At 41.3% G+C, this 115343-nt stretch carries 96 protein-coding genes and 2 riboswitches (2 of these 98 running past the window's edge); of the genes, 54 read left to right on the top strand and 42 right to left on the bottom strand.

The window, feature by feature from the left end; all coding sequences use genetic code 11:
- From DBR40_RS09125 to DBR40_RS09085, 9 genes are all read left to right on the top strand, one after another.
- Positions 1-87 carry the end of a hypothetical protein gene (locus tag DBR40_RS09125; protein WP_124559428.1) on the top strand. 429 nt of this gene lie to the left of the window's left edge, so only the last 87 of its 516 coding nucleotides appear in the window; its start codon lies off the left edge, out of view; the stop codon is at positions 85-87.
- Between the two features lie 3 nt (positions 88-90).
- A complete protein-coding gene (locus tag DBR40_RS09120) occupies positions 91-2820 on the top strand; it encodes a hypothetical protein (protein ID WP_124559427.1) in 2730 nt (909 codons plus the stop codon).
- A gap of 442 nt (positions 2821-3262) precedes the next feature.
- On the top strand, positions 3263-6385 hold the full coding sequence (locus DBR40_RS09115; protein WP_124559426.1) for a SusC/RagA family TonB-linked outer membrane protein: 3123 nt from the start codon (positions 3263-3265) through the stop codon (positions 6383-6385).
- A 15-nt stretch (positions 6386-6400) separates the two neighbouring features.
- Positions 6401-8203, top strand: coding sequence for a RagB/SusD family nutrient uptake outer membrane protein (locus DBR40_RS09110; RefSeq protein WP_124559425.1), 1803 nt, complete (start codon positions 6401-6403; stop codon positions 8201-8203).
- Between the two features lie 166 nt (positions 8204-8369).
- The gene (locus tag DBR40_RS09105; protein ID WP_124559424.1) at positions 8370-10718 is read left to right on the top strand and encodes a hypothetical protein; all 2349 of its coding nucleotides are present in this window, start codon (positions 8370-8372) and stop codon (positions 10716-10718) included.
- A 153-nt stretch (positions 10719-10871) separates the two neighbouring features.
- Complete coding sequence (locus DBR40_RS09100; RefSeq protein WP_158674020.1) at positions 10872-11750, top strand: aldo/keto reductase; 879 nt, start codon at positions 10872-10874, stop codon at positions 11748-11750.
- A gap of 10 nt (positions 11751-11760) precedes the next feature.
- The gene (locus DBR40_RS09095) at positions 11761-12933 is read left to right on the top strand and encodes an enolase C-terminal domain-like protein (RefSeq protein ID WP_124559422.1); all 1173 of its coding nucleotides are present in this window, start codon (positions 11761-11763) and stop codon (positions 12931-12933) included.
- Positions 12934-12944: 11 nt separating this feature from the next.
- The gene (locus DBR40_RS09090; RefSeq protein WP_124559421.1) at positions 12945-14504 is read left to right on the top strand and encodes a sodium:solute symporter family transporter; all 1560 of its coding nucleotides are present in this window, start codon (positions 12945-12947) and stop codon (positions 14502-14504) included.
- Between the two features lie 10 nt (positions 14505-14514).
- Positions 14515-14994, top strand: coding sequence for an L-rhamnose mutarotase (locus DBR40_RS09085; RefSeq protein ID WP_124559420.1), 480 nt, complete (start codon positions 14515-14517; stop codon positions 14992-14994).
- A 21-nt stretch (positions 14995-15015) separates the two neighbouring features.
- Here the strand turns inward: DBR40_RS09085 and DBR40_RS09080 are convergent, their stop codons facing one another.
- A complete protein-coding gene (locus DBR40_RS09080; protein WP_124559419.1) occupies positions 15016-15876 on the bottom strand; it encodes an AraC family transcriptional regulator in 861 nt (286 codons plus the stop codon).
- Positions 15877-16090: 214 nt separating this feature from the next.
- Here DBR40_RS09080 and DBR40_RS09075 point away from each other — a divergent pair, with 214 nt between their 5' ends.
- The 3 genes from DBR40_RS09075 (at position 16091) to DBR40_RS09065 (ending at position 22083) form a co-directional block, all read left to right on the top strand.
- The gene (locus DBR40_RS09075) at positions 16091-18004 is read left to right on the top strand and encodes a glycoside hydrolase family 97 protein (RefSeq protein WP_124559418.1); all 1914 of its coding nucleotides are present in this window, start codon (positions 16091-16093) and stop codon (positions 18002-18004) included.
- Between the two features lie 398 nt (positions 18005-18402).
- Positions 18403-20760 (top strand): hypothetical protein, encoded by a 2358-nt coding sequence (locus DBR40_RS09070; RefSeq protein WP_124559417.1) that lies wholly within the window; start codon positions 18403-18405, stop codon positions 20758-20760.
- A 279-nt stretch (positions 20761-21039) separates the two neighbouring features.
- On the top strand, positions 21040-22083 hold the full coding sequence (locus DBR40_RS09065) for an alpha/beta fold hydrolase (protein ID WP_199748305.1): 1044 nt from the start codon (positions 21040-21042) through the stop codon (positions 22081-22083).
- Positions 22084-22101: 18 nt separating this feature from the next.
- Here the strand turns inward: DBR40_RS09065 and DBR40_RS09060 are convergent, their stop codons facing one another.
- From DBR40_RS09060 to DBR40_RS08990, 15 genes are all read right to left on the bottom strand, one after another.
- Positions 22102-22698, bottom strand: coding sequence for a TetR/AcrR family transcriptional regulator (locus DBR40_RS09060; protein ID WP_124559416.1), 597 nt, complete (start codon positions 22696-22698; stop codon positions 22102-22104).
- A gap of 18 nt (positions 22699-22716) precedes the next feature.
- A complete protein-coding gene (locus DBR40_RS09055) occupies positions 22717-24306 on the bottom strand; it encodes an ABC-F family ATP-binding cassette domain-containing protein (protein WP_124559415.1) in 1590 nt (529 codons plus the stop codon).
- Positions 24307-24883: 577 nt separating this feature from the next.
- Positions 24884-24989: riboswitch (SAM riboswitch) on the top strand.
- 246 nt (positions 24990-25235) lie between these two features.
- Positions 25236-25511: a hypothetical protein gene (locus DBR40_RS09050; protein ID WP_124559414.1), complete on the bottom strand. Its 276-nt coding sequence runs from the start codon at positions 25509-25511 to the stop codon at positions 25236-25238.
- Between the two features lie 21 nt (positions 25512-25532).
- A complete protein-coding gene (locus DBR40_RS09045; protein ID WP_124559413.1) occupies positions 25533-31508 on the bottom strand; it encodes a phage tail protein in 5976 nt (1991 codons plus the stop codon).
- Position 31509: 1 nt separating this feature from the next.
- Positions 31510-31923, bottom strand: a complete 414-nt coding sequence (locus tag DBR40_RS09040; protein WP_124559412.1) for a hypothetical protein — start codon at positions 31921-31923, stop codon at positions 31510-31512.
- On the bottom strand, positions 31923-36278 hold the full coding sequence (locus DBR40_RS09035) for a tape measure protein (protein ID WP_124559411.1): 4356 nt from the start codon (positions 36276-36278) through the stop codon (positions 31923-31925). The genes DBR40_RS09040 and DBR40_RS09035 overlap by 1 nt, the downstream gene beginning before the upstream one ends.
- Positions 36271-36456, bottom strand: a complete 186-nt coding sequence (locus DBR40_RS09030) for a hypothetical protein (protein ID WP_124559410.1) — start codon at positions 36454-36456, stop codon at positions 36271-36273. The genes DBR40_RS09035 and DBR40_RS09030 overlap by 8 nt, the downstream gene beginning before the upstream one ends.
- 29 nt (positions 36457-36485) lie before the next feature.
- On the bottom strand, positions 36486-36959 hold the full coding sequence (locus DBR40_RS09025; RefSeq protein WP_124559409.1) for a hypothetical protein: 474 nt from the start codon (positions 36957-36959) through the stop codon (positions 36486-36488).
- A gap of 5 nt (positions 36960-36964) precedes the next feature.
- Positions 36965-37471 (bottom strand): hypothetical protein, encoded by a 507-nt coding sequence (locus DBR40_RS09020; protein ID WP_124559408.1) that lies wholly within the window; start codon positions 37469-37471, stop codon positions 36965-36967.
- Positions 37472-37560: 89 nt separating this feature from the next.
- The gene (locus tag DBR40_RS09015; RefSeq protein WP_124559407.1) at positions 37561-37887 is read right to left on the bottom strand and encodes a hypothetical protein; all 327 of its coding nucleotides are present in this window, start codon (positions 37885-37887) and stop codon (positions 37561-37563) included.
- 1 nt (position 37888) lies between these two features.
- The gene (locus DBR40_RS09010) at positions 37889-38605 is read right to left on the bottom strand and encodes a DUF6808 domain-containing protein (protein ID WP_124559406.1); all 717 of its coding nucleotides are present in this window, start codon (positions 38603-38605) and stop codon (positions 37889-37891) included.
- Entirely contained in the window at positions 38602-38910 is a 309-nt protein-coding gene (locus DBR40_RS09005; RefSeq protein WP_124559405.1) for a hypothetical protein, read from the bottom strand. Before DBR40_RS09005 ends, DBR40_RS09010 begins: the two co-directional genes overlap by 4 nt.
- On the bottom strand, positions 38910-39446 hold the full coding sequence (locus DBR40_RS09000) for a TIGR02594 family protein (RefSeq protein WP_124559404.1): 537 nt from the start codon (positions 39444-39446) through the stop codon (positions 38910-38912). Before DBR40_RS09000 ends, DBR40_RS09005 begins: the two co-directional genes overlap by 1 nt.
- A 55-nt stretch (positions 39447-39501) precedes the next feature.
- Positions 39502-40374 carry a hypothetical protein gene (locus DBR40_RS08995; protein WP_124559403.1) on the bottom strand — a complete coding sequence of 291 codons (873 nt, stop codon included), beginning with the start codon at positions 40372-40374 and terminating at the stop codon, positions 39502-39504.
- A gap of 61 nt (positions 40375-40435) precedes the next feature.
- Positions 40436-41395: a peptidase gene (locus DBR40_RS08990; protein ID WP_124559402.1), complete on the bottom strand. Its 960-nt coding sequence runs from the start codon at positions 41393-41395 to the stop codon at positions 40436-40438.
- 131 nt (positions 41396-41526) lie between these two features.
- Between DBR40_RS08990 and DBR40_RS08985 the strand changes: the two genes are divergently transcribed.
- The 7 genes from DBR40_RS08985 (at position 41527) to DBR40_RS08955 (ending at position 47748) form a co-directional block, all read left to right on the top strand.
- On the top strand, positions 41527-41955 hold the full coding sequence (locus DBR40_RS08985) for a hypothetical protein (protein WP_124559401.1): 429 nt from the start codon (positions 41527-41529) through the stop codon (positions 41953-41955).
- Positions 41955-43556: a hypothetical protein gene (locus DBR40_RS08980; RefSeq protein ID WP_124559400.1), complete on the top strand. Its 1602-nt coding sequence runs from the start codon at positions 41955-41957 to the stop codon at positions 43554-43556. The genes DBR40_RS08985 and DBR40_RS08980 overlap by 1 nt, the downstream gene beginning before the upstream one ends.
- Before the next feature lie 4 nt (positions 43557-43560).
- Positions 43561-43971 (top strand): hypothetical protein, encoded by a 411-nt coding sequence (locus DBR40_RS08975; RefSeq protein ID WP_124559399.1) that lies wholly within the window; start codon positions 43561-43563, stop codon positions 43969-43971.
- Complete coding sequence (locus DBR40_RS08970; RefSeq protein ID WP_124559398.1) at positions 43965-45293, top strand: DUF935 family protein; 1329 nt, start codon at positions 43965-43967, stop codon at positions 45291-45293. The genes DBR40_RS08975 and DBR40_RS08970 overlap by 7 nt, the downstream gene beginning before the upstream one ends.
- A gap of 188 nt (positions 45294-45481) precedes the next feature.
- Complete coding sequence (locus DBR40_RS08965) at positions 45482-46645, top strand: hypothetical protein (RefSeq protein ID WP_124559397.1); 1164 nt, start codon at positions 45482-45484, stop codon at positions 46643-46645.
- A gap of 58 nt (positions 46646-46703) precedes the next feature.
- Entirely contained in the window at positions 46704-47264 is a 561-nt protein-coding gene (locus DBR40_RS08960; protein WP_124559396.1) for a phage virion morphogenesis protein, read from the top strand.
- A gap of 1 nt (position 47265) precedes the next feature.
- Positions 47266-47748, top strand: coding sequence for a hypothetical protein (locus DBR40_RS08955; protein WP_124559395.1), 483 nt, complete (start codon positions 47266-47268; stop codon positions 47746-47748).
- A 40-nt stretch (positions 47749-47788) separates the two neighbouring features.
- Here the strand turns inward: DBR40_RS08955 and DBR40_RS08950 are convergent, their stop codons facing one another.
- From DBR40_RS08950 to DBR40_RS08845, 23 genes are all read right to left on the bottom strand, one after another.
- A complete protein-coding gene (locus DBR40_RS08950) occupies positions 47789-47968 on the bottom strand; it encodes a hypothetical protein (RefSeq protein ID WP_124559394.1) in 180 nt (59 codons plus the stop codon).
- Between the two features lie 77 nt (positions 47969-48045).
- Positions 48046-48366: a hypothetical protein gene (locus DBR40_RS08945; RefSeq protein WP_124559393.1), complete on the bottom strand. Its 321-nt coding sequence runs from the start codon at positions 48364-48366 to the stop codon at positions 48046-48048.
- A 301-nt stretch (positions 48367-48667) separates the two neighbouring features.
- A complete protein-coding gene (locus tag DBR40_RS08935) occupies positions 48668-49171 on the bottom strand; it encodes a hypothetical protein (RefSeq protein WP_124559391.1) in 504 nt (167 codons plus the stop codon).
- Between the two features lie 48 nt (positions 49172-49219).
- The gene (locus tag DBR40_RS08930) at positions 49220-49918 is read right to left on the bottom strand and encodes a hypothetical protein (RefSeq protein ID WP_124559390.1); all 699 of its coding nucleotides are present in this window, start codon (positions 49916-49918) and stop codon (positions 49220-49222) included.
- Positions 49866-50357, bottom strand: coding sequence for a hypothetical protein (locus DBR40_RS08925; RefSeq protein ID WP_124559389.1), 492 nt, complete (start codon positions 50355-50357; stop codon positions 49866-49868). The genes DBR40_RS08930 and DBR40_RS08925 overlap by 53 nt, the downstream gene beginning before the upstream one ends.
- A 171-nt stretch (positions 50358-50528) precedes the next feature.
- Positions 50529-50792 carry a lipoprotein gene (locus tag DBR40_RS08920; RefSeq protein ID WP_124559388.1) on the bottom strand — a complete coding sequence of 88 codons (264 nt, stop codon included), beginning with the start codon at positions 50790-50792 and terminating at the stop codon, positions 50529-50531.
- Between the two features lie 5 nt (positions 50793-50797).
- Positions 50798-51220: a hypothetical protein gene (locus tag DBR40_RS08915; protein ID WP_124559387.1), complete on the bottom strand. Its 423-nt coding sequence runs from the start codon at positions 51218-51220 to the stop codon at positions 50798-50800.
- A 1-nt stretch (position 51221) separates the two neighbouring features.
- Entirely contained in the window at positions 51222-51476 is a 255-nt protein-coding gene (locus DBR40_RS08910; protein WP_124559386.1) for a hypothetical protein, read from the bottom strand.
- On the bottom strand, positions 51469-51660 hold the full coding sequence (locus DBR40_RS08905) for a hypothetical protein (protein WP_124559385.1): 192 nt from the start codon (positions 51658-51660) through the stop codon (positions 51469-51471). Before DBR40_RS08905 ends, DBR40_RS08910 begins: the two co-directional genes overlap by 8 nt.
- Positions 51661-51664: 4 nt before the next feature.
- A complete protein-coding gene (locus DBR40_RS08900) occupies positions 51665-51889 on the bottom strand; it encodes a hypothetical protein (protein WP_124559384.1) in 225 nt (74 codons plus the stop codon).
- Between the two features lie 11 nt (positions 51890-51900).
- A complete protein-coding gene (locus DBR40_RS08895) occupies positions 51901-53283 on the bottom strand; it encodes a DNA cytosine methyltransferase (RefSeq protein WP_124559383.1) in 1383 nt (460 codons plus the stop codon).
- A 66-nt stretch (positions 53284-53349) separates the two neighbouring features.
- Positions 53350-53502 carry a hypothetical protein gene (locus DBR40_RS26675; RefSeq protein ID WP_158674019.1) on the bottom strand — a complete coding sequence of 51 codons (153 nt, stop codon included), beginning with the start codon at positions 53500-53502 and terminating at the stop codon, positions 53350-53352.
- Positions 53503-53518: 16 nt separating this feature from the next.
- Positions 53519-53890, bottom strand: coding sequence for a hypothetical protein (locus DBR40_RS08890; RefSeq protein ID WP_124559382.1), 372 nt, complete (start codon positions 53888-53890; stop codon positions 53519-53521).
- A complete protein-coding gene (locus tag DBR40_RS08885) occupies positions 53887-54243 on the bottom strand; it encodes a hypothetical protein (protein WP_124559381.1) in 357 nt (118 codons plus the stop codon). The genes DBR40_RS08890 and DBR40_RS08885 overlap by 4 nt, the downstream gene beginning before the upstream one ends.
- A gap of 1 nt (position 54244) precedes the next feature.
- Positions 54245-54484 carry a hypothetical protein gene (locus tag DBR40_RS08880; RefSeq protein WP_124559380.1) on the bottom strand — a complete coding sequence of 80 codons (240 nt, stop codon included), beginning with the start codon at positions 54482-54484 and terminating at the stop codon, positions 54245-54247.
- Positions 54484-55143, bottom strand: a complete 660-nt coding sequence (locus DBR40_RS08875; RefSeq protein ID WP_124559379.1) for a DUF3164 family protein — start codon at positions 55141-55143, stop codon at positions 54484-54486. The genes DBR40_RS08880 and DBR40_RS08875 overlap by 1 nt, the downstream gene beginning before the upstream one ends.
- Complete coding sequence (locus DBR40_RS26670; protein ID WP_158674018.1) at positions 55140-55313, bottom strand: hypothetical protein; 174 nt, start codon at positions 55311-55313, stop codon at positions 55140-55142. Before DBR40_RS26670 ends, DBR40_RS08875 begins: the two co-directional genes overlap by 4 nt.
- Before the next feature lie 15 nt (positions 55314-55328).
- Positions 55329-55715: a helix-turn-helix domain-containing protein gene (locus DBR40_RS08870; RefSeq protein WP_158674017.1), complete on the bottom strand. Its 387-nt coding sequence runs from the start codon at positions 55713-55715 to the stop codon at positions 55329-55331.
- Complete coding sequence (locus tag DBR40_RS08865; protein ID WP_124559377.1) at positions 55715-56137, bottom strand: hypothetical protein; 423 nt, start codon at positions 56135-56137, stop codon at positions 55715-55717. The genes DBR40_RS08870 and DBR40_RS08865 overlap by 1 nt, the downstream gene beginning before the upstream one ends.
- Positions 56138-56145: 8 nt before the next feature.
- A complete protein-coding gene (locus DBR40_RS08860; RefSeq protein ID WP_124559376.1) occupies positions 56146-56775 on the bottom strand; it encodes a hypothetical protein in 630 nt (209 codons plus the stop codon).
- A gap of 4 nt (positions 56776-56779) precedes the next feature.
- Entirely contained in the window at positions 56780-57676 is an 897-nt protein-coding gene (locus tag DBR40_RS08855) for an ATP-binding protein (protein WP_124559375.1), read from the bottom strand.
- An 11-nt stretch (positions 57677-57687) separates the two neighbouring features.
- Positions 57688-59712 carry a hypothetical protein gene (locus DBR40_RS08850; protein ID WP_124559374.1) on the bottom strand — a complete coding sequence of 675 codons (2025 nt, stop codon included), beginning with the start codon at positions 59710-59712 and terminating at the stop codon, positions 57688-57690.
- A 2-nt stretch (positions 59713-59714) separates the two neighbouring features.
- Positions 59715-59918, bottom strand: a complete 204-nt coding sequence (locus DBR40_RS08845) for a helix-turn-helix domain-containing protein (protein WP_124559373.1) — start codon at positions 59916-59918, stop codon at positions 59715-59717.
- Positions 59919-60001: 83 nt separating this feature from the next.
- Between DBR40_RS08845 and DBR40_RS08840 the strand changes: the two genes are divergently transcribed.
- The 8 genes from DBR40_RS08840 (at position 60002) to DBR40_RS08805 (ending at position 70572) form a co-directional block, all read left to right on the top strand.
- Positions 60002-60697, top strand: coding sequence for a S24 family peptidase (locus DBR40_RS08840; protein WP_124559372.1), 696 nt, complete (start codon positions 60002-60004; stop codon positions 60695-60697).
- Between the two features lie 575 nt (positions 60698-61272).
- A riboswitch (SAM riboswitch) is annotated at positions 61273-61383 on the top strand.
- 173 nt (positions 61384-61556) lie between these two features.
- On the top strand, positions 61557-62873 hold the full coding sequence (locus DBR40_RS08835; protein ID WP_124559371.1) for a peroxiredoxin family protein: 1317 nt from the start codon (positions 61557-61559) through the stop codon (positions 62871-62873).
- A gap of 21 nt (positions 62874-62894) precedes the next feature.
- Positions 62895-64217, top strand: a complete 1323-nt coding sequence (locus tag DBR40_RS08830; RefSeq protein WP_124559370.1) for a peroxiredoxin family protein — start codon at positions 62895-62897, stop codon at positions 64215-64217.
- 64 nt (positions 64218-64281) lie between these two features.
- The gene (locus DBR40_RS08825; RefSeq protein ID WP_124559369.1) at positions 64282-64947 is read left to right on the top strand and encodes a YceI family protein; all 666 of its coding nucleotides are present in this window, start codon (positions 64282-64284) and stop codon (positions 64945-64947) included.
- Positions 64948-65117: 170 nt separating this feature from the next.
- Positions 65118-66092, top strand: coding sequence for a cytochrome-c peroxidase (locus DBR40_RS08820; RefSeq protein ID WP_124559368.1), 975 nt, complete (start codon positions 65118-65120; stop codon positions 66090-66092).
- A gap of 81 nt (positions 66093-66173) precedes the next feature.
- Positions 66174-68939: a TonB-dependent receptor gene (locus DBR40_RS08815; RefSeq protein WP_124559367.1), complete on the top strand. Its 2766-nt coding sequence runs from the start codon at positions 66174-66176 to the stop codon at positions 68937-68939.
- Positions 68940-68955: 16 nt separating this feature from the next.
- Positions 68956-69861, top strand: coding sequence for a DUF4397 domain-containing protein (locus tag DBR40_RS08810; protein WP_124559366.1), 906 nt, complete (start codon positions 68956-68958; stop codon positions 69859-69861).
- Between the two features lie 9 nt (positions 69862-69870).
- Complete coding sequence (locus DBR40_RS08805) at positions 69871-70572, top strand: superoxide dismutase (RefSeq protein ID WP_124559365.1); 702 nt, start codon at positions 69871-69873, stop codon at positions 70570-70572.
- A 109-nt stretch (positions 70573-70681) separates the two neighbouring features.
- Here the strand turns inward: DBR40_RS08805 and DBR40_RS08800 are convergent, their stop codons facing one another.
- On the bottom strand, positions 70682-71272 hold the full coding sequence (locus DBR40_RS08800; protein WP_124559364.1) for a hypothetical protein: 591 nt from the start codon (positions 71270-71272) through the stop codon (positions 70682-70684).
- A gap of 144 nt (positions 71273-71416) precedes the next feature.
- On the opposite strand from DBR40_RS08800, the gene DBR40_RS08795 reads away from it, so the two are divergent.
- The 15 genes from DBR40_RS08795 (at position 71417) to DBR40_RS08725 (ending at position 91643) form a co-directional block, all read left to right on the top strand.
- On the top strand, positions 71417-72289 hold the full coding sequence (locus DBR40_RS08795; RefSeq protein ID WP_124559363.1) for a sugar phosphate isomerase/epimerase family protein: 873 nt from the start codon (positions 71417-71419) through the stop codon (positions 72287-72289).
- A 245-nt stretch (positions 72290-72534) separates the two neighbouring features.
- Positions 72535-73119 carry an RNA polymerase sigma factor gene (locus DBR40_RS08790; protein ID WP_124559362.1) on the top strand — a complete coding sequence of 195 codons (585 nt, stop codon included), beginning with the start codon at positions 72535-72537 and terminating at the stop codon, positions 73117-73119.
- Positions 73120-73303: 184 nt separating this feature from the next.
- Positions 73304-74440: a FecR family protein gene (locus DBR40_RS08785; protein ID WP_158674016.1), complete on the top strand. Its 1137-nt coding sequence runs from the start codon at positions 73304-73306 to the stop codon at positions 74438-74440.
- A gap of 275 nt (positions 74441-74715) precedes the next feature.
- Positions 74716-78048 carry a SusC/RagA family TonB-linked outer membrane protein gene (locus DBR40_RS08780; protein WP_124559360.1) on the top strand — a complete coding sequence of 1111 codons (3333 nt, stop codon included), beginning with the start codon at positions 74716-74718 and terminating at the stop codon, positions 78046-78048.
- 31 nt (positions 78049-78079) lie between these two features.
- Positions 78080-79570, top strand: a complete 1491-nt coding sequence (locus DBR40_RS08775; protein ID WP_124559359.1) for a RagB/SusD family nutrient uptake outer membrane protein — start codon at positions 78080-78082, stop codon at positions 79568-79570.
- A gap of 28 nt (positions 79571-79598) precedes the next feature.
- Positions 79599-80408: a DUF4843 domain-containing protein gene (locus DBR40_RS08770; RefSeq protein ID WP_124559358.1), complete on the top strand. Its 810-nt coding sequence runs from the start codon at positions 79599-79601 to the stop codon at positions 80406-80408.
- 10 nt (positions 80409-80418) lie between these two features.
- On the top strand, positions 80419-81840 hold the full coding sequence (locus tag DBR40_RS08765) for a PKD-like family lipoprotein (protein ID WP_158674015.1): 1422 nt from the start codon (positions 80419-80421) through the stop codon (positions 81838-81840).
- Positions 81841-81905: 65 nt separating this feature from the next.
- Positions 81906-83042, top strand: coding sequence for a TlpA disulfide reductase family protein (locus DBR40_RS08760; protein WP_124559356.1), 1137 nt, complete (start codon positions 81906-81908; stop codon positions 83040-83042).
- Positions 83043-83129: 87 nt separating this feature from the next.
- A complete protein-coding gene (locus DBR40_RS08755; protein ID WP_124559355.1) occupies positions 83130-84797 on the top strand; it encodes a S1C family serine protease in 1668 nt (555 codons plus the stop codon).
- Between the two features lie 88 nt (positions 84798-84885).
- On the top strand, positions 84886-86181 hold the full coding sequence (locus DBR40_RS08750) for an esterase-like activity of phytase family protein (protein WP_124559354.1): 1296 nt from the start codon (positions 84886-84888) through the stop codon (positions 86179-86181).
- A gap of 208 nt (positions 86182-86389) precedes the next feature.
- A complete protein-coding gene (locus DBR40_RS08745; protein ID WP_124559353.1) occupies positions 86390-86770 on the top strand; it encodes a LytR/AlgR family response regulator transcription factor in 381 nt (126 codons plus the stop codon).
- A gap of 10 nt (positions 86771-86780) precedes the next feature.
- Positions 86781-87251, top strand: a complete 471-nt coding sequence (locus tag DBR40_RS08740; protein WP_124559352.1) for a hypothetical protein — start codon at positions 86781-86783, stop codon at positions 87249-87251.
- Between the two features lie 180 nt (positions 87252-87431).
- Positions 87432-88940 carry an ankyrin repeat domain-containing protein gene (locus DBR40_RS08735; RefSeq protein ID WP_124559351.1) on the top strand — a complete coding sequence of 503 codons (1509 nt, stop codon included), beginning with the start codon at positions 87432-87434 and terminating at the stop codon, positions 88938-88940.
- A 3-nt stretch (positions 88941-88943) separates the two neighbouring features.
- Entirely contained in the window at positions 88944-89432 is a 489-nt protein-coding gene (locus tag DBR40_RS08730; RefSeq protein ID WP_124559350.1) for a DUF2271 domain-containing protein, read from the top strand.
- Between the two features lie 15 nt (positions 89433-89447).
- Positions 89448-91643, top strand: coding sequence for a PepSY domain-containing protein (locus DBR40_RS08725; RefSeq protein WP_124559349.1), 2196 nt, complete (start codon positions 89448-89450; stop codon positions 91641-91643).
- A 139-nt stretch (positions 91644-91782) separates the two neighbouring features.
- On the opposite strand, the gene DBR40_RS08720 is transcribed toward DBR40_RS08725, so the two are convergent.
- Positions 91783-92775: an FAD:protein FMN transferase gene (locus DBR40_RS08720; RefSeq protein WP_124559348.1), complete on the bottom strand. Its 993-nt coding sequence runs from the start codon at positions 92773-92775 to the stop codon at positions 91783-91785.
- A gap of 54 nt (positions 92776-92829) precedes the next feature.
- Positions 92830-95016, bottom strand: a complete 2187-nt coding sequence (locus DBR40_RS08715; protein WP_124559347.1) for an alpha-galactosidase — start codon at positions 95014-95016, stop codon at positions 92830-92832.
- 669 nt (positions 95017-95685) lie between these two features.
- Between DBR40_RS08715 and DBR40_RS08710 the strand changes: the two genes are divergently transcribed.
- The 12 genes from DBR40_RS08710 to DBR40_RS08655 all read left to right on the top strand — a co-directional run.
- Positions 95686-97437, top strand: coding sequence for a M24B family metallopeptidase (locus tag DBR40_RS08710; RefSeq protein ID WP_233603837.1), 1752 nt, complete (start codon positions 95686-95688; stop codon positions 97435-97437).
- A gap of 257 nt (positions 97438-97694) precedes the next feature.
- A complete protein-coding gene (locus DBR40_RS08705) occupies positions 97695-100457 on the top strand; it encodes a DUF5695 domain-containing protein (RefSeq protein ID WP_199748304.1) in 2763 nt (920 codons plus the stop codon).
- 517 nt (positions 100458-100974) lie between these two features.
- Entirely contained in the window at positions 100975-102372 is a 1398-nt protein-coding gene (locus tag DBR40_RS08700) for an aminopeptidase P family protein (protein ID WP_124559346.1), read from the top strand.
- A gap of 87 nt (positions 102373-102459) precedes the next feature.
- Entirely contained in the window at positions 102460-104136 is a 1677-nt protein-coding gene (locus tag DBR40_RS08695; protein WP_124559345.1) for a M1 family metallopeptidase, read from the top strand.
- A 303-nt stretch (positions 104137-104439) separates the two neighbouring features.
- Complete coding sequence (locus DBR40_RS08690; protein WP_124559344.1) at positions 104440-105357, top strand: dihydrodipicolinate synthase family protein; 918 nt, start codon at positions 104440-104442, stop codon at positions 105355-105357.
- A 15-nt stretch (positions 105358-105372) separates the two neighbouring features.
- Positions 105373-106959, top strand: a complete 1587-nt coding sequence (locus DBR40_RS08685) for an aldehyde dehydrogenase (NADP(+)) (protein WP_124559343.1) — start codon at positions 105373-105375, stop codon at positions 106957-106959.
- The gene (locus tag DBR40_RS08680) at positions 106952-107953 is read left to right on the top strand and encodes a 4-hydroxyproline epimerase (protein ID WP_124559342.1); all 1002 of its coding nucleotides are present in this window, start codon (positions 106952-106954) and stop codon (positions 107951-107953) included. The genes DBR40_RS08685 and DBR40_RS08680 overlap by 8 nt, the downstream gene beginning before the upstream one ends.
- A gap of 18 nt (positions 107954-107971) precedes the next feature.
- A complete protein-coding gene (locus DBR40_RS08675; RefSeq protein ID WP_124559341.1) occupies positions 107972-109213 on the top strand; it encodes an NAD(P)/FAD-dependent oxidoreductase in 1242 nt (413 codons plus the stop codon).
- A 454-nt stretch (positions 109214-109667) separates the two neighbouring features.
- The gene (locus DBR40_RS08670; RefSeq protein ID WP_124559340.1) at positions 109668-110570 is read left to right on the top strand and encodes an AraC family transcriptional regulator; all 903 of its coding nucleotides are present in this window, start codon (positions 109668-109670) and stop codon (positions 110568-110570) included.
- 87 nt (positions 110571-110657) lie between these two features.
- A complete protein-coding gene (locus DBR40_RS08665; protein ID WP_124559339.1) occupies positions 110658-112433 on the top strand; it encodes a DUF885 family protein in 1776 nt (591 codons plus the stop codon).
- A gap of 39 nt (positions 112434-112472) precedes the next feature.
- A complete protein-coding gene (locus DBR40_RS08660; RefSeq protein WP_124559338.1) occupies positions 112473-113912 on the top strand; it encodes an APC family permease in 1440 nt (479 codons plus the stop codon).
- A gap of 82 nt (positions 113913-113994) precedes the next feature.
- Positions 113995-115343: the 5' portion of a S9 family peptidase gene (locus DBR40_RS08655; RefSeq protein WP_124559337.1), read on the top strand. 946 nt of this gene lie beyond the right edge of the window; the window shows 1349 of its 2295 coding nt (coding positions 1-1349); its start codon is at positions 113995-113997; its stop codon lies beyond the right edge, outside the window.

Raw genomic sequence — 115343 nt, 5'->3', positions numbered from 1 at the left:
TTTGGAAAGAAACGCGATATTACAAATCCATTTCCCGGGCCATTTGAAATAACAGCAAGTAGCAAACAGAAAATAAAATTGTGGTAAAATATGAAACTTAGAAAGTTAAATATTAAGGATTCAGCAAAACAACTATTTGCAAGATGCATTTTAGCAGCCTTGCTTTTATTTGGGTTTATACATGCTTCGGCCCAAAATGCGACAGCGACTCAAAGTAAGGTGCAGCAAAAAAACAGCTTAAAAGTAACCGATATATGGGTAGTATTTAAAACCCACTTCGATTTAGGTTTTACCGATTTGCCCGAAAACGTGTTTAAGCGCTATCGCGAAGAAATGATGGACAATGCCTTAAGCGTAATCGAAAAAAGTGAAAATGCACCCAAAGAAAAACGTTTTGCCTGGACGGTTTCTGGCTGGCCTTTACAGGCTCAGATATTAGGCCCATTACAAACACCGGAAAGAAAAGCGAGGATCGAAAAAGCCATTAAATCGGGCACTTTGGTGGTGCACGGATTGCCTTTTACCACCCATACCGAATCGCTAGATTACGAAGACCTGGTGCGGGGACTGGGCTTTTCTTCAGCCGTTGCCCGGAAATATGGTTTGCCATTGCCCATCAGCGCTAAAATGACTGATGTACCCAGTCACTCATGGATTATGCCTACTTTACTGAAACAGGCAGGTATTCAATTCTTACAATTAGGGTGTAACCCTGCAAGTCAGTATCCGCGTTTCCCCGAGCTATTTTGGTGGGAAGGGGCCGATGGCTCTAAAGTATTGTGCAACTATACCGCCGATTACGGTTCAAGTATAAAACCTACTCCAAACTGGCCTTGTAAAAACTACCTGGCCATGCAAATGACAGGCGATAACCATGGACCGCCTTCGGCAGAGGAAATTGATAAACTGCTGGCCTACGCCGCAAAAGAATTGCCTGGGGTTAAAATACACTTTGGTACGCTGGATGATTTTGCCAAAGCTGTTTTAGCAGAAAAACCGCAGTTGCCTACCGTTAAAGGTGATTGCCCCGACACCTGGATTCACGGTTTACAATCTAATCCGGTAGAGACCAAAATGGCGCGCAATATTCGTCCGCTCGAATCGGCACTTGATGGCCTGAATACACAATTGAAAAGCTGGGGTATTCCGGTTGGTTCTGTTTCAGCCAAACTCCAAAAAGCTTATGAGCAAAGTTTGTTATATGCTGAGCATACCTGGGGAATGAATGCCGAGTACGGGCCCCGCTATAGTTATGGCGATGCCTGGAAAAAATGGATGGCGGAAGCAGAAGCTGAGCCACTTCCAGAAAATGGAAATTACGCGGCCTTAAAAAACAGCAATGCGCACAACACCGCCATAGGAAGTAAACGGAAATGGCTGCGTTCTTACGATGATAAACGTCAGTATATTCGCAATACAAATGATTTGGTTGGTAACGAGTTAAATATAGAACTCAATCTGCTGGCTCAATCTGTAAATAAAAATGGCAAAAGGGTAGTGGTATATAATCCGCTCCCCTGGAAACGATCGGGAATGATAGAAAACCCATGGGAAAAGGGTAAATACTTTTATGCAAAAGATGTAGCCGCATCTGGTTACAGTACTTATACATTTGATGAGCTGAAAGCACGTGTAGAGGGTAATGATGAGCAGACTACATTTAATACACCTTATTTTAAAGTGGTATTCGATTTAACCAAGGGTGGAATCAGTTCTTTAATTGAGCAATCAACCGGCCGCGAACTGGTCGATCAAACATCGAAATATGCCTTAGGGCAGTTTTTACACGAGCGCTTTAGTGCCAGTGAAGTTAACCAGTGGTTTAATGCCTATAGCCGCGTAAAGGATGGCTGGGGCTTAAACGATTTGGGTAAACCTGGTATGCCAGATGCTACTCAGGTACCTTATCTGGCTTTTACACCACATGCCTGGAACATTCAGGTTGCGCATGGTGCTGTAGCCGATATTGCCACTTTAACAGCTGTAACTACCGATGGTTATGCAAAAGGCTACACCCTTAAATTTACTTTTCCGCGCCAGGCCGCCTATGTAGATGTAGCCTGGAGCGTGGATGCAAAAACTCCCGAAAAGCAGGCCGAAGGCGGCTGGCTATGTTTTCCGTTTAAAGTTAAGCAACCTAATTTTACCATTGGGCGTTTGGGCGGACCTGTTAATCCTGCCAAAGGTATTATTAAAGGTACCAACAGGTATTTAATGGCGGTAAATACCGGTGTAGCCCTTACGGAAAGCGATCAGTCGGGTGTTGCATTATCTTCGGTTGATGCGCCCCTGGTAAGTTTGGGCATGCCTGGCTTATGGAAATATGACCTGGATTATGTACCTACGCAGCCTGCAGTATTTGTGAATTTATACAACAACATGTGGAATACCAATTTTGCTTTGTGGCAGGCTGGCAGCTGGACGGAAAGTGTGCGCGTTTGGCCCATTAACAAAGGCTCGGAAACTACCCGTAACCTGGTTAAAAACGGTTGGGAAACCCGCTTACCTTTATTAACAGGGCTGGCGGATGGAACTCCAGGTAAATTACCATTAAATAAAAGTGGTATAGCGATTTCGAGGGCAGGTGTTTTAATTACTGCCTTTGGCGAAAATCCTGATGGCAAAGGAACTGTTTTGCGCCTTTGGGAGCAAGCCGGAAGTTCAGGTGTTTTAACCATTACCTTACCTCATAAACAATTTTTAAAAGCGCTCCCCGTAAACCTACGCGGTGAGGCGACAGGTAAGCCTATCCGTATAGCCAATGGGACCTTTAACTACAATGTTAAAGCATTCGGCCCGGCCAGTTTTATCTTACAATAAAGTTTTATATCCCTTTTACTTTTGCCACAGGTGCACAGATAAATAAAGTCTGTAATCTGTGGCTTTTTTGTGTGCGCTAATCACGATAAAGTTTCATACGGAGTTAGCGGTTACCGGCTGACTTTGGAGATTAACTCAAAGAAAATCACCTGTCAATATCTATTGGGTGAAATTAGAATCCAATCATTTCTTGTTAATTATTTTATGTGTTTAACTAGTTGTAATTGAGTGTGTAATGTAGTTGGTGTTGGTCTGTATGCTGAATGCTACAGCGGCAGTTTAACAGCAAAAAAAGCATCAGTAATTATCAAATCAATAGTGGTTTAGCGCTATAGATATCATCAATTTTACTAAGTCAAATAAATATTACCTAACCAAATTTTCTAACAAACCTTTATGAACAAAAACTAACCTAAATCTTTAAACCAAACCAAATGAATTTATGTATACACAACTAAAATTATTATTAGTAACCTTAAGTATCAGCTGTTTAATGCTGGTGTCGGTTAGCACACAGGCACAGGAAATAATCGCTGTGAAAGGAAAAGTGCAAGACTCAAAAGATGGCATACCATTGCCTGGTGTTACCGTTAAACCCGAAAAAGGTACCGGTGGAACGACCACCAATGAAGAGGGCTATTTTACCATTAATGTACCCAGGGGCAGCAAGCTCGTTTTTTCGCTGGTTGGCTATACTGCTAAAACTGTTAGCACTACCGGAGCGAGTTTAAACATTCAGCTCGATAATGCTCAGAACGATCTGGACGATGTAGTGGTACTGGGATATGGTACCCAAAAGAAAGAGTTATTGTCTGGTTCAGTAGTTACACTAAAAATGGACGATACACGCCGCAATACACCTACCACATCTTTGGGTAATCTCCTTGCTGGCCAAATGGCTGGCGTAACTGTAGGTACTCCGAATGGTATTCCGGGTACACAGCCCAGTATATCTGTACGTGTAGGAACCTCTTTTAATGCGCAGAACGTACTTTATGTAATTGACGGTAAAATCAGTGGTTCAGGCGATTTTAATAATTTGAGTCCCAATGATATTGATAACGTAACCGTATTAAAAGATGCTGCCTCGAAAGCAGTTTATGGTAGCCGGGCTGCTGGAGGGGTAATTTTGGTAACTACCCGTACCGGAAGAAAAAATTCAGCTGCAAAAATTGATTATTCGTTCAGTACAGGTTTTGACAGGCGTGGCAAAAATGCCCCGTTAACAAGCGCAGTTGAAACGGGCGAATTGTACAACCGCATTAACCCCACAAGCGACCCCGCAGGTTGGAAATGGACCGATAGCGACCTCGCATATTTTAAAAACATCAATGATGGCTGGGGTTATAATCAATTGGATGCAGTTTGGGAAAATCCTTATACCCGTACACATAATTTAAATGCATCGGGCGGTAGCGATAAGATTAGTTATTTCATTGGTGGTTCATACACTAAGCAAGGTGGATTTATGAAAAACCTAACCTTTGATAAGTACAACCTACGCGCCAATATTACCGCTGATATTACTAAAAACCTGAATTTGTTTACTGGTATTACCATTAATAATAACTTAATGTATTCTCCAACCAACACATCGGTAGGTGATGTATCAGGAATTTACAGAAAGCTGTTACTTTGGCAACCAGATCAGCCGGTATGGACCAACGGCGGCAATCCTATTGATTATGGTTGGATTGGAAACGTAGGGGCCGAAGTAAGGGGCGATGGTGGTTATATCAAAGGCAATAATATTAAACCGGTTTTAAATTTAAAGGCCACCTACAAAATTGCAGCAGTTGAAGGGCTAAGCGCTTCGGCACAGTTTAACAAATCGTACACCAATAACCGTAATAAAACCTTTGAAAAGCAGTATGATATGTGGGTAATGAAAAAAACAGGTTTTCATATCATTAGTACCGACGATAACGATTTGGTAACGCTAAAAAAATCATCGCAGATTGGAAAGAGTTTTATTCAGGAAAATTATAACTGGGGCAACGATTATCAATTAAACTTCCAGTTAAATTACGATCATTCATTTAAAAAGCACAATTTAAAAGGATGGCTGGTTTACGAAAAAGCCGAATCGAATAGTGGAGGGATATTTGCCGGACGTGAGACATTCCCGGTTTATCTTACCGACCAGTGGTGGGCTGCCAGTAACCAAAGAGCCGACGATTACGGAGGTGGAGATACAGAACTTTCTGATGGGAGGATTTCGTATGTAGGACAGGCATTTTATGATTACGATGGTAAATACCTGGCCAGTTTCTCTAGCCGTTACGATGGGTCTATGCGGTTTCCTGCCGACAAACGCTGGGGCTTTTTTCCGGCCGGATCAATTGGCTGGGTTGTTTCTAAAGAGAAGTTCATGAGCCAGGCAAAAGGTATTAATATGTTAAAAATCCGTGCCTCAGCTGGTTTAACCGGTAACGATGCCATTGGTGGCTGGCAGTGGCAGCAATCTTACCAAAACGGTAACGCTATATTTTTAGGTACAACACCGGTAAGTAACGTAGGAATAACTTATGGAGCTTTAACCAATCCAAATCTTACCTGGGAGAAAACATTAAATTATAACGTAGGGGTAGATGTAGAGTTTTTAAAACATTTTAGTGGTAGTGCCGAATATTATTACATCAAAACCTATGATATTTTAGGGTCACGAATTGCTTCTGTTCCTCCAACATTTAGCCGCACGTTACCGGCTTCTAATTACGGACAGATTAATGCGCAAGGAGTAGAAATCAATCTTGGCTATAAAAATAATACCGGTAAATTTAATTACTATGCCAATTTAAACGCTTCTTATGGTGCTGCCAAATATGTTATCCAGGATCAGAACGTAACTTATCCATGGCAAGCTAACCCGGATAAGTCTATGAGTCGTATTGTAACCTATCAGGCTACCGGAATGATCCGTACACAGGCTGACCTGGATGCATTTAAGACAGCTAATCCAAATTACAAGTTTAAAAGTGTTGCACCAGCTCTGGGACAACTTACCTATGCCGATTTAAGCGGACCAAATGGTACACCTGATGGAATTGTTGACGATTGGGATCAGGTTCAGGTTAAAAATAATAACAATCCCATTGTTTTAGGGCTTAATCTAGGATTTGAATGGAAAGGGTTTAGCGTAGATGCTACTTTTAACGGCAATTTGCATCAATCGCGTTTCGTAAACAGTTTGGCTGGCGGTGTTGAATGGAACCGTATGTGGAAACCATGGTACAACGATTCGTGGACACCTCAAAATCCAAACGCAACATTCCCTAACAGGCTTAGTGCAAACGACGGAACACAATCTGTTGTGACCAATAATAGTACTTTCTGGTTAAAAAATGCCAACTTTTTACGAATGAAGCTATTGAATGTGGGGTATAGTATCCCGGCCCGCTATATAAATAAAGTAGGAGTATCTGGTATGAAATTCTATTTCAGTGGTAGCAATCTGTTCGTAATAAGCAAATTTAATAAAGACTATTTCGATCCTGAAATTGGCGACGGATTCTCGGTTCCGATTATGAAGACCTTCAATTTTGGTGTAAATGTTTCACTTTAGTAATGGATAAATAGTATGAAATTATATCTCAAAAATATACGATATTTCGTGTGTAGCCTGGCAGTATTGCTAGTCGTAACATCCTGTAAAAAGGGATTAGATTATAAAAATAATGGGGCCATTAATCCCGAAAATGTATGGTCAGACCCAACCATGATCAAAGCATTCTTAAACGATATTTATGGTGCTTCTATGCCTGGCTGGTCGTTTGATGGAAACAGTACCGACGAAGGTTATAATGGCGCCAAAACATTGGGTAATTATCAGCGCGGTATAATTGCGGTCGATCAGACTACCAGTGCACTTAATTATTCGGTGATCGATAAGGCAAACTTTTTCTTAGATCAGCTAGATGCAGTTGCTGTCTTATCTGCAGATATTAAAGCGCAGTATACAGCAGAAGCCAAATTCTGGCGTGCCTGGAGCTATTGGAACATGGTAAACAACCTGGGTGGTGTGCCTTTAATTTTACATACACAAAATGCCGACGATGTTAATGCTTTGTTCAAAACACGTAATAAAACTTCAGAATGCATAACTCAAATTATTAAAGACCTTGATGATGCAATCGCCGTTTTACCAGGCAAGTATGCCAGCAATGCAGATTACGGACGCATTACTAAAGTAGCTGCAATGGCTGTAAAAGGGAAAGTATTAATGACTTATGCCAGCCCTTTATTTAACCCAACCAATGATGCGAGCCGTTGGCAGGCTGCTTACGATGCCAATAAAGCGGCTAAAGATTATGCTCTTACCCAGGGACATGATTTATTTCCGAATTATAAAAATATTTGGTACACCGAAAGAAATCAGGAAGTGATAATGGTTCGCCAATATACTTTTCCGGGTGCAGGTATAGCTTTTAATTCGATTAGGCCTACACCATTAACTAAAGATGCAACAGGAGTAAACCAGCCAACTCTTAACCTTTTACTGGCTTACCCTAAAAAAGATGGTAGCCCAATGCAGTTCGATAAAAATCAAATGTCAGATCCGGCCTATAACACGCAGTTTATGACCGATTTTTATACCAACCGCGATTCCAGGTTTTACGCTACAATCTTTTTCGGTGGAACACCATATCCAACTCCTGATGAAGTTTCGCCAGTTTATGTAAAGGGAAACAGTTTCTGGGAAGTTTGGAAATACGATGCCGCAACAGATAAGTACTCAAGCGCCATGAACGTTGTACATACTGGCATGACAGGTGGCGGACAAACTGGTTTCTGGGAAAGAAAAGGTTTAGATACCACTTTAGTTGCAGCATTATATGCCCAAGGTCAAACCGATTGGCCGGTAATCAGATATGCTGAGGTATTGATGAACTATGGTGAGTGTGCCAATGAGCTGGGCAAAAGTGGTGAGGCTTTACAAGTGTTAAAAGATATCCGCCGTCGTGCAGGCATTACTGCAGGAGCCGGAAGTAACTATGGCATTACTGCTTCGGCAACAAGCGATATCCGCGATGCCTATATGAACGAACGCCAGGTAGAATTTGCTTTTGAGAATAAGCGTTTTGGAGATTTAAGACGCTGGAAACGCTACGATTTGCTTAATGCCCAAACGTTTAAACATGGTTTATATGCCACTTTAAAAGATGGAGTTGTAATTAGCCCTTCAGAGACCATCATGAATGCTACAACACGGGCTAAACTAAGGGGCGTTTATATCGATAACCTCGATGGCGATCCGAATTTTAAATTCAATCTGGATTTAAACCACTGGTTTTATGCTATACCACCAGCGCAGATTTCTCAATCTAAAAACGTGATATTACAAAATAAAGAATGGGGCGGAACCTTCGATCCGCTACAATAAGGACTCAATTAGTTAGAAATAATTAGTTATGATTAGTTTGTTTTAAAAAAGAGGGGGGCGAGCCCCCTCTTTTTGAGTATAAATGCAAAACAATTAGCCCTTACAAAAACAATAGAAAAATGTCGGAAATTAACAGCCGGCAATAAGTTTGAAAAGTGAAAAAGTGATGAGAAGTATAAAAAAAAATAAACAGATCAGTTGTTTATTATTGATCTTGGCATTTGCACAATTGCCGGCATATGCGCAGCTAAGCGATGAAGCGGAAGCACAGCAGCTGCTTAAAACTGTTAGTGGCCGTATGCGCTTAAGCATTCAGCAATATTCGGGTACCAACCTGGTTAACGAAGAACAGTTTAAGCAAAAACAACTTCAACGTAATGGTGCAAACTGGCAATTGAAAGTACAAACCGCAAAAGTAGCTGGTGAACCCGAAGCCATTGATGTAACTACAAGTTTTATTTTAGAAAAAGGAGTGGCAGCGTCAACGGCAGTATCAGCCTCATTTGATTTTAGCAATTGGAGCCGCGACAACTATGTATTGGTGCCGGCCAGTATTTATAACGGCAATCGTTACCATGCTATCGGCAATGGGTACAATCCACCTTACCCTGCAGAAATGTATTACAATCCCAATGTGCCTTTAACCATTTCCAATAATCCCAGATTGGCTATCGAAACTGGTAAGGCATCGCGCATTGAATTGCAAAGCACAAGCACGGCAACGCCGGCCATGTGTTTTTATTCGCCCAAGGTAAAAAAAGGATTTATTGTCCTTACCAGCCAGCAATCGACTTTCGGTAACAATGGGTTAAGCATTGCCGAAAATACAGCTCAGGATAGCTGTAACTTTAGCATTACGGCTCCTGCAATGCGTAAACTGGCAGCGGGTTTTGGCGATTACCATGCCAGTGGTGATAAAGCACCTGATTGGAAAAGTGGTGATGCACTTGCCCTTAGTTTCAGGGTTTATGTTTTTGCCGCCAATGGCATTCCCGATTTGCTTACTAAGTTTATGAAGGTGCGCAAGGCATTTACAGGTACTAACCACCCTCGCAATCAACTACCCATGAGCAAGGGACTTGAGTTAGCCAGAACCATTTGCGGCAATAATTTTATTACCGTACCGGCAGGAAGTTATTATACACCAGAGAACGGAAACGATTTTCAATTGGGATGGGTGAGTGGTATGATCAATACCTACCCCATGCTGGCCATGAATAACGAAAAGGAACGTAACCGTGTTGCAGCTGAACTCGATTTTGTGATGAACAAATTGCAAGGCAAAAGCGGGTATTTTTATGGAGGGATAACCGCAAAAGGGGAGATTCGTCCCGAAGAAATGAATGCCGCCTACCCTGAAATACAAGCCATGGTACGTAAAAATGGCGATGTACTGCTGTGGTTAATGAAACATTTAATGTTGTTTAAAGCACAGGGGTATGGCAATATGATTAAACCTGAGTGGGAAGATGGAGCCCGTAAACTTGCAGCAGCATTTACCAATACCTGGAAAAAAGATGGCGAATTTGGACAGTTTATTGCCCCAGCAACAGGAAAAATAGCCATATACAACTCAACTGCGGGTGCCATTGTTCCGGCCGGGCTGGCTGTGGCTTCGGCTTATTTTAAACAACCAGAGTGGTTGGCGGTGGCTAAGGCTTCGGCCAGTTTTTATTATAATCGCGATGTGGTAAGCCAGGGCCTTACCGGTGGTGCCTGTGGCGATATTTCGATGGATGCAGACAGTGAAACCGCTTTTGGCTTTATGGAATCGTTAATGGCACTCTACTATTACACGGGCGATAAAAGCTGGTTAAACAAGGCAGAAGTTCAGGCCGCACTTTGCGCTACATGGGCAATTTCTTACGATCCGGTTTTTCCGGTTAAAAGCCAGATCGGGCAATTAAAGTGCAACATGGCTGGGGCGGTTTGGGCCAGTATCCAGAACAAGCATGCCGCACCAGGCGTTTGCACCTCATCAGCCGATTATCTGTTTAAACTTTTCAGGGCAACAGGAAACAAACTGTATGCCGATTTAATAAGAGATATGCAGCACGCCTACGCAGAGGCAGTTAATGTACCACCTTACCACATCACCACCAATAACTTGCCTGGTTCGAGTATGGAACGCATACAGCCAAGCGATGCTGAAGGAAAGGGGAGTATTGGCAATTTTATTAATACCCGCAATTCGTGGACTGAAACCAACGGTATGCTTATGGCTTTGGAATTACCCGGTATTTATCTGCAAACCGATAAAAAGAAGCTCTACGTTTTCGATCATGTTTCAGCCCAGATAATAAAGCAAGATGCAAACGGAACAGTGCTTGAACTTAAAAATGAAACTATCCACGATGCCGAGGTTACCCTTTTTGCCGAAACCAGCGCTGCCGCAATAAAGCCACTGGGTTATAGCAATTTTATAAAATGGCCTAAAGCAAGCGTAAAAGCCGGAGAAATCATAAAAGTACAAATTGCAAAAAATGGAATGTTAAGTCCTTTGCGTTCCAGTTAAAATGGAGACTATACAAAAAGCATGGTTGAAGGGATTTAAAAATCAAGAAAGCATTGGTAATAGTCAAAATTGTAATAGTTATTTGCTGCCAGAAAAAATATTTTTGTTCATAGAGGTAAAGTGTAAATTAGATAGATGCAATCATCAAAATATTTGTCAAAGTGTGTTTTAGGTACCGCTGCCTTAGGTGGTATCTGGGGGGCAATCGATAAAGAAGAATCGGTTAGTGCCATACTATTGGCACTTGAATATGGCATAGAAGCCCTTGATACTGCACCAGCATATGCCGATGCTGAAGAAATTGTAGGAACTGCCCTGAAAAAATGGAGAGGAAGAATGCCGCAAATCAACACTAAAGTTGGGCGCTTAAAATGTTATGCTACCGATGAGGGGATTTATGATTATACCCCGTTGGGAATGGAGAGAAGTGTACAGGAAAGTTTAACAACCTTGGGAGTAGAAGCCATTGATGTTTTGTTTTTGCACGATCCGGATGCCATTGCACAGGATACAGATATAGAGTTGGTTTTTAAGCAAATGCAAAAATTTAAACAAGCAGGTTATGCCAAAAAAATAGGCATTGGGGGTAATCTGCCCGATTGGTTTAAGCAATACGATTTTGCATCAATATTTGATGTGGTGATGGAATTTAATCGTTTGGATGCCTGTTGTAAGGATGCACTGATTACCAGTATACCCTATTATAAGGCCAATAATATTCAGTTCTATTCAGCCAGCCCATTGCACATGGGGTTGTTAGGCAATAAGTATCAGGAATTTGTTGATACTCTACCCGTTTGGATGGATAAAAAAAGTATTGAAAAAGCCAAACAGATAAAAAAGATTGCCGATAAATATAAACTATCGTTGCCTAGCATGGCACACCGGTTTATCCTCTCCATACCAGAAGACTTTAAAATGGTAATCGGCCCTGGTAATTCCGAACAATTGTTAAAAACCTTATTTGATATCCAGGGAGGAGCTTTACCAGAGCAGGTTTTTAAAGAAATAATGAATTCAGATACAATTTAAACGAAATAAGATGAACGCTATCGATAATGAAATATTCCATATTCACTCAGTTCAAGTTAGGCGGTTAGCACCTGTGCAGGCTGTTACCCCGTTTCAGGATGCAACGATGGGGCCATTCGGTACATTTAGTTTATCGGTAATTACGCTTACAGATGAAGACGGAAATATAGGCGAAGCACCGGTTTTTAGTGCGTATACCCATCTGCTAGAGGTGTGTATGTTGCCAATCTTATTTCACAGTCGCAATATTACATATAAAGAACTGTACCAAAAGCTCTATTGGTCTATTCGAAACGAGGGTTTTAGAGGCACAGCTGCGTCTATACTTGGAGAGATCGATTTAGCCTTGCATGATTTGGCTGCGCGGCGGAAAAGAAAGCCACTGCACCGTTATTTAAATGCCGATAGAGACGATGTATTGATGTATTGCAGCGGTGGGGGTACCAATTATTCGTATAAGGAACTCGAAAAAGAGATTGAATATTTCCTGCATTGCGGTACCGATTGCATCAAAATGAAAGTAGGGAAGAATTTCGGGACTGCCATGCAAGAGGATATTGCGCGGGTTAAGCATGTGCGTAAAATAATTGGCGATGATATTAAACTGGCAGTAGATGCCAATCAGATCTGGAATGTTGATCAGGCTTTGCAGTTTATTAATGGGGTAGAATCAGAAAATATCGAATGGTTTGAAGAGCCTGTACATTCGGCTTCAATAACAGATATTGCCTTGTTATGTGAAAAATCGGCCATTCCTATTTCTTTTGGCGAATCGGAACGGAGCGCAAAAGTATTTCCTGCATTAAAGAATGCTGGTGTGCAACATTTGCAACCCACTCCATATTACCTGAGCAGTATTGGAGAGTGGATGGAGGTACGCGATTTAGCCATAGAAGCAAATCTCGATTTTTCATCAGGAAGTTATTCTTTATTTACTGCTGCTATTTTAGCTGCTGCCCCCGATCATTTCAGGGTTGAATACCTATACACGTTAATGCAAGGGCTTGAAACATATTTTTCAGTGTGCCCTCAGTTAGTAAAAGGAAGATTTGTTTTGCCCAACATTGAAGGATTGCCAGTTAGAATTGACTGGGATTACTGGAACCGCAAAGGTAAAATAGATTTTGATAAAACCTGGACGGCAGAAAAATCAAATTCCTACAGTCCCATCGTTCTACTTTAAATCGCAGGTATATGGATGTTTCATTAGCCCTTATCGATTATGTTGTGCTGCTTGGATACCTCATTATGCTCCTTTTTGTGGCCTTTTATCTAGGGCAGAAAAAGAAGAATGCCGCCGATATTTTTTTAGGCGGAAGAAGTCTTACCTGGTGGCAAATCGGCTTTTCTTTATTCAGTGCCAATGCAGGCCCAATGATGTTAATCGGCTTTGCCAGTATCGGCTTTACCAAAGGGGTTGTGGGTAGTAATTTCGAGTGGCTAGCCTGGATTTTCCTTTTGCTCCTGGCTATGGTTTTTGTACCCCACTATCTCACTACCAAAGTAAGCACCATGCCACAGTTCCTGATGGTGAGATATGGAAAACGGTCTTATAACTTTCTAACCATTTACAGCCTCGTATCCATTATGGTGGTTTGGTTAGGAAGTGGTTTGTATGCAGGCGGCTTGTTAATTTCGCAGATATTTAACTGGCCCCTATTTAAAGCAATGGTATTGGTAGCCATTATTGCCACTAGTTTTACCACTTTGGGCGGACTTAAGGCAGTGGTGCGAACTGGCGTTTTTCAGTCAATCATTATCATCCTGTCTTCCATCGTACTTACTGTATTGGCACTCAATAAAATTGGCGGAATATCAAAACTGTTAAGTGGAGCCCCATCCTCATACTGGCATTTATTTCAACCTGCTAAAGATCCCGAATATTCGTGGGTGGCCATTATTTTGGGCTATCCCGTTGTGGCTATTTATTATTGGTGTACTGATCAAACTATTGTTCAGAAAGTTCTGGCTGCAAAAGATATCAAAGAAGGCCAGTACGGTGCTGTTTTTATTTCGGCGCTTAAAATCATTATGCCCTTCATCTTTATATTTCCCGGTATAATGTGTTTTGTTTTATATAAAGATATCGCCAAACCCGATAACGCTTATATTACCCTGGTTAAGCAGCTCATGCCACCGGGTTTAATGGGTTTATGTATTGCAGCGTTAATTGCGGCTTTAATTGATACCATTTCTTCGGGTTTAAATTCGTTCAGTACTGTTTTTACTTTGGATGTGGTTAACCAGTATAAAAAGCTTAATGAAAAACAAAACCGGTTGGTTGGTCGCGTGGTAACGGTTCTGGCAGCGGTTTTGGCTTTGCTTATTGCCACATTATATTCCTATTCGGGTAAAGGCTTTTTTGATTTAAGTCAGGGTTTGGTATCTATTCTGGCGCCACCGCTTTCAGTTGTTTTCTTAATGGGCGTTCTATGGAAAAAAGCCAACAATAAAGCAGCCGAAACTGTATTGTACGGAGGTGGTTTCCTTTGTGTTGTATTGGGGCTTTGTCATATCCTCAATTATCCATACAAAGGTTATTGGCCGCATTTTTTACTATTGTCTTTCTATATCTTTTTAGCCTTATCGGTTATCATGGTACTGGTTTCGGTTTTTACCAAAAACACCCACGAGCACCCGCTATTATCTATTGCCGAAACCAACAAACAGTTTAAATATAAATCAACGAGGGTTTGGCTCTTATGGGCTATACTTGCGGTTGTAATGGCAGGTATTTATATTATCTTTAATTAAAAACTATTTTATGGCCGAACAATTTCCAAACCAACTAATTTCGAGTAATACAAGTGTTTTAACTGCTAACTTTCGCCGCATTTTATTTGCAGCCTTTTTGCTTTGTTTTTCTATGTTGGGATGCCAAAAAACGCCCGATAAAACAAAAGACAAAGAACTGGTTTTTGTAGTAAACCTGGTTGATGATGAAAAAAAGGTTAAGGAATACCTGGATTACCATAAAAAAATCTGGCCAGAAGTTGAAGCCGGTTTTAAAAAGGCGGGATATAAGAAAATTACGCTTTACCGCTTTAATAAAACGATAGTGATGATGATTACCGTACCCGAAAATGCCGATTTAAACCATATGGGGCAGGTGGCAGAATCGTACAGCGAAAAATGTAAAGCCTGGAACCAGCTGATGAGTAAGTACCAAGTAGGAGTTGCGGGGGTAGCTCCTGGACAAAAATGGGCCCAAACTGAAGAGATCTATTCTTTTATTAATCCGTAATACAGTTTACGGATTAATCATTTAATCTGCATACTCTTTTACAAACGACCTTGGCGACTGACCTTTAATTTCTTTGAAGTGTTTATTAAAGTTCGATAGGTTATTGTGCCCGCTGCTATAACAGGCTTCGCTCACATTACAGGTGCCTTCAATTAGCAGTTTGGCGGCAAACCCAATCCGTACCTCTTTAATAAAATCAAGCAGGGTCCGGTTGGTTTTAGCTTTAAAGAACCGGCAAAAGGCAGCAGGGTTCATATTTACTAAGCCCGCTACATGCGAAAGTGAAATCGTTTCTTTGAAATTTTTGAAAATGTAATCGTAAATCAGGTTGATTTTATCGGCATCGGCAGAGTTATCAACGATATTAAAACCGGGTGTAGCCAAAATAGAATACTCGCCCGATTGCGCCAGTACATCGAGTAAGTGCAACATTAACGAAGCCCTGTGCAGGCCTTTGCTTACCAGCATTTCCTGTAATAAGCTTTTCGCCGTTTCTAAAGTATTGCCCGTAAAACGAATTCCTTTAGAAGCATTGTGGAATAACTCCTTTAAATGACGGGCTTCGGGTTTATCCAGTAAATCTTTACCCAAAAAATCAGGGAAAAAATGAACTACAGTAACACGGGGTTGCTGGTAGCTGTTTACGCTTCCATAATATTGCCAGCAATGTGGCAAATAACCGCCCATTAATATCAAATCAGATCCTTTAAAATCTCCGGTATGGTCACCAATAAATCGTTTGCCTTCGCAGTTCTCAATCAATGCAATTTCAAAGTTGAGGTGACACTTCATATGCGTGTACTTGATCAACTCAAGTGGCTCAGTGCGGATGGTAAATGATTGGTTAGGTGGAAAGTTAAAGTTCTCGTATCTGTATTCCATAAAATTGTATTTCTACTGTATAAATATCCTGTTTTTAGCTGAAATGTGCAAGTATATTTGGAATTAAGTTGCTGATTTTTGAAAATTTTATTTGATATTTTGTATGTTTTCAACTTTATGTACGTATTATTTTAAAATTATTTGAAATAATATTTTGTTTGATATCTATTTTTTTAGTGTATATAAATTGTTGTTTTATTAGTGAAAATAATCCATGAAAAAAATAATCCCCATAACTTTCTTCATGCTCCTGGTGCTTATTGTGGGTGCCAAAGACATGAAAATTTTAAGCCCTGATAAAAAAATTCAGTTAACCATAAGTACGGGCTCAGCCAATAGGCCAGGTTTAAACTATAGTGTAATGTTTAAAGGGCGGGTAGTGCTTGCAGCTTCGCCTATGGGGTTCGAATTTGAGCACGAAATTCCTTTATCTAATCACCTTGAGGTGGTTTCGGTTAACGAAAAATTAAATAATACTATGTGGAAACCTGTTTATGGCGAGCGGAGTAGTTATCCTGATTTTTACCGGGCTGTTACCATTCAGTTGAAAGAAACAACTAAACCTTTCCGCTCGTTTTCTATCGATTGCCGGGTGTACAATGAAGGACTTGCTTTCAGGTATAATATCAATACCAACAAACCGCTAACCATTACCCGCGAGCTTACCGGTTTTCAGTTTACTGACGATCACCCATCGTGGATTGCACAGCACTCACAGGCTAGCTATGTAGAAGGGAAGGTTAGTAAAACAATGAATGAATTGGAAAGGCCTTACGTAATTAAAACCCAGCCCGATTGTTTTGTGGCTTTGGGCGAGGCCGCTTTAACCGATTATACACAGATGAGGTTTAGCCGTTCTGCTATCGACAGCTTATTATTGCTGGCCGCACTTAAAGGAAAAGTGCTTTTCGATCACAGTTTTTCTACTCCCTGGCGTTATGTGATGATCGCTGAGTCGGAAGCTAAGTTGTTGGAAAATAATTATCTGGTATTAAATTTAAATAAGCCTAATGCGCTGAAAGATGTGCCGTGGATAAAACCTGGCAAAGTCATTCGCGAGGTTACTTTAACCACTACCGGAGGGAAAGCATGTATCGATTTTGCCGCTAAACATAAGCTCAGCTATGTAGAATTTGATGCGGGCTGGTATGGGCACGAATATGATAATGCCGCCAGTGCCCTGGCCGTAAATGTCGATACTTCCAGGTCTCCAGGACCTTTAAATCTGCACGAAATCATTGATTATGGTAAGCAAAAGGGGGTTGGCATTATTTTATATGTTAACCAAAGAGCCCTGTCAAAACAACTCGATACCATTCTTCCATTGTACAAATCGTGGGGAGTAAAAGGCATCAAATATGGTTTTGTGAATGTAAGCTCGCAAGCGCATATTACCTGGTTGCACGAAGCCATCCGGAAAGCCGCTGCCCATCAGCTGATGCTCGATATTCACGACGATTACCGCCCAACCGGTTACTCGCGTACTTACCCTAATTTAATCACCCAGGAAGGTGTAAGGGGAGATGAAGAAAGCCCTGATAACAGACAGGCCTTAATTACTATATTTACCCGTATGCTGGCTGGTGCTGCCGATGCTACCAATTGCTATTTTGCTCCGAGGGTTAATCAAATGGGCTCGCATGCCTCGCAGATGGCAAAGGCAATTTGTATTTACAGCCCATGGCAGTTCGTGTATTGGTACGATAGGCCCGTAGGTTCGCCCTTGGGTAAAGGCGGAGCGGGGACTAACACTTCGGCGGCAAAAACAGCAGTGCCGGTAATTGAAGAAATTCCCGATCTGGGTTTTTACGATGCCTTACCAACCGTATGGGACGATACTCGGGTACTGGAAGGCAAAATTGGCGCTTATGCAACCATCGCCCGAAGAAATGGCGATAACTGGTATGTAGGATCTTTAACCGATCAGGCCAGAAAGTTTAGTTTAGCTTTCAGTTTTTTAAAAAAGAATGTAAAATATGAAGCAACCCTTTATGCCGATGATGACAGCCTGCAAACTGATACTAAAATCTACATCAGGCGGATAAAAGTAGATTCGGCAACTGTTTTAGATCTAGATTTAAAAAACAAAAATGGAGTAGCGATAATTATAAAAGCCTTAAATCGATAAAAACGATTTCTAACTCAACGCTAATATGGTTTTACAATCATCAAAAAAGCATCAGTAAAAGTCAAAATCTGAGGAGTTTTTAAGGAGCGCTGTTTCTAATTTAGGCCAAACAAATCATCCCTTCTTTGCTCTTGGATTAAGTATACAAGCTCTTCCCTGCCATTTGGTTGGGAAGAGTTTTGGTAAATACTGCAGGGATTTTAAAATCTATTGGTAAAAAATAGAACGGCGAAATCAAAGCAAACACTATACAGTTTTAATACTTTTCAAGTATGCTGGTGCAAATAAAACATCAATATTGGTCAATTTGTCATCAGTTTTGAAGACTTTAAATTGGCTAATTTAGCAGTGATATGATCATCGATCATCTTTTTGATAAACAACACACAAACAAATTTATGAAGAAAACATTATTGATTAATTTTGTGTTGCTGCTATATTTTGTGAGCAGCCAGGCACAGTCTATTCAGCTAAAAACCGACGATCTGGGACTGAATATTTCCTCATCAGGGCAAATTACCGCCATGTTAAACCCTAAAACGGGCAAGAACTACGTGGCTGCCGGAGTAAAAGCACCTTTGTTAAAAATCCAAACCGGTGAGCAATGGGAAGAACCTGAACAGGCTGCATTCAATCCTAAATCGGGTACCATTACACTGACTTTTGCAGCTTCAAAAGTTTCTGCCGATGTTAAAATTAGCCAAAAGAAAACCCACCTGGTTTTTGAATTGATACGTTTAAGTGCAAAAGATAAAGTAAACGCGGTGATTTGGGGGCCATATCCAACCGTTATTGCTAAAACCATTGGCGAAGTGGTTGGTGTAGTACGCGATGGTAGTTACGCGATTGGACTTCAAGCTTTAAATGTGAAAACACTGGGCGGTGTGCTAAATAATGCAGAAGGAGCCGATTATTCAAGAGGTTCGGTAGCAGTAAGTCAGCCTTATGGTAGTAGTTTGCAGGCTTTTAGTCTCGATCGGTCAAAAGATAGGAAGCATACTGTTTGGAACCAATATCCCAATATGGCCGTTAAGGCAATTGCAAACGAAACCACTGTAGGTTCGAAAATTGCACTTTTTGGATCTCCTGAAAATGAGGTGCTAACGCGTATTGGTGCAATCGAACTTGCCGAAGGCCTGCCACATCCCTTAATTAATGGCGTTTGGCACAAACAGTCGCCCGAAACCGGACGAGCCTACATGATTTCTGATTTTGATGAAAGCAATATCGATTCTATGTTGAACTATACGCAGCAGGCAGGACTAATGTCGCTCTATCAGGAAGGACCGTTTCAATCGTGGGGACATTTTATTTTAAACCCTACAGCCTTTCCTCATGGGAATGCAGGCATGAAAGCTTGTGTAGATAAGGCATCGAAAAAAGGTATCCGTATCGGTGTGCATACTCTTAGTAATTTTGTGAATACCGACGATCCTTATGTTACGCCAATGCCCGATAAGCGGCTTGCTTTAACTGGTAGCTCCATCTTAACCGAAGAAATAGCGCCCACAGCTACAGAAATTACAGTCGAATCCAACGAATATTTTAAAAATATAAAGCCAAGTACTTTACACGCAGTAGTTATTGGCGATGAAATTATCCGTTTTCGTGAAGTAACGGCTACAGCTCCTTACAAATTGCTCGATTGCCAGCGTGGAGCTTATGGTACAAAAGCTACTGCACATGTTAGAGGAACAGCGATCGGGATGATGATGGATTATCCTTACAATACACTCTTTACCAGTTTTAACCTTCAGCAAGAAATTGCCGGGAATTTAGGTCGTTTCTTTAACGAAACAGGCATTTCGCAAATGGATTTTGACGGACATGAAGGTTGTTTGTCGGCCGGAGAAGGTGATTATGGTATGCAGGCTTTTGCCGAAAAGGTTTTTAAAGATACTAAACACACTTTGGTTAATGGCACCAGCAGATCTAGCCATTACTACTGGCACATTTGTCATTACTGGAACTGGGGCGAGCCATGGTATGGTGGGTTCCGCGAATCACAGGGTGATTACAGATTAGAAAATCAGCCCTTTCTCGAAAGAAATTACATGCCTAATATGTTAGGCTGGTTTTTACTTTCCTCAACTACCACTGCTGAAGATATTGAATGGATGATGGCCAGGGCTGCCGGTTATCATGCCGGTTTTGCTTTGGTTGCGCGGTATAAAAGCCTGCAAAAAAATCCAAATACAAGCCAGTTACTCGCGCTCATTAAACTTTGGCAGGAGGCTTACAGAAAGAACATTTTTAGCGCAGACCAGCTTAGCCGGTTAAAAAATCCTGAAAACGACTTCCATCTCGAACAAAATAACCAGGGCTGGAAGTTGTATCCTTTTAAAAAAAACAAATTTGAACACACCAAACAACTACTACAGCCCGGGCAACCAACCTTTTCAGAATGGCAATTTACCAATAGCAATGCCGAGCAGCCTTTAAATTTTACGCTTACATTTACTGGTAAGGAAGGAGTAATTCGCAATCCCTGGCTCGAGCTGGACGGTTATTTTAAACTCGAACTACCAGGCGAATTTGAAGCCGGCACTTCAATTGTATGCAATGGTACAACAGTTAAAGTTTATAATAGTAAAGGTGGTTTTAAAAAGGAAATTACCTTAAAGCAACCTGTTCCAGCTTTAAAAACCGGTAAACATACCATCAAATTTGATTGCGGATTTACTGATGAGAGCGAAATAATCAACCGGTTTATCATTAAAACCATCAGTAATGCAGAGGTGATTCCGAACAAGTAATTATCAGATTTATGCCCGTTACACCTGTTATTGCCAGGCTGCGACAAATAAAATCAAAACCTCATTTTTCAGTGGTTTGTGTTAGCACAAACCACTGTTAAGCATAAAATCTTTTCCCAAGGGCAAGCTCCATTGCCAGTTTACCTCGCTAACTGTCTAAGTCAGCCGGCAATATGCCTGTTTCAATATTTTATTGCTGTTTTTTGCCCGTTAATGCAACTAGTTTTGGCTATACATTTAATAGGAAAGACTAAATAGACCATTAAAAGCAATAAAATCATGAACGAATTATCAATTAAAAAACAAATAGGCCTTTGGGGTAAAATAACAATGTATTTTGTTGTATTTCTGCTAAGCGGTTTGGGTGCTGCACAGGCTACTGAAATTAATTTAACCGATAGCAATACTTTAGTTAGCAAGCCATTGGTGGCGCTAAAGCATATAAAGGCAGGCGTACTGGATGTGGGTTACGCCGAGGCCGGCCTGGCTGATGGGGAAACAGTTATCCTGCTTCATGGCTGGCCTTACGATATAGACAGTTATAGTGAAGTAACAGGCATTCTTGTTGCAAAAGGCTATCATGTATTGGTGCCCTACCTAAGAGGTTACGGTACAACGAAGTTTCTTTCTGCAACTACTCCCCGCAACGGACAACAAGCAGCAGTTGCGGTAGATATTGTGGCCTTTATGGATGCTTTGAAAATTAAAAAAGCCATTTTGGGTGGTTACGACTGGGGAGCTCGTACAGCCGATATCATTGCAGCCATCTGGCCTGAACGTGTTAAAGGATTGGTTTCGGTAAGTGGTTATTTAATTGGTAGCCAGGCTGGAAATTTGGCTCCTTTGCCACCAAAAGCTGAGCTGGCCTGGTGGTATCAATTCTATTTTGCAACGGCACGAGGTGCGGCGGGTTATGCAGCCAATACCAAAGCCTTTAATAAACAAATCTGGCAGCTGGCCTCACCAAAATGGAGCTTTAGCGATGCAACCTATGCGGAATCGGCCAAAGGGTTCGATAATCCTGACCACGTACAGGTGGTGATCGATAACTACCGTTGGAGATTGGGCTTAAGTAAAGGAGAAACTAAATACGGTGTACTTGAAAAGAAACTGGCTACCTCACCTACTATTTCGGTCCCCACAGTAACCCTTGAGGGAGATGCCAACGGGGCGCCGCATCCAGATCCGGCACAATACGCTAGTAAATTTACAGGCAAATATGTGCACCATACCATTAGCGGTGGCATTGGGCATGTGCTTCCTCAGGAGGCACCACAGGCTTTTGTCGATGCCATTATTGAGGTTGCAAATCTGGCCCGCTAAGCATCCCTTCATCCTTAATTATCCGCGATGGATAAAAATCAGATCCACAATCATTGCTTTTCGGGCAGTAATAAGTTCATCAAAAGCATTATCTGTGAGTTGAAATAACTGCTTGTACAAAGGAGCCATAATGAGGGGATAAGATAATAGCGAAAAAAGGTTCATCAGGAATTGGTAGGGAGGCATCGTTTTAACATTGCCCGAGTCCATTTCCTGTTGCACTTCGTTTAAAAAGCTTTCAACAGGACCTGAATCGATATTTCCAACCAGTTGCTTTCCGAGCGTGTTGATTTCGGTTACGAGAAAAGTTTCCTGATAGGGGAAAGCCATCATATCCTTTAAAAATACTTCAATCAGAAATTCAACCTTTTGCCTGAATGGTTTAGCAGAAGCCATACATGCGTTAAGGCGTTCGCTCAGCCCTTGCATCGCTTCCTGAAAAACAGCTGCAATGAGTAAATCCCTCGAGCGGAAATAGTAGTGCAGTGCGGTACGGTTTACTCCAGCCGCATCGGCAATTTCCTGAGTGGTGGCATGCAATTTACCTTCGGCAAAAATGAGCCTTTTGGCGGTGTCTTTAATTAATTGTTCGGTTCCGGTATTTTTAAGTGGCATGTTATTGTTTAATCGCTGTTAATTTAAATTAATGTAACTGTTTATACCAATCTCTTTGATAAAATATTCATCATGAGAGATCACCAACAGTGTGCCTGCATAATCTTTTATGGCTGTAGTTAGTACATCCAGGCTCTTCAGATCCAGATTATTAGTCGGCTCGTCCAAAATAAGCATGTCGGGTTTGAGGTTACTTACAGAAAGACAGCACAGCGCGAGCTTCATTTTTTCGCCTCCACTCAATCCCACACATTTGCGGTCAAAAGAGGCTGCATCAAATTGCGAATGCACTAAAAATGCTCTGATTTCGTGTTCCTGCAATCCAATCGAATTATATTCTTGTATCTGGTCGTAAATGCTTAGCTCTGGCTTAATCATCGCATAATCCTGATCGAGGTAAAGATAGGAAAAATCGGTAGCGCTGTAATTTCCCTGGATGGGTTGCAGCTCTCCAGTTACGATTTTTAGTAAGGTACTTTTGCCAGAGCCATTTGCTCCTTCAATCTGCATCCTTTCGCCCGATCGAAGCTGGAAACTGATTCCTTCTTGCAGCAAAGGAATGGTATATCCGAAGTTAATTGCTTCGGCATCGATCAGTAATTTTCCATGGTGTATTTCGGATGCCATGATGTTGATTTTTAACACTTGATATTGTTGAATTTGCGACCGCGTTTCCTGCATGTTTTCCTGTAAGCCCGTTATTTTTTCATGCTGGGCATCAAGTACTTTAGCCGTACTCCGTTCCGATTTACTTTTCAATCCGCCGGCAATAATGCGGGGAAGCGAGTTGCTTTGTCCGGCGCTTTTACCACGCTGCTCTTGTTTTTGGCGCTGGTAGGCTACATCGCGTGCTTTCTTCTCTGTTTGTTTAAGTGTTTTGGCCTGTTCGTTAAGCTGTGCATGCAGGGCATTAACCTTTTCCAGCTTTTGCTGCTGATAAAATTCAAAATTGCCACCATAAACCTCAATGCCTTTTTTACTCAGCTCGAGGGTTTTGTTCATCAGATTAAGCAAGCTTCTGTCATGACTCACCACCAAAATGGTTGCCTTGCTCTGTGCTATAAATTGATATAATTTTTTTCGGGTTTGGATATCCAAATGGTTGGAAGGTTCATCTAGCAAAATCAGCTCTGGTTGGTGCAGGTTTATGCTGGCCAGGAAAATTTTTGTTTTCTGTCCTCCACTCAGGCTGCCAAGTAACTGATCGGTTGATAAATGTTCTAGTCTCCATTTTTTTAATGCCTGACTTACTTTCTGCTCAATTTCCCAGTCATCATTCAGATCGGTAAAATGCTGCGGATCGGCATCACCAGCCAGAATAGCTTGCAGGGCTTTTAGCTTTTGATCGATGCCAAGTGTGCGGGCAACGGTATACTGGTCGTATTCTCCTAAATGCTGCGGAATGTACCACGGCTTTTCAGGGGTGATGATTTCGCCTGAACCGGGTTGCATAGCACCTGCAAGCATTTTGAGCAAGGTTGATTTGCCTACACCATTAATGCCCACTAATGCCGCTTTATCGCCGCTGGCAATGTTTAGCGAGAGGTTATTGAAGAGTTGCTCGTTATCGGGATGGGTATAAGAAAGGGATCGGATGATTAAACTCATAGCTAAACATTAGGCAATTGAAAAATATTTACGGGTGTAAAGGTATTATTCTTTTTTGTTTAACAAAAATGTTTAATAAGAATAATTTAAAATCGTATTTACTAATAAGCAGAATATGAGTTGATTAAATCTTAATATACTTCATAACATAAGGTGCAACACTTCGTTGCTTTGTTTATTAAAATGAAAGAAGGTAGGTGGGAAGATATGCTTTTATAAGGCAAATTAAGCGTAAGCCTGATTATTTTTAATAAAGTATACTAAATTTGTAGACTTTTTCTATATTTGGCCAATCACCAAATTCTCTTGCCGAATAGCCTGGTGATTTCAGCAATTCATAAAAATAACATCCTGGTTGTGCAATGTGTGGCGCTTTATGTAATGGTGGAAAATTCATTCAGCACAGATGGCGTACAATCCAGGATGTTATTTAAGCTTTTCACAAGATACGATTAAGCCCTCATTACTATCCGATTATCACAGAAAAAATAAATACTATAAAATCTATAGGTTTAATTGGTTTTTAATATTTTTTGTTTTACCTTTACAGCATCTAGTAATTCCACCAATAGTAGATAATTTATACAGAAGAAGGGAGAGGGAGCCTCATCGATCTTCTAGCAACTTTTCAGTAATGAAATAAGTGCTTTACTCATTCCGGAGGTATTCCGGAAAAATAAATTTACTGCATCTAATAATTCCACCACTAGTATAAACGGCAATTCCAAATTTCCAGTTTTTCAGTTCCAAAGTTCCAAAAAAAAAACACACAACATACAAAAGGCATCGATTAAATCAATGCCTTTTAATTACTGTTTAAATTAGCTTTAAATCAATTATAAACAAATAACGGCATAAATACTTGCATCTTGTTTAATAGTTAATTATAGCTTATCAAATTAAGCCGTATCAATACGTTAGTATATTGATTACTGTTCCACTTCGAAAGTCGCTTCAATCGCAACAAATTCAGATTGAACTGCTGTTATTACTTCTGCATCCATCTGAGAATTACCACCAAATGACACACTGATGTTACCATTGTTCTTATTGGCAAAGAAAGAGCCCGTGTCTTTCGTACCTGTTACCCTTATTTCGGTTGGCTTCCCACCGTTAGTGCTTTCATACTCGTAATTTAATGCCCATCCGTTAACCGTCTGATCATCATAAAATTTAGTAGTTTGTTTTTTGTTTGTACGTTCCATGTTATTCATTTTTAATTGTTTTTATGTTTGTCCTGTTAAAATTCCATTTTCAAAAGTTAATGTACCGTTGGTATTATTGGCTTTCTTATAGTTTACTACAGTGTTTAAACCAGCATGACCATTAACCTCTACCGGACTGTTTAGCGCAATCCTGAAAGCGTTTGCCAAAAAAACGACATTATTACCGTCTAATACCTGTACAAAGCCATTTGTTAACACGCCCTTACGTCCTACGCTACTCGCGCCGTTACCATCATCAAAGCTTCCGGTTCGCATTCCTGGGCCATATATTTTGACACCTGGATTCGTAATACTAAATGATTCAAAAGCACTATCATCGTCCAATTCAACCAAAACATTATTTGAAGCGTCCAGAATCCTTACATTGTTGTTTACACTGTCAATTTCAACTCTTTTGCCAGTGGCTTTTGTTTTCAGGTTCTGGGTGATAATTTCAAGCGTATTGATGTAAGCAGCATTAATTATATTTGCACGGATATAATCGGCATCTAAAAGAGTGGTTTTTATTTTTCCCCCCTCTACAATAGTGGTACCCAATTTAGCCAGCTCTACAACATCCTGGTAAGCCAAAGATTTGAGATTAGCCGTTAAAGTATTGTAGTTTGCCTGAGCTGTGTCTGCTGTTGACTTTGCCAAATCAATTGCCGCCTGTACATCTTCGGTTGCTGGTGTCCAGTCGGTAGCCTTATTGCCCTTTTCAATCTTTACCCAATTGACTGTACTAGGGTTTACGCTCTGTTCGCTATAAACACTAATTCTATATTCGTTGGCCGTACCGTTATATACGAATGCATTTGAAACAGTTTCGACCCCATCAGTCTTATTCAACCTAACAACATTTTGACTGGCATTGTTAACCCATAACTGAAAACTTGCCCCCACACCGCTAACACCGTTCAAGGTTGCTGTATAAGTTTCTCCTACTATCAGCGATTCAGAGAGGTAATAAAGCTGCATAAAGTCTGTACCAGTAATGGTTTGTTTTGAAAGCTTAACCAAATTTCGCCCCCCTAATTTTATGCTGTTTACCAATTGTTGGCTTAATATCGCAGCAGCCGCCTGTGCAGCATTAGCCTTATTCTGTGCATCAGTGGATGCTTGGCTTATAGCATTTGCCTGCGCCGCATTCGCTTTGCTCGTAGCCGAATTGTCAGCATATATTTGAGCCGCCGAAATTGTTGCTAAAGCTTTAGTATCGGTATATCCATTTGCCGTAGCGATGGCAGTATTAACCTTTGCTGTAGCGTCATCTTTTGCAACCTGTAGATTTGTCGCCGCCTGGGCAATACGTGCCGCCTCTTCTGCATCTACGATCCCATCGGCATAGGCTTTTGCTACCTCACGCTCGTAGGCAGCCTGCGCATAGGCTGCGTTGGTTGCCGCCAGTTGTGCAGCATCTGCTTTAGCCTGAGCATCTGCGGTTGCATCTTCGGGGGCTGGTGTCCAGTCGGTAGCTTTATTGCCCTTTTCAATCTTTATCCAGTTAACTGTGCTGGGGTTATCACTTTGTTCGCTGTATACACTAACCCTGTATTCATTCGCTATACCAGCATATATAAATGTATTGGAGATAGTATCTACACCATCAGTTTTATTCAACCTGGCAACGGATTGGCTGGCATAGCTAACCCATATTTGGAAAATTGCACCAACCCCACTAATACCATTCAATGTTGCGGTATAGGTTTCGCCCACAACGAGTGGCTCAGAAAGGTAATAAACTTGGATTTGTCCAGCGCCAATTAATATCTGCTTTGATGCCTTTACAAGATTTTTACCACCAATCTTTATACCGTTTATTTTAGCAGTAGCATCATTAGCCGCCGCCTGTATCGCCGCTACCTGTGCTGCGCTTGCCTTAACAGTCGCATCGGCAGCCGCTTGGCTGGTAGCTGTGCTTATTGAGTTATTGACGAAACTTGCAGTTGCACCACCACCATTTGATATAATTTGGCTTGCGTTTATTCTTGCACTATCTATTATGCCCGATTTGATGGCGTTCGCATCTATTGAAAGTGTATTAATGTAAGCAGCATCAACAATATTAGCCCTTATGTAATCGGCATCTAAAAGAGTGGTTTTTATTTTTCCGCCCTCTACAATAGTGGTACCCAACTTAGCTAGCTCTACAACATCCTGGTAAGCCAAAGATTTAAGATTAGCCGTTAAAGCATTGTAGTTTGCCTGCGCTGTGTCCGCTGTTGACTTTGCCAAATCGATTGCCGCCTGTACATCTTCGGTTGCTGGTGTCCAATCGGTTGCCTTGCTTCCAGCTTCCCATTTAATCCACTCTACTTCAAAATATGAACCCACTACACCAATACCCACTATATAAGGCCGATAGTTAAAATCAGCATCAGGGTTATCAAATGTTAGAACCGCTTTATTACCAACTAAACTAGAGGTATAACCATAGTAGTTTTCGTAAAGGAAAACATCCGAATTACCGCTACTCACCAGTACAGCCGATAACGTTACCTTTCCTGCTGGAAGTTTAATATTAAGACCTTGTATGCCGTATGTACCATTTTGGGTGGCTGTCACTCTTAGTTTACCATTTACTATGGTAATTGTTTCATTTCCAGTATTGCCCCCCCATCCCCATACACCGTTAATAAACTTTGAATTTAGAACGTAGTTCCTGCCACCAATATTTATGCTGTTTACCAACTGTTGGCTTAATATCGCAGCCGCTGCCTGTGCAGCATCAGCTTTATTCTGTGCATCCGTAGATGCTTGGCTTATAGCATTTGCCTGCGCCGCATTCGCTTTGCTCGTAGCCGAATTGTCAGCATATATTTGAGCCGCCGATATTGTTGCTAAAGCTTTACTATCGGTATAGCCATTTGCAGTAGCGATGGCGGTATTAACCTTTGCTGTAGCATCATCTTTTGCAGTCTGTAGATTTGTCGCAGCCTGCGCAATCCGTGCCGCCTCTTCTGCATCTACGATCCCATCGGCATAGGCTTTCGCTACCTCACGCTCGTAGGCGGCCTGTGCATAGGCTGCATTTGTTGCTGCCAGTTGTGCAGCATCGGCTTTAGCCTGTGCATCTGCGGTTGCATCTTCTGGGGCTGGTGTCCAGTCGGTAGCCTTATTACCCTTTTCAATTTTTATCCAGTTTACTGTGCTAGGGTTAACACTTTGTTCGCTATATACACTAACTCTGTACTCATTCGCTATGCCAGCATATATAAATGTATTTGAAATAGTATCTACGCCATCGGTTTTATTCACCCTGACAACGGATTGGCTAGCGTAATTAACCCATATCTGGAAAACTGCACCAACACCACTAACACCATTTAATGTAGCTGTATAGGTTTCACCCACAATAAGTGCCTCAGAAAGGTAATATACTTGCATGTATCCTGTCCCAGTTAATGTCTGCTTTGAAGCCTTTACAAGATTTTTGCCACCTATTTTAATACCTAAAACCCTCTGAGCTGCATCATTCGCAGCCGCCTGTATTGCAGCTACCTGTGCTGCACTAGACTTAACGGCAGCATCTGCCGCCGCTTGCGTAGTAGCCTGTGTAATGGCATTATTTTGAGCGTTCGTAGCTTTTATAGCCGCATCAGTTGAAGCTATACTTACTGCGTTGGCTTGAGCGGTATCAGCTTTGCTTTGCGAACCTGTAACCGTTTCGGCATTACCACCAGTAACCACAACCTTACCTTTGATGAAAGCACGTTCGGCATAAATACCATAACCCTCTAACTGTCCAAAATCAGCGTCATTGATACCGTTTAATTTACCTAAACGAACCTTTGTTTTACCTGCTAAATTATCGCTGGTAATGCCGTCCAATACATCCATATAAGGCGCACCAGTATCGCTATTGGTTAAATAAATAAGCCCCTGTCTATTCACATCCGTTGTGTTACCAAACTGGAAAACAGTATCACCAGCCTGAGGAATGCCCGTACCTGTCATACTGCCTTTGAAAAACTCAAAAAAACTGTCGGCTACGTAATTAACCTTGGCCGTGTAGAATTTAAGCTTTTTACCATCCCACACCTGACACCTGATAATATCGTCCGGGCGTAGCTGTACCGCTATCGTGTTATCATCAGTATTAATTTTGCATTGATAGTAGCTTCCATAATCGGTCACTTCTTTAATCTTTGCCACATTGGTAATTGCGACGCTACCGCCACTACCTGTAATTTCACGAACATTAAGCACATTAATGTTTAATTCTTTACGAACAGTAAGGCTATCAAATTCGGCTGATCCGTCTGGATTAATCCGGTAGCCCTGACCCGTGAAACCGCTAACATACACAGTGCTGTTAACGGTATCGGCCACAACTGATGCAAACTTTACTGCATCGGCTTTACGCAATGATTGATCTAAATAGTCTGCAAACTGTCTGCCATCCCATTTGTCGGCATCCCATGCGTAATCTGCAATATTTGCATGGCCTGCGTCATTGGCATAATCTGAAAACCCGGCTTTTATTTTAGTACCTGCTAACAACAAATAACCGTCGCTTTCGCTAAGACGGTTTAAGAATACGTTTTTACGGATTTGGTTAATATCCAGCAGTCCGGAACTTTCCAATAACTGCAAGGTGCGTTTTTGCTGGGCGTATTGCCTAACAATTTCGCTTACCCCGATGCTGTCAGATATTTCAAGCTCATATTTCGAAGGGATTTGAAGATCACGTTTATAACCAGCAATGCGTATTTGTCCATTTATGCCCAAATCAGCATCATAGATTACAACGGTATTACCCAGCACAATGTTAACATTCTGCTCTTTGAACCAAATTGGATCGCAGGTAACAGCATAAGAAAAGTTAAGTTTTGGATCGCTGTTTTTATTATAGTATGCCTGTGCAGCTGCAAATAGCTGAGCTTCAGCAGCATCTATATAGCTTTGCGGCATTTTAATATCCAGCAATACATATTTGTCGCCAACAGCCGGACGGATTAGGCTTGTAGGCAACTTTAAAGCTTCATCTGTATTTTGCTTAATGGTAAACTGCTTAGTTGCATGGTTATAGCTGCTAAGCTCAAATTCATAACCTGCCAATTGCCCTGTATTGAAAGCAACTTTTGCAGGTGTAGCAAGTTTATAAGCGTTTACGTCGAAGTCTAAAGAAGCATCACTGAATTTATCCCAATCATCATCACCAGCCAATACCGCTGAAATGGTGCCTTCACGTTGCGGGAAAATGTCATCAAATACAATGGTACTTTCGATAAGGCCGTAACCCGTAACCGGATCAACCTTTGCATTATCCTGAATATAGGTCAAGCCACCAGGTAACAAAAGGCTGGTAGCATGGTTGCGGTAATCTGATGGAAGGTTGCGGGAACCACCGCGCACGTACAACCTAGTTAAGATGTTCGTGTTTGATTTGTTGGTGCGTGCGATATCATAAAGGCCACCACCTTGCCCGTATTCGAACTGAAGGCCACTGAACAGCTCACGCTTTTGTAGGTGAATGGTTTTATTGTCGATCCAAAATTCTGTATCATTCTCATCAGCCAGACGGCTAAGCACCTGAAGGCAGTTTTCTGCATTGAAGCTATAATTTTTGAAGCTTGTATCGTCAACTATACCAACAGTCCAACCCGGCGAATGCCTGTTTGCACTTTCTACAACCAGCCCCACAATAGTTGCCGCGTTACCCATGATATTAAAAACAGGCTCTAAATATCCGTTTGAGGCATCCAACCCCTGAAGCTGAACTTTGGCCAGATCATAGAACAAATGTTCGAACTGTATCTGATATTCAAATTTGCGCTTACCAACTTTTTTAACCGAAGGGGTAATATTTATTTTATAGGTGTCACCATAAACAACAACAAAGTCATTTATCTTAAACTCAACATAATTAGGTAACGTAAACGCCATATCAACCACATTTTCAGCCATTGCTTTTGGGCTTTTACTCCCTGTAGGCGTTACGGTTTTAATTACCCATTCAACGGAACCGTTTGAGCGTTTTATATCGTAATTCATCTTAAGCGTATGGGGTTTTTAAATGTGGGTAATCGTCAAATAATATCAGGTTGAAGGTGCAATGGTCGTAGTAGTCTTTATAGTCGCTCACATCGCTGTAAATAAGTCTATAAATCCGGTTTGTCCTTTGCACCTTCAGGTCGAAATAACCAGCGGTAACAATCCAATCAACGAAAGCTTGATGCTTAAGGTTAAAATCAGCTTCGCTGGTGCCTTCAACCATGATCGGCACGGTAAGCGTGCGCGTTTCCAGAACACGCGTTGCTACATCGCGTTCTGTACCGTTCTGATCAGGCCAGTTGTTCGTTAAGCCTTCCTTTACCTTTGCAGGCTTACGGAGTTCCTTATATGTGTCTTCCAAAAAGACTACGCCATAATTAATGGCAGGTGTGTTGTTGAAATAAATAGCATCCATTATATACCCCCTCTGGCTCTTAATGCGTTATCACTGTTCATTTTACTGGCAATTTCTTTGAGATAAGGCAGATACTGTTCTGAACTTTCTGCATTGCGGCGGGTATTATCCTCAATTTTTATGAGCATAAGGCCGTTTTTTCTCATTTCAGTAAGGTTCTGGCTTGCAGTCTCATTTCCCTGCCTTAAAAGCTGGTTACCTTCAAGTGTTGCGATACGCTGGCCGCCAAATTGTCCGGCAAGCAATCCGGCCTCTTCTGAGGTGATCCCCTTAACAGCTTCGGCAACTGTGTTGGTGCTTTTTTCCTTATTACCTAAATCCAAACCTGTAACCTTTTGCAGGTTTTCAAATTCAGCTGCTACACCGCTCATATAGGAATCGTAAACCTTTTTTAGGTCTGCGATTTTCTCAGAGGTCAGGCCGTCTTTAGATGATTCAGCGAACTGCTTGTAAAATCCGTCCATCGCCTCAGTAAGCACCTTGTTTTCAAACATGCTTAGTGCTGCATCCTGCATGGTGGATTCAAAGAAATCGGCTAAATCCTTAACACCTGTTTTACCTTCCTTAAACATGTTCAGAAGGCTATCTGTAAGCTGATCTTTGGTAGTTCCGGTAAATAGCTGGTTAACCTCATCGGCAAGGGATTCCATTGCCTGTTTAGCGTCGTAGCCTTTCTGTTCAAGTTCCTTTAAGCGTTCAACCAGGGCTTTTGCATCACCTTCCAGTTTTCCCTGAGCAAGTAATGAACTAAGCTGTTCGAAGTCCATTCCGCCCAGGCTGCCATAGGTTTTGATAACCTTTGCTTTTCGCACCCATGTACCGTGTTTGTACTCTTCTGAAGCGGTATAGCTCATGCCTGCAAGCTTTAGCATGATTTCGTCGCTTTCCTTTTTCCAGTCGGCCATTTGCGACTGACGAAGCTTAATTTCTGCACCGATGCCATTTAGGGTGTTTTTATTATCCCTGACAGTCTGTAAAGCACGTTGCTTAAGTAAATCCTGATAAACCCTTTCGCCTGCAATCGCATTTGTGTAGAAGTCTTCAACTTCCTGACGGGCTTTTGCATTCATTTCCTTTACCCGCTTACCGATTGAGAAAAGGCCAGCAACAGCGCTTACCGCTTTAGTTATACCGCCCACAATGTCACCGCTGGCAAAAGAAGAGAAAGCCCCGGCCGCGTCTGATCCTACCTTTGTCAGTTCGCCAATGGTAGCCATTGCATAGCCAGCCTGAGTGTCCACCCCGCCAAATGCCTGTGATAATTCGGAAAATGAACCGGATAACCTACCCAAATCATTAGAAATACCAGCTGAAACCTCTGCACTGGATTTTTTCAGATAGCCGAAACTATCTTCAAAGCCTTTAATAAAGCCGCTTTTTGCTTTTCCAGTGATAGGGTTTTCAAGCTTTTTGATTTCAGCCACCGTTTCAGCAACCTGCTTTTTGATCACTTTTAACTGATCCTTTGAAACCAGGCTAACACCCAAACTGTCTTTTGCGTTAAGCTCATCCATCAGGGCTTTTAAACGGGCTTTTAAACCTTCAAGCCGGGTCTGGTCAACGCCGATTTTTAAGGTAAGTTCAAGTTTGTTAACCTCCCTTTCAATCTGCGTTTTTGCTTCACCCGAAATGTTGCCGCTTGCTATAAGCTCCTTTAGGGCTTTCAGTTCGGTTTTAACCTGTTCGCGCGTCATATCAAACACGTCTTCAGCAGCACGTTTATAAACCTCTGTTTTGGCTAAAGCTTCGGTTTTTGCTGCATCTATTGCCTCATCACGGCTACGCTCCAAAGCTTCGCGCTGATCTTTGGTAACATTACCATTTTGCTGTTTTAAAAGCGTATCAAGGTTACGGGCATATTGCTTTTTGATATCGATTTCTTTTTGACTATAGCTTTTGGCTGCCTCGAAGGCTTCAGCGTACATTTTGTCATCAGCCTGTTTTCTGATCAGCTTTTCGTCGTCAATCTCTTTAACCAGCATTTCTTTACGCTTAAGCTGTGAGCCAGTCAAATCGGTTTTACCGCTCAAATCTGCCATTTCGTCTTCTAGCCTTTGCAGGTAGTTTTTTTGGGTGTCAACCTCTTTCGCAAAACGCTCTTTTGCCTTCGCTTCACCAAAGGTTTTTTTATACTCTTCAAAATCACTGTACAGCTGTTTTTGCTTATCAAGGGTAATTTTTAACTTTTCAGTGTCCTGATCGTACCGGATTGCACCAGTTTCCTTTTTTTCCAAATCATTGATAACTGTTAATGTACCGCCGCCGATCTGCTGGCCTTTTGGGGCTTTTGCATTGAACTTATCAATCTCCTTACGCATTTCGGTATACTTACGGCGGGCATCAAGAATTTCCTTTTCATTCTGCACCTGTCCTTTGGCATTGATTTCGGCAGTTTTATCTGCGATTTTATCCATAAGGGCAGCTTTCTTTTCACCCCATTTTTCAGCATCCTTAGCACTCTTTTTATCAGCAGAAAGGCCGTACTGCGCTTCAATGTCAGATACCTTCTGAAGTTTTGCCTTATAGGCAGCTATTTTGGCATCACCCGGTGCAAGGGCATTCAGTTTTTCGGTAACGGCCTCCTTTACTTTTTCGATATCACCTTTACTTCTGGCACCCGCAATCAGCTTATCGAAATTGCCTATTACATCCTTCAGGTCTGCGGCATATTTTTTGGCACGTTTGATTTCGATATCTTCATCAGGGGTAAGCACCTTACCACTACCATCAATCAAAGCCTTTACACCTTTACCATTAACACCATTCAGTATTTTACCCTGAGCATCTTTATATTTGTTTATCTCGGCATCAACAATACCTTTATTTGCTGCTGATCCGCTAAACAACTCATTCCACCACTGCTTGCCTGTCATTCCCTGAGACGTTGGGGCAAAAGTTCTTTTGATGGATACCCAAAGCCTGTCCATTGTCGAAACTGCCTTTATTCCACCATCTTCAATGTTTTTAAGCTTTTCTTCAAGGGCTTTATATTCTGCGTATTGGGTTTCAGCCGAAACTGCTTTTTTTACGGTCTGGGCATAAGCGGCTAAAGCTTTATCAGCTTTGCCTGCTGCAACCTCTTCAAGCGTAAATTTATCAACCACGCCCTCTGTAGTACCTTTTAACTCTTCGTATGCCTCAATTTGCGCCTCTTTGGTCGCATTATGGTCTTTAATAACCTTGATAAGCTTTTCAAGGCGCGCCTGCTCTTTTCCGGCTGCACGTTCCCCTTTTGCCCTTGCCTCGGTCAAACTGTCTTCAGCTATTTCGGCTGCTGTCTGGTATTGCGCACCAGCATAGGCAACAATAGCCAATGCAGCCAAAACTGCTGTGTATGCAGCAGTAGCAGCAGTGAGCCCGCCCATTTTGGCCGTAAGAACGCCCATCAGTTTATCTTTCAGGACTAAAAGGCCGTAATGTATTGCCTCAGCAGCAGAAGCCCCGCTGGTGGCTACGGTATTAAGGATTACAGCAGTACGGTATGCACCATAAGTGATAATCAACATTTTGATGATGTCGATCACTTTCTCATAATGTTCAACCAGGTTGGCAAGCTGGCCAATAGTTCCGGCCAGTACGCCTTCGTTTGATGCACCGATTGCATTTAACATCAGTTCCCATTCGTGCTTTAATCGGTTGATTTGTCCCGGCAAAGTTTCTGCCTGTTTACCGATAAGGTTATAGAACTGGCCGCCTGCGCTGGTCATGTTTGAAATAGCCTTTTCAACTTCAGGAAAACCGATTTTACCAGCTTCAACTAGCCCCCTAACATCTTCCTGTGCTACCTTCATTACTGTAGATAGCGCCTGAATGATAGGAATACCACGGTTGGTAAACTGGTTGATATCCATTTGGTAGGCGCGCCCCTGTGTTTTCAGCGTACCGTATAAGTAAGCGATATCGCCCAAAGGCTGGGAAACACCGGAAGCAACGTTTGCAAGCTGCTCAATATTTTTGGTTACGTTTTTTGCATCAACACCGTAGGCTAATAACTGCTTACCCGATTGGGCAATCTCAGAAAGTGTATAAGGTGATCTTAAGGTTAAGTCCTTCCATTCCTTCATTAATGCATTGGCTGCATCCTGGCTTTTAAGAATGGTTGTAAGTGAGTTTTCAATCTGCTGGAACTGCCCGCGGACTTCGATAAGCTGCATGACAAATTCTTTGGCTGCGTGGGCTGAAAACACGCCTGAAAGGGTGTAAGCAAGTTTCTTGAATAGTTTATCAACCTTATCGATATCCTTTTCAGCACCATCAGCAAGCCCTTTGATATCTAAACGGGCGCGCCTAACCGCATCCCTAATGGCTGGGTTATTAATGAGAAAATCAATATCTAACTGTAAATTGTCATTCATGCGCTTTTTTCGCTTTGTGCCTTGCGGCCATTTCTTTACCCGAAATCGTTACCGTTCCCGGCTTTTTCCGTATGGTTTTAGGCGCATCTGCAAACATCATCAGGACATTTACCCAGCTACGCCGCCACATGAGTTCATACCAGCTCATGCCTGTTTTTTCCATAATCATATAGATCATGCCCCAAAGGCTATTTAAGCCGACGCTTATTAACTCTTCTTCGGGGTTTTCTGACCCAGACCGGGGGTTGTTATCTTCATCTCCCTTATTAATCTGGTAGTATTCATAAAATTTGCTGTACCTCCCATAGCCAGCAGCAATTCAGCGGCATACATAATCTGCTTTTGGTTCAGGTTCCATTTCAGCCATACTGCCACGATCCGATTAAGGAGCCACGGGAATAAAATGCCTTTGAACATCGCAATAGCGATAATGCGGCAATGGGTATAAGTGTGTTTCAGTTCAAGTTCCTTTGCCTGGTGAAGTGATATTTCGCCGATCTCATCATCAGAAATACCCATCTTCAGGTAAAGGCTATCTATCCGCAATTGGTTGCCCGCTGATGGGCGGTAAAATTTAAGCTGCTTCATCCCAAAGAGCCTAAAAATAAGGGGTGCCTTTATTGGCAAAAGCACCCCTTTTTCTAACAGCGTATCAGCTGTGAGCAGTTCCATTTCCTGCATAGCTGCTATTCTTCAGGGTCTTCCCACGATACATCTGGAATAGCCTCAATTCCGGTGTCTGTTGCTTCGATTTCGATATCCATCAAAGCGATAGCGCCTTCAGAAAGATCGAAGTTTTTAACCCCTGACCAGCTACCACGGGTAATGGTATAAATGGCACCGTCCAATGTCTCAACAACTAAAGCTTTGATCTGCTCAGTAGCAACACCTTTAGCTTTTACCCACTTATCGCGGCCGTTTAAAGTAACGACCTCACCACCTAAGCAGGTTTTTAAACTTGCAGCCGCTGTGTTCATTACTGAGAAAGCAGCAGTTTCAGAACCGCCCTGAAGGGCGATTTTACGGGGTGAACTTTTACCAGCCTGGTAGTGTTTGGTTTTGGTTGGCTTTTCTTCGGTGATTTTCATGGTGTCCTTATACACCTCGACTTCTACTAGGTTGGTAATTGCACCAGTTGTAGGGTTGAAGTCACCCACTTTTGCGCTTTTAACGCCTACGTTGTAAACTGACATATTTTAATATTTTAAATGGTGTTTAATCAATGTTTAAAATTGGGGGCTGCATCATGCTAGCCCCCCGGTTTCTGTGTGTGGTTTTGTGCTTACTTTTGATCTGCCTCTTTTTCGGCAATCTTCGTTTTCAGCGTTTCGGTTTTCATGTTTTGTGCTGGCGCTTTTTCGTACAATTCGGTATAGCGTTTAATCAGCTCATCCCTTTCCGGATCGTCGGTTAACTCATCATCACCGGATAACTTCGGATTTGGAACCCAGACAATATTTTTATCGTCAAGGGTTTTGGCGTGGTTACCTGCATCATTCTTATGCTTTTCGGTAAATGCGTTGTTATCACTGGTGAAGTGAAAGCCTTTTTCGTTCGGGTGTGCCGCAAATAGTTGCTCGGCAATTTCCTGCCTGCTCAGTTTTTTCATGTTAAAATCTAATTATGTTATAGGATACGCCCAGCCCTAAGGCAGGCAAGAATTTGTTTTCTGATGGGGTATAATAGTAGCCTGCTTGCAAACCAATGCCCCAACGTGTCGGCCTGTGGCTTTCGATGGAAAGGTTTTGCAGCTCTCCGATACTCACGCGTTTATCGGGGCTTAAAATGTCCGTGTAATAGGTATAAGGTGAAATGAAGTTTTTACGCTTCTTGTAATCATGCCTGATCAGTTTTAACTTCCAGCTAATCGCGTCGAATGTACCGCCTGCGCTATCCGGTGTAAAACTGGCAGTCAGAAAATCATCTTTGTACTGGTAAGATTTCCTGTGTAAGCTATCGATAACTGCTACAGCCCTTAAGTTCTTCGCTTCAAGCTTTCCGATCATAGCGGATGCCTGTTGCAGTTTACTGGATTTATCGAGGTTATCGAGCCTTAAGCTATCCATTACCGATTGACTGATCGGCAGTTTGCTGATATCGCCATTACTTAAGATATCACCTTTCCGTTTAGCTACTGTTTTTGAGTAACCCTGATTATCTACTGATTTGGCAATGATCTGGGCTTCAGTTTTTGCTTCATTGATGATATCATTTGAAGGCTTAGCAGTAACCCGGCTTTCGGGTTTGCCAAATACAAGCTTGTAGGTTAACCAGCCGCAAAGCACAACCATAACGGCAAGGCATAATTTTAAAATTGTGTTTTTCATTTCCTTTTTTGTTTATAGTTCTCAATGGCGGTACTGTCTACCGTTTTTTGTATCTGCTGATTGGCTCCACGCTCAACCAGATAAGCTTTAAATACTTCGTCCTTCTCCTTGCGCTCATCCTTAACCTGCTGCTGTAGCTCCTTTTTTTCGTTTTCGCAGTTTTCCACTGATTTGCTGGCATCTAACCGCTGGCTAATAATGACACTGACTAGCACCAGGGTAATGACATATACCGCGTAAGCTATCGGCGTTTGGGCAATCTCTTTGGGAGATATTTTTTGTAAACTTTCTTGTATAGGCTCCATTATACTTCGTTGATTGATAAAATGCCCGTTTCGGACAACTTGATTTTACGGATGTTCTTAGGTTGACCGATGTTAAATTTTGGCCTTCTAGCCGCAAGCAGTCTACTTTTTTCGATCCAGGTAAAACCAACAGCATTGCTTTGATTGCCTCCGAATATCAGGTAAGCTTTTTCGTTTTCTCCTACGTAGAAACCTACATGGCCACCGCCTGGCCTGACAAAAACCAATACATCCCAAAGCATAGGGGTTTCAGCCTTTACGCCCCAATTGATCCACTCCCGGGCTGCAAGTAGTTTTGCGGCTGAAAATGCGTAACCGCATCGTTTAGCCACAACTCCCACAAAAAGACCGCACCAGGGAATATCATCATCGGTGTACCATCCGCTTACCCCAACTTCATTAGCCCATGCAAGTATATTGGGGTTACTGCCTTTGCCTGGGTGTTCCAGTTCGCCGTAATGCTTCAGTGCTTCCACCAGCATTTTTGGCGCTCCTTCCTTCGAAAGCCAGCTGTATTTTTCGGGTAATGTTTTCATTGGTTGAAGGTTATGCGGGGCGGCCTTACCGTCCCCGCTATTGATTATTAACCTGTTATTTCATCGCGCCAATCGCCTGATTCTGTAGCGGAAGGCAGATATAGTAGTGACGGTAGTTTACCCTGTGGGCTTGGTTGGTCGTATCCGGTTTATCGTAATACTGACGGGTTAACCCGGTCTTCTTACCGATATTATCCAACCAGTAGAATACAGATGCTTTTTTATCTGTTCCACCAGGTGTAGAACCGAAAGGTAACTTCGCACCAGCAGCAGTATAGTAAGGGTTCGCAACGTATTGGAACACTTCAAAGCCTGCAATCATGTAGGTAATTTTACCTGTTACCGGATCAGTAAGCTTGGTAATGTTACGCTTATCAGAAAGCAATAAGGCGTTGTAGTGATCGGTTGCCAGTACAGCCCTACGGCCATCTTCAGGCACTTCCATATCATCAAACTTGCCTTTCATTGTTACCAGCAATTTGTACACGTCTTCCGGCGTATAGTTGTCTGGCAGGGTAAGGATCGGCGTTGCATTTGTGTTGGTTGCCGGGGCAATGGCGTGCATCGCTTTTTTGTACTTACTGCGGGAAATCTGGCGGACGTGGCCACGGGTGGCATTGTCAATTTTAGGATATGATGCACCGATGGCAGCATCTTCTGAAATCCTGGTGGCTTTGGTCTGGAATTTATCAAGGGTAACCAATTTGGTTCCGTCCTCGAACTCCTGAACTTCGATCGGATAGGTTGTATTGTTAATCAATACATCCGGCGCGAAGGTCTCTAAAGCAACGTGGATAACGTTCTCTTCGCCAATTTCTGTGATGTCGGCTTCCAATTCAGGAATATCGGCAAGAAATGGGGCTTCGTGGGCGGTAGACAATAGCTGTCTTACGCGCCCGTTCCATGCTTCTGGAAAATTTTGTGGCATAATTATAAGTTTTTTGTGTGTTGAAATACTGTTTAAAGAGTGTTTAACTGAGGTTTAAAGGCTAGACAAAAAGAGCTGCGTAGGCTGTTGGTTTCTCCGCTTTAAAGGCCAATTGTTTAGCTAATGGCAGCGCCTGGAACTCATCGATATTTTTCGGATCGTCACCGGCTGCACCTTCAGGTTTTTTGATTTCGCCCGATAGGGTTGTTTTAGCTGGCATAGCTCCCAAAGTTTTAGAAGCCAGATCGAAGTTGCTTGAAGCCAGCTCGATATAGGTGTCTTTAAGGTCAGCAGTGATTTTACCCGTTAAAACAGCCTCTTCTACAAGCTTTTTGGCCTGAATGTCGGTCATGTTCTTAAGCGCGACTTTTGTGTTATCGTGCGCGGTTTTTTCATTTGAGTAGTTAAGGGCAAGTCTTTCGATAGCTGCACTTACGGCAACAACATCATCAGCGCTTTGCATGCCTAACGCAACCAGCGTTGTTGCGGACAGATTAAGTTTTTCCATTTTTTTTACGTTTTTATCCTTGATTTTAATTTCTGCGGGTTTGTTCTTTTCGACAGAAAGGCATAGCTGCTTGACATCACTTTCGGTAAGTAATTCACCTTCCTGGCTGTAAAGGCTGATTGAATTGCCGTTGCTGGGAACGGGGCAGATAGAAGCTTCCATCATTTCGGACTCTTCAAGCCAAAGGTTACCTTCATCGTCGTATGCCAGGTAAGCAGGGTTAAAGATTAACCCGATAGATGCACCTTTGATAAAGCCTCGTTCGACTTTTCCGATAGTAACTTCTTTGGTCTTATCATCGTAATCGAAATCAGTTTCGGCCTTCATTTGCGCACTCTCAAACCTCGTATTAGCCCACCGACCCAGAACAGCCTTTGTGCTGTTGTTATGGTCTTCCAACATGACCGAGTTACTATTGAACCTGGCCATCTTAATGCCTTTGTGCCGTACAAAAAAGCCGTAGCTGTTTTTTATACTTTCATCACTTAATACGAAGGTTATCGGTTTTCTCATTTATGCTATTGTGCTTTCGTTGAGACAAAGGTTTAAATAATCGTAACCCTCTCTAAATAAGCGCGCAAGCTTTGCTCATCTTTTTAGCATTGACCTTTTTTAAAGACAATTTTGCTTAAATATTTAGGTAAATGGGATTAAAAAAAGACAGTATTAGACAGAAGGCGATGGATTATTTCATCGAAAATCTGGACGCTACTCAGGCCGAAGTGGCCGAGCTATATCGGGTTACCCCGAAGACGCTTGGCGAATGGCATAGAAAAGACGATTGGGAGCAAAAAAGGATGGATTACCATACCAGCCCCGTAAAAATCAAGCAGCTAACACAACGCGAACTATTAAGCGTCGCCCAGGGCAATGCACCTAAGCTTCCTGCCGACACCATGAGTAAGCTAATGGCTGTGCTGGACAGGTGCGATAAGAAAGCAGACCCGATAGTTGTAGCACGTATCCTTAAAGACCTGGACAATTTCATTTGCCAGATAAACCCCGCTTTGGCATTGGAAATTGTAAGCTACCATAAGCAGTTTTTGATGCACCGGATTAACCTAGAATCGTAATGAGCACAGATAATAAGAAATACTTAAAGCTCGTCACGGACTATGAGGCGCATTGTAGCAGGATTGCCCAGGCAACCGCTATTGCCCTTCAGGAAGACCCAAACGCAAAGCTGAAACGTATTAAGGAGCTTGAAAGCGATTATGTGAAATGGTTTGAATACTACTTCCCAAACTTCGCCAAAAAGAAATGTGCCTGGTTTCATAAGCGCCTGGCAAAACTCCTGATTGACAATAAGCGTATCAGGCTGCTGGCTGAAATGTTCCGTTCGGCGGGTAAATCCGTGCATATTGATATGGGTATCCCGCTTTTCCTTTATCTGGCAAAGAATGACCTAAAATTTATGCTGCTGATCGGTGAAACCGAAAAGAAAGCTGCACAACTGCTTTCAGGCATTCAGGCACAACTGGAATATAATAACCGTATCAAAAATGACTACGGCGAAAAATTCCAGCAGGGAAGTTGGTCTGAAGGCGATTTTACCACAACTGACGGGGTAAAATTTATGTCTTTAGGCTTCAATCAAAACCCCAGGGGTGCGCGTGAGCAGGCAGAAAGACCCGATTACATTGTGGTAGATGATGTAGACAGCAAAAAGCACGTAAAAAACGACACGCTAATGCGTGAAAGCGTCGACTACATTACGGAAGATGTTTGGGGCTGTTTCGATTCCGATGAAGATGGTACGGAAAGGTTTGTATATGCAAATAACAACTTCCATAAAAACAGTATCACTAACCGCCTTAAAACCTTTTTCAAGGAAATTATTGAAGGCAAAGAGGATGAAGACGACGACGAAGATTTTGAGGATGAAGATGAAGAGCTTTACGATGATACCTTATTTGAGGTTTTCAAGGTTTGCGCGGTTAAGGACATTGTAGATTTCGAACCTGAATGGCCTGAAAAAACCAGTTCAAGATATTGGAAAGTGAAATTTAAGCGTATGCCTTACCGCTCCTTTATGCGGGAGTACATGCACATGCATATCGAAGACGGTGCAATTTTCAAGTTTGAAGATATCCTGTACTGCATACCGCTGATGCTCAAAGAATATGATGCGCTTTGCCTTTATGGCGATTTGAGCTATAAGGACAAAGGCGATTATAAGGCAATGGTGCTGGTCGGAAAGAAAGGCCGTGATTTTCATATCCTTTATGTTTATCTGAGACGGAAGAGCCGCGCAAAGGCAGCTGAATGGCTCTATGATCTCTACGAAGACAAAAAGCTCGCACGCATCAATATACGCTATCTGATAGAGGGTCTTTTTGCACAAGATGAGTTCGTTAGTGACTTCGATTTAGAAGGTGATAGCCGGGGCTATCATATTCCCGTAAGGGCTGATAAGCGGGGTAAAGCAGACAAACACGACCGTATCGAAAGTATTGTCGGGCATTTTGAAGGCCACCACGTATTCTTTAACGGCCTATACAAAAGCAAAGATCAGCAACTTTTGATTGATCAGTTTTTAGCATTTGAAAAAGGTAGCCAGGCAAACGATGACGGACCCGATGCAACACATGGCGCATTCTCAGTAGTCAACAAAAGAACCCGTAAAAAGAAAGTTAAATCCGCTTTCGGCAAACGCCAAAGCATGAAATATTAAGTATATGCAATTTATTACACCGCAAGAATTTACGACCCACATTTTCGAAGAGGCAATCGGAACAATAAGCCAGGGCAACCAGAGCAACTTTGATGAGGCAATCGAAACCGCTATGAGCAAGGCAGCAAGATGCCTGGGCAAATACAACACTGATGAAATCTTTGCTAGCCAGGGCGCTGACAAAAAGAAGTACAGTGAGCTAATCACCTACATTAAGGATATTGCCAAATATCATTTTATCTCTGTATCACCTGTTCAGGTTGATTTCGAAGCTGCTGAAAGAAAGTTTAAAGCAGCTACGCAGGAGCTTGAAAAAATCCAACATTCCCCATTAATTAAAGGCTGGCCACTGGCAGAAAGAAAAACCAGTATCAGCTACGGTTCTAACCCTAAATTTTTTACTGAAAGATGGTAAGTTTAAAAACAGCAGCAAAAAACTTCGGTGCTTTTGTTAGCAGGAGCCTGAGCGCAAAACCACAACCTACAGGGGATAAAAGTAGAAGGAAAGTTTTGCCCCCCGTTATCAGTTCGGTCAGTATGACCAAACTTGATATTAAAACCTTCAAGGCAGCTGAAGCCCTTACCCAGGGTGAAGACCCTAAAAATTACGCCCTTCAATTGATTTTGGACGAAACCAAACGTGATGCGCTTTTGACCAGCCAGATCAACAACCGTAAACAGCAGGCGTTCAGTGTTAACTTTTCGCTTAAGAAGCCAAACGGTGAGATTGATGTAGAGCAGACTAACAAGCTTAAGAAGATGCCACTATACAGGTTTTTAACACATGCCATGTTAGATACCACATATCATGATTATAGCATGGTAGAACTTAAGTTTGTTAACGATGTAATGGGCAAAACAATGCTTATCGGGGATAGTTTGCCACGTACCAATGTAGTTCCGCAAACTGGTATGTTTTACCCGGATTATACCAATGATGCCGTAAAGGTAAACTATAGGGATATGCCAGAATATGGCATTTGGTTACTGGAATATAAAAGCCAGGATGGGGCTTTATTAAACAAGGCCGTACCGCATGTCATATTCAAACGCTTCGCCCAAAGCTGTTGGGCAGAACTATGCGAAATTTACGGTATACCTCCACGCTGGATAAAGACCAATACACAAGACCCGGACATGCTTGCCCGCGCCGAAGCAATGATGCGTGACATGGGTTCTGCTGCATGGGCTGTAATTGATTCTGATGAAGAGTTTGAATTTGCTGAAGGTGTTACCACCAATGGTGATGTTTACAGCAACCTGATCAACTTATGTTCGAATGAACTTTCGCTTTTGATCGTTGGGGTTATCTTAGGTCAGGACACCAAAAACGGCAACCGATCAAAGGACGAAGCCAACCAGGAATTACTTTGGTATCTGGTGCAGTCTGATCTGGCCATGCTAGAAGAGTATTGGAACACAGTAAATATCCCCGCTTTGCAAAAGCATGGTATTTTAACAGGTGATTTAACCTTTTCTTTCGATGAAGCCGAAGACCTTAACAAACTCTTTGATATGGTGGTTAAACTGATAGAACTTGGTTACGTTGTTGCCGCTAAATGGCTAGCCGATAAATTTGGCATCCCTGTTGAAGAGGCCGAAAAGGTAGTAGAAGATAAGCAGAAGGAAACGGAAACTGATCCTGAACCTGAAAAGCCAAAAAAAAAGGATAAGCCGGTAAAAGAGAAAACTAAGAAACAGGACTTGTTTGCAGGCTCAACAGGTTTTTTTGGCTAAGCCCTCAAACAATTGGGGGCTTACCATTTGCAGCACTTCAGGCAGAAATAAACAGCCAGTATAATGTATGCTGTAGCCACACTGTAGAGCTAAGTGCAGATCAGTGGCCAGATAATTACCGCACTCACATTGATAAGCTTATTGCGGAAATATGGGATAAAAAGAAAAGCCCAACCTTTGATGTTACCTTGCTGGAAAACTACGCCGGAAAACTTACCGAAGCGGTTTTAAAAGGGTTTGGCAGAAACGTTACCGATGCCGATTGGGATACCCCAAATTACAATATGCTGAATGCGTTAAAAACAAATGTGTGGCAGTTTTCGGCAGCTAAGACGCATACCCAACTTAGGGATATGGGTAAGGCTTTGGTCGCGCCAGACGGCACGACAACACGGAGCTTTAACGATTTCAAGATTGAGGCACAAAGGATTGCAGGAAAGCAGGTTTCGTGGCTGCGTACCGAATATGATACCGCAATCGGTGGCGGCCAGTTTGCAGGTCAGTGGGTAGATATTCAAGCCCGAAAAGCTGCTTTACCGTTACTGATGTTTGATGCTGTTATTGATGGCCATACAACTGACCTATGTCTTTCGCTTGACGGGATAATTAAACCTGTTGACGATCCTTTCGTTAAAAAGTATTACCCGCCGAACCACTATAACGAAAGGCTGGTGATCAGGCAGCTTGCAGAAGGTAAGGTAACACCGGACAACGAAACACCGCAACCGGATATACCAAAAATGTTTTCTACCAACCTGGCTGAAAGTGGCCTGGTGTTTCCTTTGGATCATCCTTATTATAAGGATATCCCTGCGCACATTGTAAACAATGCCACGCTTTACATGCCGGAAGGCGAACAATACCTGATCAGGTATAAATCTGCTGATGGCCATATACTCAGAATACACAGGCAGACCGAGCTGCAAGGCAAATCCGATCTGGCCGACCTGATCAAAGTGAGCAAGGCCGATGTTGACCGCGGCGTTACTGTCGATATTCTGCCGGAAATACATGCAGCTGAAAAGCGGTTAAGGGCAAAACTGCTTGAAGGTGTAAAAGCCAATATGAACCCTGATAGACGGGTGAGTTCAGCTGAAGGGGTGTTTTATGATGAGGTAGAAAAACCAACCATCCCGCTAAACTATTCGAAGCTTCAGCAAAGGATAGCACACGGAGCAAAACAGGCCGAAAATGTGACCATTCTTTTAGAAGAGGATTATAGTGCCGATACATTAAAACAGCTTGCTTCTGAACGCTTCCGAAATGTTAAGGGGTTGAGAAAAATAACCTTTGTAAATAAGGATGGTGAGTTTACAGAATACCTAAAAATGACCAAAGGCGATAAAAGTTAATTTACCGCCTTTGGATTGCCCAACTACTCGGGCTGGACATCACAAATATAGAATTTTTATGGCAAATAACAATGACAAAAAAATTGATCAATATTTCAGGGCTTTTCAAAACAGGATCAGCAACGCGACTTCACAGCTGCCACTGATCGTGGGTAACCTGGTAGTTAATGATGCATTGGATAATTTCCGTACACAGTCTTTTGATGGTGTGCCGTGGCCAAAACGCAAAACCAAAAGTCGGCGCGGTGCAGGAAACCAGAATATACTGATACAAAGCGGAAGGTTAAGAAGGGAAACCCGGATCACTTCAACAACACCAACCAGCGTAAAGGTAGGTAACAGCGCACCTTACGCAGCCGTACACAATGACGGCGGGGAAATCAGACGAAGCGCCAGGAGTGAATTATTTGTTCGCAATAGGTATAAGAAAGGTGCAAAAGGGAAAATGTTTGGCGGGATGGGGGCTTTTAAGAAAGGAACTACCTCGGGTAAAGGTTTAACATTTAAAGCCTACAGCTTCAAGATGCCCAGAAGGCGCTTTTTAGGCCGTTCAGCAGCTTTAGATAGAAAGATCAATAAAACAGTAAAGAATCACATTTTAAGAGAACTACGAAAATAATATGAAAGAAATATATTTAAGAACTTTGGAACTGTTGACACCAACAGAAATCCCGACCGATCCGAAGGAACTGGATAGGTTTAACAGGCTTCAGTTTATCAAGTGGATTGATAAAGATAAAGGACAGCTGGAGTTTTACGAGGTGCGCCCGGCTGTTGCCTTTCCCTGTGCATTGATAAAGGTAGAAATTACCAGAACCGAGAACTTAGGCAGGAATGTGCAGCGGTGTCATGGCAGGGTAACGATCAGGTTGGCATTTGATTATGTAGGTGGAACATCTGCTGCTACTCCTGCAGGAACCAGGCAGCAAAGCCTGGACTACTTCGACCTTGCACAAGCTGTTTACCTGACCATTCAGGGCAAAACTGGCGGTGCTGGAAAGTTTGACAGACAAAGCGCAACAGAAGAGCCGCGCCCGGATGGCCTAACCATTCTTAATATTCCATTTACTACGGTATGGTTAGATGAAAGCGCAAAGACTTAATTAAAAAGGGTTCGGGTATCTAATACCTGAACCCTTTTTGCTAATGATAAAGCTTTGCCCGCAAATATTCGTAAAACTCTTCAAGATCATCAGCACTGCGTTTGGTGCTTGGCCTTTCATTTTTCTGAAAAAGATAGTCTAAAATGTGCATTTGGGTATAAATGGCATTCATCAAACTTTCTGCTTTACTGCTGTCCTTTATTTCGATTGTTATCTTCATAAAGCAAATATCCAGACCATTTTTTGATAAAAATTACGGGTTTCCGTATACCTATAACTTTTAGCAAAAAAAATCCCTCATGGTGTATGAGGGATTGTAGTAAGCGGTATTTGACCCGTGATACTTATTTTAGTGGATATAATGCCCCTTCTGGAATTGTTGGATGAAGCGACTACAATTGACATTTCATAACCGTTAACTACAGTAATACCGAATATTTTAAGCTCATTACCTTTAATTCGGAATTTGGTTTCTCTGAAATACTCCAATATCAAAAAATCTTTTATATGTTCAGGCATATAGATTAACAGGTCTTCGCTATCGAAGTTTTGGTGATATAATCCATCTATAGCTAAATAAATGGCATCCATTAATTTTTCATAGTTTGATCTGGTCATAATTTTTTTAAGTTAAAACAAGGCTAATTGTGTTCTGTATTCCGATGGCTTCATGCCTTTGTAATTTACCCAGGTGCGACGGCTAATAAAAATATTGTGCTTTGGAAAAACAACGCGTAAAATGTAGGTATCTGGCACATCTTGTTCTTTTACCTGGTGGTAAAGGTTAACAACTGATTCGACGCGTTTTAGATGATTATTCCTGTTGTAGGCCATTAACACAAAATTAACAACTGGCCATTAATCAGTACAAAAAAGTTATACCACAAAAAAGCCCCGTTATTAACAGGGCTTTTGTATTTTACCAATCTTCAGCTTTCTTTTCTGCATTCTTTTTTATGATGGCTACGTAACCATTGTAAAAGCCTTCAAGCCTTTCCTTATCCTTCGCTCGTTTGAGCTTACCTTTATCATTAAATATCTCATACTCGTTGCGAAGACCATTTATACTTGAATAATAATAAAGTGCGTAAGATGGTTTAATTCTTATTTTACCGTCCTTAAACTCAAATACTAATGAATAACCGTTTAGGACGGTCGATATAGTGCTATCATCAATTGCATTTACCGAAATGCTTTCACCATCTACCGCGCTGATTGTTTCTTTCGGATTGGAGTAAAGCGTATTTAGGTATAGTAATGTACTTTTATAAAGTTCAGCCTTATTTTTGCCAGCAACCTCTAAAACAATGTAATCTTTATCTTTATTCTCCTTATCAACAAATCCATTTGGTGTTAATTCAAACTGTGCCTTTGCCAATCCCGATGTTAAAACCAGCACAAAAAAAAGTATTGTTTTTTTCATATTCTTTAAATAAAGCTTAAATATAGTTAATTACAATACTTCAATCAGTTACTTTTTTTTCTTTATGTTATTTTTAGCTACTGCAATCTGAGCCTCTAAGAGCAATAAGCTATTATTCATGTATGCCCCCCGGCCTTCGCCTACACCTATTTTATTATGTGCTTCAGCTGTATAATTTCTATCGGTTAGCCGGGTTTGTTTGTCGATGAAATACTGTTTAACCCAGCCTAATATTATTGGAGCATCCAATCGGTTGTAAACTTTACCGTCTTTACCGTAGTTACCCAGCTTTGCCTGATTCATACATATTGCTAACTCTTCAAGGGTAAAGCTTGGGTATTCATGGATGATAATGTAAGCTACTGAATAAAGCCCATCATTACTGATGATATTATCAACTTGAAAAAACATTCTTAGGTCGTTCAGGATTAACACGATATCATCTTCACATTGATCGGGATCTTTTTTATACAACTGGCCGATAGTTTTTGCTTCAGGTAATAATTTGCCCTGTTGTTTTATAGCATCCATATCGGCCAGAATGTTCATTATAAATGCTGCCCTATCTGGTTTTGTATATTTGATACCTTTCTTTTTATCACCATATACATAAAAATTTAAGGACTTTTTAAGGGTATCATAATTAGATAGTAGCTTCTTACGCTCTTCCTGATTGGCCTCAAAAACGTGCGGCTTAACTCGGGCTATTTGCCTGAGAGCCGCCGTTACGTTTTCCCTTAATAGCATTGGCCAGCTGTTGGGCTGCATCAAGGTTAGTTTGTTGTTTTGTTGCTCCATATCTGATCAGGTCTAAAATCTCTACTACGTTATTGTTAATATGAACCAAAGTCTTTTTTTTCTTATGGTAATCCGAAAGCCTATTCCAACCTTCAAAAATGAATTTCAATGCTCCTAGCGCACCTTCTGGGCTTCGGCTTGCTGTTACATTTTGAAGCTTTATAAGGAGTTCTTTTAAAGCCTTTCCTTGTTTAAAGTCGAATAATGGGGGAAGCCCCTGAGCCTTCAAGAAATCCTTATATGCTGCAACGGCCTCATTATGGTAAGGGTGTGGCGGCTCTTTTGTATCTGATGCCTCTAAACGCTTTAATATTGATCTTAAGACCTGTTCGTTGTTTCCCTTTTTAATTTCTGATTTGCACCAGCTTATTTGCTCTTTAAGTGTCATTTAATTACTGTTTAAATAGTGAATAACCTTACTAATTCCTAATTAGAGCATAAACGGTAAAAAACATACGTGTTTAGCCCCGCAATCGTGAAAGCATGAGTAAAAAAGTCATTATCAAAAATGTTATTATAACTTTTTGCTGTCATGTGTTTAAAAATCATCTGTTAAAGGTTATTTAAATACAACAACTGCTTTGTTTACAAAGGTTTTATTTTGCCTTACTTTATAATTAACCGTTACAGGCGATTCGGTACTATCTTTGGCAAATGCAATCCATATAGCGCTGCATCCATCACAGGGCACAACTTGCATAGCCTGAATTACTTTTCCGTTAATCTCTACCAAATCAGTTGGATCAGTCTTAACATCACCTTTTTTGTTAATGCAGCTTGAAAGTGCTGCCAATGCCAATAATACTATAAGTGTCTTTTTCATCTGTTTTATTTATTTAATCCTGTGTAAAAACTTGATTGAACTTCGTTTTCGAAGGTGTAGAGTACTTTATTTAACTCATCCACCGTTAATTTATTTAGCTTCTTTTTGTACTTCGTCCGGGTAAGCATGAAATTGTCTATCTTTTTCATCATTTCTTTATCGCCGTGACTATCCCAACGCATATCACGGGCAATGCCTATGATTTTTTTTCTTTGTTTATCGCCGGGGGGTGGAGTGAACTTATTGCCACCTGGCACCAGCGGTTTAAGTTGCTCAATTATAACCAGCACTTCTGGTTCAGTTAGTTCCTTCGTGCTTTCTGTACGCCCATTGCTTACGTCAAAAGCATAGGTGTGTCGATATCCGTATTTACCCGTTTGGTTAAACAGGATTATCATTTGTTGAAATTTCGGGTGTGAAGTATCCATTTTATTTAATTTCTTCAGGGAAGTTATTTGCATTCTCAGCTAAGTAATTAGCTATTTTCTTATGTGCTTCGTCGGTGGCGGAATTATCGAACCCCCTAAATTTTGTACGGGCAGGGTAAGCTGCAATACCCTTCCCATCTTTCCACTCAATTACGATAACCCAGCCGAAGGCATGTAAAATAGAATTGATAAAAAGAAACAATCCGGTTTCTCTAAACTCCGACCATGTTTTCGATTCTATATTTTCCTTAAGCATGATTATTTGAGTTTAAAAGGTTTAGTGCTTGCTCTTCCGTAATATCTGCCAGCATTTCGGTTGTTTGCACCTCTGCTATTTCCAGATAGCGCATTCCGCGGATTGTTTTGTATGATTCGCATAAAACGCCATCTGTGACGAAGAAATGAGAATGTTGGGGGTGTTTGTGAATTACAGTGATCATGATTTTAAATTTGATTTCTTTTAAATTCTACTTTATTGTTGATTAGCCAATCCCAATGGGTGGTAGTGTCAGGGATGCTCTGAAACATGTTTATGTCGACTTGTATTAAGTGCTGGCTACTGAAAAGACCAAATAAGTATTTTTCTTCCACCAATAAATTAAATACGCTTAGGGTTTCGCCGTCTTCTATAAACCTATTGAAGGCAAATTTGTAGGTAAGTAATATCATGTTATTGTATTTTACATAAATGGCTCTATAACTCTGCTTTGTATCCATTCCATCACTGGTGGTGTTACTGCATTACCGCATTGCTTCACCTGTTGCCTTGAATCACCTAGAATGATGTAATCTTTATCGAATGCCATACCTATTTTTACTTCATGCGCCCGTAATGTCCTATAATAGCAATCTTCTAAATCTGGCATTTTATCTATAAATAGGCCATGCCTGGCAGTGGTAGTAAAAGCCCCGGCAGGGTTCATTATACCGCTTGAAACATCAGAGCCGCCGTTGTAGTAGGAAATGAAGGAGTTGAAACTTTCAGCTGTTAATACACCATGTTTTACAGCGCCTGCTGTAATGGTGGTAACTGCTTTATCAAATACTGGCAAACATTTTCCGGTTCTATTCAGCTCTACTAACATCGGGGTAAGAATGCCCATTGTTTGGCGGGTGCATTGAGTTTGCAGCGGTTCAGTTGCTTTACGTACATTGCCCGTGTTTGAACTATTTTCAGTTTTAAGCACCATTGGCATTTCGTATGCTGGTATCCCATCATTCCAAAACTTTTCCCTGCCTAACTTTATTCGGTTTATAGTTTTTGGGGACAGCTTAATATCTCCGATTCTCCGACCCGGCACTGACCAGTCAATGCAATTGAATGCAGCGTAATAATAAGGCTCTACAATCGTACCATCGAAAGGGCAACGGTAAACATATCCAAATCTGTACTTCCATGATCTTTGACCAGGTTTAAACCATTGAAAAGCCTCTATTTCTTTTTCGCAGCAATGGCAGTATGCTTTCGGCGTAAATTCTAAGTCAGGGGCTTTGTTTCCTTTTTTCCAGAATACGATGTACATTCGATCCCTACTTTGTGGGCATGGTGCAAAGTGCATACTGTTCAAGTAAAGGCATTTATGTTGGTATCCCAAAACATGCATTGCATTTAACCACGGTTCAAACATCCTCCATTTTCGAGCTTGCACAACGTTTTCCACAGTTATAGAATTGTAGTCGTGGTATTCGGCGAAACGTACAACATCCCACATCGTTGCACGGCTACGCTCTTCTGCTGGTTCAAGCTTTTTCAAACTGAATATGTCTAGTTGGTTGCTTGGCTTTTTCTTACCGTTTGCATCAGTTTGTTCGGTACATTCCGGTGAAGTAATTAAAAAGTCTGTTGAAGGATAACGACGGGGATCACATGCTGAAATGTCTGTGCAATCGTGTAAAGTATCCTGAAAATTGGTATTGTGGGTTTCTATTGCTAAATCCCAATGATTTAAAGCCAGTTTTACTTCAACACCACCGCCAATTTTATTGGAAAGATTGCGTACTCCCTGACTGCTGCCGCCACCACCGCAAAACTGATCTGTATAGGTTAAATATGAATTTTTCATTATTTTAAACTTATATATCGGCTAATTAGCCGATATTTTTAATTATCGGGTTATTAGCCGATTTGGTTAGTATTGATTGCCTCGTAACTTCTTTTTGAATAATCGCTGTATGCTATCCTGTGTAACGCCTTCAGGATTTTTGCATGGGCTGAAACTTTCTTTCTTACAAGCCGTTAAGCTGATCGCTAAGGCGGCAGTGATGATGATTATTTTTTTCATTTTTATCTGTTTAAGGTTAGTTATTTGCATCAGGGTGTAACCGTGATACTGTTTTTGAAGTAATACCGCAGTGAATGCACATGCGTTGGTACAAATCTTTGTCTCCGTAGTGGGTAGTTTCGACAAACTCCCAATCTGTAAACTGGTGATGACTTGGCACGCATTGACTTTTCTTCTTACCAACTTCACTGGCAGTTGTTTGGGGATCAGCTGCCAGATTTCCGAAATGGTCAAATATGATCCGGTTAACCCACATATCTGCTTTTTCAACGTATTCATCATGATTGGCAGATTCGTCAATATCATCCAACATTATAACAACTGGCCTGTTTTGATCTTTATGGGGCGAATTTGTACCGCATATTTCGATTTTAAGAGTATTTTTCATAGCGGCCTTATAAACGTTTCAACTTCAGTGTTAACCTGATCCAAAGGATTGCAGCTTTTAATAGCCTGAAAGCTCTGCAAATCGATAATCTCGCTTAAGTAGGGGTGTTCAATAATCAAATCATTTAACAGCCAATTTTTGGCTAAATTTGCCGCTTCCTGATGACTACAAGCGTTTACACTTACCAGGTGGAACTTTTCGAACATATCAGGTAATTCGGCACTGATTAGAACCGTGTAAACCTTAATTTTGGGGAAAAATTCGGGAAAGTAATATTTAGCCCATGTATAGAAATCAGTTTTCATAGCATCCAACCGCTTTCTTTTGTTATCCAATGCTTCGATTCCATCCATTTTATTTCGGGTCTTTAGGGTTAATGTAATGGTCAAAATTTATCGGCTTGCAATCAGATAGATTTACAGCAGCCGTAGGGAATTTTTCCGATAGTATGTCTTTGATGCAATCCGTAGCCAGCTCAATCGCCTGTGCTTTGTTTTTAACAGCAACCAATACGGTTGCTGTTCCTGGCTTATATTTTACGCGTGGGTTGATGGTATCGTAAACCTTTAATTTAACCTGATATAGATTTGCCATTATTTTTCGTTTGCGGTGATACTGAATTGAAGTTTGATTTCTTTGCCATTTTCGCACTGAATGCGCTGCCAGCCTCTAACGTACATGCTGGAACGGTTTTTAAACTGCGCGGCAACAATGATGTCTACACCTTCAGAGAAAAGCGGGTTATTAACCTTATCTTTCTTGCTAACCAGTTCAGCCACCCGTGTAGGGTTAAGGTTTCCTTTTTTATCCGGCTTTAAAAAGGTATTAAGTAGATCGGCCAGCACCTCACGGTTTTCATCGTCGGCAGATAGCCCGGCAATAACCGTTTTTATCTTTTGTACGCCTGCGCCTTCCGTGCCGTCAAAACCAATAATTTCGTTGTAGCCTACTACAATAGATGCATTACCATCCCTTGATGTAAAGGTGTGACTTGCCTGTTTGTCTTTAGTGCCGTATAGGTCATTTTTAAGCTTTATAACAGCCTCAAAGTCGTTAAAGGTAGATTCGACTATCTGATTCTGTTGTTTACCAAATTCTGCCAGAATAGGGGCTTTAGCCGCAACCATTTCATCAACCATGCCTTTAAAGGCTTCAATATCATCCTTCCTTTTTTGTATTGCCTGGTTTTCTTTCGCCTCTAACTGTTTTAAAAGGTCTTTTCTTTCTGCTGGTGTTAATTTGTCAATGTTCATTTTATTTGTCTTTTTAAATTTTCTATTATTGAATTTTGGTCGTTTACTACTTTAGTCATGATTTCAGCAATTTCTAATGCTAGAATCAACTTACTTTCTATTCGGACTGCGTTGTTTAGCAAATCCTGCTTTAACTGCGCAATCTTTAGTTGATTTAAAATTTCTTCCATCTTATAGCCTTTTGATTAATTCCTGATGTATCTTTTGGGGTTAAAAAATGCCATTCCCGGCAACTCTTCGGCTACCTTTTCAAGCTTCCGCATAAAGAGTTTGTCTTTAATTTCAAATAGGTCGCAAAACTCACTTACACCGTATGTTACAGTGCTGTGGTCTCGGTTAAATAGTGCGCCTACAGATTTTAAACTCAGGTCGGTATGTTCGCGTAGTAATTTGAAAATGATAAATCTTGCTTCAACGTTTTCATCAGACCTGTTTTTGCTTGCTAAGCTTTCGTAATCAACTTCAAGCGCATTGCAAACCCCCTGTATGATTTCATCTTCCGGTGTAGGCGGTGTAGGCTTGTATTGAATAGCTTGCATCATGTGCAGCAATTCCGCTTTTAATTCTTCCATTACTGACATTTTTTGCCCTTTCTGATCTTTTCAAGTACATTGTTGTACTTCATCATGAATAAATCATCATGCATAAGCGTTAAAGGATTGTGAGTATAGAGGAACTCTGAAAGAATAACTGGGCTTTCCATAGGCTCAAATTTTGCGAATGGTAAAAACTCTGTTTGATTTCGGAATGAAGCTTCATTGTTCCAAAATCCCCGAAAATCCGATGAGTATTTAACCTCGTTAGCCATTTGTACAGGAAATCCATAAAAAAGCCTATCGACAAATTGGTTATAGTTGTCAAGCTGGTATTCACAGTATTGCTCTGTCGACCAACCAAGCAGCATACACACATTTTCAATTAGGTTCAGGTCAAATTCCCTGCACTCTTCAATGTGTGTTTTACTTTCTTCTTTAACTTTTGTTATTGTACTCATATTGATTATTAGTTAGGGTTTTGACCATGATACAATGCTGCTTTTTCTTCGTCAATGGCCAGCATACCGCCGGGACATCTTCCGCTCACAATTAGCATCAGACCTTTTACATGTATAATTATTTCAGCTATCTTCTGGCATAGCGTCGCGGCTGCTGTATAAGGCTTTCCGCGCTCTTCATGTGCTAAGAATATGAAAAGGGTATTGGGGAAGTCTTTTAGCAACTTTCTAAGCGCACCGTTTTTAAGTTCGTCGGTATAGAAGGTTATGTTATCAATGACCACCACTAAAGGGGGATTTCTTTTGCCTAAAAGCACATAAAGTTCCTGAAGAGATATATATCCCTTAAAGTGAAAATTCTTGTTTGAAGGGTCTAGTTTAGCCCTTATTATGGCATCTTTGAAGCTGGCACTAATTCCCTGTTCAGCTGAAATGTATAATAGCTTTACACCCATTATCAGGCTGAAGTAAGCAGACAGCAAAAGCGTACCCCAAGTTTTACCGTTTTTATCCTTCCCATAAATCAACCATGCACCCGATTTTTCCGGGTTACCAAATATTTCATGGTAAAGCCCGGTAAAAGCGAATGTTTGATGCTTTTTGTCAAGGATGTTGCGTATGGTTAATGCTCTCGACATATTATTAAGCGGTTAGGATTAGTAAAGATTCAGCGCGGCGTAAACCTGAAATATTCCCGCTTTCATCCTGTTTGAGACAGGCTTTAACCACCTCGGTAATCTTTGTTTGCGGCACACTATTGCCCTGTAGAACATCGGTAATAAGCTTGCGATAGAATATTACTTTATCAGGTAAGTTATTCGGGGTGGCTTTGGTGAAATTGCTTGAAAAGCGGCTGAAGGTTTCGCGGAAACCGACTTTTTTGTTCCTTATGCCTTTTTCAAACAATGCTAACAAGCTATCAGCTCCAATCAAATACCATCCGCAAGCGTTTTCTGTAGCATTCCAAAATTCTTTGATTTCTAAAAACGCCTTATATTCAAGATCGCCAGCCTCATCAATGATTACCATCGGATTAGGTAGCATTTTAAGGTAATATTTGATGTTTGCCTTTACATCTGCATACCTTCCATCATGATCGATACCGATAGTTTTGGCAATAAGCCTAACAAACAGCTGCTTTGTTTTTGCCTGACTAGCATCTATATAAAAACAGTTTTTAAGCGTTTTGGCTAAATAACGGGCGGCAACCGTTTTACCAATCTCGCTATCGTCAATAAACATTCTTGATTTAGCATACTGCTGGCAAAAGGTAACATCCTCTTCGAGCAGCGTTAAAACATCTGTTCTAGTCGTTTTAAGCTTCTTTTCATTCAATGATAGCCCCAATTCCCTGCCAATGGCCAACCACTGCGTATCACGAATTAAATTAGCAGTTTCGCCATTTTTGAGGCGGCTAAATACTGCGCTGTTAAGCCCCCATTGTTTAGCGAAAGCTGCATCGGAGCCGGTAAAATTTTGGCGTTGTTCTAAAAGCTGTTTTAAAGCTTCTGTTTTAAATTCTTGTGTAATGTTCAACATAACTGTATGGTTTAAAATCTGTCTTTTAATGATTTGAGGCCGAATGACTGAAGTACGGGGGTTTCATCATCTTCAGGTTCATCAAAAACCTCAGGCATTTCGTAGTTTACTACTTCAACCTGCTTTTTGAGTCCGGGCATGATAAACGACTTCTTAGGCTTAGGTGTGTTGTCAATAATTGTGAGGGTGTCAATAGATTTTTTCTGTCTTCTGCCGTATGCTTCGATAGTGGCCACATAGGCGCTCATGATTTCGCGGTTCGCTAAATCTTCTGGGGTCTGTTCGATTCTAGCCCTTTGGTAACGTGGTTTTTCTATCGCTTCGCAAATAAGCTGGTTACCGATATACACATGTGCCTTAAGCACTTTACCTTCGTTATCATCCAGCCAATACACATCTACATCTTTGCCTTCAACATGTGTCATCAAACTGATAAGCTTATTACCTGTAGCAATACGGCCTTCATCTCCCAAAAGAAATAATGAGTTATTAAGCTGTATCATTCCAACGTTGCAGCTCGTAGGGGTTTTGTAACCGATGTGCGGAAGTATTGCGGCGTAATTTGTTGGCTGTAAATCTGGATTTTGTTTTTGGCAAAACACTTCCCAACGGCTCATGTGCGTGTGTACGCTGTGAGGCATGTTGTTCCATGTTTCTATATCTTCCAGACAGCCCTGTACAATGTCATTAAAAGAGAGTGTGGGTGCTGGTTGCGAACCAGGTTGATTACTTTCTGATAATGCATGAGGTCTTGCAAGCCATCCAATACGCTTTTTTTCGAGATTATAACGCAATGGCCTATAATAAGCTTCAATCCTTTTGGCACGTGCTTTATTGGCTTCAATACGCACATACTGGAACATCGCGCCTTCTTTAAGGAAGGTATTAACAAATGAGCTGTTCAAACTCATTTCCCCTTCAAGTTCAGCAGGAAGGTTGAAACCCCAATCAGCATAGTTTCTTACCATCTGGCGGTAAAACTCCATGATAATGCCCTCTTTGCTCTTCCCATAAACCCAGCAGGTGAAAGCTTCAGAACCTAAATCGATGCCGTTATAGAACCAGACACGGTTACCATCTGCCATTTTGAAAGGCGGTTGCCTATCATCTATTGAAATTATGCTACCTGCAAATTTCGCCTTCAATAAAGAGTGGTAAGGGCTAAACTGCTGCATGAATTTTTGACGGTCACCACTACGTTTGCCGTGCGTACCAATTTTATTGCTCCATTGTGCTATGTAATTGGTTACTGTTGTAGCACCAAGCTTTTTGAAGTCTGAAGGGTTGTATATTTCAGATGTTTCATTATTGATCACCTCCAAATAACCCATCAAAAAAGCCTCATACTGACGATGAACTTCTGTAGCAGTCGGTTTGGTTGGCTGTCCGGCAAAAAGATTGTTTAGTAGCTCAATGGTAATATCATCAACTTTACGACGGTTGGCATTTTTATGCCTTCCTGAAATAATGCCAGCATAACCAATGGTTTCAAAGTCCTTTAAAGTCTTTTTAAATTGCTTTTCACCTGGTGGCAAAGTGTGCCTAACTTTGTACTTTTTTTCTAGTATATCATTGAAGCTTTGTGCATCAGATAATAGGGTTTGAGCAATTCCCGCACCACTAAAATTACCTTTTGTCCTACGTTCGTTTTCCCTGGCACTTCTAAGCGAAATTATGGCCTTTAAAACGCTTGCATTGATGATATACCGCTCCTGAAATTCGGTATCAAGGTAAGTTCCGTCTTCAAATTTGAAATTTGTAAAGAATTTTACGGCTTCGCCATCAACTTTATAAAACTGGTCAAGTACATGGTTTAATTTCCGGGGATCACCGATGCCATCCTGAACAACTGGGGGCAAACTATCGAAAGAAATAAACATCTGACGGCCGTTACCGCCCAGCTGAACACGTTTAATACCGTACGCTTTGTTAGCATATCGGGTAATTTCGCTATAAAGGGTATTTTCCTTTTTGTACCAATTTGGCACAAGTTCATCTTTGGTTACTACCAAAATGTTATTCCATAATTGAGGCATTGTTATTCTCCTTTGAGGTTTAGAAGTTCTTTTAAAGAAGGGATGATGTTTGAGCCTTTGTATTTTCCGTTAACGGTGTCGCTCACCACCTTCCTGCTGAAGCCCAGCTTTTTTGCTAAGTGTGTAATTGAAATACCTGATTGTTTTACGGCTTCCCGTAAATAAAGATTTTCAGGATAATCTACTTTTGGTTTTGTTTGTTCCATGCTTGTTCACATATTTGTAAATACTTACACGAAGGTATAAGACTATTTTCTTATAACCAAATTTATTGTAAGATTTTTTTCATATGGTAGCACAAAGACTTAGTCAGTATATTGAAGATAAAGGCATTAGCCTTTATGCGTTTGAGAATAAATTAGCCGTTTCACGCGGCTCAATCTCAAAAGCTATTAAAGAAAATAAGAGTATCGGCTCTAATGTATTAGAAAATATTCTTAGCAAATTCATTGATATTAATCCTATTTGGCTTATGACAGGTAGGGGAAAAATGATTGCATCCGATATAAATGAATCTGTTGTAGAGCCTGAGCAGACTTTTTTATTAAAGACGGATAAAAAGAGAGAATTGCAACGAATACCGCTTTATGATACCAACGCTGCTGCGAGTGTGCTTCCTACATTTAATGGAAAGCACAATATTATAGACTACATAACTATCCCAAATATGCCTTCATGTGACGGGGCGTTACCAATTATTGGAGACAGTATGTACCCATTGCTTAAAAGTGGTGATATTGTGATGTATAAACTTATAAACGACCTTCAAGACGGTATTTATTGGGGCGAAATGTACTTAGTCTATATAAACGAGCATGGCGATGATATGACCCTAGTAAAGTACGTGCAGAAATCAGACAAAGGGGATGATTATATCAAATTGGTTTCTCAAAACCAACACCATGCACCTAAAGATATTAAGCTAAAGAAGGTTAAAGCAATGGCATTGATCAAAGCTAGTATAAGAATCAATAGCATGAGCTAACCGGCGCGCACACATATCTTTTTATAAATAACCAATTTTATTCAACCTTAATTAGCTAGTATTCAAGTATTTAAATACTTGACCATAAATATGCTGATTGCATTATAGGGGGGTGTTTGTTCGATTTATAAGCTTTTTTAGCCTATTTTTATACTTTTTACGGGTATTTACAATGCATTAAACTACATCGATTTGCACAACCAACTGCACAACCAACTGCATTACCAACCCAAAAAAGAGTAAAATTTTCTTATATTTCTAACTTTTTTTACAGTAAAATAGTCTTACCTATGGCCGCCATATTAAGAAATTTAAATTCTGGATAAACAGCTTTTAAATACCTTTTAAGCTATTTTTTCGTGATAAATGGTAGCAACTCCCTTTAAAATATCATCTTGCCTTTCCAAAATGGTAGTATTCTGGTAGTAAATGGTAGATTGGAAATTTGGAAATAAAATAATTACCAACCTATAAACCATAAAAAAAGCCTTTAGCGATATGCTAAAGGCCGTTTTTTCCTTTTTTTCCTTTTTGCCTTTTATAGAAGTCTGGTATTATGCCCTATACTAGTAGATGATTTATACAGAAGAAGGGAGAGGGAGCCTCGTCGATCTTCTAGCAACTTTTCAGCAATGAAATAAGTGCTTTACTCATTCGTCCGAAATTTTTCGGGGGAAAAATAAATTAACTAAGATATGAAAACACTTAAACTACAAAACTCCTGCTGTTGTAAATAGCATTTACAGCTTCAAACATGCTTTTCTTTTTTGATTAAGCGGCTGGTAATTTACCAGTCATGGAAATGGTATGTCTGCTCCACAGGGTTTTAAAACAGAATTACTAAACTAAAACCATAAACATGAACTTTAAAAACTATCTACCCACACTAAAAGGCCTCTCTTTGGGGCTATTGATCAGTAGTTCGGCCTTTTCGGCAACAGTTAAACCACCCGCAGCCTTTATTAAAGAAGGAATATGGCGCGGTGTATTTACGGTGAGCGAATCGGCTGTTCCATTTAATTTCGAATTTAAGGGCAAAGATCCTGAACACGCTGTTTTTACTTTGATAAATGGTACCCGTCGCGATGATTTCCATGTGCAGCGTCTTGGAAAGGATTCGATTTTCGTTAAAATGAATACTTACGATGCAGCCCTGGTGGCCAAAATAGAACCCAATGGTACATTAAGTGGTGAGTATCGGAGTTTGGTACCAGGTTTCAGGGGGAACTCTCTGCCATTTACGGCCGAGCCTGGTAAAACCTACCGCTTTGTAGAGCCCGGTAAAGATGTAAAACCTACTGCCGACCTATCGGGCAAATGGGAACTTAAATTATACAGTAAAGAAGCTGTTCCTGCATCAATTGCGGTGCTGAAACAAAACGGGAATAAGCTTACGGGCGTAATTATGACGGTTGTAGGCGATAGCCGTGAAATTGAAGGCACCATACAAGGAAATGAGTTCGCTTTATCGGGCTTTACCGGTCCAAGTCCTTTTATTATTAAAGGAAAAGTAAATGAAGATGGCACGCTATCAGGAGATCAGGGTTTTGGTATCTATAAAAACATCAAGTTCGATGCCACTAAAAACAACGATGCCAACCTGCCTGATCCCTATAAATTAACCTTTTTAAAAGAAGGCTATAAAAAACTCGATTTCACTTTTCCTGATCTTAAGGGTAAAGCCGTTTCGCTGAGCGACGATAAATACAAAGGCAAAGTGGTAATTGTAGAAATTGTGGGTACCTGGTGTCCGAACTGTACCGACCAGACTGTTTTTCTTTCGCCCTGGTTTAACAAAAACCAAAAACGCGGAGTAGAAGCCATTGCCATTGGTTTTGAACAAAAAGACAGTCTGGCCTATGCCCAGTACACGCTCGGAAAGCTGAGAGATAAATACAATATCAAATACGATATCCTATTCGGTGGGCTGGCCGATAAGAAACTGGTAGCACAGAAACTGCCCGCACTCAACAAATTTATTGCTTTCCCAACTACCATTATCATCGATAGAAAAGGAGAGGTACGCGAAATTTACACCGGCTACACCGGCACGGTAACAGGTAAATATTACGACGATTACGAGAAGAAATTTAATCGCGTACTAGACGAACTGATTGCTGAACCAGCACCAGAAACTGCTGCAGTAAACAAGAATGAATCGATAAAAGGAAAATAATCATTAAAAAACCAAAATAAAATGAGCGTACATAAAATTTTTAAAGGAGCAGTTTTGCTCAGTTCACTGTTTATTGGTGGACAGGTTTTGGCCGATGGTGTAAAACCGGTAGCTGTAGAAAAAACAATAAAAGAAGGGGTTTGGCGCGGTGTATTTAATGTAAGCGAAACCCAGGTGCCTTTTAACTTCGAATTTAAAGGCAAGGATTTCGAACATGCTACTTTTACCCTGTTAAATGGCACCCGTCGCGATGATTTCCACGTAAAACGCATTGCACCCGATTCGGTATTTATTAAAATGAATACTTACGATGCAGCCCTGGTAGCCAAAATAAATGATGATGGTACATTATCAGGCGAGTATCGCAGTTTGGTGCCGGGTTTCAGGGGCAATTCGCTTCCTTTTACTGCCGAGCATGGCAAAAAGTACCGCTTTGTTGAGCCGGGTAAAGATGTGGCACCGGCGGCCAATATATCGGGCAAATGGGAGCTTAAGTTCTATTCAAAAGAACAGGTGCCTGACAAGGTGGCGATACTAAAACAAAACGGAAACAAGCTAACCGGGGTAATTATGCAGGTAACCGGCGATAGCCGCGAACTGGAAGGTACTGTACAAGGTGATGAGTTTGTGCTTTCGGGCTTTACGGGCCCAAGTCCTAAAATTTACAAAGGTAAAATCAATCCTGATGGTACCATCAGCGGCGTAATTTCGGCCGGAATTTACGATAATACCAAATTTGATGGTGCAAAAGACGATAAAGCCGAATTGCCCGATCCCTACAAAATTACATTCTTAAAAGAAGGTTATAAAAAGCTCGATTTTACCTTCCCTGATCTTGCCGGGAAATCGGTTTCGCTAAGCGACGATAAGTACAAAGGTAAAGTGGTAATTGTAGAAATTGTGGGTACCTGGTGCCCGAACTGTACCGATCAAACGGTATTTCTTTCGCCATGGTTTAACAAAAACCAGAAAAGAGGAGTAGAGGCCATTGCCATTGGCTTTGAACAAAAAGACGACCTGGAGTACGCCAAATACACACTGGGCAAACTGCGCGATAAATACGATGTAAAATACGATATCCTTTTTGGTGGCCTGGCCGATAAAAAACTGGTATCGCAGAAATTGCCGGCACTCAATAAATTTATTGCTTTTCCAACTACCATTATCATCGACAGAAAAGGCGAAGTACGAGAAATTTATACGGGTTATACCGGCACCGTTACCGGAAAATACTATAAAGAATACGAGAAAAAATTTAACGCTTTGTTAGATGAACTGATTGCAGAAGATGCTACGGCTACTGCCTCGGCAACAGGCGATAAAAACACGCAAAAAAGCAAATAATCATATCCTTACGCCGGTTAAGCTGATGGTTTAACCGGTATTATCTAAAAAATATAAATCCAAAATGAAACTAACATTAACCATTTCGCTATTAACCCTGGCCTCTTTAGGCGCTTTATCACAGTCGAACCGCTTTGCTGCGGCAAACCACAACGGATCTGCATCAAAGAAAATAATTGTTACACCTAATCATGCTTCAAAGGCGCAATCGTTCAAAGTAGATAATGCCAGCAGCAAACTAACCTGGTTGGCCAAAAAAGCTACTGGCGAACACAGTGGCAACGTAAAAGTGAGCGAAGGAACATTTGTAATTGATGGTACAACACTTAAATCAGGCAGTTTTACCATCGATACCAAATCGATTACCGTAACCGATGTTACCGACGCCACCACAAACGGAAAGTTGCTTGGGCACTTAAAAAGCGAAGATTTTTTCAGTACTGAGAAATTCCCGACTTCAACTTTTGTAATTACATCTGCCAAAAAAGGAAGTGGCAACCAGTATAGCTTAACCGGTAAACTCACAATTAAAGGCATTACCAACGAGGTAAGTTTTCCGGCGGCAATTGATGTTGCTGGTAAAAAGTTAACCGCCAAAGCTAAAATTACCATCGATCGTACGAAATATGATATCAAGTTCAGATCAAAAAACTTTTTCGAAAACCTTGGTGATAAAGTAATATACGATGATTTTGATATCGATGTAGCCTTAGTGGCGAATGCCGGATAATAAACCAACCTAAACTAAAACGCTTAATAAGAAAGGCTGTATTGTTGCCGGATCGTTATGGCGAAGCCGATGGCTCAAAGCAAGTTCACAATACAGCCTTTCCAATTTAAAACAAACTGCCAAACGATTTTATAAGCTTAATCAGGGCTAAAAGAAACAGAATTGAACCGATGAAAAAAAGAAGTGCTATCATCATACTGAGCTTTATTGCGCTGTTGCTTACCCAGGCAGCTTTTGTTGGAGGCGGCGTAAGCGAAATCCAAACCAAAGAAGAACTTGGGAGCAGTTTATTTTTCGATAACATCCTTTCGAAAGACAGAACCATTAACTGCTCATCGTGCCACAGGCCCGAATTTGCCTTTGCTGATACGGCCACTTTTAGCATTGGTATTGGCGGTAAACTAACCGCACGCAATTCGCCCGGTTTAACCAATTTATCTGGTCGCACACATTTTTTCTGGGATGGAAGGGCAGCTTCGCTCGAAGAGCAGGCTTTAGGCCCCATTACTTCACCCGATGAAATGGGATTGAGCATTGAAGAAGCTGTAGAAAGGCTGAACAAGGATAAGGCATACGTCGAGGCTTTTGCAAAAGTATTTAAATCGCCGGCTACCAAAGATAACCTGTTAAAAGCACTTGCTGCTTTTGAGCGGACCTTAGAAACCAATAACAGTGCTTACGATCGTTACATCAATGGCGATGATAATGCCCTTTCGGCTGCGGCAGCCCGCGGGCGGCTGTTGTTTATTGGTAAGGCCAACTGCAATAACTGCCACTCGGGAGAAGATTTTACCGCCGATCGTTTTAAAAATATTGGCCTTTATAATGGTAAAACCCTCAAAGATGCCGGACGTTTTACCATCACGAAAGACAGCACGGCCATTGGCGAATTTAAAATACCTGGCCTGCGCAATGTGGCCTTAACCGCTCCCTACATGCATAACGGACAGTTTAAAACGCTTAAAGAGGTGGTTACCTACTACAACAATCCATCAGCAGTGGTGCACGATGGCCTTAACCGCGACTTATCACTCGATAAACCACTCAATCTATCCGATGGCGATATCAATGACCTGGTAGAATTTCTGAAAGCGCTTACTGATGAAAGATTTTTAACCGCCAAAAACAACCCGGCCAAAAACTAGATAATTAAAGGAACGGCACATCGTTTTTGCGCAGAAAAAAAGTGCAACAGCCCTTGTTATGCCCAAATTTTAACACATAAAATGAAAAAAAACATACTATTAATAACCACAATACTCTTTTTTGCAATCAATACCTTTGCGCAAAAAAGGCTCATAACCGGTGTGGTCACTTCGGCCGACGATCAAACACCCATCCTCGGGGTATCGGTAAAAGTGAAAGGTCTTAATGAAGGTGCCTCTACTACCAAAAACGGTAGTTACCAGGTAGCCATTCGCAATGGTAAAATTCTGCAGTTTTCTTTTGTGGGCTACAAAACACAAGAGGTAGAAATTGGCCAGCAATCGGTCATCAATATTAGTTTAGTACCCTTGGCCAGCAGTTTGGATGAAGTGAGTATTGTAGGTTCGCACAATGCCAACCGTACCAAATTAAACTCGGCCAACCCGGTTGATATTATTGACTTGAAGGCGCTGCAGGAGTCGGCACCACAGGTAAGCGTAACCCAGTTGCTGCAATATGTATCGCCCTCGTTCCATTCGTCGGTTTCGGGTGGAGGCGATGCAGCCTCGGCTACTTCAACCGCACAGTTGCGTGGTTTGGGTGTCGATCAGTTATTGGTGCTGATTAACGGAAAAAGACGTCATAAAAGTTCCAACATTAGCTGGGGAGGTCTGGGCAATGGTGCTACCGGTTACGATTTGAATGCCATTCCTACCGGAGCTATCGAACGCATCGAAATCCTGCGCGATGGCGCCGCTGCACAATATGGTTCTGATGCCATTGCAGGTGTAATTAACATTGTACTGAAGAAAAGTACAGAGGAACTTTCGCTTACTTCAACCGCGAGTGCGCGCAAACGTGGCGATGGCTTAACTATCCGCACCAGCAGTAATTACGGACTTAAACTGGGTAATAAGGGCGGTTATTTAAACATAACCGGCGAGTTTGCCACTCAGGCAGTTTCCTTACCTGTTGGTAATTCTGAGTCGGGATTGTACATTGGCCCTGCTTACGGTGGTGGTGCCAATACCAGAGGGTTCGACCAGATTTATACCAAAGAAATAGACGATGCCATTTTAGCCAGCAGGGGTATAGACCGCCATTATTTCGATCAGCGTGGAAGTACCAACAAATCCATTGACGGTTTATTGTTTTTTAATGCTTCTGTTCCGTTAAAAGATGATGTAGAACTTTATTCATTCGGAGGCATCAGTCACCGCACCTCACAATTTACTGCAGTTTACCGTCTGCCAGGCTGGACTGAGCGTAACAATACGTTTATTTATCCCGATGGTTTTTTACCAGCTATGGATAACATTCTTTCCGATAAATCGTTGGCAATTGGTATAAAAGCCAAAGTGAAAAACTGGAAGGTGGATATTTCCAACGTGTATGGCATCAACGATTTTTCGAATGTAATCAGCAATTCGCTCAATGCCAGCCTGGGCCAGCGCAGTCCGCGTAAGTTCGATGCAGGAAGTTACAATGCCAGCCAGAATACTACCGGTTTAGATTTTAGCCGTTATTTCGACAAGGTATTGAGCGGCTTGAATGTTGCTTTTGGTGGCCAGTACCGGGTAGAAACCTATCAGATTATCGCTGGTGAGGACGGTTCGTATTCAAAAGCCGATCTTCGTACCATTTATGGCATCGATACTACTGCAACCGGTATTCCTTACACTACTTCGCTGGGTTTAACGCCTTTAAACGGGCTTTCTCCGGGTTCACAAATCCATGCCGGTTTTCGTCCTTCAAACGAAGTTAATGTAAGCCGGTCTATTTCTGCGGCTTATTTAGATGCCGAATTGAATATTACGCCTAAATGGCTGGTATCTGGTGCATTAAGGGTCGAAAATTATTCGGATTTTGGTAGTGTATTTACCTATAAAGCTGCTTCGCGCTTTGGCATTACCGATTGGTTAGGCGTAAGGGCTTCCATCAATTCGGGCTTCCGCGCGCCCGATCTGGCCCAGTTTTACTATACCGAAACCTCTACCACTTTTCAGAATGGGGTAGCTATCGATCAGGTTACCGCCAATAACGTAAATCCGGCCACTACAGCCTTGGGTATTCCTGCCTTAAAGGCCGAGAAATCGAAGGGTTACACCGCAGGTTTTACCGCTTCGCCATTGCCTAACGTAGAACTTACGGTCGATGCCTACCAGATTGATATTAATGACAGAGTGGGAAACACCGGGCGTTTTTCGGCAACTGATACCAATTTGCCGGCCGATGTACGGGCACTTTTTGTACAAACCGGAACCGTGCAGGCTAAGTTTTTCTATAATTCTTTCAGTACCCGAACCAGAGGGATAGAAGTAGCCGGCAGCTATAAATTTCTTTTCGAGAACGGTGGCAATACCTCTTTTCTGGCCAGCGCCAACTTTTTAGATACCAAACTCACCAATGTAAATACCCCCAAAGGACTGGAAGCCTACCGTTACATCATATTCGACGAGTCGGAACAGGCACGTGTAACCAATAATATTCCTTCAACAAAAGTAAGTTTACAGGGCACCTACAGTTATAAAAAATTAAATATCTTACTGCGTACAGTATATTTTGGCTCGGTGGTGTCGGTTTCGCAACTCAACGCCAATTTCCCTAAACCCGATTACTACTATCAAACATTTAGCCCGATTTGGGTAACCGATATTTCGGTTGGTTATAAATTAACCAATAATTTGCTGGCCACTGTGGGCGCTAATAATTTATTTAACGTACTGGGCGATTATAGCGTTCCGGCACCGGGCAGCAACATTACCCGTAATCCTGGCCCTGGTGGCGCGCAGGCAGGTACCAATGCCGGCATTCAGCCATTTGTGAGATTATCGGCCAAATTTTAATTCTTAAAACAAACACATGAAATTTTTAAAGAACATAAATCAGTTAAAATATTTAACGTTTACGAATAAACTGGTACTGGCAGCCTCGATTTTAATTGCGGTTTTACCTTCGTGCAAGAAAACTGAATACCTCGATACCGATAATGCCGATCGCGAGCCGTTGAGCGCAAAAGTTAAGTTGGTAAATGCGCTAAGCATTACTGCGCCTGTTAATTTTCTGGATTTTACCCGGCAAATTAATACCACACTGGTTGCCCATAATGTGGCTACTACTTACCTCGATACCCAGTTTGGTAAAGTACAGTACAATACTACCGAAGGCAGCAATACCAGTTATAAATCTTCCTATATTTTTGGCGGCGCGGCTTCTTTTGCACAGGAAACAGATAAAGCATCCTTCGCAGGGCCAAATGGACCAATTGCCAGTTACTACCATACTTTGTTTACCGTTGCCAAGCGTAAACCAAGCAAGTTAAATCCGGGTAACCGCGATAGTTTGGTGCTGGTGTACGACGATTTAACTGCACCGGCTGCCGGCAAAGCCAAAATCAGGTTTGCCAATTTCTCACCCGATGCACCTAACCTTGATTTAAAAACTACCGGAGGCACTTCCTGGTTTGCCAATGTGGCCTACGGTAACTTTGGCGATCAGGTGCAGCTAAGCTACGATGCCAATGGAAAAGCACCAGCCACCATTTCGGGGCTGAGCTGGAAAACACTGGGACCATTTAAGGAAATTGCTGCAGGTGCTGCACAAAACCTCGAGCTTAGAAACAACAGCACAGGTACGCTAGTACCGGTAAAAACTGCGGCTTTGAGCAACCTTAATTTTGAAGAAGGTAAAATCTATACACTGTTTATCAATGGCAATCTCGCTACCGATGCAGCCTTGCAAGCTACACTGATTGTACACACTAAATAATGGATACTAATGAGAACAAATAACAGGAGGCATTTCATTAAAACATTCCTTACTCTTGCTGCAGGAGCAGCTTTAAGTCCGGCTTTATCGCATGCTTTTGCTAAACCAGCAGTTTTGCAATTTGTGCAGGAACCATTAAAATATCCCTTTAATGCGTTCGAGCCTTATATCGATGCGCTTACCACCGAGATCCATTATACCAGGCACCATACGGCTTACATTAAAAATGTAAACGAAGCCATTGTGGCCGAAAAAATACCTTACACTACTGTCGAAACTTTTTTCGAAAATGCAGCCAGTCTTTCGGCTAAAGCGCGCAACAACGGTGGCGGAGCATGGAACCATAATTTCTTTTTCGCTACGCTAAAGCCCGGTAGTGCATCAGTACCCGAAGGGAAATTAAAAACGGCCATTGATAAAGCTTTTGGCTCGGTTGATCGTTTTAAAGAACAATTTGCACAAGCAGCAGCCACCCGTTTTGGCTCCGGCTGGGCCTGGCTGGTTAATGATAAAGGGCAGCTTAAAATCACCTCTACGGCCAATCAGGATAATCCCTTGTTTAGTTCGGCAGAAGTGAAAGGCATTCCTTTACTCGCGCTCGACGTTTGGGAACATGCCTATTACCTCAAATACGAGAACAAAAGGGCCGATTATATTGCTAATTTCTGGAATGTGGTAGATTGGGATGTAGTAGCAGGCAGATTAACTTGATTACAAGGCCATTTGAATGGCTTAAAGAAGCCCTGCTTTCTGCAGGTTATATTTGGTTAGAAGAGCGGAACTCGCCTGGATAGGGAGTTCCGCTAATTTATAAAGGCAATTATCCTTTTTTGAAATGTTTGTTCAATGCATTTTGCACTTTAGCCACATCAGTTTCGATGGCTTTTTTTACGCCGGCATCAAGTGCTTTGGTAAAATTGGGTGCAACATGAATGGCTGTAGTATCGTTTACAATAATCAATTCGAGCGGATTAGCCCCAAATTTTAACGCTACTTTTAATTTAGAAACCTCTTTTTCAACGTTTTTGCTAAATTCATAGCTATCGCTCAATTCGTCAAAACAATCGCGTGCAGCCTGAAATACAAGTTCAGTTTCAATATCCAAGCCGTTTATAACGATTGTAGCAGCCTGCAATTCTTTTTTCAGGTCCTCGTTTCCTTTTACTGTTGTGTGGATGGTTTGCAAAGGTTCAAGTAAATCTTCGCTGATCACGATTAACTTTTTATCTGTGATTACAATTTTTGCATGGTTGCCGGTTTCATCAAACAATTGTTCTACGTGGATGATATCGTTACCATCTTTAACTACAGATACATTTTGTGATTGTTTTTCAACTTTCGAATCGGCGATGGCATTTTTCAATACGTTTACCAGATAATCGAGAACCGGATATTGATTAATTTCAGACATGTATTTAATTTTTTTTGCAAAGATAGGTTTGCAAACGGATCAAAGAAGTTTTAACAGATTTTTTTTTGGAAGCAGGACAATACAGGATGAAACTGAATAATTTAATCTTTAATTTTATCATTAACCATCCCTAACCAAATTGATATGAGAATTAGCTATTTAACTTTTCTTGCTTTTTTAACACTGCTAACCGTTTCCAGTTTTGCACCTGATAAACAGTATGCCCAACGTTTAGGTATTATGTCGGGCTTAGGGCAAGACAGCATTGCCCATGCCGGCGGTTTTACCATGATTGGCGAATCGGTAAGGAAAATGCTTGCCCCGGGCTTAACCGACGATGCTTTTAATGCCAACCTGAAACAGATAAAGGCTGCCAGATGTAAAGTAACTGTGTGTAACCTGTTTTTTCCGGGGAACATTAAAATAGCAGGTCCCGATGTGGTAGAAGCCAGGGTTTTATCGTATGCCGATTCGGTATTTTCGAGGGCAGGGCAGGCAGGTGTAAAGCTGATTGTTTTAGGCAGTGGAGGTTCGCGTAACATTCCGGTAGGTTACGATCTGGCTAAAGCTAAAACAGATTTTGTGGCACTCTGTAAAAAAATAGGGCAGCTTGGGGCAAAATATAAAGTAGTAATAGCGCTCGAAAATCTCGAAACTACTGAAACTACTTTTATTACTTCACTTAAATCGGCTGCCGAGATTGTAAAAAGGGTAAATCATCCCAATTTTAGGCTCAATGTAGATATTTTTCACATGATGCGCGAAGGAGAATCGCCTGATGAAATACGGGCTGCAAAAGGCTTGGTAGGGTACTGCGAAGTAGCCGAAAAAGAAAAACGTACACTACCTGGGGTAATGCGCGATGATTTTAAGCCGTATTTTCGTGCCTTGCGCGACATTAATTACAAAGGCCTTATTTTTATTGAAGGAAGCATTGGCAATGCTGCGGTAGAAATACCGGGTGCCTACAGATATTTATCGGCACAACTGGCCGAAGTTAATGCAGAAAAACGATAACATATTTGTAAATGGCAAGGTTTTGCTTCTTTTTAAGGGGTTTTTGTTGTTGAAAGATATTAAAGGTTTAAAAATACAACCAGTAAGGATTAATATTTAGAGATAATTGATTGTTGAAACTGATTTATTAAAGTTTTTAACCTTTTTTGTTTTAATTACTTGCCTATCAATATAAAACTACATTCGGTTTACTGTTAATTTCAGTACAAACTGGCCTAATAGTATTATCTTTGCAACCGATTGCGATGGACACTTACAGCTCATTTTCAGATAATGAACTAGCTTTCTTACTGACTAAGGATGATGAGCTGGCTTTTACCGAAATTTACAACCGTTTTTACGGCTTGTTGTTTATCCACGCCAGTAAACGCTTAAACAGCGAGGAAGAAGCCAAAGACCTGGTACAGCAGTTATTCGAAACTTTATGGATCAAAAGGGCAAAGGTAGCTCCCGATGGTAATTTGTCGGCCTATTTGTATGCGGCCACCCGAAATAGGGTGATTGATGTTTTTGCACATCAGAAAGTGGAGGATAAATATATTGGTTCCTTACAGGGCTATTTGGATCAGGAACATGTATTAACCGATTACCTGGTGCGTGAAAAAGAAATGGCTGCTTTAATAGAACGCGAAATAGATGCTTTACCCCCTAAAATGCGCGAAATCTTCTTAATGAGCCGCATGGAGAATAAAACCCATAAAGAAATTGCCGAATTACTCGAAATTTCCGAGTTAACGGTAAAAACGCAGGTGAAAAGAGCACTTAAAATTTTACGTTCGCGTTTGGGACTGGTTACCTATCTTATTTTTATGCTTAAAACCTATCATTAAAGCAAAAAACTGCTTTTAGGTCGGGTGAAGGTAGTAATTCGTAGATTTTGGGTGTAAGATTTGTGAAATGGGGCAATCAATTTTTGTGTCTGCTGAAAAAAATGTAAAAAAATATATTTCCGCGTACCCCCAGGCTATACCCTTCGCCGTATATACATTAATCAACCCTAAAAGATTGTTGTTAATGGAGAAAAATGCGAAAAGATTGTTGGATAAGTACTTGTCAGGTAATTGTACCCCCAATGAAAAAGCCATTGTAGAACAATGGTATCAGCAACTTCCTTTTGAGGGCGATACGCCAAAGCAACAACGCATTACCGCTACCCAGGCTGAGGTTTGGCAACAGCTGCAACAGGGCAGAAAAAAGGCAAAGCAGCTGGTGCTGTATAAACGCATTGCAGTGGCGGCCAGTATCTTGTTGTGCCTGAGTGTTGGTCTTTACCTGGTAACACGCATCAATGTGCAACAACAGCTTATAGTAAGTACTTTAAACGATGTTAAGCCAGGTCGCAATAAAGCCATTTTAACCCTGGCCGATGGTTCTGTTATTGATCTGGATAATGCCAAAACCGGTCAAATAGCCATGCAGAATGGTATTGTTGTACGTAAAACAGCTAATGGTAAACTCGAATATATCATTAAAGATGCTGCCGGTAACGCCAATCAAACTATTAGTAACAATTTAATTTCGACCCCAAGAGGAGGCGAATATCAGATAACCTTACCCGATGGCACAAAAGTTTGGCTAAACGCAGCTTCCACTTTAAAATATCCTTCAACGTTTGCTAAGAACGAACGGAGGGTAACGCTTCAGGGCGAGGCTTATTTCGAAGTTTCAAAAGATAAAAACAGACCATTCAGGGTTGCCACGAATCAGCAAACAGTAGAAGTATTGGGTACACATTTTAACATCAATGCCTATAGTGATGAAGAATTGGTTAAAACCACGCTTTTAGAAGGAGCCGTGAATGTTTCGAATGGAACAAACAGCTTAAAACTAAAACCTGGCCAGCAGGCGCTATTTAACCTTGCCGATGCAAAACTCCGCATAAACCCGGATGTGGATGTGGATAAAGAGCTGGCCTGGAAAAACGATCTTTTTGCTTTCGATAACGACGATTTGAAAACCATTATGCGGCAAATATCGCGCTGGTACGATCTTGATGTGGTATATCAGGGCAAAATAACCGACGAAAAATATGTGGGTGAAATCCCAAGAAACAGCAATTTATCCGAAGTATTCAAAATATTGGAACTTAACCACGTTCATATTGATGCCAAAGGTAAAGTGCTCACTGTATCTGGCAGTAAAAACAGATAGACTTTGCCCGTCGCTAAAAAGGCAGTAAACCAAACAATTAATCAACTAATTCAACTAAACTGTATGATGAAAAAATTACCTGAAATCTAATTTCGTACCGCAAAAAAAAAACCGAAAGCGCAGCAACGCTTCCGGTAGAAATTTTGGACACAGCAGCTTGCTTCGAAACCCAGCTGCTATTTATTAACCTCATTCAAAACAAAGGTATGAAATTAACAACCCTTTACAACCCCGTATGCGCTATACGGAGGGTAAGGATTAAATTTTTATTGGTCATGAAATTGACTGCTATATTACTATTGGTCGGCGCTTTGCATATTTCTGCCGCCACATTCTCGCAAACTGTAACCTTATCCCTTAGAACAGCTCCGTTAAAAACGATATTTAAGGAGATTAAAAAACAAACCGGTTACTTTTTCTTTTACAAAGGTCAGCTTTTAGAAGGCAAGCCCGAGGTTACTGTAGAGTTAAAAAATGCCAGTCTAACCGAGGCCTTAAATTTGTCGTTAAAAGGGCTAAATCTCAATTTTAATATTGTAAACAAAACCATTGTAATCAGCAATAAAGAGAACCAACCCCTGGAATCGCTTGCTGTAGCCAGCCAGATCGAAGTTAAAGGTAAAGTGGTAGATAAAGACAATGACGAAAGCTTGCCAGGTGTTAATATTTCCGTAAAAAACGGCGCTAGTATTGGCGTAACCAAGGAGAAAGGCGAGTTTAAAGTAACGGTTGCCGAAGGCGCTACACTTGTTTTTAGCTATGTGGGCTACGAAATACAGGAAGCTAAAGCAAGCGCGGGCAAAACACTGAATATTAGGCTCACGGCTAAACAGACGCAGATGACCGATGTGGTGATTACCGGTTATCAGGCCATCAAGAAAGATAACTATACCGGTAATGCCATTACGATATCCGGAGATCAGCTGAAAAGGGTAAATCCGCAAAATTTGCTTCAAAGTATAGGCACATTCGACCCATCGTTTAAACTAATTGATAATAACCTTGCCGGCTCCAATCCAAATAGAATTCCGTCTATTAATGTCAGAGGCGCTTCAGCATTACCTAGTGGTGATGGTCAGGTACTTAGAAGAGATGAAATTCTTGGAACAGCCAATATGCCGGTTTTCATGCTTGACGGATATGAAGTAAGTGTGCAGAAAGTGTTTGACCTTGATGTTAACAGAATTGCCTCTGTTACCTCATTGAAAGACGCTGCTGCTACCGCTATCTATGGTTCGCGCGCAGCCAATGGCGTAATTGTGATCACTACTAAAACACCTTTGGAAGGCAAACTAAGGGTTGAATACAATTACGAATTGAATCTAACTGCGGCAGATCTAAGCGATTATCAGGTTTTAGATGCAGCTCAAAAACTGGATTATGAAGTTCTGGCAGGATTATATAATTCTGCTAAGCAACAGGTATCTCAGGATCAGCTGGATGAAATTTATTACCACAAAAAAGCCAATGTTGTGGGTGGTGTTAACAGTTACTGGCTTTCTCAACCCTTACGTAATACGATCGGGAATAAGCATGCTGTAAATCTTGATGGAGGTTCATCAGCCTTTCGGTACAATGTTAACCTACGCTACCAAACAAGACCTGGAGCAATGAAAGGATCTCAAAGAGACCAGTATTCAGGTGGAATGAGTTTCCAGTACAACGTTAAGAAAATTCAGTTTAGAAATGAATTATCTGTAACCCAGGTAGGGGCTACCGAATCGCCATACGGTGATTTTTCAAGTTATGTAAGGATGAATCCCTATTACCCTTTGCAAGATGCGAATGGCATGGTTATGCGAATTTCGGATGTCTACGAAAAACAGGACCGATCAAAAGAATATGTGTTTAATCCACTGTATGATGCCAGTTTAAGTAGTTTTAATAAATCAAAGTATACCGAAATCATTGATAACCTTTCTGCCGATCTGGAAGTTGCAAAGGATCTGAGGTTAAGGGCTCAGATGAGCGTAACCACGCGATCAAATGCCGATGATGTATTTACATCTCCCATGGCTAATAAATATTATCTGTACACTTCAGATAAAATTGACGAAAAGGGAGAGTACATGAATAGGGAGATGAAAGAAACCTATTGGGACAGTAATATCAGGCTAACCTGGTTAAAGCAGATAGGCGGCCATTATTTTAATGCACTGATCGGTGTAAACGCCAGGACAGAACTTCGTGATCAAAAAGAATTTACTGCAATCGGATTTGCGAACGATCGTTTTACCAGTATAGGATTTGCCAAAGGATATGCCGAAGATGGAAAACCATTGAGCAGGCTCGAAAAAGCACGGCTTTTCGGTTCTTTCGTCACCATGAACTACTCCTACAAAAACCGTTACCTGATGGATGGAACTGTTCGTGTGGATGGTTCTTCGAAGTTTGGTGTGAACAACAGATTGGCTCCGTTTTGGTCGTTCGGATTAGGCTGGAATGTACATCAGGAGGAATTCTTTAAGGATAATAAAGTAATCAGTCAATTGAGAATAAAGGCCTCTACAGGTCTCACTGGTTCTGTGGAATTTGATCCTTATTTATCCCGGACCATTTATAAATATAATACCGGAAACTGGTATTCATCAGGCATTGGTGCGAGTGTAAACAGTTATGGTAATGAAAACCTGGGTTGGCAAAAAACACGGATGACGGATATTGGTATAGATATCGGGCTGTTTAAAGACCGTATCATGATTACGCCAAGGGTATACAAGAAGTTTACCAAAGATATTCTGGCCGATATCACCTTACCTCCATCAACAGGCTTCTTATCTTATAAAGAAAACCTTGGAGATATGGAGAACAAAGGGGCGGAATTAGGGCTTACAATAGATGCGGTGAGGAGCAAAGATTGGTCGGTAAACCTGAATGCCAGTATGGTTTCTAACAGAAATAAGGTGGTAAGGATCTCGAATGCCTTAAAGAAATATAACGATAGGGCCGATGAACTGCAGTCGGTAAAACCTGGAGAAGGCGGCTACAGGGGTATTCCATTACTTCGTTTTAGCGAGGGACAACCTTTCAATGCTATTTATGGCGTACGTTCATTGGGTATCGATCCGGAAAACGGACGTGAGTTATACCTCAAAAAAGACGGCAGCATAACCTACGATTATGATAAGCGCGATTACGTTGTAATTGGCGATCCTAACCCTAAAGTGAGCGGTTACTTTGGCGGAACGGTTAACTACAAAAGATTTAGCCTTTATGTGCAGTTTCAAACCTTTTTCGGAGGCGACAAATATAATTTAACCCTGGTAGAGCGTGTTGAGAATGCAGATCCACGTTATAATGTAGACAGCCGCGTGTTTGAAGAAAAATGGAAGAAGTCTGGTGACCTCTCTTTTTACAAAAATATAGCTGATATCGGCGAGACCGATGTAAGTTCAAGATTTATACAGCCTGATAATCTGATCAACCTTCAATCAGTTAACCTTTCTTACGACATGAGTAAAAAAATAGCATCCAAACTATCAATGTCAAGTTTGATGTTTCAGGTAACTGCAAACGACCTTGTACGTTGGTCGTCGGTGAAAGAAGAAAGAGGTATTAATTACCCATTTACCAGGAGTTTAACCTTTTCTGTTAGAGCAGCTTTTTAAACTTTTTAATCACAGATTTAAAATAAAAAACATGAATATTAGATTATTAATCTGCCTTATTTTAGTAACAGGGTTATTCAGTTCCTGTAAGAAATGGCTGGAAATTGAGCCGGAATCAGAAATCGCCGCCCCAATTTTATTCAGTACCGAAAACGGTTTCATGGAAGCAATAAATGGCGTGTACAACCGCAGTACCGAATCAGATCTTTATGGTAAAGAACTTACCTTCGGTACAACCGAGGTATTGGCGCAAAATTTTTCGATGCGTGATGACGGACAGGATTACAGGCAGACCTCCTTGTACAATTATAAACATGGCGAGTTTATCAAAAGGAAGGATAAAATATGGGCTGGTTTATATAATTCCATTGTAAACTGTAATTTGATCCTTGAAAATGTTGATGCGAAAAGGAATGTTTTTACCGGTTCAAATTATGCCATTGTAAAAGGAGAAGCACTTGCATTAAGGGCCTACCTACATTTTGACCTGCTTCGTCTTTTTGCTCCATCGTATTTGCGAAACCCTGCTGCAAAAGGAATTCCGTATGCCAGCAAGTATACAAAGGAAATTACTCCTATGTCTACAGTGTCGCAAGCCATCGAGTTAATCATCAAAGATCTGGAAGAGTCAAAACAGCTTTTAACAGCAGATCCCATCCGGAGCGCCGGTTATATTGTAAACTACCCCTTGGTTAGCGATACACTGAAAAATACAGAGGAGAAAAACGCTAGTCTTTTTTTACAGAACAGAAGGCACCGTATGAATTATTACGCAGTATGCGGAACATTGGCCAGGGTTTACCTTTATAAAAATGATAAAGTGAAAGCCTTGTCAAATGCTAAGGAGGTAATCGATTCTAAAAAATTCCCATGGACAGCAAAAAGTGATTTTGAGGCTTTTGAAGATTCAAAAAAAGACCGTATCCTTTACAAGGAACTTGTTTTCGGATGGTATATACCTGGTGCTGCAAAAGAAATAAAAGACAATTGGTTTCAAAGTGGTACCAGAGGTTTTTATTTAATTGAGGATGCTGCTGATTATATCTATGAAAAGGCAACAGCTGGCGCGAGTGATTCGCGCTACAAATACTGGCTATCTGCTACTTCAAATCAATCGTCGAGATCTTATGATATTGTTAAATACCGCAGAAACCCCTTAAGTGCTGAGGTGAACGCAAATCTTCATTACCTGATGGCACCTGCAATCAGGCTGAGTGAGATGTATTACATTGCTGCTGAGTGTTCGTACTCCACCAATCCTGCAATCGCAGTCAATTACCTTACGCAGGTTCGTGAAGCCAGACAAATTGGCGATCCTTTATCCATAAACAGTGAAGAAGATTTATTAAAAGAGCTACTTAAAGATGCACGTAAAGAATGGCTGGCAGAAGGGCAGTTGTTTTATATGTACAAAAGGCTAAACAGGGGTATTGTAGGGCAAACCGGCATAATTATTCCTCCTTCCGATAATATTTTCGTACTTCCACTGCCTAACGATGAAATCGTTTATGGTGGCAGATAAAACATGTGAAATTTTTGAATAGCAAATTATGAAAAAATATATATTAATATTCGCGGTATTCTGCCTTGCTTCCTGCAAAAAAGCAGAAGAGATGCGTTTTGATCACAACGCCAATGTTTATTTCGATATTTATAATGGTGATAAAGACAGCATCGTAAGAACTTTTGCCTACAACCCTACATTAGCTCAGGATACTGTTTGGCTACCAGTGCGTTTATCAGGAATCAGGACCGTTGAAGAAAGGAAGTTTAGTGCACGGGTAGACGCTGATTCTTCTACAGCCACTGTTGGCGTTCATTATGAAACACTAAAACCCCAATATTCCATTCTTCCTAACAGGGGAATAGGATACATTCCATTGGTAATTTATAATAAGGATAAGGAGCTCGAAAACAGATCGGTTTCGATACTGATCAAATTAACTGGTACACCCGATCTGGGCATAGAAAATCCTTACCTGATTAGGGCAAAAGTCGTATTCTCGGCCAAACTCGAAAAACCAGGTTGGTGGGATACCTGGCCGCTTCCACCTTATTCGAGAACCAAACATGAATTGTTCATTCTGGTGACCGGACAAACCTCACTCTCAACCGACGGTTTGGACGCACCAAAAAACCTCTATTATATAGGCTTGTTAACCACGATGTTAAACAATCCTTTTAATTGGGTTACCAAAAATGAAGCAAAAGGATATGTGATTGAAGCAGTAACTATCGGTAATACAGATAGATACTATTTCTACAATAAAAAGAATCCGGCCAAAAAAACACTTTTGCGGAAAAATATGCAAAATGGTAAATACTATTTTATAGATGAAAACGGCAATGAGGTTATTTAAATATAAGAACATGGATATTAAAAAAATAATATTGCTAATTGTAGCAGTGGTTTCTATTGCCGCATGTCATAAAGACCTGGGTAATTACGAAATCAATATGCCTGTCGAGCCTAAGGTGATTAATCTCGATTCTGTTTATACAGCCAGTGTGGGCGATAGTCTGATCATCAAACCAAAAATAGAAGGCACCGATGCTGCCAATGTAGACCTTGAATGGCGAATCAGTGTAATTGAAGGAAACGATGTGCTTTATAAAGGACCCGCATTAAAAATCATATTTGGTTTGCAGGCTAAAAGATATGCTGCCCGCTTAACCGTATTCAACAAAGCCAACGGAATGAAATATTTCCATAAGTTTTACATAGATGGCGGGACAGAATTTGCCAGCGGTACAACATTGTTGAGTATAGAAAACGGAACAACGCAGTTTTCATTTGTAAAACCTGACGGTAGTGTGCAGGCACGTTTATACAGGGCCATGCAAGGCAAGGATCTGCCTCCAAACCCTACAAATTTATTTCTGCTTAGAAATATATTTACCGGAGGTACCTTATTGGGCTATTGGATTATTACAAAAAATGGAGGTATCAGGCTGGAGCCAAATACCATGCAGGAGGATCCGAAATATCCCAATACACTAAAGAATAACTTTTTTACCACACCTGATAATCTTGAAGTCGGCTCCCTGATATCACACCCTCAGGGGGTAATGATGGGAGTGGTAAACGGCAAATTCTACGGAGGCACCACCAGTACCTGGGACCAGGCTGCTACATATGGCATGTTTGGTTTACCTGCTGATGGCGATTATGAATTGGCTTCTTCCTTTGTAATGAGCTTTACGCAATCAGCCACTTATTTTATTGGTTTCGACCGGAACAGGAAACAATTTGTCAGGATCAATCTATATGGAGCGCCTGTTTATTTTGGTACTCAATACTCGGTTAGCACAACAACTGCTTTCGATCCTACCAATGTAGGTATGGATCTTGTCCATTTAGAGCAGCTCAATAACGCAGATTGTTTTGCCTTTTGCAAGGGAACCGACGGAAAGATTTACGAACTTAAGTTTAATGTTCAGTTTAATGGTCCGTTTACTTTTACCCCTCAGCATAAACGCCTTTTTGTGCGCCAGGAGCTGATCAACGAAAATACAAAATGGAGCGGTGCTAAAAATGGAGTAATCTATATTGCCAATGGCAGTAAAGTTTATCGGTATAATCCTGTAAATGAAGAACTCAGAGAACTCGCCACAAGCTTTACCGGGAAAACGATTTCCATGCTAAAACTTAGCGATGACGAAGAAACGTTGATGGTAGGAACAGAGCAGACCGTTTCTTTTCTAAACATAGCTACCGGAATGAACGGCGTATTCATTAAAAAGATCGAAGGCATTCCAGGTGCTCCTGTAGACATCGCAATCAGAAAATAACCTCATTCCATGAGTGGCTTTTAAAAAGGTCGGGCATGGAAATTTTAACCATAAAGAACGTACAAATGAAAATCATAAAATTAGCCGTACTGGCCTTATTATTCCCGGTTTTAACCTGGGCACAAACACCAAACTTTAGCCTTTCCGGCAAAATAGGCACCCTGAATGCCCCGGCAAAAGCTTACATCGATTATATGGACAATGGTGTGAGCCACGAAGATTCGACTGTATTGGTAAACGGAACTTTCCGCTTTACTGGCCATGTTTCAGGTATTTCTTATGCCCGTATGGCACTCGATCATACCGGTGGAGGCAAACAACGCGCGGTATATACTGGCGATGTAATCTATTTCTACTTTGGCAAAGAGCAGGTTTTAATCAGCTCAAAAGATTCGTTAGATAATGCAAGCTTTACCGGTTCGAAAGTATATAACGAATATGCTGCTTACAACAAAACCATTGGCGGCACCATTATGGCCTTAACCAAAGCAGTAAATGCAGATTTCAATAGCGGAACACCCGAGCAGCAAAAAGATCCTGCCTATATGAAAGCGGTTGATACCCGTTACCGCAACAACATCAAAGCCCGCGAGGAGAAACAGTTCCAATTTGCAAAAGATCATCCCAATTCATTTTTTGGTTTAGTGGCTTTATCCGAGTCGGCAGGGGCAAAAGTAGATGTAAAGAAAGTAGAACCCGTATTCAACGCCTTAAGTAAAGAATTACATGCTACCGATCTGGGAAAAGAACTTGCGCAACGCATAGCAGCCAATGGCATAACGGCTATTGGAGCCAAAGCACCTTTGTTTACACAGAACGATGTGCTGGGAAAACCAGTTTCTTTAGAAAGTTTAAAAGGTAAAGTAGTATTGGTAGAGTTTTGGGCAAGCTGGTGCAGTCCATGCCGTGCCGAGAACCCCAATCTGGTTAAAGAGTACAACCTGTACAAAGATAAGGGCTTCCAGATTTTATCTGTTTCGTTGGATAATGTGAAAGAAAACTGGTTAAAAGCCATTGAAACTGATGGTTTGCCCTGGTTGCATGTTTCCGATTTAAAAGGTTGGAACAACGAAGTAGGCCGTTTATATGGTGTAAGGGCTGTGCCTGCCAGTTTCCTGGTTGATCGTGACGGAACAATTATTGGCAATGGCTTAAGGGGCGAACCTTTAAATAAAAAACTGGCCGAAATTTTCAATAACTAATTATTCATCCATTAATAACGCTCAGAGGCTGTCCGCAAGTTGGATGGCCTCTTTTTTTGAGGAACAATAAAAACTAACATACTATTTATGACGAGACATTTTAGGCTACTGGCCTTATGCGTGTTGCTGTTTTCTACAAACGTTTTTGCACAGCAAAAGGTAGAAAGCATCATTTCTGCTGCAGTTAAAAAGGCTTACCCCGCAAGCGTCAGGATGTGGGGCTTTGATACTACGCGTAACGAACGTACCTCTGCACAATTTAGTGGCGTAGTGGTAAGTGCCGATGGTTATATTTTAACGGCTGCACATACCGTACAGCCCGGCCGTAATTACAAAGTTTTTTTTACCGATGGCCGCGAAGCCATTGCCGAAGCTTTGGGCAAAATTGAAGTGAAAGAAACTCCGGGTGCACCCGATGTGGCCATGATGAAGATTTTAACCAAAGGCAACTGGCCTTACGCCGAAATGGGCTATTCGCAAAGCCTTGTTAAAAATGAAATGTGTCTCAGCATTGCCTATCCGGAAAGTTTAAACCAGAAATTGCCCACCTTAAGACTGGGGAAGATTGCCGAGGTGAAAAATACTTATGGTTTCATCCAGTCAACCTGTAAAATGGAGCCTGGCGATTCAGGCGGACCTTTGTTCGATTATTTAGGGCGGGTAATTGGTTTACACAGTGCCATTGATGTAGCTGAAGACATGAATTTCGAAATTCCTGTTGATTTGTACCGTAAATATTGGTCGGCTTTGCAACAGGAGAAAATTTATACCGCCTTTCCCGATCAAACCGATCTGGTTAAAGTTGATAACCTCGCCGAGCAGATTAAAAAAGATACCGAGAGCGGTAAGATTGATTTTGCTAAAGTAAAGTTTAGTCCAAAATTCAAAAATGCCAGTTTCGAGGTAAGCAGCAGGTTTAATGGTGAGGTGAAAACGATTGGTGCTATACTTTTTAACCTAACTGATGCTACAGGGACGCACAAACAAGTATTGGTTACCAAAAACAGCATGATTGGTGAAGCCATTAGCCTTAAATTTAACGATAAAACACTTAATCTGTCGGTAATTGCACGCGATAAAGAGAACGATTTGATATTGCTGGGCTTGAATGAGGCCGTTGAAGGTGGAATTGATTTGAAAGGGATAAAACCTGCAATTGGCGAAAACCCTGTCGGACAATTGCTCTTTACAGCGAAATACGATGCAACTTATTTACAGAGTGTATGGAGTAGTACAACTTTAAGCCTGCCCAAGGTGTCGGCCATGCCTTATTTTGGGGCAATGGTGGCTTACAATACCAGTCCGGCGGTATTTTCGCTTATTAAAGCCGAAAGCCCCGCCGAACTGGCTGGATTAAAAATGGGCGATGAATTGGTAAGCATAGATGGACAGGCGATTGCTAAATCAACAGATTTCGTACCTTTTATGGCAAAATACTGGCCTGATGATGAAATTACCCTGAAATGGACGAGAGAAGGAAAGCCTTTTGTTAAAACCGTAAAACTAGCCGGAATTGGGCAGGGAAGTTCAAACCATCCGGCCGAAAAATTTGCTGGAGGTAAATCGGCGCGGCGCGATGGCTTTAACGCAGTGTATGCAAACGATCTGGCACTCACACCCGATTTAAATGGTAGCCCGGTGTTTGATACCAAAGGCAATTTCTGTGGACTAAATATTGCCCGCTTTAGCAGAACGGCAGCTTTGTTTTTGCCAGCCATTGTGATTTATAATTTTGTAACTGAACATGTTAAATAAGACGTTTTGGCCAAAATTAGATTCTTGTTGCAGGCTTAACAGTAGTTTCATATTCACTTGGTTCATTTGTTTTTAAACAAACGATTAAATGAAAAAAGAATTACTTACTCTATTTACAGCAGCAGCCATTGGCATGGTATCCTGCAAAAAGAACCACGAAGAACCTGCCACTGACATTAGCTATCCCGATATGGCTGAAGCTTCAGATCCTTCGGTTTTGTTTACCACGGCTGCTGGTGTAAAAGTATACAATGGAGGTTTTGGCTCGGCTGTTGCCACCGACCCAAATGCACCCGATGTTTTTTACATGCTTACCGATAGGGGATCGAACGTTGCCGGACAACTGGCCAATTCCATCATTATCGGTAAACCCGATTTTGATCCACAGATTGGTAAATTCAGGCTTAAAGACGGTAAACTGGTATTGGAACAGGTAATCGAGTTGAAAAATGCTACGGGTGGTAAGTTAAACGGTCTTCCTAACCCTGCCGGTATGGGCGCTTCGGGTGAGGTTGCCTACGATTTAAACGGACAGGTAATTGCACCAAGCGCTGATGGAATTGATTCAGAAGGTTTGGTAAGGGCTGCTGATGGTTCATTTTGGATTAGCGATGAATACGGGCCACATATTGCCCACTTCGATGCTTCAGGTAAAACCATCGAGCGTATTAATCCTTTTGGAACAGGTACCGGCGGTCGTAAAATTCCGGCTGTGTTCACTAATAGGAGAGCCAATCGTGGCATGGAAGGACTAGCCATTACCCCTGATGGCAAAACTTTGGTAGGCATGATGCAGTCGCCAATGTACAATCCTACAAAAGCCGCCACTGCAAATTCGGTAGTGCTAAGGATTTTAACCTTCGATATTGCAACCGGAGCAACCAAACAATACGTTTACTTAATGGATAATGTATCCTTAACCGGGGTAAGCGATATTGTAGCAGTAAACAGCACCACATTTTTAACTATCGAACGTGATGGGCTTTTTGGCGGTGCTGCAACTAATCCGGCAGCCTTTAAAAAAGTGTTTAAAATTGATATCAGTAACGCAACCGATATTTCAGATGCCGCTGATGGTGCTACAGGTAAACTTTACGACGGAAAAACTGTCGAGGAACTTAACAATGCGGCTGGTTTAAGTGCTGCAGGTGTTGTACCCGTAACCAAAACACTGGTTTTAGATTTGTTGAAAGATTTGCCAGCAGTATATCCGCACGATAAAGCTGAAGGTTTGGCGTTACTTCCCGGCAATATTTTGGTGATTTCTAACGATGATGATTTTGGTGTGGTTGATAATGGTGCAAGCGGATTTGCACAGAAAATTTTGCCATTAACCAATGCCGTAGATCGAAACCGCCTGTATTTTGTGAAAATTAAACTTTAAAATATCTAGCCATATACCCTTGGTATGTGGCTAAAACCTTCTTTTTTAAGGAGGTAATTACTTTTGAATAAGTGTTTACAACTATTAGGTGTAGGTTATTGGCGCTAAAAAGACGTTTAGCTACCGTACTTTTACCCTTTTTTGCTACAACTGTTGTAAATTAGACAGACATTGACAAGATTTGTATTGTCTATCTTAACTTATTCATATGTATTACACTTGTGCGATTGTTGATGACGAGCAACATGCTATTGATGTGTTGACGGATTACATTAACGACACCCGCTTTTTAAGAGTAACCAAAAATTTTAATAACCCGATTGATGCCCTCGAAAGTATCGGTACAGGCGATAAAGTTGATTTTCTTTTTCTGGATATTGATATGGACGGGATGCCAGGCACAGAACTCTCGGTACATCTCCGATCAAAAGCCAGGTTTATTATTTATGCTTCTTCAAATCTGGAGCATGACGTAAAGGAAACCAATTCGGATTTTGAATGTTATCTGGGGAAACCCATATCCATGAAACGCTTTTCGGGTACCATAGAAACATTGATGCGGCTGAATAATCTGCCCATAAAAAACTGAAATAAAAATTATGATTGAGCTCTCTTACTCCTTTGAACATGAATTTTTAGCCAATACTACCTATCAATTAATGCGTGTAAGCATGAATGATCCCTGGCTGGTACTTTCGGGCAGTGATGTGGTTGGTATAATAAATCAGGATGATAGCGAAAGCTGGAGGCAGATTGAAGGCGAGGAGATGCCTGCCGATGCTGTTAAAGGAATGGGAGAGCTGATTGACATGCAACAGTTTAGCTGGTTACCAAAGCTCATTAAAAAACAATGGCCCGAGTATGTACAGGAAGTTATTGTAGAGAGCGAAAAAAATTACGAAGTACTTTGCCATAAAGATGTATGTCCCGATCGCTTTAAACAACGTTTCACACCAGGTATTCATGCTTTGGCCAAACGTGAAACAGAACTTGTATTTAAGGTACGTCATTTCAAGGCTTCAACCCATTATCAGGTAGTTAAATCGCGTACCGCAGATAGGTATGCCTAAAGGTAATTATTGATTGAATGTTGGAATTTAGGATGAGTGAATTTAAAGCCATTCTATCATTCACTAATTTATTAATTCTCTCATTCTTTAATTTCCTACAAATAATTTATTGTTTGAGTTTTTATTTAGACTAATTCTTGTTAGTTTTGAGGCGTTAAATCTTATCAGTAGATCCCCAAAATGAAAAAACTCTTACTAGGCCTAACTTTATTATGGTCTGTTTCTGCACAGGCACAAAAAAACAGCTTGCTCGATCAGGCTTTCTGGCAAGGCAAACCAGATGTAAACAGTGTTAAAGCCGAAATCGAAAAAGGAGCAAAGCCTGCCCAGTTAAACGGTTCGAGCTTTGATCCGGTGGTGATGGCTATTAATGCCGATGCACCTAACGAAACCATTAAATTTTTATTGGTTCAGCCAGGAAACGAGGTAACCAAACTTACACACGATGGCCGTACTTACTTACACTGGGCTGCAAACAAAGGGAACGACGAAATATTAAGTTATTTATTATCAAAAGGCATTAACGTAGGCTTAAAAGATAGCCACGGTGTTACCGCATTAACTTTTGCCGCCGGTTCTGGTCAGCAAAATACCAAAATTTACGATTTACTTTTAGCCAATGGAGCTAATTTAAAAACCGATGTAAACGGTAGTGGTGCAAATGCTTTGTTACTTGCAATTGGCAGTGATAAAGATTTTAAACTGACCGATTATTTTGTTGGCAAAGGACTTGATTTAAAAAGTACCGATGCAGATGGTTTAAATGCTTTCGGTTATGTAGCCAGAAGTGGTAATATCGAAGTGCTTAAAGCTTTACTTGCAAAAGGCATCCCGGTTGATCAGTTTGCGTTGATTACTGCAAGCGAAGGCAGCCGCAGGGGCAGCAACGGCATTGAAGTTTACCAATATTTAGAAAGCCTGAAAATTAAGCCAGGCAATACGAATAAAGAAGGTCGTAATGTATTGCATGCATTGGTTCGTAAACCCAAACAAAACGATATTATTGCCCACTTCATTGCAGCGGGAGTTGATGTAAACAAAGCTGATAACGATGGCAACACACCTTTAATGTATGCTGCAGCCACTAATCGCGATACCGCAGTGCTGGCTTTATTATTGCCAAAAGTGAAAAACATTAACCAGATAAATACCAAAGGACTAAGTGCCCTGGCTATGGCGGTTAACAGTAACTCACCGGCAGTAGTAGCTTATTTGCTGGCTAAAGGTGCCGATTTAAAAACAACTGATAAGGATGGCAACAATCTGGCTTATTATTTAATTCAATCATATAGCAGTGCAGAGGCAGGCCGTGGTTTTAATCCTGGCGGACCTTCTAAAGCTGAAGAATTTGAAGGTAAACTTAAATTATTGCAAGCTAAAGGTTTCGATCTGGCTGCAGCGCAGAAAAACGGCAATACGCTATATCATTTAGCCGTTGCCAAAGGCGATTTAACTTTGGTTAAACGTTTGCAGGATTTCAAAATTGACGTAAACAGCCCAAATAAAGAAGGCATAACCCCTTTACATAAAGCTGCAATGATCTCTAAAGACGATGTGATGCTAAAATACCTTTTAACCATTGGTGCTAAAAAAGAAGCTAAAACCAGTTTCGATGAGAGTGCTTTTGACCTGGCCAGCGAAAATGAATCGCTAACCAAAGGAAATGTATCACTAAGCTTTTTAAAATAGAATATGAACAACTTAATTAAAATAACACTACTTTTTTGCGTACTTGCATTTTTTAAACCGACACAGGCCAGTGCACAAAATACCGCGAAATACAAATGTATGATCCAGATGAAGAGCTATATGGGCGAAGGTGCTTATATCGTTATTTCGCTGGTTGATGCCAAAGGACAATATAACAAAACGCTTTATGTGCTGGGTTCTGATAAGAAATGGTACAACAGCTTAAAAGAGTGGCATAAATTTTACGCTCAAAAACCAACCAATATCAGCGCTGTTACCGGTGCTTCATTAACAGGTGGCGACCGTGGTGTTTCTGTTATCGAAATCGAAAAAGCTAAAATCAATGCCGGTTACAAACTGCGTTTCGAAACTGCGGTTGAAGACAAAGAATATTTCGTTAAAGATCTCGAAATTCCATTAACTGCCGAGGCACTTTCTGCCAAAACAGATGGTACAGGATTTATCAGATACGTACGTTTTAGCGCGAATTAAAATTCAGTTAAAACTATGACTACTAAAGTTTGGAGATACAGTCACTTAACCCTGGCTGTATCTTCTTTTATTTTTCTATTACTTGCTTCTGTTACCGGCATTATCCTTTCAGCTGAGCCTATCAGCCAAAAAATGAAACCTTACGGGGTAGGTAACCTCCAAAGTACCGATGTAGCCACGGTTATCCCCATTCTTAAAACCAAATACAGCGAAATTACCAGCATCACGGTAGAGAACGGTCAATTTGTATTATTGCAGGCTATTGATAACAACGGAGATGATGTAAAAGCTTATATCGACCCTAAAACGGGCAATGTTTTAGGAACACCAGGAAAAAAGAATGAGTTTTTTCAATGGGTAACCACTTTGCACCGTTCGCTTTTTCTGCACGAAACCGGTCGTTTTTTTATTGGTTTAACTGCATTTTTACTTTCGCTCATTGCCATTTCGGGTATTTTGCTTACCATCCAAAGGCAAAGGGGTATCAGGCGCTTTTTCGCTAAAATACAAAAGGATGGTTTTTCGCAGTATTACCACGTAATTTTAGGGCGCATTTTACTCATTCCAATTCTGATTATTGCCATCAGTGGCACTTATCTTTCATTAAATACGCTGGGGATTTTAAAAACGGTTAAAACCAGTGTTGATGTTAATCTTGATAATCTTAAAGCTACTCCGGTAAAAAGCCTGAAAGATTTTACAGTTTTTAAAAGTATCAGCCTGGCCGAAGTACAATCCATTGAATTCCCTTTTTCAGAAGATGTGGAGGATTATTTTATCCTAACGCTTAAAGACCGCGAAATTGCCGTAAACCAGCTCACCGGCGAGGTGCTGGCCGAAAATAAATATCCTTTTACTTTATTGCTTAGTAATTTAAGTCTCGATATCCACACCGGCAGAACCAATGTGCTTTGGGCGGTGGTATTGGGCATATCGTCGATCGGGATTTTGTTTTTTATCTATTCGGGTTTTGCCATTACTTTAAAAAGGATATCTAAACGCAGTAAGAATAAGTACAAGGTTGCTGATGCTACCTATATTATTTTAACCGGATCTGAAAACGGCAGCACCCAGGGTTATGCCGATGCCCTCCATAAACTGTTGTTTAAGCAGGGCAAAAAGTCGTACATCACTACTTTAAACAATTATACCGTTTTTCCGAAAGCAGAGCAGCTGATTATTTTTACCTCTACGTACGGATTGGGCGATGCACCTGCTAATGGTGGCAGGTTTTTGAAAAAGTTAGCTCAAACACCACAAATCCAAGCCGTGAATTATTCGGTTTTGGGATTTGGATCAAAAGCCTATCCCGATTTTTGTAAGTTCGCTTTTGATGTGCACAACAGTCTTGCTAAGGAGTCTTGGGCCACTCCGCTGATCGACATCCATACCGTGAACGATAAATCGCCTCAGGATTTACAATTATGGGAAGAAGCCTGGTCGCAAATGAGTGGTATCGAGGTGAATGTACTTTCAACTCAAAAAGCAGCGAAGCCTAAAAAGTTAAAAAAATTCACCGTTCAATCGAACACAGGTCAGGCCAAAAAGGAAGGTGTTTTTCAGGTTAAACTGAATGCTGTAGGTAAGCTGCAAGCAAAATCAGGCGATTTGCTGGCTATTTATCCTGCAAACGATCATCGTGAAAGACTGTATTCCATTGGCGTGATTGATAATGCAATACAACTAAGTGTGCGTTTGCATCCCGATGGTTTGGGATCTGGTTTTTTACATGATCTTAAACCTGAAGCTGTTTTGAAAGCCAAAGTGGTTAAAAACCCACATTTTCATTTCCCTACAAAGGCTGGTAAAGTAATTATGATCTCGAATGGTACAGGTATTGCCCCGTTTTTAGGGATGATTAACCAGAATGCTGCTAAAGTACGATGTCACTTGTTTTGTGGTTTCAGGGAGAATTCATCATTCGAACCTTTTAAGCAGTTTTTAGTAGAAATGAAGTCTGATACAAAGGTGAGCGATTTTAATATTGCTTTCTCGCGCGAAGGTGAAAAGCAGTATGTGAGCGATCTGATCCGTGCCGAAGCCGACTTTGTAGCCGAAAGCCTCATGCAATCAGCTGTGGTAATGATCTGCGGGTCGCTGGCCATGCAAAAAGATATTGTGCAGATACTGGAAGAAATTTGCCACGAAAAAACAGGGCATCCATTATCATTTTATCAATCGCGTAACCAGGTGTTAACCGATTGTTATTAGATGATTCGTCATTTCGAGGGAAACTCGACGTAATTGAGAACCACGCAGTGCTCAGCGAAGCTAAATCTGATTAAAGATCTCTCCGTTCCGCTACGCTTCAGTCGAGATGACGATCTTCTTTTGAGGATTTAATTTATTACTACCTGCCAATCGCATGGCCTGGCAATTTAATATCCTTCGACGTCAGAATTTCGCCTTTGTCGGTAATGATAATGTAGCTGTACTGCTGGTATTTTTTGATCAGTTGGGAGCCGGCAATTTTACCTAAAACCATTGTTGAGGTACTTAAACCATTAGCCATTTCAGCACTAGGCCCAAATACCGTTACGCTGATTAAACCTGTAGCTGGGTAACCTGTAGCCGGATTAATGATATGAGCGTATCTTTTGCCGTTAAATACTACAAATTTGCGGTAACTGCCCGAGGTTACAACCGCATTTTTTTTAAGCGGAATTACAGCCAGTAAAGTATCTTCTTTCATAGGGTTGGTAATGCCAATGCTCCAGTCGTCGCCGTTGGGCTGTTTGCCCCAGGTGCTCATATCGCCCGATGCATTTACAATACCTGCTTTTATGCCTCTGGCCAGCATCATTTTACGGCACCTATCGGCAGCATAACCTTCGCCTAAAGCACCAAAACCTATCTTCATTCCTTTTAACCTTAAAAAGATGGTGGAGTTTTGTTTATTTAAGATGATGTTGCGGTAGCCTACTTTTTCTACCGATCGCTTAATTGCTTCGGGATCTGGCATTTTGGTCATAGAGCCATCAAACTTCCATATGCGGTCCATAGCTGCAAAACTAATGTCGAAAGCACCTTTGGTTACTTTAGAAAGGGCAATGGCACGCTCGGTTAAGGCAAATAGTTCTGCATCTACCTTTACCGGTGCAATGCCTGCATTTCGGTTTACTGCCGATACCTGAGAAGTACTTTTCCAGTCGGAAATGAGGTTTTCTATCCGGCTAATTTCAGCAATAACAGTATCAATGTTGTTTTCGGCCGAAAGAGCATCTCCGGCCGAAATGGTAATATCGAAGCGGCCACCCATTAAAAGTGTGGTCCTTTTTCTAATGATCTGTGCACTGGCATTTAAACACAACAGGATTAGGGCAGCTAGCAGTATTCTTTTCATTTACATCAACAATTCGCTGTAAATATAGCGCTAAATGCCGGTTTCTGGCTATTGTTATTGTGCCTGTACCTTTAAAACCACGCTGGTTCTGTTGCTGTTAACTTCCGGATTAAAACCAACTTTCATTAAAAAATCGCCAGAATATACTTTATCCTTATCAATAGGCGATTTGGTATTGGGATAAAGGTTAATTTCTTCGATTTTATATTTTTTGGCAGGGTCTAAACCCTTTAATTTAATGGGTAAAATAACACCATTGGTAAACAGGGTAGCCACATAATAGTTAAAAATTACCGCCTGGTTTTTTGCATCATCAACATAGGCAATTGAGGCGATTTTATTTTCGTACGGATCCTGCAGGCGGTATTGCTGTCCATGCCAAACAATGTCTTTAAAACCGTTGTAGGTTTGCACTGCGTTTTGACTGAAAAGCAGATCGTTTTTACTCAGTTCATTTACACGCACATCGTAACCCAGTTTACCCATCATGGCTACGTCGGTTTTAAATTTAATTGGCTGTTTACCCATATCGGTGATGTGATTATCAACTGCGATTGAAGGGAAATAATAAGAATATTCCCATTGGATAAAAATACGGTCGTAAGGGTTGGTGTTATCGCTAGGCCAAAATTCGGTAAAGTATTTCAGTGCAGCATAATCTACCCGCGAACCACCTCCGGCACAAAGCATCATTGGGGTTTTAGGATATTTTTTTCTGATCCGCTCTAATACACTGTTCAGCCCGCGGATATACTCCAGGTAAAAATGATCCTGGTTTTTTAAAGTTGGCGAATGGGCATTGTAGATGAGCGAATTGCAATCCCATTTAATAAAGGCCAGCTCGGGTACTTCTTTAAATAGATCTTCGACCGTTTGGTACACAAAATCCTGAACTTTTGGATTGCTTAAATCTAACACCAGCTGATTGCGCATGTAATATTCTTTGCGTTCGGGCTGCCTGATAACCCAGTTGGGATGTTTTTCGTAAAGCTCGCTTTTGGGGTTCACCATTTCGGGCTCAATCCAGATGCCGAATTTTACACTTTTTGCGGTAGCTTCTTTACCCAAAGTACTGATGCCATTTTTTAATTTTTGCTTGTTGTACTGCCAGTCGCCCAGGCCAGATGTTGGGCCGTTACGCGGATATTTGTTGCCAAACCAGCCATCATCAAGCAAGAAAACATCAACCCCAAGTTTTTTGGTGTCTTTGGTCAGGTCGTTTAATTTCTCGTCGTTAAAATCGAAGTAAGTGGTTTCCCAGTTGTTTAAGATGGTCGATCGTTCGCCTTTACCATCGGCCAGCTGGTAAGTGCGTGCCCAGTTTTGCAGGTTACGGCTGGCTTCGCCTTTCCCATTGTTAGCGTAGGTATAAACAAAACGTGGAGTAACGAAATTTTCGCCCGATTTAAGTGTGTAATTAGCAGAAAAGTTGTTGATCCCCGCTGTAACGCGAACATAATATTCGTCGAAAGTTTCATACTCGAGTTTAAAATTACCGGTCCATTCCAGCGATCCGGCTATTACCTCGCCCAGGTCTTCGGTAGCAGGCTGATCGATTGACAACATAAACGAAGAGGAGTGAAGTAAATTGGTGCGGGTTCCCAGCTTCGAATCGATGGTTTTAATACCATGTAAAAGCTGCTGCTCTTCCGATCGCATTTCGCGTGTGGCACCACTGTAGTGGCTTTTTAAGAAGAATTTTTTGCCGCTTAAGGTTAGGTTTGCCGAAGCATATTTATTTAACACCACACTGCCTTTCTCCTGATGGGTAATTTCGGTCCATTGCTCAATTACATTTTCGTTGTAGTAGGCCAGGTATTTTAAGGTAACCCTGAAATTGTATTTCGCATCTTTCAGTACCACACTCGTTAACTTTCGGTTTTGATCAAGCTGTTCTGTTTTTACCTCGCTAAAGGTTAATACAGTTGATTTATTGCCATCGGCATGGGTTACACTCAAAGCAGGTTCGAGTAAGTTAACTGAGCCCGATGCAATGTAGGCTTCGCGTTTATTGAAGAGGTCGTCAGATCCGGGTTTATACTTATCTAACTTTTGTATGCCGGGATATTCGTCGCTGTTGGCCAGTTTTTTGCCCAGGTAAGTCGATAATAATGATTGATCCTGATCTGTTTCTAAAATGAGTACGTTGTGCTTTGTAGCAATTTCGATTGTTTTTTGGGCATAAGTACTTGCGCAGAGTGTCATCGATAGTAAAAATAGGTGGAGTTGTTTTTTGCTCATAATTCTTTTAAATGAACCTGTTTTTTGGTAGGGTTCTGTAGCAGATATAAGCATTTGGGCAGGTTAAGCATCTACATACCTCAATGCGCCCGAAAAACTTAAATATCAGCTGGTAAAAATGTAAACAATGTACTTTTGTTTAGTAACCGAAATTAACCATTACTAAACATAATTTAACCCGATTATACAAAAGATCTTTGTTGCTTCGCTAAAATTTGGTACAGCATCATCAAAGTAGGACAATACCATCTGATAATCCCTTTATAACCTGATTAGCGCAACGTAGTGGCCCTATAGATTATTAGAGGAAAGAGGAGGATAGAGATTGATCTTTTGATTTAACAAAGGCACATTCAGGTCAGGGCTTGGGTTGGAGTGATAAAACTTGCGACAGGGTGAGAGAATATGTAATCAGGGAAACTCCGTTATTCCATCACCCTGAATTTATTTCAGGGACTCTTATTAGGGATGCTGAAACAAGTTCAGCATGACGATATGGGAAAGTGTGGACTCATTCAGGCCAGGGCTATGGCCTGATTCGAACTGCACCTTAATTTATAAAAGCTGTACCTCAATTTATCAGAACTGATTTAATAATCTGGAGCAGCTGTTTAAATAAACGGTGTCAAAAAGAATATTTAAATTTGGCCGATAAAATTCTTTCCCCTCATGACCTTCGTAGAAAAACTGCAGGCCTTGCGTACCTTAATGGCCGAACAAAAAATAGATGCTTATATCATTACCGCTGCCGATCCGCACATCAGTGAATACCTGCCAGCACATTATAAGGCGATCCCTTTCGTGAGCGGTTTTACAGGCTCGGCCGGAACTTTGGTAATTACACAAGATTTTGCCGGTCTTTGGACTGATTCGAGGTATTTTACACAAGCCGAAACACAGTTATTGGGTTCTGGTTACGAATTGGTAAAGCTAAAAGTACCACATACCCCCGAATACATTGAGTGGTTAACCGAAGTTATGCCCAAAAATTCAACAGTTGCTTTCAATTACCAGCTCATTTCAATATCGCTGGCCTTAGAAATACAGACTAACTTCGGGAAGCATCAAATCAACACCGTAAATGCCGATTTATTAAGCGCCATTTGGTTAAACAGGCCTGCTTTGCCAACCGAAAAAGCCTTTCTAATCGAAGAAAAAGACGCTGGTTTATCCATCTCAGCAAAACTTACAGAGGTAAAGGCACAGTTAGAAACAAATGGAGCCGATAGCCATTTGATTTCTTCGCTCGATGATATCGCCTGGCTTTTTAATATCAGGGGCAAAGATGTTGATTATAATCCTGTAGCCTTAAGCTTTGCTTTAATTACACCCAATGAAGTGAAACTCTTTATTGATGTTGAAAAGCTATCAGAAAGCGATATAAACACCTTAAAGCAGCAAAGTGTAACACTTTATCCATACGCTGCTATCACTGAGGAACTAAAAGAGCTGTTGCCCAATACAGCTGTTTTTATCGATTTTAAACGCAACTGTTTTGGAATGTATCAACTGCTACCTGCTACCGTTAAAGTAATTTCGGGGACCAATCCAAGTACGCAGCTAAAAAGTTTAAAGAACGAAACTGAGGTTAATCACATCCGCAAGGCTATGGTACAAGATGGGGTGGCCATGACCAGGTTTTTTAAATGGATGGAAGAACGGTTAGGGGAGGAGCAGATTACAGAATGGTCGGCAGCAGAGAAACTGGCGACTTTCAGGGCCGAGCAGCCTGGTTTCGCTGGCTTAAGTTTTAATACCATTGCCGGCTTTAATGCCAATGGTGCTTTGCCGCATTATAGTGTAAGTTTGGCAAGTAGTCTAGAAATACAGCCAGATGGTTTGTTCCTGGTCGATTCAGGAGGGCAATACTTATATGGTACAACCGATATTACCCGGGTAATGCCTATGGCAAATTATTCAGCACAGCAAGCCGATGATTATACCCTGGTACTAAAAGGATTGATTGAAGGATCGAAACTGATTTTTCCGGAGGGTACAAAAGGCTACCAAATCGATTCAATTTGCCGGAAACCTTTGTGGGAGCATACCATTAACTTTGGTCATGGAACAGGCCACGGTATTGGCTTTTTTCTTAACGTACACGAAGGACCTCAGAATATTAGCCCCGCCAATGTTGATGTAGCCTTTAAACCGGGTATGGTAACCTCCATTGAGCCGGGGATTTATAGACCAGGCGAACATGGTGTAAGGATCGAAAATCTGGTGTTGTGTACTAACCACAGCAGTAGTGCGTTTGGCAATTTTCTAAGTTTCGAAACCCTTACTTTATGTTATATCGATACCCGGATTATAAATAAAGCACTTTTAGAGGCCGATCAGCTTCGCTGGTTAAATACTATAATAGCAAGGTGTTTAATCAGCTTCAACCGCACCTTACAGCCGGAGAAGCAAATTGGCTAAAAGAGAAATGCCAGCCGATATAGTTATTCATAATCTTTTATATTCGAAAAGCAGCGCCCTATTTACCTTAGGGCGCTGCTTTTTTGCATTAGATGGTGTGCAGTTTGCTAGCTGACTTTAATAAAACACAGGCTTAGCCTAACTTGCCATAAATGCACCAATTCTTTACCGATTTTGCGCTATTTCTAAAGATGGTATGCGCTTTACTTTTTTAAATATATTTTTGAATAAAACGTCATAAATACGTTTTTTTCATCATGATGAATATAAAACCAACAAAAACATCTGCTGTAATAGCTTTTAAAGCAATATTTTGCTTAGCCTTATCTCTACTACACATTCAGGTAACTTTAGCCCAATCTCCATGGATTGCATTAGGTAAAAAGCCATCCACACTGGGTTTAACAAAAGGTTTCTCGCAGTTTGATGCAGGACCGTTTAAACTCAAACTGGTTAAAGCATCGCAAACGGTAGCGGGTTTACAGCCCAAAATGGTTGATGGTTTCGATTTTGTGCCCAGCGACAGTTTAAAAGTGCGCAGTTCGGATGGTTTGTACCATTTGGGCGATATTAACCTGAAATTGCGAAGCGCTGGTAATGAAGCCTGGACAAGCTATAGCACTGCAGCCAAAAGAGTTGAGGTTAAAAGTATCGCTGCAGGTAAAAATGTACTCTCAGCTGCCGATCTTGCCGCAACATTCCCTGCCGATATTCCCCTGCAAATTATCCGTAGCTGGGAAATGCAGCAGGGTAAATTAGTGCTTCGTTTCGAACTGAAAAACAAAAGCAGTAAAACCGTAGAAATTGGGGCATTGGGTATCCCGATGATTTTTGATAACATTTTAGAAGGCAGAACCCTGGAGCAAACCCATGCCAAAAATGTGTTTTACGATCCTTACATCGGCCAGGATGCCGGTTATTTACAGGTAACCCGCTTAAGTGGTCAGGCACCTTCGCTAATTGTGGCTCCGGTGGGGCATACCCCTTTCGAAGCATACAACCCACTAAACGATGACCGTACTCCCCGTGGAATTGCTTTTGAGGGCTTTTACGAGTGGATGGTACACAGTAAAGCCTATGCCGAAAACGAATGGAAAAATGCCGAACAATGGAATAAACCAAGCAGTGCGTTTTTAAAACCTGGTGAAAGTAAAAGTTATGCGCTTCAGTTTATTTTATCGGGTACCGCAAAAAATACAGAAAGCAAACTGATTGAAAATAAAAGGCCAGTGGCCATATCGGTACCGGGTTATGTACTACCGAAAGATGTAGACGCCAAATTATTTATCAATTACGCTAAAAAAATTAAATCGCTTAACGTACAACCAGAAAATGCTTTAACTGTAAAAGCTGTTGGCGTAACCAAAAATGGCTGGAAAAGCTATTCGGTAAAAGCGAATACCTGGGGAAGAGCGCGCTTATCGGTTGTTTACGAAGATGGCCTGGAGCAAACTATAAACTATAAAGTAATTGAACCCGAAAATGAGGTGATTGCCAGTTATGGTCATTTTTTAACCACCAAACAATGGTTCAATCAGCCCGATCCTATTTTTAAAAGAAGCCCTTCGGCCATTACCTACGATTATGAAAAACAAGAACAGGTAACGCAGGATAACCGTGCCTGGATTGCAGGTTTAAGTGATGAGGGTGGCGCAGGTTCGTGGCTGGGCGCCATGATGAAACAACTGGTGCATCCCGAAAAAGAAGAAGTAGCCAAACTGAAACAGTTTGTAGATACGGTAATGTTTGGCCATATACAGCTTAAAGATGGGCCTCAGAAATATGGGGTGAAAAAGAGTTTGTTTTATTACGCTCCCGATTCACTGCCCAAAGGCACCTATGCTGAAAATATAAACTTTAAAACCTGGTCGGCATGGCCTAAAAAAGAAGCCGATAACCTTGGCCGCTCTTACAACTATCCACATGTGGCTGCTGCGCATTGGGTAATGTACCGTTTGGCACGCAATTACACCGGACTGGTAGAAGAGGGGAGTTGGAAACAGCACCTCATTGATGCCGCCGAAACGGGCATGGCCATGGTTAATATTGCACCTTACTATGCACAGTTTGGACAAATGGAAGGTACTATCTTTTACCTCATCTTAACCGACCTTAAAAATGAGGGCTTAACAGAGGAGGCAAGCAAACTGGAAAACGAAATGAAAAAGCGTGCCAATCACTGGCGCTCGTTGCAATATCCCTTTGGTAGTGAAATGCCCTGGGACTCTACAGGTCAAGAAGAAGTTTACGTATGGTCTAACTATTTTGGCTATGCCGATAAGGCCAATGTAACGCTAAATGCCATACTGGCTTACATGCCTGTGTTGCCACATTGGGCCTACAATGGTAATGCCCGCCGTTACTGGGATTTCTTGTATGGCGGTAAACTTACGCGTGTAGAACGCATGATTCACCATTACGGATCGGGCCTGAATGCCATACCGGTACTGATGGATTACCGTAAAAATCCAGATGATTTTTACCTGCTCCGTGCTGGATACGGTGGTTTAATGGGTACCATTTCGAACATTACACAGGATGGTTTTGCACCAGCTGCCTTTCATGCTTATCCCTCTACCTTAAAGAACGATGGTATTACAGGCGATTATGGATCAGGATTTTTTGGTTATGCAGTTAATACTTCGGCTTATGTAATCAAACACCCCGAATTTGGCTGGCTGGCTTTCGGTGGAAACTTAAAGGAAACAGGTACAACGGTTAGCATTAAATTAACCATTGCTGCAAAATCGGCGGTGTACATTGCTGCTGCAGGCCTTTACATTACACTCGATGCGGGTACAATAGATGAAGTTACCTACAATAAACAGAATGGAGAGATTAAACTCAAACTGAATACAGCCAATACCTATACACCTGCTGCATTGCTTAGGTTAGCGCAACAGGCCAAGTCTAAAGATAATACCGTTTATACCGTAAAAGATTATAAGGTTAATGAAAGAGGAGCTTATCAAATTCAGCTCAATAAAGATAAACCTACGGAAGTAACCATTAAAAAATAATACCAATTTCTCAACGCTTGGAGCCCTGTAAATAATTGTTTACGGGGCTTTATTTTTTCATTTTGTTTTTATAATCAATATCTTGTTATGATTAATTGTAGTTTTAATTGACCTATCTTATTATATTCTTTTATTAAACAATATTATAAGAATTTAATTTTCAGCCATATTGTTGATATATCTGACCACGATCTGGGTAAAATATGCTTTTTATATGCTCAAATTACTTATATCAATACTTTAATTTTATGTGTTTAAATTTTTGATTATAACATAAATATTTATTCTTAGGATAATATTGTACAATAACTGCAGCCGCCCCCTTAATTAACACCCCAATAGTTTGTCATTGCTGTGCAGATTTTGCCGCAATTTTTCGCTTAAAAGAAATTAATTGTGATTTTTACATCCAAAATCTAGCTTATAATTTGCAGATACCGCCCATATTTTAGCCATTCAATTGTTAAGTTGTTTGAATGAAAATTGCATTTGGGATATTTGCCTAACAACAAAAAATATGTTTCAAAAGGAAGTTTACCTCCAACGGAGAGCAGCGCTAAAATCAAAAGTAAATTCGGGTATTTTACTCTTTATGGGTAACGAAGATAGCCCGATGAATTATAAAGACAATGCCTACCACTTTAGGCAAGACAGTACTTTTTTATATTATTTCGGTATAAACGAACCTTTACTGGCTGCGGTTATCGACCTCGATACCGATAAAACCATTTTGTTTGGCAACGAAATGGGTATTGATGATATTGTTTGGATGGGCAGGCAGAAAACCCTGAAAGAAAAAAGCATCGATTCGGGTTTAACCGAAGTGAAGCCACTCGATAAGCTAGATGATTATCTTCAAAAAGCAGTAGAAAAAAAACAGGAGGTACATTTCTTACCGCCTTACCGTGCCGAAAATAAAATTAAACTCAGCCATTGGTTAAATATTCCAATCGGTCAGTTAAAAGAAAAGGCATCATTAACTTTTATTAAAGCGGTTGTAGCCCAACGATCAATTAAAGGTACTGAAGAAATAGCAGAGTTAAACCATGCGGCAGCTTTATCGGCCGATATTCATTTAATGGTGATGCAGCAAGCCAGACCTGGCATGTACGAACGCGAGCTTGCCGCAAAAATTGAAGGTGCTGCGTTAGCTACGGGTGGAAATATTGCCTATCCGGTTATTTTAACCGTACGTGGCGAAATTTTACACAATCATTTTCACGGTAACCAGTTGCAGGATGGCCAAATGGTTTTAAACGATTCGGGTGTGGAAACTGCTTTGGGTTATGCCGGCGATCTTACCCGTACCTTTCCAGTAGGTAAGAAATTTACCGCCGAGCAAAAAGATGTATATGATGTGGTATTAAAGGCCTACACCGATGCGAAAAACATGCTGGCTCCCGGTGTAAGGTACTTGGATGTGCATTTAACCTCGTGCAGAACACTGGCACAAGGCCTTAAAGATATAGGTTTGATGAAAGGAAATGTTGAAGATGCTGTAGCCGCTGGTGCACATGCGATGTTTTTTCAGTGCGGAACAGGTCACATGATGGGACTCGATGTACACGATATGGAAGACCTGGGCGAACAATATGTGGGATACACCGACGATTTGCTTAAAAACACCACACAATTTGGCTTAAAATCGCTAAGGTTAGGTAAAGCACTCGAAACCGGTTATGTATTAACGGTAGAGCCTGGTGTGTACATTATTCCAGAGTTGATAGATCGCTGGAAAGCCGAAAATCAGTTTAGTGAATACATTAATTACAATAAGTTGGAGCAGTTCAGACATTTTAGCGGGATTAGGGTTGAAGATGATTTCCTGATTACCGATAACGGGAGTAACATGCTGGGCAAACATCTGGCCATTACCACTGATGAAGTAGAAGCACTGAGAAGTGAAGCTTACTAACAAAGCAGGAGAGATAGCAGGGCCGGACTAACCGATGAAACACTGCAATCGCTTCTCAAAATAAATTGGCTGATGCCGGTAAATGATATGAAAAAAAAAACATTTTGTTATTTAACAGTGCTTTTTGCCTGTTTTACTACCCTGCTTTTTGCACAAACGCCTAAAAAGGTTTACACACTGGCCGATACTTTACGGGGCAGTTTAAATGCAGAACGTACCTGGTGGGATGTGCAACGCTATGAGCTTTCGGTTACGCCCGATTATAACGACAAAAGCATTACCGGTTCGAATAAAATTGTGTACAAGGTAGTAAAGCCTAACAATGGTAAAACGCGTATGCAGATCGATTTGCAGGAGCCTTTAATTATTGACAGTGTTTTGTATAACGGAAAAGCACAGCTAAAATTTGAGCATACCGGAAGCGTTTGGTATGTACATGTTCCTGCGCAAAAATTATCGGTGCTCAACAATGTGGAGTTATTTTATCATGGCAAGGTACATCAGGCTAAACGGGCACCCTGGGATGGCGGTTTTATTTTTACAACCGATTCGCTTTCGCGGCCATGGATGACAGTCGCCTGCCAGGGCCTGGGCGCTTCGGTTTGGTACCCCAATAAAGACCACCAGAGCGATGAACCCGATCGCGGTGCTTCTTTAGCCATGACAGTGCCAGATACGCTTGTGGCAGTAGGGAATGGCCGTTTGGTATTTAAAAAGAATAATGGCAATGGTACTGCAACTTACAAGTATAACGTGCAGAATCCAATCAGCAATTATTGCATTATCCCCTACATTGGCAAGTATGTTAATTTTAAAGAAAAATATGCCGGCGAAAAAGGTGCGCTTGATGTAAATTACTGGGTGCTCGATTACAATTATCCCAAAGCCAAAACTTACATGCCCGATCAGGTACATAAAATGATGAAGAGTATGGAGCACTGGTTTGGCCCTTATCCCTTTTACGAAGATGGCTACCAGTTAATCGATGCTTCGCATACCGGAATGGAGCATCAATCGGCCGTTTCTTATGGCAACCGCTATAAATTTGGTTACATGGGACGCGATATGTCTGGCAATGGTTGGGGACTGAAATGGGACTTTATCATCATCCACGAAAGTGGTCACGAGTGGTTTGGCAACAACATTACCACCAACGATTTGGCTGATATGTGGGTACACGAAGGCTTTACGAACTACAGCGAAACCCTGTTTGTTGATTATATTTTTGGCAACAAAGCCGGTAACGAATACAATTTCGGAATTAGAAAAGGCATTCGCAACGATAGCCCAATCATTCCGGCTTATGGTGTAAACGCTCAGGGTAGTGGCGATATGTACCCTAAAGGAGGCAATATGCTGCACGCCATCAGACACAGTTTAAATAACGATGCCCTTTTCAGGTCGGTTTTGCGTGGACTTAACCAAACCTTTTACCATAAAACTGTTACTACTGCTCAAATAGAAAACTATATTTCCAAAAAAACAGGCTTTAACTATGCCAAGGTTTTTGATCAATACCTGCGCACTACACAAATACCAACCTTTGAGTATTATGTAGAAAATGGTAAGGCTTTTTACCGTTATAGTAATTGTGTAAAGGGCTTCAACCTGCCTTTATCGTTAAGCAAAGCAGGTGTGAAAACCTTAAAAATTATCCCTTCGCAAAGCTGGCAGCAGGTTGTGCTGGCTAAAAGCCAGGAGGAGTTGTTTACCAAAACCGGCATCGAATTTATGTATTACCTCGATGTAAAAAACACGAAGTAAAATTTAAAAACATCCGCAGTTAAGATTTAATGGTATCCTTAAAAAAGGATACCATTTTTTGTATCATCCGGTTTTGATGATACGCTTCCATTTGTTCCTGCTCCCTCGACTGATCCAAATTGCATATTTATAGCCAATATTGGTTAATATCCAATAATACGGGGGCAGCACGATCCAGTACCTTTGAATGTTGTTTAATGGGTTAATTATTAACGTTAACCAATGTTTAGCGATTTTAACCTATGAAGTTTACAGACAACCGCTAATTTTTTAAATCTTAATTATTAAAAACATAATAGTACAATGAGTATCAAATGGACAGGGGTTTTCCCAGCTGTAACTACAAAATTCACAGCAAACGACGAATTAGATTTTCCTGCCTTCGATTTAAATATTGAAGCACAATTAGAAGCAGGTGCTGAAGGAATTATTTTAGGCGGATCGCTTGGCGAAGCCAGTGTATTGAGCGATGAAGAGAAATTCGGATTGTTATCGCATACCTTAACATTGGTAAACGGTCGTGTGCCTGTTTTATTGAACATTGCCGAGGCTACCACTAAAAAAGCAATTGAAGTGGCTAAAAAAGCCGAATCGCTGGGTGCACAAGGTTTAATGTTGTTGCCGCCAATGCGCTACAATGCTGCTCCCGATGAAACTTTAGCTTTTTTTGGCGCCATAGCCGAAAGCACCAGCCTTCCAATTATGATTTATAACAACCCGGTTGATTATAAAATTGAAGTAACCCTGGATATGTTTGAGGTGTTAACCAAATACGATAATATCCAGGCGATTAAAGAATCGACCAGAGATGTATCTAACGTAACCCGTTTAATTAACCGTTTTGGCGATCGCTTTAAAATTTTTACCGGAGTAGATCCACTTGCAATGGAGAGTATTGTAATGGGGGCACACGGTTGGGTTGCTGGTTTGGTTGATGCTTTTCCGAGAGAAACAGTTGCAATTTTCAGGTTAATTAAAGAAAACCGCATTGCCGAAGCCTTAACCATTTACCGTTGGTTTTTACCTGTACTTGAGCTGGATATTCACGCTAAACTGGTACAATATATTAAACTGGCCGAAGTGGCTACCGGATTGGGAACTGAAGCCGTTAGGGCGCCACGTTTACCAATCAGCGGTGCAGAAAGAGAAAAAGTACTTAAAATTATTAACGACGCATTAGCTGTTCGTCCGGTATTACCTACAGGTAGCTGGGGCAAATAGTTTTAATAACCAGATATGAACGGAAAAAATATTGTAGCCGGTACTTATTCAGAAATTAATGAAAAAAGCCTTAAAGCCGTTAATCCTGCAACAGGATTAACGCTTGAAGGCGATTTTTTTAAAGCCAGCCAAAGCCTTGTTGATGATGCACTAACATCAGCAACCAGTGCTTTTCAGGGGTATAGAAACTTAAATAAAGACCTTAAAGCCGCTTTTCTAAATGCCATAGCCGATGAAATTACAGCTATTGGCGAAGAACTGGTAAACCGGGCTTCGGCCGAAAGTGGTTTACCTTTGGCGCGTTTACAGGGCGAATTGGGGCGTACTACAGGTCAGTTAAGGTTATTTGCCAATGTGGTAGCCGAAGGCTCATGGGTAGATGCCATTATTGATACAGCATTGCCCGAGCGCCAACCCTTACCACGACCAGATATCAGAAGAATGTTGATTCCAATTGGTCCGGTAGTGGTCTTTGGGGCGAGTAATTTTCCACTAGCCTTTTCTGTGGCCGGGGGCGATACAGCATCTGCATTGGCTGCCGGTTGTCCGGTAGTGGTAAAAGCACACCCTGCGCATTTGGGTACAAGCGCGTTGGTAGGTGGTGCAATTGTTAAAGCTGCCGAAAAAACGGGTATGCCTAAAGGTATTTTCTCTTTGCTGTACGATGATGCTTATACTGTTGGCGCAGCTTTAGTGCAGCATCCTTTAACGAAAGCGGTTACTTTTACCGGTTCGTTTAAAGGTGGTATGGCTTTGATTAACCTTGCGCAGCAGCGCGTGCAGCCTATTCCGGTTTTTGCCGAAATGGGCAGTATTAATCCGGTAATCTTTTTGCCAAAGGCGATCGAAAACCAGGCCGAAGAACTGGCTAAAAAATATGCTGCATCCATTACTTTGGGCGCTGGTCAGTTTTGTACCAACCCTGGTTTGCTGCTTGCTGTACAATCGCCCGAATTGGAAAATTTTAAAACCGTTTTAAAAGAAGCCATTGCTGTTATTCCATCAGCTACCATGCTTACCGAAGGTATTGCCCAAAACTATAGTAAACTCTCGGCAGGTATTGTAAATGAAGGTGGTGTTGCACTTTTGTCGGCATCGACGGTGAAAAACAATGAACTTCAAAATCAATCGGAAGCTAAAATTGCGCAGGTAAGTGCCAGCGATTTTATCAGTAACCCGAAACTACGTGAGGAAATTTTTGGCCCGTATTCTTTACTGGTAGTGGCAGAAAATGTAGCAGAGCTTGAAAACGCTGTTGAGGTATTGGAAGGGCAACTTACCGCTACTTTGATGGCCGATAAGGAAGAACTTCAAAATTATCAGGCTTTGATTAATAAATTAACCGATAAAACCGGAAGGATCATCCTGAATGGAGTGCCAACAGGGGTAGAAGTTTGTGCAGCCATGCAACATGGTGGACCATTTCCGGCCACGAACGATAGCCGCTTTACTTCGGTAGGCTCGACCGCTATTAACCGTTTTGCCCGTCCGTTGGCTTACCAGGATTGGGAACAAGGTTTATTACCAGATGAACTGAAAAACGAGAATCCTTTAGGTATTTTCAGAACGGTGAACCAGAAATTAACGAAATCTTATGAGTAAAACATTTTTTTGTGTAGATGCACATACTTGCGGAAATCCGGTTAGGTTGGTTGCCGGTGGCGGCCCACAGCTTATTGGTGCCAACATGAGTGAGAAACGGCAACATTTTTTAAAAGAGTTTGATTGGATCAGGACAGGTTTAATGTTCGAGCCAAGAGGGCATGATATGATGTCGGGTAGTATTCTTTACCCGCCTCACGATCCGAAAAATGATGTTGCTGTGCTGTTTATAGAAACCAGCGGTTGTTTGCCCATGTGTGGCCATGGTACAATAGGCACCATTACCATTGCTGTTGAAGAAGGCTTGATTAAGCCCAAAGTACCGGGCGTAATCAGAATGGAGGCACCTGCAGGATTGGTTTTAATTGAATACAAACAAGAAGGCAAAAAAGTAAAATCGGTGAAGCTTAAAAATGTGGCTTCTTACCTTGCTGCAGAAAACCTGGAGGTAGAATGCCCCGATTTAGGATTGCTTACTTTTGACGTAGCTTACGGTGGAAATTTCTATGCCATTGTTGATCCGCAAAAGAACTTTCCCGGGCTCGAAAATTATACCGCTTCGCAACTGATTACCTGGAGCCAGACCATCAGAAAACGCATTAACGAAAAATATACTTTTGTACATCCTTTAGATCCGACCATTAACGGCTGTAGCCATGTATTGTGGACCGGAAAAACAATCGACCCTACATCAACTGCCAGAAATGCCGTTTTTTACGGCGATAAAGCGATAGACCGCTCGCCATGCGGAACAGGCACCTCCGCCCGTTTGGCACAATGGTTTGCAAAAGGAAAACTTAAACAGGGTGAAGATTTTATCCACGAAAGTTTTATTGGCAGCAAGTTTATTGGCCGTGTAGAAGAGGTAGTAGATTTAAACGGAATTAAAGCCATTATTCCGAGCGTAGAAGGCTGGGCAAAAGTGTATGGTTACAATACCATTAAAATCGATGCCGAGGATGATCCCTATGCACACGGATTTCAGGTGATTTAGTGTTTTAAAATTAAAAGAATGTCGAAAGTATTAATAATAGGTGGCGGAATTGTGGGTTTAACTTCTGCATACTATTTGCAGAAAAAGGGCTACGAAGTAACCGTTTTAGATAAGGGTGATATTACCGACAATTGCTCTTTTGGTAATGCGGGTATGATTGTGCCCAGTCATTTTGTGCCGCTGGCTGCGCCAGGCATGATAAAACAGGGGATCAGGTGGATGTTTGATAGCAAGAGCCCGTTTTATGTGCGGCCATCGTTAAATGGCAGCCTCATTAACTGGGGGCTGAAATTTATGAAACATGCCACGGCAAAACATGTTGAAGCCGCTGCAGTTCCGCTACGCGATTTATCTTTGCTTAGCAAAAAACTATACCAGGATTTAGCCAAAGAACCCGATTTTAATTTCGAGCTCGCCAACAACGGTATCCTCGCATTTTATAAAACCGAAAAAGCAGGCGAAGAAGAAGCCCATTTGGCCGCAAAAGCCATTGATCTGGGTTTAGATATGGCCGTTTTAAGCGCCGATGAATGCCGTGCATTGCAACCCGGCTTAGCACTCGATGTTTTAGGAGCTGTACACTACCGTGATGATGCGCATTTGTACCCAACTAAACTGATGAATGCCTTGCTGACTTATTTAACCAATAACGGGGTTAAAATTGAAAGAAACAAAGCGGTTGATAAAATTGAAGTTGCTGGTAATCGCATCATGAAGGTTTTTACAGGCAATCAGGCCTGGGAAGCCGATCAGTATGTGTTGGCTACAGGTTCGTGGTCGCCAGCGGTAGCTAAAATGGCCGATTTAAAAATTTCGCTAATGCCAGGTAAAGGCTATTCGTTTATGGAGCCAGAGCCCGAACATCGCTTAACTATCCCTGCGCTTTTATGCGAGGCAAGGGTAGCCATTACTCCAATGAACGGCCAGATCAGGTATGGCGGTACCATGGAGCTCGATAAAATTAATACCCACGTAAATATGCAAAGGGTGAAGGGTATTGTAGAATCAGTTCCCAATTATTTCCCCGATTTAAAACCGGCATTACCTGCCGAAAAAGATATCTGGTACGGTTTCAGGCCTTCATCTCCAGATGGTTTGCCTTATATTGGCAGAAGTACCAAAAGAGAAAATTTAATTATTGCTACCGGTCATGGTATGATGGGCTTAAGTTTAGGGCCTGCAACTGGTTTACTGGTAAGCCAGATTGTGGCAGAAGAAGCCAAAGTGCTGAAATTGGAACCTTTCTCAGTTGAGCGTTAAGCATTTTAATCTCTCGTCTTGTGGTGTCAGATGTTTCCATCTGGCACTACTTCATTCATCCCCAACCCCCTTCGAAGGGGGACGAGATTCCCTCGAAAGTAAACCACATTTGAGATTACTTCCCTCATCATACTTTTAAAGCAAATCATTTCCCCCTTTGAAGGGGGCAGGGGGATGAAATTATACTACTTTTAATTTATAATTATTTCCGTGCAAATCTGAGCCTCCGTGGCAAACTATTAACTATCCTTTAAGTTTCTACTGCTATTATCCCTATTTACAATCTAACTAATTTTTAAGTAGCCTGTTACGCTGAGGGATTACCTTTATTTTGGTGTTATTTTATCAACTTGTAGCAGAATTTTAACCTTGTTATGCTTTTTATTGGTTTTTAAGAGTTAATATCCTTACATTCATTTCAGAATCAACAACCTAAACCAACCGGACTATCCTTATGAAAGTATTACCATTTACCATGCTTGTGCCCGACGACAAGAGTGTGATATCGGAGCATATTGAATCGCCTTATTTTTATCAATATTTGCATCGCCATGATGAATGGCAGATTACTTACGTAGAAAGGGGAGAAGGAACGCTAATTGCTGGGAACGACATGCATGCTTTCCGTTCGGGCGATATTTTTGTCATTGGAGCCAAACTTCCACACCTGTTCAAAAGTAATCCGGAATATTTTTTACCCAATTCAACCCGCACAATTAAGGCCTGTTCAATTTATTTCAATCCAAACGGAATTTTAGGAGCATTGTTCAACTTACCTGAAATGAAGATGGCCAGTTCTTTTTTGGCTAAAAACAAACACGGCTTTAAAATTCCAGAGCGTTACAATAAAGCCATTGTAAACAAACTTTTTGATGTGCACCATGCCACAGGCGTAGATGTATTGTTTAAGTTTTTGCAATTGGTTAACGGACTTCAGGATTTAAACGATGATGTAGAATCGTTGTGTTCAGATCTATACTCATCCAATGTAACCGAAAATGTAGGAATGCGTTTGAGTAAGATCATCAATTTTATTACCGAAAACTACAACAACCAGATTTCGCTGGAAGATGTAGCCAATGCGGCTTTTATGACCCCGCAGGCTTTCTGCAGGTATTTTAAAAAACATACCGGTCATACCTTTGTGTCATTTTTAAACGAAGTGCGCATTAACGATGCCTGCAAAAGCCTTATTTCCGGCGAAAAAGCAGATTGTATTTCAGGTGTAGCCTACAAAGCAGGTTTCAATAGCATTACCAACTTTAACCGCGTATTTAAAAGTATTATCGGTCAATCGCCACGCGCTTATATCGATACCTATAATAATGTAAGCAGGGTAAGCTACGTAGGCGCCTAAGCATTGTCAGAATTCATTTTACTATAAAAAGCTAGCCATTTTTCGGAATGGAGGCTAAAGCTATTGCTCATTTTTAAATCAATTGAAATGCTAAAAAGATTACTTTTTATTGCTTTTTTATTTGCTTGTAGCCTGTTATCCAGTAGCGCTACCTGGGCTCAGACCACAAACGAAAGTCTTTACGAACAAACCAGCGAAATGGGTACCTGGGTTGTGGGCTACCAGCGCGATGTAGATGCCATTAACGATTTTTATTATCCTTATTCGGCAGGGGGATATTATTCCAGTCCGCTAAATACGTTTAAAAGCCCCGAACAGCGCAAACGCCTGCAGGATATCAATAACGATTACCTTGCTAGACTCAAATCGGCTAAGTTCGAAACCTTTAGTGTTTACGGAAAAGTGGATTATATTTTGCTCAAAAAACAGATCGAATCGTCGAAATACCTGTTAAATAAAGAAGAAACCGAATATAAAGCCCTGGCGAGCTATTTTCCTTTTGCTGATGCCATTTATGCCCTCGAAAAGTTGAGAAGAAGGGGAAGCTATCATGAAGGTTCGTTACTGGCCACGCAAATAGATGCTACAGCTAAACAAATTGAAACTTTAATTGGTAATACCCAGCCAAAAGACCTTAAAACCGATCAGCTTAAAATGGGGACGGCGATAACAACAAGCTTAAAGCAGCGCTTAAAAGGTTTTTACCAGTTTTACATGAATTACGAACCTGGTTTTACCTGGTGGGTTCCAAAACCTTACGAACGCCTGGATGCTGCGCTTACCGCTTATGCTAAATTGTTTGCGGAAAAAACAGATGCACCCGAACCCAAAAACAATAAACCACCTATTAAAGGTAATCCAATTGGCCGCGACGAACTCATCAGGCAATTAAATACTGAATTTATACCTTACACACCCGAGCAGTTGATTCAGCTGGCCGAAAAAGAATTTAAATACTGCGATGCCGAACTGTTAAAAGCATCGAACGAAATGGGTTTCGGAAACGATTGGAAAAAAGCCCAGGAAAAAGTAAAAAACAGTTATGTGCCTTTAGGTAAACAACCCGAACTCATTGTAAAACTGCAGGACGATGCTTTGGCTTTCATTAAAGCGAACGATCTGATCGAGATTCCGGCACTTGCCGAAGAAACCTGGGGCATGGTGATGATGTCTGCAGAGCGCCAGTTGGTAAATCCGTTTTTTACCGGTGGTCGCGAAATTAGTATTTCTTATCCTACCAACACCATGGAAGAAGACGATAAGCTAATGAGCATGCGGGGTAACAACCCTTATTTTTCGCGCGGAACGGTACAACACGAGCTTTTACCGGGCCACCATTACCAGTATTTTATGAACAGTCGTTACAAGGGTTACCGCGATCCTTTTCAAACCCCTTTTAGTGTAGAAGGCTGGCCGCTGTATTGGGAACTTTTATTGTATGATAAAGGCTTTGCCAAAATACCCGAAGAAAAAATAGGCATGCTTTTTTGGCGGATGCACCGCTGTGCCCGGATCCTGTTTTCGCTCAACTACCACCTGGGCAAATGGACTCCACAACAATGTATCGATTTTCTGGTCGACCGTGTAGGGCATGAGCGCGCCAATGCCGAAGGCGAAGTACGCAGGTCGTTTCAGGGAGGTTACAGCCCTTTGTACCAGGTGGCTTACCTTACCGGCGGCTTACAGCTTTTTGCCTTGAAAAAGGAACTGGTAGATAGTGGTAAAATGAGCTTTAAGGCTTTTCACGATGCTGTAATTAAACAAAACCTGATTCCGGTAGAACTGATTCGCGCTACCTTGACCAATCAAAACCTTAACCGCGATTTTACCACCTCGTGGCATTTTTACGATCAATCACGCTAGCACAACCCTAAACCTTTTTTCGAACCACAAAACAAAACTATGAAAGCAGAAACCACCCAGTTTAAACCTTCGCTTAAATTGATGGATGCCACCATGCTCGTTGCAGGAAGCATGATTGGCTCAGGTATTTTTATTGTAAGTGCCGATATTACCCGCAATGTAGGCAGCTCGGGCTGGCTCCTTGTGGTTTGGCTCATCACGGGTTTTATGACCTTAACCGCGGCTTTAAGCTATGGTGAATTGAGTGCCATGTTTCCAAAAGCCGGCGGCCAGTATATTTATTTAAAGGAAGCCTATAATCCGCTCATCAGTTTCTTATACGGCTGGAGTTTTTTTACGGTAATCCAAACCGCTACCATTGCTGCAGTAGGGGTAGCTTTTGCCAAGTTTACGGCTTATCTTATTCCAGCTTTAAGCGAAGATTTGGTTGCAATAGATCTGGGCTTTTTAACCATTTCGCCTGCACAGCTACTGGCTATCGGCGTTATCGTTTTGCTTACCTATATCAATAACCGGGGCGTAAATGGAGGTAAGGTTATTCAAACCACATTTACGGTGGCTAAACTTTTAAGTTTATTTGGCTTAATTATGTTTGGATTATTCTTTTTAGATAAAGGAATCTGGAAAAGCAACTGGGAAAACATGTGGCAACTGGGTGCCTTGCCCACCAGCGGATCGGTTTCCTCGTACACCACTCTGGCAGCTTTTGGAGCCATTGCAGCGGCTATGGTGGGTTCAATATTCAGTAGCGACTCCTGGCACAATGTAACTTTTATTGCCGGCGAAATTAAAAATCCGGCACGTAACATTGGTTTGAGTTTAGCGCTGGGAACCATTATTGTTACTGTACTTTATATACTTACCAACGTAATGTACACCGGCGTACTTTCACTACACGATATTGCCTATGCCGATAAAGACAGGGTTGCCGTTTCGGCCGCCAACCATATTTTTGGTACTGCAGGGACTATTACCATTGCTGTGATGATTATGGTTTCGACTTTTGGTTGTAACAACGGCTTAATTATGGCTGGTGCCCGGGTGTATTATTCGATGGCAAAAGATGGTCTGTTCTTTAAAAAAGTTGGCACCCTGAACAAAAACGCCGTACCCGGTTTCGGTTTGTGGATTCAGTGTATTTTTGCTTCATTGTGGTGTATTAGCGGTAAATACGGCGATTTGCTCGATATGATTTCTTTTGTAGTGGTGATGTTTTACATGCTCACCATTTTCGGAATCTTTATTCTGCGCAAAAAGCGGCCCGATGCCGACAGGCCTTATAAAGCATTTGGCTATCCGGTACTTCCTGTTATTTATATTGTAATGGGGCTGGCTTTTTGTATTCTACTAATCATATTTAAACCCAAATTTACCTGGCCTGGCCTAATTATTACGCTAATTGGTATTCCGGTTTATTATTTAATTAAAGGGAGCATTAACCGTCAAAATGTAGTGGCAAAAGAAGCAGTTGAAGCATAAAGTTAAAATGTTCATATTATCGATTAATATCTTAGCTTAATCTTCCCCTTACTACAATTACATTTACAAAAAATCCCAAGTCATGATGTATTCTTCGGTCAGAAAACCGCTGGTTTCGGCGCTGTTCAGTTTTGCTTTTTTTCAGTCGCAGGCACAGCAAATGCCTTTACAACCTTATGCGCCAAGTCCGGCGGAGGTTGCCAATAGTTATCAGTTATCCAATAAGCTGGATACAGCCCTGCGCAATATTCCTACCAATAACGATATCATTCCGTTTTGGAAAAAAGATGGAACAGCATTCTGGTACCGGAAAAACCTGCCAAACAGAACCTGGGAATATTATTATGTAGAAACAGCCTCAGGAAAGCGTAAACTGGCTTTCGATTCGGAGAAACTGGCCAAAAGCCTCGAGCAAACAACCGGAAAGAAACAAAATGCAGCAAAATTACAGTTTGCCGATTTGTACTTCGCCGATGCCAATGCCGCTAAAATTAAAGTGGACAGTAAATGGTATGCCGTTAACTTAAATAATTATAATGTAACTGATTTAAAAGATACAACCATTTATAGGTACAATGCCAAAAGGCCTTTGCAACAAAAAAGATCGCGCTGGCAATGGAATCGCGTTGTACGCAAATCGCCGGATGGTAAATATGAAGCGGTGATTCGTGGCGGAAATATTTTTATAACAGATAATACTACCAATAAAGAAATACAGCTCAGTACTGATGGTACCGAAACAAAACCTTATGGCGATTATGTATGGGCTCCCGATGGGAAAAATATAATTGCCTATAAAACCGATCCCAAAGAAATTAAAAAAGTGCATTACATACTCAGCTCTGTTCCCGGTACTACCCGTGGCGAGTTAAAATCGAGAGAATATGCCCAGCCCGGCGATGGTTTTACGTCGTACCAGCCTTACATTTTTAATATAGCTGCTAAAACGGCTTTCAAAGTAGATGCCGACCCAATCGATTTTTTCGGACCGCCCGAATTGCATTGGCGCAACAACGACAACCGGTATTATACCTACGAAAAAGTTGACCGCGGCCACCAGCGCTTTAGGGTAATTGAAGTAGATGTGCAAACTGGTAAAACCAGAAACATCATCGACGAAAAAACAAATACCTTTATTTATGAAAGCCGCATTTATACACGTTACCTGCCCAAAACAAATGAAATGTTATGGACCAGCGAGCAGGATGGCTGGCAGCACCTTTACCTGATAAATACACTAACGGGAAAACAAGCCAAAATAACCAATGGTAATTGGGTAGTGCGCGATATTGATAGCGTTGATGTGGTTAAGCGGCAGGTATGGTTTAGGGCCAGTGGCATGCACGAAGGCGAAGATCCTTATTTTATCCATTACTACCGCATTGGTTTTGATGGTAAAGGACTGGTAAACCTTACACCCGAAAAAGGCAA

This window comes from Pedobacter sp. KBW01 (assembly GCF_003852395.1).
Taxonomy (GTDB): domain Bacteria; phylum Bacteroidota; class Bacteroidia; order Sphingobacteriales; family Sphingobacteriaceae; genus Pedobacter.
The sequence above is the reverse complement of the archived record's forward strand: the minus strand, read 5'-3'. Positions and strand labels throughout refer to the sequence as shown.

What these genes read in the sequence shown, in the direction of transcription:
- DBR40_RS09120 (WP_124559427.1), top strand. Translation starts at nt 91, where the DNA reads ATGAAACTTAGAAAGTTAAATATTAAGGATTCAGCAAAACAACTATTT.
- DBR40_RS09115 (WP_124559426.1), top strand. Translation starts at nt 3,263, where the DNA reads ATGTATACACAACTAAAATTATTATTAGTAACCTTAAGTATCAGCTGT.
- DBR40_RS09110 (WP_124559425.1), top strand. Translation starts at nt 6,401, where the DNA reads ATGAAATTATATCTCAAAAATATACGATATTTCGTGTGTAGCCTGGCA.
- DBR40_RS09105 (WP_124559424.1), top strand. Translation starts at nt 8,370, where the DNA reads ATGAGAAGTATAAAAAAAAATAAACAGATCAGTTGTTTATTATTGATC.
- DBR40_RS09095 (WP_124559422.1), top strand. Translation starts at nt 11,761, where the DNA reads ATGAACGCTATCGATAATGAAATATTCCATATTCACTCAGTTCAAGTT.
- DBR40_RS09090 (WP_124559421.1), top strand. Translation starts at nt 12,945, where the DNA reads ATGGATGTTTCATTAGCCCTTATCGATTATGTTGTGCTGCTTGGATAC.
- DBR40_RS09085 (WP_124559420.1), top strand. Translation starts at nt 14,515, where the DNA reads ATGGCCGAACAATTTCCAAACCAACTAATTTCGAGTAATACAAGTGTT.
- DBR40_RS09080 (WP_124559419.1), bottom strand. Translation starts at nt 15,876, where the DNA reads ATGGAATACAGATACGAGAACTTTAACTTTCCACCTAACCAATCATTT.
- DBR40_RS09075 (WP_124559418.1), top strand. Translation starts at nt 16,091, where the DNA reads ATGAAAAAAATAATCCCCATAACTTTCTTCATGCTCCTGGTGCTTATT.
- DBR40_RS09070 (WP_124559417.1), top strand. Translation starts at nt 18,403, where the DNA reads ATGAAGAAAACATTATTGATTAATTTTGTGTTGCTGCTATATTTTGTG.
- DBR40_RS09065 (WP_199748305.1), top strand. Translation starts at nt 21,040, where the DNA reads ATGAACGAATTATCAATTAAAAAACAAATAGGCCTTTGGGGTAAAATA.
- DBR40_RS09060 (WP_124559416.1), bottom strand. Translation starts at nt 22,698, where the DNA reads ATGCCACTTAAAAATACCGGAACCGAACAATTAATTAAAGACACCGCC.
- DBR40_RS09055 (WP_124559415.1), bottom strand. Translation starts at nt 24,306, where the DNA reads ATGAGTTTAATCATCCGATCCCTTTCTTATACCCATCCCGATAACGAG.
- DBR40_RS09050 (WP_124559414.1), bottom strand. Translation starts at nt 25,511, where the DNA reads ATGGAACGTACAAACAAAAAACAAACTACTAAATTTTATGATGATCAG.
- DBR40_RS09045 (WP_124559413.1), bottom strand. Translation starts at nt 31,508, where the DNA reads ATGAATTACGATATAAAACGCTCAAACGGTTCCGTTGAATGGGTAATT.
- DBR40_RS09040 (WP_124559412.1), bottom strand. Translation starts at nt 31,923, where the DNA reads ATGGATGCTATTTATTTCAACAACACACCTGCCATTAATTATGGCGTA.
- DBR40_RS09035 (WP_124559411.1), bottom strand. Translation starts at nt 36,278, where the DNA reads ATGAATGACAATTTACAGTTAGATATTGATTTTCTCATTAATAACCCA.
- DBR40_RS09030 (WP_124559410.1), bottom strand. Translation starts at nt 36,456, where the DNA reads ATGATCTATATGATTATGGAAAAAACAGGCATGAGCTGGTATGAACTC.
- DBR40_RS09025 (WP_124559409.1), bottom strand. Translation starts at nt 36,959, where the DNA reads ATGCAGGAAATGGAACTGCTCACAGCTGATACGCTGTTAGAAAAAGGG.
- DBR40_RS09020 (WP_124559408.1), bottom strand. Translation starts at nt 37,471, where the DNA reads ATGTCAGTTTACAACGTAGGCGTTAAAAGCGCAAAAGTGGGTGACTTC.
- DBR40_RS09015 (WP_124559407.1), bottom strand. Translation starts at nt 37,887, where the DNA reads ATGAAAAAACTGAGCAGGCAGGAAATTGCCGAGCAACTATTTGCGGCA.
- DBR40_RS09010 (WP_124559406.1), bottom strand. Translation starts at nt 38,605, where the DNA reads ATGAAAAACACAATTTTAAAATTATGCCTTGCCGTTATGGTTGTGCTT.
- DBR40_RS09005 (WP_124559405.1), bottom strand. Translation starts at nt 38,910, where the DNA reads ATGGAGCCTATACAAGAAAGTTTACAAAAAATATCTCCCAAAGAGATT.
- DBR40_RS09000 (WP_124559404.1), bottom strand. Translation starts at nt 39,446, where the DNA reads ATGAAAACATTACCCGAAAAATACAGCTGGCTTTCGAAGGAAGGAGCG.
- DBR40_RS08995 (WP_124559403.1), bottom strand. Translation starts at nt 40,374, where the DNA reads ATGCCACAAAATTTTCCAGAAGCATGGAACGGGCGCGTAAGACAGCTA.
- DBR40_RS08990 (WP_124559402.1), bottom strand. Translation starts at nt 41,395, where the DNA reads ATGAGAAAACCGATAACCTTCGTATTAAGTGATGAAAGTATAAAAAAC.
- DBR40_RS08985 (WP_124559401.1), top strand. Translation starts at nt 41,527, where the DNA reads ATGGGATTAAAAAAAGACAGTATTAGACAGAAGGCGATGGATTATTTC.
- DBR40_RS08980 (WP_124559400.1), top strand. Translation starts at nt 41,955, where the DNA reads ATGAGCACAGATAATAAGAAATACTTAAAGCTCGTCACGGACTATGAG.
- DBR40_RS08975 (WP_124559399.1), top strand. Translation starts at nt 43,561, where the DNA reads ATGCAATTTATTACACCGCAAGAATTTACGACCCACATTTTCGAAGAG.
- DBR40_RS08970 (WP_124559398.1), top strand. Translation starts at nt 43,965, where the DNA reads ATGGTAAGTTTAAAAACAGCAGCAAAAAACTTCGGTGCTTTTGTTAGC.
- DBR40_RS08960 (WP_124559396.1), top strand. Translation starts at nt 46,704, where the DNA reads ATGGCAAATAACAATGACAAAAAAATTGATCAATATTTCAGGGCTTTT.
- DBR40_RS08955 (WP_124559395.1), top strand. Translation starts at nt 47,266, where the DNA reads ATGAAAGAAATATATTTAAGAACTTTGGAACTGTTGACACCAACAGAA.
- DBR40_RS08950 (WP_124559394.1), bottom strand. Translation starts at nt 47,968, where the DNA reads ATGAAGATAACAATCGAAATAAAGGACAGCAGTAAAGCAGAAAGTTTG.
- DBR40_RS08945 (WP_124559393.1), bottom strand. Translation starts at nt 48,366, where the DNA reads ATGACCAGATCAAACTATGAAAAATTAATGGATGCCATTTATTTAGCT.
- DBR40_RS08935 (WP_124559391.1), bottom strand. Translation starts at nt 49,171, where the DNA reads ATGAAAAAAACAATACTTTTTTTTGTGCTGGTTTTAACATCGGGATTG.
- DBR40_RS08930 (WP_124559390.1), bottom strand. Translation starts at nt 49,918, where the DNA reads ATGCTATTAAGGGAAAACGTAACGGCGGCTCTCAGGCAAATAGCCCGA.
- DBR40_RS08925 (WP_124559389.1), bottom strand. Translation starts at nt 50,357, where the DNA reads ATGACACTTAAAGAGCAAATAAGCTGGTGCAAATCAGAAATTAAAAAG.
- DBR40_RS08920 (WP_124559388.1), bottom strand. Translation starts at nt 50,792, where the DNA reads ATGAAAAAGACACTTATAGTATTATTGGCATTGGCAGCACTTTCAAGC.
- DBR40_RS08915 (WP_124559387.1), bottom strand. Translation starts at nt 51,220, where the DNA reads ATGGATACTTCACACCCGAAATTTCAACAAATGATAATCCTGTTTAAC.
- DBR40_RS08910 (WP_124559386.1), bottom strand. Translation starts at nt 51,476, where the DNA reads ATGCTTAAGGAAAATATAGAATCGAAAACATGGTCGGAGTTTAGAGAA.
- DBR40_RS08905 (WP_124559385.1), bottom strand. Translation starts at nt 51,660, where the DNA reads ATGATCACTGTAATTCACAAACACCCCCAACATTCTCATTTCTTCGTC.
- DBR40_RS08900 (WP_124559384.1), bottom strand. Translation starts at nt 51,889, where the DNA reads ATGATATTACTTACCTACAAATTTGCCTTCAATAGGTTTATAGAAGAC.
- DBR40_RS08895 (WP_124559383.1), bottom strand. Translation starts at nt 53,283, where the DNA reads ATGAAAAATTCATATTTAACCTATACAGATCAGTTTTGCGGTGGTGGC.
- DBR40_RS26675 (WP_158674019.1), bottom strand. Translation starts at nt 53,502, where the DNA reads ATGAAAAAAATAATCATCATCACTGCCGCCTTAGCGATCAGCTTAACG.
- DBR40_RS08890 (WP_124559382.1), bottom strand. Translation starts at nt 53,890, where the DNA reads ATGAAAAATACTCTTAAAATCGAAATATGCGGTACAAATTCGCCCCAT.
- DBR40_RS08885 (WP_124559381.1), bottom strand. Translation starts at nt 54,243, where the DNA reads ATGGATGGAATCGAAGCATTGGATAACAAAAGAAAGCGGTTGGATGCT.
- DBR40_RS08880 (WP_124559380.1), bottom strand. Translation starts at nt 54,484, where the DNA reads ATGGCAAATCTATATCAGGTTAAATTAAAGGTTTACGATACCATCAAC.
- DBR40_RS08875 (WP_124559379.1), bottom strand. Translation starts at nt 55,143, where the DNA reads ATGAACATTGACAAATTAACACCAGCAGAAAGAAAAGACCTTTTAAAA.
- DBR40_RS26670 (WP_158674018.1), bottom strand. Translation starts at nt 55,313, where the DNA reads ATGGAAGAAATTTTAAATCAACTAAAGATTGCGCAGTTAAAGCAGGAT.
- DBR40_RS08870 (WP_158674017.1), bottom strand. Translation starts at nt 55,715, where the DNA reads ATGGAAGAATTAAAAGCGGAATTGCTGCACATGATGCAAGCTATTCAA.
- DBR40_RS08865 (WP_124559377.1), bottom strand. Translation starts at nt 56,137, where the DNA reads ATGAGTACAATAACAAAAGTTAAAGAAGAAAGTAAAACACACATTGAA.
- DBR40_RS08860 (WP_124559376.1), bottom strand. Translation starts at nt 56,775, where the DNA reads ATGTCGAGAGCATTAACCATACGCAACATCCTTGACAAAAAGCATCAA.
- DBR40_RS08855 (WP_124559375.1), bottom strand. Translation starts at nt 57,676, where the DNA reads ATGTTGAACATTACACAAGAATTTAAAACAGAAGCTTTAAAACAGCTT.
- DBR40_RS08850 (WP_124559374.1), bottom strand. Translation starts at nt 59,712, where the DNA reads ATGCCTCAATTATGGAATAACATTTTGGTAGTAACCAAAGATGAACTT.
- DBR40_RS08845 (WP_124559373.1), bottom strand. Translation starts at nt 59,918, where the DNA reads ATGGAACAAACAAAACCAAAAGTAGATTATCCTGAAAATCTTTATTTA.
- DBR40_RS08840 (WP_124559372.1), top strand. Translation starts at nt 60,002, where the DNA reads ATGGTAGCACAAAGACTTAGTCAGTATATTGAAGATAAAGGCATTAGC.
- DBR40_RS08835 (WP_124559371.1), top strand. Translation starts at nt 61,557, where the DNA reads ATGAACTTTAAAAACTATCTACCCACACTAAAAGGCCTCTCTTTGGGG.
- DBR40_RS08830 (WP_124559370.1), top strand. Translation starts at nt 62,895, where the DNA reads ATGAGCGTACATAAAATTTTTAAAGGAGCAGTTTTGCTCAGTTCACTG.
- DBR40_RS08825 (WP_124559369.1), top strand. Translation starts at nt 64,282, where the DNA reads ATGAAACTAACATTAACCATTTCGCTATTAACCCTGGCCTCTTTAGGC.
- DBR40_RS08820 (WP_124559368.1), top strand. Translation starts at nt 65,118, where the DNA reads ATGAAAAAAAGAAGTGCTATCATCATACTGAGCTTTATTGCGCTGTTG.
- DBR40_RS08815 (WP_124559367.1), top strand. Translation starts at nt 66,174, where the DNA reads ATGAAAAAAAACATACTATTAATAACCACAATACTCTTTTTTGCAATC.
- DBR40_RS08810 (WP_124559366.1), top strand. Translation starts at nt 68,956, where the DNA reads ATGAAATTTTTAAAGAACATAAATCAGTTAAAATATTTAACGTTTACG.
- DBR40_RS08805 (WP_124559365.1), top strand. Translation starts at nt 69,871, where the DNA reads ATGAGAACAAATAACAGGAGGCATTTCATTAAAACATTCCTTACTCTT.
- DBR40_RS08800 (WP_124559364.1), bottom strand. Translation starts at nt 71,272, where the DNA reads ATGTCTGAAATTAATCAATATCCGGTTCTCGATTATCTGGTAAACGTA.
- DBR40_RS08795 (WP_124559363.1), top strand. Translation starts at nt 71,417, where the DNA reads ATGAGAATTAGCTATTTAACTTTTCTTGCTTTTTTAACACTGCTAACC.
- DBR40_RS08790 (WP_124559362.1), top strand. Translation starts at nt 72,535, where the DNA reads ATGGACACTTACAGCTCATTTTCAGATAATGAACTAGCTTTCTTACTG.
- DBR40_RS08785 (WP_158674016.1), top strand. Translation starts at nt 73,304, where the DNA reads ATGGAGAAAAATGCGAAAAGATTGTTGGATAAGTACTTGTCAGGTAAT.
- DBR40_RS08780 (WP_124559360.1), top strand. Translation starts at nt 74,716, where the DNA reads ATGAAATTGACTGCTATATTACTATTGGTCGGCGCTTTGCATATTTCT.
- DBR40_RS08775 (WP_124559359.1), top strand. Translation starts at nt 78,080, where the DNA reads ATGAATATTAGATTATTAATCTGCCTTATTTTAGTAACAGGGTTATTC.
- DBR40_RS08770 (WP_124559358.1), top strand. Translation starts at nt 79,599, where the DNA reads ATGAAAAAATATATATTAATATTCGCGGTATTCTGCCTTGCTTCCTGC.
- DBR40_RS08765 (WP_158674015.1), top strand. Translation starts at nt 80,419, where the DNA reads ATGGATATTAAAAAAATAATATTGCTAATTGTAGCAGTGGTTTCTATT.
- DBR40_RS08760 (WP_124559356.1), top strand. Translation starts at nt 81,906, where the DNA reads ATGAAAATCATAAAATTAGCCGTACTGGCCTTATTATTCCCGGTTTTA.
- DBR40_RS08755 (WP_124559355.1), top strand. Translation starts at nt 83,130, where the DNA reads ATGACGAGACATTTTAGGCTACTGGCCTTATGCGTGTTGCTGTTTTCT.
- DBR40_RS08750 (WP_124559354.1), top strand. Translation starts at nt 84,886, where the DNA reads ATGAAAAAAGAATTACTTACTCTATTTACAGCAGCAGCCATTGGCATG.
- DBR40_RS08745 (WP_124559353.1), top strand. Translation starts at nt 86,390, where the DNA reads ATGTATTACACTTGTGCGATTGTTGATGACGAGCAACATGCTATTGAT.
- DBR40_RS08740 (WP_124559352.1), top strand. Translation starts at nt 86,781, where the DNA reads ATGATTGAGCTCTCTTACTCCTTTGAACATGAATTTTTAGCCAATACT.
- DBR40_RS08735 (WP_124559351.1), top strand. Translation starts at nt 87,432, where the DNA reads ATGAAAAAACTCTTACTAGGCCTAACTTTATTATGGTCTGTTTCTGCA.
- DBR40_RS08730 (WP_124559350.1), top strand. Translation starts at nt 88,944, where the DNA reads ATGAACAACTTAATTAAAATAACACTACTTTTTTGCGTACTTGCATTT.
- DBR40_RS08725 (WP_124559349.1), top strand. Translation starts at nt 89,448, where the DNA reads ATGACTACTAAAGTTTGGAGATACAGTCACTTAACCCTGGCTGTATCT.
- DBR40_RS08720 (WP_124559348.1), bottom strand. Translation starts at nt 92,775, where the DNA reads ATGAAAAGAATACTGCTAGCTGCCCTAATCCTGTTGTGTTTAAATGCC.
- DBR40_RS08715 (WP_124559347.1), bottom strand. Translation starts at nt 95,016, where the DNA reads ATGAGCAAAAAACAACTCCACCTATTTTTACTATCGATGACACTCTGC.
- DBR40_RS08710 (WP_233603837.1), top strand. Translation starts at nt 95,686, where the DNA reads ATGACCTTCGTAGAAAAACTGCAGGCCTTGCGTACCTTAATGGCCGAA.
- DBR40_RS08705 (WP_199748304.1), top strand. Translation starts at nt 97,695, where the DNA reads ATGATGAATATAAAACCAACAAAAACATCTGCTGTAATAGCTTTTAAA.
- DBR40_RS08700 (WP_124559346.1), top strand. Translation starts at nt 100,975, where the DNA reads ATGTTTCAAAAGGAAGTTTACCTCCAACGGAGAGCAGCGCTAAAATCA.
- DBR40_RS08695 (WP_124559345.1), top strand. Translation starts at nt 102,460, where the DNA reads ATGAAAAAAAAAACATTTTGTTATTTAACAGTGCTTTTTGCCTGTTTT.
- DBR40_RS08690 (WP_124559344.1), top strand. Translation starts at nt 104,440, where the DNA reads ATGAGTATCAAATGGACAGGGGTTTTCCCAGCTGTAACTACAAAATTC.
- DBR40_RS08685 (WP_124559343.1), top strand. Translation starts at nt 105,373, where the DNA reads ATGAACGGAAAAAATATTGTAGCCGGTACTTATTCAGAAATTAATGAA.
- DBR40_RS08680 (WP_124559342.1), top strand. Translation starts at nt 106,952, where the DNA reads ATGAGTAAAACATTTTTTTGTGTAGATGCACATACTTGCGGAAATCCG.
- DBR40_RS08675 (WP_124559341.1), top strand. Translation starts at nt 107,972, where the DNA reads ATGTCGAAAGTATTAATAATAGGTGGCGGAATTGTGGGTTTAACTTCT.
- DBR40_RS08670 (WP_124559340.1), top strand. Translation starts at nt 109,668, where the DNA reads ATGAAAGTATTACCATTTACCATGCTTGTGCCCGACGACAAGAGTGTG.
- DBR40_RS08665 (WP_124559339.1), top strand. Translation starts at nt 110,658, where the DNA reads ATGCTAAAAAGATTACTTTTTATTGCTTTTTTATTTGCTTGTAGCCTG.
- DBR40_RS08660 (WP_124559338.1), top strand. Translation starts at nt 112,473, where the DNA reads ATGAAAGCAGAAACCACCCAGTTTAAACCTTCGCTTAAATTGATGGAT.